Origin of the sequence: Klebsiella africana (assembly GCF_020526085.1) — a bacterium.
Classification (GTDB): domain Bacteria; phylum Pseudomonadota; class Gammaproteobacteria; order Enterobacterales; family Enterobacteriaceae; genus Klebsiella; species Klebsiella africana.
On the sequence record NZ_CP084874.1, the window covers coordinates 3239359 to 3354701 of the forward strand.

At 56.8% G+C, this 115343-nt stretch carries 96 protein-coding genes, 3 tRNA genes and 4 pseudogenes (2 of these 103 only partly in view); 55 read left to right on the forward strand and 48 right to left on the reverse strand.

The window, feature by feature from the left end; genetic code table 11:
* From mdtH to LGL98_RS15885, 7 genes are all read left to right on the forward strand, one after another.
* On the forward strand, nt 1-504 hold the 3' end of the coding sequence (gene mdtH / locus LGL98_RS15855; RefSeq protein WP_136030656.1) for a multidrug efflux MFS transporter MdtH. Its footprint begins 705 nt before the window's first position; 504 of the gene's 1209 nt are visible here — the last part of the coding sequence; its start codon lies beyond the left edge, outside the window; the stop codon is at nt 502-504.
* Between the two features lie 113 nt (nt 505-617).
* A complete protein-coding gene (locus LGL98_RS15860; RefSeq protein WP_136030654.1) occupies nt 618-1178 on the forward strand; it encodes a lipoprotein in 561 nt (186 codons plus the stop codon).
* A gap of 125 nt (nt 1179-1303) precedes the next feature.
* Nucleotides 1304-2350, forward strand: coding sequence for a dihydroorotase (gene pyrC, locus LGL98_RS15865; RefSeq protein ID WP_136030652.1), 1047 nt, complete (start codon nt 1304-1306; stop codon nt 2348-2350).
* 72 nt (nt 2351-2422) lie between these two features.
* Complete coding sequence (gene dinI / locus LGL98_RS15870) at nt 2423-2674, forward strand: DNA damage-inducible protein I (RefSeq protein ID WP_002898994.1); 252 nt, start codon at nt 2423-2425, stop codon at nt 2672-2674.
* Nucleotides 2675-2976: 302 nt separating this feature from the next.
* Nucleotides 2977-3231, forward strand: coding sequence for a biofilm formation regulator BssS (gene bssS / locus LGL98_RS15875; RefSeq protein ID WP_002898992.1), 255 nt, complete (start codon nt 2977-2979; stop codon nt 3229-3231).
* Nucleotides 3232-3357: 126 nt separating this feature from the next.
* Nucleotides 3358-4476, forward strand: a complete 1119-nt coding sequence (gene solA / locus LGL98_RS15880; RefSeq protein ID WP_136030648.1) for an N-methyl-L-tryptophan oxidase — start codon at nt 3358-3360, stop codon at nt 4474-4476.
* A gap of 72 nt (nt 4477-4548) precedes the next feature.
* A complete protein-coding gene (locus tag LGL98_RS15885; protein ID WP_002898988.1) occupies nt 4549-4662 on the forward strand; it encodes a DUF2770 family protein in 114 nt (37 codons plus the stop codon).
* On the opposite strand, the gene trhO is transcribed toward LGL98_RS15885, so the two are convergent.
* The gene (gene trhO, locus LGL98_RS15890) at nt 4648-5712 is read right to left on the reverse strand and encodes an oxygen-dependent tRNA uridine(34) hydroxylase TrhO (RefSeq protein WP_136030646.1); all 1065 of its coding nucleotides are present in this window, start codon (nt 5710-5712) and stop codon (nt 4648-4650) included. The two genes, LGL98_RS15885 and trhO, sit on opposite strands and share 15 nt — an antisense overlap.
* 205 nt (nt 5713-5917) lie before the next feature.
* Between trhO and LGL98_RS15895 the strand changes: the two genes are divergently transcribed.
* The 3 genes from LGL98_RS15895 to LGL98_RS15905 all read left to right on the forward strand — a co-directional run bounded on the left by LGL98_RS15895 (nt 5918) and on the right by LGL98_RS15905 (nt 8713).
* Nucleotides 5918-6838 carry a Kdo(2)-lipid IV(A) acyltransferase gene (locus tag LGL98_RS15895; protein ID WP_136030644.1) on the forward strand — a complete coding sequence of 307 codons (921 nt, stop codon included), beginning with the start codon at nt 5918-5920 and terminating at the stop codon, nt 6836-6838.
* Nucleotides 6839-7008: 170 nt separating this feature from the next.
* Nucleotides 7009-8235, forward strand: coding sequence for a multidrug efflux MFS transporter MdtG (gene mdtG / locus LGL98_RS15900; protein WP_136030642.1), 1227 nt, complete (start codon nt 7009-7011; stop codon nt 8233-8235).
* A gap of 91 nt (nt 8236-8326) precedes the next feature.
* Nucleotides 8327-8713, forward strand: coding sequence for a MysB family protein (locus tag LGL98_RS15905; RefSeq protein ID WP_012542251.1), 387 nt, complete (start codon nt 8327-8329; stop codon nt 8711-8713).
* Here LGL98_RS15905 and LGL98_RS15910 read toward each other — a convergent pair whose 3' ends face one another.
* From LGL98_RS15910 to mdoG, 3 genes are all read right to left on the reverse strand, one after another.
* Nucleotides 8714-8941, reverse strand: coding sequence for a YceK/YidQ family lipoprotein (locus LGL98_RS15910; protein ID WP_136030640.1), 228 nt, complete (start codon nt 8939-8941; stop codon nt 8714-8716). It lies immediately after the preceding gene.
* 66 nt (nt 8942-9007) lie between these two features.
* Nucleotides 9008-11536 carry a glucans biosynthesis glucosyltransferase MdoH gene (gene mdoH, locus LGL98_RS15915; RefSeq protein ID WP_136030638.1) on the reverse strand — a complete coding sequence of 843 codons (2529 nt, stop codon included), beginning with the start codon at nt 11534-11536 and terminating at the stop codon, nt 9008-9010.
* A complete protein-coding gene (mdoG, locus tag LGL98_RS15920; protein ID WP_168435253.1) occupies nt 11529-13082 on the reverse strand; it encodes a glucans biosynthesis protein MdoG in 1554 nt (517 codons plus the stop codon). The genes mdoH and mdoG overlap by 8 nt, the downstream gene beginning before the upstream one ends.
* 251 nt (nt 13083-13333) lie before the next feature.
* Here mdoG and mdoC point away from each other — a divergent pair, with 251 nt between their 5' ends.
* On the forward strand, nt 13334-14494 hold the full coding sequence (gene mdoC, locus LGL98_RS15925; RefSeq protein ID WP_136030636.1) for a glucans biosynthesis protein MdoC: 1161 nt from the start codon (nt 13334-13336) through the stop codon (nt 14492-14494).
* Nucleotides 14495-14533: 39 nt separating this feature from the next.
* Here mdoC and LGL98_RS15930 read toward each other — a convergent pair whose 3' ends face one another.
* The 6 genes from LGL98_RS15930 to ghrA all read right to left on the reverse strand — a co-directional run bounded on the left by LGL98_RS15930 (nt 14534) and on the right by ghrA (nt 18792).
* Entirely contained in the window at nt 14534-15121 is a 588-nt protein-coding gene (locus LGL98_RS15930; RefSeq protein ID WP_136030634.1) for a TetR/AcrR family transcriptional regulator, read from the reverse strand.
* A 66-nt stretch (nt 15122-15187) separates the two neighbouring features.
* Nucleotides 15188-15715 carry an O-acetyl-ADP-ribose deacetylase gene (ymdB, locus tag LGL98_RS15935; protein ID WP_136030632.1) on the reverse strand — a complete coding sequence of 176 codons (528 nt, stop codon included), beginning with the start codon at nt 15713-15715 and terminating at the stop codon, nt 15188-15190.
* Between the two features lie 149 nt (nt 15716-15864).
* A complete protein-coding gene (locus LGL98_RS15940; RefSeq protein ID WP_136030630.1) occupies nt 15865-16347 on the reverse strand; it encodes a DUF1097 domain-containing protein in 483 nt (160 codons plus the stop codon).
* A 103-nt stretch (nt 16348-16450) separates the two neighbouring features.
* On the reverse strand, nt 16451-17005 hold the full coding sequence (locus LGL98_RS15945) for a TorD/DmsD family molecular chaperone (protein WP_136030628.1): 555 nt from the start codon (nt 17003-17005) through the stop codon (nt 16451-16453).
* Nucleotides 17006-17027: 22 nt separating this feature from the next.
* Nucleotides 17028-17765: a phosphatase gene (locus tag LGL98_RS15950; protein WP_025714729.1), complete on the reverse strand. Its 738-nt coding sequence runs from the start codon at nt 17763-17765 to the stop codon at nt 17028-17030.
* Nucleotides 17766-17853: 88 nt separating this feature from the next.
* Nucleotides 17854-18792, reverse strand: coding sequence for a glyoxylate/hydroxypyruvate reductase GhrA (ghrA, locus tag LGL98_RS15955; RefSeq protein ID WP_136030626.1), 939 nt, complete (start codon nt 18790-18792; stop codon nt 17854-17856).
* A gap of 268 nt (nt 18793-19060) precedes the next feature.
* Here ghrA and LGL98_RS15960 point away from each other — a divergent pair.
* Nucleotides 19061-19148, forward strand: a tRNA-Ser gene (locus LGL98_RS15960).
* A 535-nt stretch (nt 19149-19683) separates the two neighbouring features.
* Here the strand turns inward: LGL98_RS15960 and LGL98_RS15965 are convergent.
* Nucleotides 19684-20589 carry a LysR family transcriptional regulator gene (locus LGL98_RS15965; protein WP_004141420.1) on the reverse strand — a complete coding sequence of 302 codons (906 nt, stop codon included), beginning with the start codon at nt 20587-20589 and terminating at the stop codon, nt 19684-19686.
* Between the two features lie 114 nt (nt 20590-20703).
* Here LGL98_RS15965 and LGL98_RS15970 point away from each other — a divergent pair, with 114 nt between their 5' ends.
* The 3 genes from LGL98_RS15970 (at nt 20704) to LGL98_RS15980 (ending at nt 22493) form a co-directional block, all read left to right on the forward strand.
* Nucleotides 20704-21564: a pirin family protein gene (locus tag LGL98_RS15970; RefSeq protein ID WP_136030624.1), complete on the forward strand. Its 861-nt coding sequence runs from the start codon at nt 20704-20706 to the stop codon at nt 21562-21564.
* A gap of 18 nt (nt 21565-21582) precedes the next feature.
* Complete coding sequence (locus LGL98_RS15975) at nt 21583-22260, forward strand: isochorismatase family protein (RefSeq protein WP_136030622.1); 678 nt, start codon at nt 21583-21585, stop codon at nt 22258-22260.
* Between the two features lie 145 nt (nt 22261-22405).
* Nucleotides 22406-22493, forward strand: a tRNA-Ser gene (locus LGL98_RS15980).
* 440 nt (nt 22494-22933) lie between these two features.
* On the opposite strand, the gene phoH is transcribed toward LGL98_RS15980, so the two are convergent.
* The 4 genes from phoH to efeU form a co-directional block, all read right to left on the reverse strand.
* Entirely contained in the window at nt 22934-23722 is a 789-nt protein-coding gene (phoH, locus tag LGL98_RS15985) for a phosphate starvation-inducible protein PhoH (protein ID WP_002898923.1), read from the reverse strand.
* 504 nt (nt 23723-24226) lie between these two features.
* Nucleotides 24227-25510, reverse strand: coding sequence for an iron uptake transporter deferrochelatase/peroxidase subunit (efeB, locus tag LGL98_RS15990; RefSeq protein WP_136030616.1), 1284 nt, complete (start codon nt 25508-25510; stop codon nt 24227-24229).
* 4 nt (nt 25511-25514) lie between these two features.
* Nucleotides 25515-26642 (reverse strand): iron uptake system protein EfeO, encoded by a 1128-nt coding sequence (gene efeO / locus LGL98_RS15995; RefSeq protein ID WP_136030614.1) that lies wholly within the window; start codon nt 26640-26642, stop codon nt 25515-25517.
* Nucleotides 26643-26693: 51 nt separating this feature from the next.
* Nucleotides 26694-27524 carry an iron uptake transporter permease EfeU gene (gene efeU, locus LGL98_RS16000; RefSeq protein ID WP_136030612.1) on the reverse strand — a complete coding sequence of 277 codons (831 nt, stop codon included), beginning with the start codon at nt 27522-27524 and terminating at the stop codon, nt 26694-26696.
* A gap of 270 nt (nt 27525-27794) precedes the next feature.
* Here efeU and LGL98_RS16005 point away from each other — a divergent pair, with 270 nt between their 5' ends.
* A complete protein-coding gene (locus LGL98_RS16005; RefSeq protein WP_136030610.1) occupies nt 27795-28979 on the forward strand; it encodes a NupC/NupG family nucleoside CNT transporter in 1185 nt (394 codons plus the stop codon).
* 30 nt (nt 28980-29009) lie between these two features.
* Here LGL98_RS16005 and LGL98_RS16010 read toward each other — a convergent pair whose 3' ends face one another.
* Together LGL98_RS16010 and putP are read right to left on the reverse strand one after the other, a co-directional pair.
* A complete protein-coding gene (locus LGL98_RS16010; RefSeq protein WP_136030608.1) occupies nt 29010-29444 on the reverse strand; it encodes a DUF3574 domain-containing protein in 435 nt (144 codons plus the stop codon).
* Nucleotides 29445-29578: 134 nt separating this feature from the next.
* On the reverse strand, nt 29579-31087 hold the full coding sequence (gene putP / locus LGL98_RS16015; RefSeq protein ID WP_136030606.1) for a sodium/proline symporter PutP: 1509 nt from the start codon (nt 31085-31087) through the stop codon (nt 29579-29581).
* A 421-nt stretch (nt 31088-31508) separates the two neighbouring features.
* On the opposite strand from putP, the gene putA reads away from it, so the two are divergent.
* Nucleotides 31509-35471, forward strand: a complete 3963-nt coding sequence (gene putA, locus LGL98_RS16020; protein ID WP_136030603.1) for a trifunctional transcriptional regulator/proline dehydrogenase/L-glutamate gamma-semialdehyde dehydrogenase — start codon at nt 31509-31511, stop codon at nt 35469-35471.
* 243 nt (nt 35472-35714) lie between these two features.
* On the forward strand, nt 35715-36110 hold the full coding sequence (locus LGL98_RS16025; RefSeq protein ID WP_136030601.1) for a lysozyme inhibitor LprI family protein: 396 nt from the start codon (nt 35715-35717) through the stop codon (nt 36108-36110).
* On the opposite strand, the gene rutR is transcribed toward LGL98_RS16025, so the two are convergent.
* Complete coding sequence (gene rutR / locus LGL98_RS16030; RefSeq protein WP_087805467.1) at nt 36107-36745, reverse strand: HTH-type transcriptional regulator RutR; 639 nt, start codon at nt 36743-36745, stop codon at nt 36107-36109. The two genes, LGL98_RS16025 and rutR, sit on opposite strands and share 4 nt — an antisense overlap.
* A gap of 285 nt (nt 36746-37030) precedes the next feature.
* On the opposite strand from rutR, the gene rutA reads away from it, so the two are divergent.
* The 7 genes from rutA to rutG are packed head-to-tail and all read left to right on the forward strand — an operon-like array spanning nt 37031 to nt 42453.
* Complete coding sequence (rutA, locus tag LGL98_RS16035) at nt 37031-38122, forward strand: pyrimidine utilization protein A (protein WP_136030599.1); 1092 nt, start codon at nt 37031-37033, stop codon at nt 38120-38122.
* The gene (rutB, locus tag LGL98_RS16040) at nt 38122-38832 is read left to right on the forward strand and encodes a pyrimidine utilization protein B (protein WP_004224061.1); all 711 of its coding nucleotides are present in this window, start codon (nt 38122-38124) and stop codon (nt 38830-38832) included. The genes rutA and rutB overlap by 1 nt, the downstream gene beginning before the upstream one ends.
* Nucleotides 38825-39217, forward strand: coding sequence for a pyrimidine utilization protein C (gene rutC / locus LGL98_RS16045; RefSeq protein WP_136030597.1), 393 nt, complete (start codon nt 38825-38827; stop codon nt 39215-39217). Before rutB ends, rutC begins: the two co-directional genes overlap by 8 nt.
* Nucleotides 39214-40017: a pyrimidine utilization protein D gene (rutD, locus tag LGL98_RS16050; protein WP_136030595.1), complete on the forward strand. Its 804-nt coding sequence runs from the start codon at nt 39214-39216 to the stop codon at nt 40015-40017. Before rutC ends, rutD begins: the two co-directional genes overlap by 4 nt.
* Nucleotides 40014-40604, forward strand: coding sequence for a malonic semialdehyde reductase (locus LGL98_RS16055; RefSeq protein WP_136030593.1), 591 nt, complete (start codon nt 40014-40016; stop codon nt 40602-40604). The genes rutD and LGL98_RS16055 overlap by 4 nt, the downstream gene beginning before the upstream one ends.
* Before the next feature lie 10 nt (nt 40605-40614).
* Nucleotides 40615-41109, forward strand: a complete 495-nt coding sequence (gene rutF / locus LGL98_RS16060; RefSeq protein ID WP_080924460.1) for an NADH-dependent FMN reductase RutF — start codon at nt 40615-40617, stop codon at nt 41107-41109.
* Nucleotides 41110-41130: 21 nt separating this feature from the next.
* On the forward strand, nt 41131-42453 hold the full coding sequence (rutG, locus tag LGL98_RS16065) for a pyrimidine utilization transport protein G (protein ID WP_008805937.1): 1323 nt from the start codon (nt 41131-41133) through the stop codon (nt 42451-42453).
* A 793-nt stretch (nt 42454-43246) separates the two neighbouring features.
* On the opposite strand, the gene LGL98_RS16070 is transcribed toward rutG, so the two are convergent.
* Together LGL98_RS16070 and LGL98_RS16075 are read right to left on the reverse strand one after the other, a co-directional pair.
* The gene (locus LGL98_RS16070; RefSeq protein WP_136030592.1) at nt 43247-44185 is read right to left on the reverse strand and encodes a DMT family transporter; all 939 of its coding nucleotides are present in this window, start codon (nt 44183-44185) and stop codon (nt 43247-43249) included.
* 162 nt (nt 44186-44347) lie between these two features.
* A complete protein-coding gene (locus LGL98_RS16075) occupies nt 44348-44521 on the reverse strand; it encodes a con-10 family general stress protein (RefSeq protein ID WP_002898708.1) in 174 nt (57 codons plus the stop codon).
* 87 nt (nt 44522-44608) lie between these two features.
* Between LGL98_RS16075 and LGL98_RS26285 the strand changes: the two genes are divergently transcribed.
* From LGL98_RS26285 to LGL98_RS16085, 3 genes are all read left to right on the forward strand, one after another.
* Nucleotides 44609-44740, forward strand: coding sequence for a hypothetical protein (locus tag LGL98_RS26285; RefSeq protein WP_313681838.1), 132 nt, complete (start codon nt 44609-44611; stop codon nt 44738-44740).
* A gap of 216 nt (nt 44741-44956) precedes the next feature.
* Entirely contained in the window at nt 44957-45553 is a 597-nt protein-coding gene (wrbA, locus tag LGL98_RS16080) for an NAD(P)H:quinone oxidoreductase (protein ID WP_002898704.1), read from the forward strand.
* A gap of 20 nt (nt 45554-45573) precedes the next feature.
* Nucleotides 45574-45801, forward strand: a complete 228-nt coding sequence (locus LGL98_RS16085) for a YccJ family protein (protein ID WP_002898701.1) — start codon at nt 45574-45576, stop codon at nt 45799-45801.
* 67 nt (nt 45802-45868) lie between these two features.
* Here the strand turns inward: LGL98_RS16085 and agp are convergent, their stop codons facing one another.
* On the reverse strand, nt 45869-47116 hold the full coding sequence (gene agp, locus LGL98_RS16090) for a bifunctional glucose-1-phosphatase/inositol phosphatase (protein ID WP_136030590.1): 1248 nt from the start codon (nt 47114-47116) through the stop codon (nt 45869-45871).
* Nucleotides 47117-47269: 153 nt separating this feature from the next.
* On the opposite strand from agp, the gene LGL98_RS16095 reads away from it, so the two are divergent.
* Both LGL98_RS16095 and LGL98_RS16100 read left to right on the forward strand, forming a co-directional pair.
* Nucleotides 47270-47719 carry a winged helix-turn-helix transcriptional regulator gene (locus LGL98_RS16095; RefSeq protein ID WP_136030587.1) on the forward strand — a complete coding sequence of 150 codons (450 nt, stop codon included), beginning with the start codon at nt 47270-47272 and terminating at the stop codon, nt 47717-47719.
* Nucleotides 47720-47834: 115 nt separating this feature from the next.
* Nucleotides 47835-48623, forward strand: a complete 789-nt coding sequence (locus LGL98_RS16100) for an SDR family NAD(P)-dependent oxidoreductase (RefSeq protein WP_136030586.1) — start codon at nt 47835-47837, stop codon at nt 48621-48623.
* Between the two features lie 20 nt (nt 48624-48643).
* Here LGL98_RS16100 and LGL98_RS16105 read toward each other — a convergent pair whose 3' ends face one another.
* Nucleotides 48644-48865, reverse strand: a complete 222-nt coding sequence (locus LGL98_RS16105) for a hypothetical protein (protein ID WP_136030584.1) — start codon at nt 48863-48865, stop codon at nt 48644-48646.
* Between the two features lie 255 nt (nt 48866-49120).
* Here LGL98_RS16105 and LGL98_RS16110 point away from each other — a divergent pair, with 255 nt between their 5' ends.
* A complete protein-coding gene (locus tag LGL98_RS16110; protein WP_136030582.1) occupies nt 49121-49243 on the forward strand; it encodes a small membrane protein in 123 nt (40 codons plus the stop codon).
* A 118-nt stretch (nt 49244-49361) separates the two neighbouring features.
* On the opposite strand, the gene LGL98_RS16115 is transcribed toward LGL98_RS16110, so the two are convergent.
* Complete coding sequence (locus LGL98_RS16115) at nt 49362-50753, reverse strand: APC family permease (RefSeq protein ID WP_136030580.1); 1392 nt, start codon at nt 50751-50753, stop codon at nt 49362-49364.
* Nucleotides 50754-51106: 353 nt separating this feature from the next.
* Entirely contained in the window at nt 51107-52528 is a 1422-nt protein-coding gene (locus LGL98_RS16120; protein WP_002898595.1) for a glutamine synthetase family protein, read from the reverse strand.
* A gap of 225 nt (nt 52529-52753) precedes the next feature.
* On the opposite strand from LGL98_RS16120, the gene puuD reads away from it, so the two are divergent.
* The 4 genes from puuD to LGL98_RS16140 all read left to right on the forward strand — a co-directional run bounded on the left by puuD (nt 52754) and on the right by LGL98_RS16140 (nt 57153).
* Nucleotides 52754-53506, forward strand: a complete 753-nt coding sequence (puuD, locus tag LGL98_RS16125) for a gamma-glutamyl-gamma-aminobutyrate hydrolase (protein WP_168435251.1) — start codon at nt 52754-52756, stop codon at nt 53504-53506.
* Nucleotides 53507-53531: 25 nt separating this feature from the next.
* The gene (puuR, locus tag LGL98_RS16130; protein ID WP_002898590.1) at nt 53532-54089 is read left to right on the forward strand and encodes an HTH-type transcriptional regulator PuuR; all 558 of its coding nucleotides are present in this window, start codon (nt 53532-53534) and stop codon (nt 54087-54089) included.
* 293 nt (nt 54090-54382) lie between these two features.
* Nucleotides 54383-55870, forward strand: a complete 1488-nt coding sequence (gene puuC / locus LGL98_RS16135; RefSeq protein ID WP_136030575.1) for an aldehyde dehydrogenase PuuC — start codon at nt 54383-54385, stop codon at nt 55868-55870.
* Nucleotides 55871-55872: 2 nt separating this feature from the next.
* Nucleotides 55873-57153 carry an NAD(P)/FAD-dependent oxidoreductase gene (locus LGL98_RS16140; RefSeq protein WP_136030573.1) on the forward strand — a complete coding sequence of 427 codons (1281 nt, stop codon included), beginning with the start codon at nt 55873-55875 and terminating at the stop codon, nt 57151-57153.
* Here the strand turns inward: LGL98_RS16140 and LGL98_RS16145 are convergent.
* Entirely contained in the window at nt 57150-58112 is a 963-nt protein-coding gene (locus tag LGL98_RS16145) for a LysR family transcriptional regulator (protein ID WP_162263256.1), read from the reverse strand. The two genes, LGL98_RS16140 and LGL98_RS16145, sit on opposite strands and share 4 nt — an antisense overlap.
* 82 nt (nt 58113-58194) lie before the next feature.
* On the opposite strand from LGL98_RS16145, the gene LGL98_RS16150 reads away from it, so the two are divergent.
* The 5 genes from LGL98_RS16150 to LGL98_RS16170 all read left to right on the forward strand — a co-directional run bounded on the left by LGL98_RS16150 (nt 58195) and on the right by LGL98_RS16170 (nt 64986).
* On the forward strand, nt 58195-59280 hold the full coding sequence (locus LGL98_RS16150; protein ID WP_136030571.1) for a tartrate dehydrogenase: 1086 nt from the start codon (nt 58195-58197) through the stop codon (nt 59278-59280).
* Nucleotides 59281-59727: 447 nt separating this feature from the next.
* Nucleotides 59728-61335 carry a BCCT family transporter gene (locus LGL98_RS16155; RefSeq protein WP_136030569.1) on the forward strand — a complete coding sequence of 536 codons (1608 nt, stop codon included), beginning with the start codon at nt 59728-59730 and terminating at the stop codon, nt 61333-61335.
* A gap of 36 nt (nt 61336-61371) precedes the next feature.
* Nucleotides 61372-62496 carry a carnitine monooxygenase, oxygenase subunit YeaW gene (yeaW, locus tag LGL98_RS16160; protein ID WP_136030568.1) on the forward strand — a complete coding sequence of 375 codons (1125 nt, stop codon included), beginning with the start codon at nt 61372-61374 and terminating at the stop codon, nt 62494-62496.
* An 18-nt stretch (nt 62497-62514) separates the two neighbouring features.
* Entirely contained in the window at nt 62515-63963 is a 1449-nt protein-coding gene (locus LGL98_RS16165; protein WP_136030566.1) for an NAD-dependent succinate-semialdehyde dehydrogenase, read from the forward strand.
* A gap of 57 nt (nt 63964-64020) precedes the next feature.
* The gene (locus tag LGL98_RS16170; RefSeq protein ID WP_136030564.1) at nt 64021-64986 is read left to right on the forward strand and encodes a PDR/VanB family oxidoreductase; all 966 of its coding nucleotides are present in this window, start codon (nt 64021-64023) and stop codon (nt 64984-64986) included.
* Between the two features lie 37 nt (nt 64987-65023).
* On the opposite strand, the gene ptsP is transcribed toward LGL98_RS16170, so the two are convergent.
* On the reverse strand, nt 65024-67525 hold the full coding sequence (ptsP, locus tag LGL98_RS16175; protein ID WP_136030562.1) for a phosphoenolpyruvate--protein phosphotransferase: 2502 nt from the start codon (nt 67523-67525) through the stop codon (nt 65024-65026).
* 309 nt (nt 67526-67834) lie between these two features.
* Here ptsP and LGL98_RS16180 point away from each other — a divergent pair, with 309 nt between their 5' ends.
* From LGL98_RS16180 to LGL98_RS16200, 5 genes are read left to right on the forward strand one after another with little or no spacing between them, the layout of a single operon-like run.
* The gene (locus LGL98_RS16180) at nt 67835-68911 is read left to right on the forward strand and encodes a PTS fructose transporter subunit EIIC (protein ID WP_136030560.1); all 1077 of its coding nucleotides are present in this window, start codon (nt 67835-67837) and stop codon (nt 68909-68911) included.
* A gap of 20 nt (nt 68912-68931) precedes the next feature.
* On the forward strand, nt 68932-69252 hold the full coding sequence (locus tag LGL98_RS16185; RefSeq protein ID WP_004179264.1) for a PTS fructose-like transporter subunit IIB: 321 nt from the start codon (nt 68932-68934) through the stop codon (nt 69250-69252).
* Between the two features lie 50 nt (nt 69253-69302).
* On the forward strand, nt 69303-71600 hold the full coding sequence (locus tag LGL98_RS16190) for a formate C-acetyltransferase (RefSeq protein ID WP_136030558.1): 2298 nt from the start codon (nt 69303-69305) through the stop codon (nt 71598-71600).
* A complete protein-coding gene (locus LGL98_RS16195) occupies nt 71566-72441 on the forward strand; it encodes a [formate-C-acetyltransferase]-activating enzyme (protein ID WP_136030556.1) in 876 nt (291 codons plus the stop codon). Before LGL98_RS16190 ends, LGL98_RS16195 begins: the two co-directional genes overlap by 35 nt.
* Nucleotides 72442-72456: 15 nt before the next feature.
* Complete coding sequence (locus tag LGL98_RS16200) at nt 72457-72798, forward strand: PTS fructose-like transporter subunit IIB (RefSeq protein WP_008805913.1); 342 nt, start codon at nt 72457-72459, stop codon at nt 72796-72798.
* 13 nt (nt 72799-72811) lie between these two features.
* Here LGL98_RS16200 and LGL98_RS16205 read toward each other — a convergent pair whose 3' ends face one another.
* Nucleotides 72812-73579, reverse strand: coding sequence for a phytanoyl-CoA dioxygenase family protein (locus LGL98_RS16205; protein ID WP_136030554.1), 768 nt, complete (start codon nt 73577-73579; stop codon nt 72812-72814).
* A 261-nt stretch (nt 73580-73840) separates the two neighbouring features.
* Between LGL98_RS16205 and LGL98_RS16210 the strand changes: the two genes are divergently transcribed.
* Nucleotides 73841-74674: a helix-turn-helix transcriptional regulator gene (locus LGL98_RS16210; RefSeq protein ID WP_136030552.1), complete on the forward strand. Its 834-nt coding sequence runs from the start codon at nt 73841-73843 to the stop codon at nt 74672-74674.
* Nucleotides 74675-74691: 17 nt separating this feature from the next.
* On the opposite strand, the gene LGL98_RS16215 is transcribed toward LGL98_RS16210, so the two are convergent.
* The 4 genes from LGL98_RS16215 to LGL98_RS16230 all read right to left on the reverse strand — a co-directional run bounded on the left by LGL98_RS16215 (nt 74692) and on the right by LGL98_RS16230 (nt 79476).
* Complete coding sequence (locus tag LGL98_RS16215) at nt 74692-75591, reverse strand: GGDEF domain-containing protein (RefSeq protein WP_136030550.1); 900 nt, start codon at nt 75589-75591, stop codon at nt 74692-74694.
* A 242-nt stretch (nt 75592-75833) separates the two neighbouring features.
* A complete protein-coding gene (locus LGL98_RS16220) occupies nt 75834-76862 on the reverse strand; it encodes an ABC transporter ATP-binding protein (protein WP_136030549.1) in 1029 nt (342 codons plus the stop codon).
* Between the two features lies 1 nt (nt 76863).
* Nucleotides 76864-78438, reverse strand: coding sequence for an ABC transporter permease (locus tag LGL98_RS16225; RefSeq protein ID WP_168435250.1), 1575 nt, complete (start codon nt 78436-78438; stop codon nt 76864-76866).
* A gap of 21 nt (nt 78439-78459) precedes the next feature.
* Nucleotides 78460-79476: an iron ABC transporter substrate-binding protein gene (locus tag LGL98_RS16230; protein WP_080897928.1), complete on the reverse strand. Its 1017-nt coding sequence runs from the start codon at nt 79474-79476 to the stop codon at nt 78460-78462.
* A 400-nt stretch (nt 79477-79876) separates the two neighbouring features.
* Between LGL98_RS16230 and LGL98_RS16235 the strand changes: the two are divergent.
* Together LGL98_RS16235 and LGL98_RS16240 are read left to right on the forward strand one after the other, a co-directional pair.
* Nucleotides 79877-80485, forward strand: a pseudogene (locus LGL98_RS16235) (CSS-motif domain-containing protein); the annotation flags it as partial.
* A 213-nt stretch (nt 80486-80698) separates the two neighbouring features.
* Nucleotides 80699-81412: pseudogene (locus tag LGL98_RS16240) on the forward strand (EAL domain-containing protein); the annotation flags it as partial.
* Between the two features lie 38 nt (nt 81413-81450).
* On the opposite strand, the gene LGL98_RS16245 reads toward LGL98_RS16240, so the two are convergent.
* From LGL98_RS16245 to LGL98_RS16260, 4 genes are all read right to left on the reverse strand, one after another.
* Nucleotides 81451-81789 (reverse strand): STAS domain-containing protein, encoded by a 339-nt coding sequence (locus LGL98_RS16245; RefSeq protein WP_080897930.1) that lies wholly within the window; start codon nt 81787-81789, stop codon nt 81451-81453.
* Nucleotides 81790-81853: 64 nt separating this feature from the next.
* Nucleotides 81854-84280: a glycogen/starch/alpha-glucan phosphorylase gene (locus LGL98_RS16250; protein WP_136030547.1), complete on the reverse strand. Its 2427-nt coding sequence runs from the start codon at nt 84278-84280 to the stop codon at nt 81854-81856.
* A 303-nt stretch (nt 84281-84583) separates the two neighbouring features.
* Nucleotides 84584-84671, reverse strand: a tRNA-Ser gene (locus LGL98_RS16255).
* A gap of 146 nt (nt 84672-84817) precedes the next feature.
* On the reverse strand, nt 84818-86443 hold the full coding sequence (locus LGL98_RS16260; RefSeq protein WP_136030545.1) for an ABC transporter substrate-binding protein: 1626 nt from the start codon (nt 86441-86443) through the stop codon (nt 84818-84820).
* Between the two features lie 269 nt (nt 86444-86712).
* Between LGL98_RS16260 and yccA the strand changes: the two genes are divergently transcribed.
* Both yccA and tusE read left to right on the forward strand, forming a co-directional pair.
* Complete coding sequence (yccA, locus tag LGL98_RS16265) at nt 86713-87372, forward strand: FtsH protease modulator YccA (RefSeq protein ID WP_002898458.1); 660 nt, start codon at nt 86713-86715, stop codon at nt 87370-87372.
* An 88-nt stretch (nt 87373-87460) separates the two neighbouring features.
* Nucleotides 87461-87790 (forward strand): sulfurtransferase TusE, encoded by a 330-nt coding sequence (gene tusE, locus LGL98_RS16270; RefSeq protein ID WP_002898457.1) that lies wholly within the window; start codon nt 87461-87463, stop codon nt 87788-87790.
* Here the strand turns inward: tusE and yccX are convergent.
* From yccX to LGL98_RS16285, 3 genes are read right to left on the reverse strand one after another with little or no spacing between them, the layout of a single operon-like run.
* On the reverse strand, nt 87787-88068 hold the full coding sequence (yccX, locus tag LGL98_RS16275; RefSeq protein ID WP_004201446.1) for an acylphosphatase: 282 nt from the start codon (nt 88066-88068) through the stop codon (nt 87787-87789). The genes tusE and yccX overlap by 4 nt on opposite strands.
* Before the next feature lie 48 nt (nt 88069-88116).
* Complete coding sequence (locus tag LGL98_RS16280) at nt 88117-88905, reverse strand: AraC family transcriptional regulator (RefSeq protein WP_136030543.1); 789 nt, start codon at nt 88903-88905, stop codon at nt 88117-88119.
* Between the two features lie 17 nt (nt 88906-88922).
* Entirely contained in the window at nt 88923-89477 is a 555-nt protein-coding gene (locus LGL98_RS16285) for a YbhB/YbcL family Raf kinase inhibitor-like protein (RefSeq protein ID WP_136030541.1), read from the reverse strand.
* Nucleotides 89478-89668: 191 nt separating this feature from the next.
* Between LGL98_RS16285 and rlmI the strand changes: the two genes are divergently transcribed.
* Both rlmI and hspQ read left to right on the forward strand, forming a co-directional pair.
* Nucleotides 89669-90871: a 23S rRNA (cytosine(1962)-C(5))-methyltransferase RlmI gene (gene rlmI, locus LGL98_RS16290; protein ID WP_136030539.1), complete on the forward strand. Its 1203-nt coding sequence runs from the start codon at nt 89669-89671 to the stop codon at nt 90869-90871.
* 59 nt (nt 90872-90930) lie between these two features.
* Complete coding sequence (hspQ, locus tag LGL98_RS16295) at nt 90931-91248, forward strand: heat shock protein HspQ (protein ID WP_002898441.1); 318 nt, start codon at nt 90931-90933, stop codon at nt 91246-91248.
* Nucleotides 91249-91290: 42 nt separating this feature from the next.
* Here hspQ and LGL98_RS16300 read toward each other — a convergent pair whose 3' ends face one another.
* The 9 genes and pseudogenes from LGL98_RS16300 to LGL98_RS16330 all read right to left on the reverse strand — a co-directional run bounded on the left by LGL98_RS16300 (nt 91291) and on the right by LGL98_RS16330 (nt 111965).
* Nucleotides 91291-92166 (reverse strand): peptidase, encoded by an 876-nt coding sequence (locus LGL98_RS16300; RefSeq protein WP_136030538.1) that lies wholly within the window; start codon nt 92164-92166, stop codon nt 91291-91293.
* A gap of 146 nt (nt 92167-92312) precedes the next feature.
* Complete coding sequence (locus tag LGL98_RS16305; protein ID WP_136030536.1) at nt 92313-95447, reverse strand: glycosyltransferase; 3135 nt, start codon at nt 95445-95447, stop codon at nt 92313-92315.
* A gap of 53 nt (nt 95448-95500) precedes the next feature.
* Nucleotides 95501-96721 (reverse strand): HlyD family type I secretion periplasmic adaptor subunit, encoded by a 1221-nt coding sequence (locus tag LGL98_RS16310; protein ID WP_004141638.1) that lies wholly within the window; start codon nt 96719-96721, stop codon nt 95501-95503.
* Nucleotides 96718-98865: a type I secretion system permease/ATPase gene (locus LGL98_RS16315; protein ID WP_136030534.1), complete on the reverse strand. Its 2148-nt coding sequence runs from the start codon at nt 98863-98865 to the stop codon at nt 96718-96720. Before LGL98_RS16315 ends, LGL98_RS16310 begins: the two co-directional genes overlap by 4 nt.
* The gene (locus LGL98_RS16320; protein WP_136030532.1) at nt 98862-100298 is read right to left on the reverse strand and encodes a TolC family outer membrane protein; all 1437 of its coding nucleotides are present in this window, start codon (nt 100296-100298) and stop codon (nt 98862-98864) included. Before LGL98_RS16320 ends, LGL98_RS16315 begins: the two co-directional genes overlap by 4 nt.
* 168 nt (nt 100299-100466) lie before the next feature.
* On the reverse strand, nt 100467-104363 hold the full coding sequence (locus tag LGL98_RS26415; RefSeq protein WP_136030530.1) for a beta strand repeat-containing protein: 3897 nt from the start codon (nt 104361-104363) through the stop codon (nt 100467-100469).
* Between the two features lie 1251 nt (nt 104364-105614).
* Nucleotides 105615-107108 (reverse strand): annotated as a pseudogene (locus tag LGL98_RS26420) (hypothetical protein); the annotation flags it as partial.
* Nucleotides 107109-110627: 3519 nt separating this feature from the next.
* Nucleotides 110628-110933: pseudogene (locus tag LGL98_RS26345) on the reverse strand (BapA/Bap/LapF family prefix-like domain-containing protein); the annotation flags it as partial.
* A 618-nt stretch (nt 110934-111551) separates the two neighbouring features.
* The gene (locus LGL98_RS16330; protein WP_002898434.1) at nt 111552-111965 is read right to left on the reverse strand and encodes a CoA-binding protein; all 414 of its coding nucleotides are present in this window, start codon (nt 111963-111965) and stop codon (nt 111552-111554) included.
* A 154-nt stretch (nt 111966-112119) separates the two neighbouring features.
* Between LGL98_RS16330 and mgsA the strand changes: the two genes are divergently transcribed.
* A complete protein-coding gene (gene mgsA / locus LGL98_RS16335) occupies nt 112120-112578 on the forward strand; it encodes a methylglyoxal synthase (RefSeq protein WP_136032091.1) in 459 nt (152 codons plus the stop codon).
* 11 nt (nt 112579-112589) lie between these two features.
* Here the strand turns inward: mgsA and helD are convergent, their stop codons facing one another.
* Nucleotides 112590-114644 carry a DNA helicase IV gene (gene helD, locus LGL98_RS16340; RefSeq protein ID WP_136032089.1) on the reverse strand — a complete coding sequence of 685 codons (2055 nt, stop codon included), beginning with the start codon at nt 114642-114644 and terminating at the stop codon, nt 112590-112592.
* A 124-nt stretch (nt 114645-114768) separates the two neighbouring features.
* Here helD and LGL98_RS16345 point away from each other — a divergent pair, with 124 nt between their 5' ends.
* Both LGL98_RS16345 and yccS read left to right on the forward strand, forming a co-directional pair.
* Complete coding sequence (locus tag LGL98_RS16345; protein ID WP_004224032.1) at nt 114769-115215, forward strand: YccF domain-containing protein; 447 nt, start codon at nt 114769-114771, stop codon at nt 115213-115215.
* Between the two features lie 17 nt (nt 115216-115232).
* Nucleotides 115233-115343: the beginning of a YccS family putative transporter gene (gene yccS, locus LGL98_RS16350; RefSeq protein WP_136032087.1), read on the forward strand. Its footprint extends 2025 nt past the window's final position; the window shows 111 of its 2136 coding nt (coding positions 1-111); its start codon is at nt 115233-115235; the stop codon falls past the right edge of the window.

The following is a 115343-nucleotide window of genomic DNA, read 5'->3' on the forward strand; positions in this document are numbered from 1 at the left end:
AATGATATCGCCGGCTCGCCAGCGGCAGTGAAGTGGATGTACGCCATCGAAGCCACCATTTCGCTCACCCTGCTCTACCCCATCGCTCGGTGGAGCGAAAAACGCTTCCGCCTTGAGCATCGGCTGATGGCCGGTCTGCTGGTGATGACCCTGGCCATGCTGCCGATCGGCATGACCAGCAGTTTACAGCAGCTGTTTACCCTGATTTGCCTGTTTTACATCGGCTCCATCATTGCCGAACCTGCCCGCGAGACGCTGGGCGCTTCGCTGGCAGACGCCCGGGCGCGTGGCAGCTATATGGGCTTCAGCCGTCTGGGCCTCGCCTTTGGCGGCGCGCTGGGTTACGCGGGCGGCGGTTGGCTGTTTGATGCCGGGAAAGCCGTGGGCCAGCCCGAGCTGCCATGGCTGATGCTTGGGGCCATCGGGATTATCACCTTCCTGGCGCTGTGGTGGCAGTTTAGTCCGAAACGCTCTGCCTCCGGCATGCTGGAGCCGCGTACATGAAGCGCCCGCGGCGGTATTCCCCTGCTTTCAGCCTATTCTGCTGGCATCAAGGGTGCTGACAGATCATGATGCTTTGTGTCAGGATGAATGAAGGTATGAGCTTGAGGAACCCCATGAAAAAGATATTGATCGCCGCCGCGCTAATTGTCAGCGGCCTGCTGAGCGGCTGTAATCAGCTGACCCAATACACGGTAAGCGAGCAGGAGATTAACCAGGCCCTGCAGAAGCGAAACCATTTTGCCAAAGATATTGGTCTGAAAGGCGTTGCCGACGCCCATATCGAACTGCAGAACCTCACCAGCGCTATCGGGCGCGAGGAGCCGGGCAAAGTTACGCTGACCGGGATCGCTAACGTTGATCTGAACTCCCTGTTCGGCACGCAGAAAGCGACGATCGATCTGAAGCTCAAAGCGCTGCCAACCTTTGACAGAGAGAAAGGCGCTATCTTCTTGCAGGAAATGGAGGTGGTGGATGCCAAAGTGGCGCCCGAGAAGCTACAGTCGGTCATTCAGGCCCTGCTCCCCTACCTGAATCAGTCGCTGCGCAGCTACTTCAGCCAGCAGCCGGCCTATATCCTGCGTGAGGACGCCAGCACCGGTGAAGCGCTGGCGAAGAAATACGCCAAGGGCATAGAGGTGAAGCCGGGCGAGATTGTCATCCCCTTTACCAATTAATCTCCAGGGCGCTACGGCGCCCTGAATTTTTTACGGAAATGAGTGCAAAGGAAAACGTTTACGCTTATCCTTAGTGCCCGGCAAAAAACAGCCCTGATGACTGAACCTATTAGCCGGAGCCTTCCATGACAGCACAATCCCAGGTATTGAAAATCCGCCGCCCAGACGACTGGCATATCCATCTGCGCGATGATGATATGCTGAAAACCGTCGTGCCTTATACCAGTGAGTTTTATGGCCGGGCGATCGTGATGCCGAATCTGGTGCCGCCTGTCACCACCGTCGCGGCGGCTATCGCTTACCGCCAGCGCATTCTGGATGCCGTGCCGGCCGGGTATAATTTTACCCCGCTGATGACCTGCTATCTGACGGACTCCCTCGATCCGGCAGAGCTGGAACGTGGCTTTAACGAAGGGGTGTTCACCGCCGCCAAGCTTTACCCGGCCAACGCCACCACCAACTCCAGCCACGGCGTCACCAGTATCGACGCCATTATGCCGGTGCTGGAGCGGATGGAAAAACTGGGGATGCCGCTGCTGGTTCACGGCGAAGTCACTCAAGCCGAGATTGATATTTTCGATCGCGAAGCGCGCTTTATTGAGACGGTGATGGAGCCCCTGCGCCAGCGCCTGCCCGGCCTGAAAGTGGTTTTTGAACATATCACCACCAAAGACGCCGCCGAGTACGTGCGTGACGGTAATGAACTGCTGGCAGCTACCATCACCCCGCAGCATCTGATGTTCAACCGCAACCATATGCTGGTGGGTGGCATTCGCCCTCACCTGTACTGTCTACCGGTACTCAAACGCAATATTCACCAGCAGGCTCTGCGTGAGCTGGTCGCCAGCGGTTTCAGCCGTGCCTTCCTCGGCACCGACTCCGCGCCGCACACCCGCCACCGTAAGGAAGCCAGCTGTGGCTGCGCCGGCTGCTTTAACGCCCCGACCGCCCTCGGCAGCTACGCCACGGTGTTTGAAGAAATGAACGCTCTGCAGCACTTTGAGGCTTTCTGCTCGCTGAACGGCCCGCGCTTCTACGGTCTGCCGATCAATGAGAGCTACGTTGAACTGGTGCGTGAAGAGACGACCGTTGTGGACAGCATTGCCCTGCCCAATGACACCCTGGTGCCCTTCCTGGCGGGTGAAACTGTCCGCTGGACCATGAAGAAATAAAAACGCAGCCCCCTGTTGTCAACGCCAAGCTGATACTGTATAAATAACCAGTATCGAACACAGGGGGCAATTATGCGCATTGAAGTGTCTATCGCCAAAACGACCGCCTTACCTAACGGCGCGCTGGAAGCGCTGAATAACGAACTCTCTCGCCGTATCGCCGAGCAATTCCCGGCCATCGATAGCCAGGTGAGCGTCCGCTACGCCACCGGAAACCAGCTCTCGGTGTTTGGCGCCCTGAAAGAAGACAAAGACCGGATAAGCGAAATCCTGCAAGAAACCTGGGAAAGCGCGGACGACTGGTTTGTCCACGATCTCTCCTGAAGCATGCCGGGATCCAGTTACTCTGGTTTGCTCCCTCATTGTGCTTTTTTTGCCGGGTCGCCCCGGCTTTTTTATCCCTCTCTTCTGTTCAGAATAGTCCTGATTATTCTGCTCAATATCGACTAAAATGGCCATTTTACGCGCTTATCTTGAGTAAAAAAACGGCAAAAGAAGAAAATCATGCTGCCTTTCATTTAATTTCTCGAGTTTATTCTTGATCCCTGATATAATTAACTTGCTTCAAAAAATATGCATTAAACCTCGAGAATTGTTGTCTTTTAACATATGAATAAGGGGTTATGATGGAAAAAAATAATGAAGTCATTCAAACCCATCCCCTCGTTGGATGGGACATCAGCACCGTTGATAGCTACGATGCGCTGATGCTGCGCCTGCACTACCAGAACCCCACTCAAGAAAACAGTAATGATGCTGAGATTGGCCAGACGCTATGGCTAACGACGGACGTCGCACGTCAGTTTATTTCAATCCTGGAAGCAGGCATTGCAAAGATTGAATCTGGCGAATACCAGGAAAATGAGTACCGCAGGCATTAACGCGGCACGCGGAATGACTTAAGTATAATCTTAACAGGCACCTGCGGGTGCCTGAATTATTTTCGGGCTTGTATAAGCGCAGGGAGTTAATTACCCTGCTAACAAGGCAATTACCCGGAACTCACCATGCAATACGATCTTATCATTATCGGCAGCGGCTCTGTTGGCGCTGCGGCGGGGTATTATGCGCGTCGTGCCGGACTCAATGTTCTGATGACCGATGCCCATCAACCTCCCCATCAGGAAGGCAGCCATCACGGCAGCAGCCGTCTTATCCGTCACGCCTATGGCGAAGGTGAAAAATATGTTCCGCTGGTGCTGCGTGCCCAGCAGCTATGGGATGAACTGGCAGAGATCAGTGGCGAAGCCGTGTTTGAACGTACCGGCGTCATTAACCTCGGCCCCGCCAGCTCCCCTTTCCTGGCCAACGTCGCCGCCAGCGCCAGGGCGTTCGATCTTGAGGTTGAAGAGTTAGATGCCCAGGCTGTAATGCAACGCTGGCCGGAGATACGCCTTCCCGATGGCTACCGGGCGATCTTCGAACCTGCTTCCGGCGTACTGCGCAGTGAGCTGGCCGTCGAGACCTGGATCCGTCTGGCGCGGGAAGCAGGCTGTGCACAGTTATTCAACTGTCCGGTCTCAGCCATTCATCACCATGCTGACGGCATCACCATCGATACCCTCGACGGTGAATATCATGGTAAAAAACTGCTGGTCAGCGCCGGCACCTGGGTCACCCGCCTGCTGCCGGACCTCCCCATCCAGCCGGTACGCAAGGTCTTCGCCTGGTACCAGGCCGATGGCCGTTACAGCAGCAAAAATCATTTCCCGGCATTCACCGGTGAGATGCCCAACGGCGATCAATACTACGGCTTCCCGGCAGAAGATAATGAACTGAAGATTGGCAAGCATAACGGCGGCCAGCCGATCGCCACGCCGCAGGAGCGGGTAGCGTTTGGCGCGGTCGCCAGCGATGGTTCCGAATCCTTCCCGTTTTTGCGTAACGTTCTGCCAGGCATCGGCGGCTGCCTGCACGGCGCCTCCTGCACCTACGACAATACCGTCGATGAGGACTTTATTATCGATACGTTGCCAGGCAGGCCAGACACGCTGCTGATCACCGGGCTGAGCGGCCACGGCTTTAAGTTTGCGCCAGTGCTGGGGGAAATTGCCAGTCAGTTTGCCCGGGGTGAGGCGTCGACCTTTAACCTGACGCCTTTTTCGCTGGCGCGCTTTAGCTCATAATGAAATGCGGCGTGCCTGCCGCCGGAAAAAAAACGGCCTCCGTGTCGAGGCCGTTAGTCATTGAGAACGGTTATGCGTCGCCTGTTTAATATGCTGGTCAACAACGTGCGCGAGCACTTTATGATCTATCTTGCGCTCTGGTTGTTGCTGGCCATCATCGATCTCGTCTGGTTATGGTTTTTCTGACGACGCCGGCTCGGGGATCCCGAGTTTGGTGTTCAGTCGGCCACGCGATTTGTTAAAGATTTTATTGCCGTTTTCGCGTCCGGCGCGTAGCTTGCGCTGCTCCTCTTCCGGCAGCTTATGCTCTTCCATACAGGCTTCACTACAGCAGCCGGCTAACTTCTCAGCACAGCTCGGGCACTGAATAAACAGCAGATGGCAGCCGTCATTCAGGCAATTGGTATGAGTGTCGCACGGCGCGCCGCACTGATGACAATGCGCGATGACGTCATCGGAGATCCGCTCGCCCATTCGCTCATCAAAGACAAAGTTTTTGCCAATAAAACGGACCGGCAGCCCCTGCTCACGAGCGCGGCGGGCGTATTCAATAATGCCACCCTCGATGTGCCAGACCTTATTGAAACCGTTATGCTTCATCCAGGCGCTGGCTTTTTCACAGCGAATCCCCCCGGTACAATACATGACAATCTTCTTGTCTTTGTGATCCTGCATCATTTCCACAGCTTTCGGCAGCTGGTCACGGAAGGTATCCGCCGGGATCTCCAGCGCGTTTTCGAAATGGCCCACCTCATATTCATAGTGATTGCGCATATCGATAAACACCGCATCCGGATCGTCGAGCATCGCATTGACATCCGCCGCCTTGAGATAATCCCCTACATCGGAAGCGTCGAAGGAGGGATCGTCGATGCCGTCGGCGACGATGCGGTCGCGTACTTTCAGGCGCAGTACCCAGAAAGATTTCCCATCGTCCTCCAGGGCGACATTGAAACGCAGCCCCGCCAGCGCCGGATCGAAGCCATAGAGAAACTCACGCAGAGCCTCAACGTTGCTTTCCGGCACGCTGATTTGCGCGTTGATGCCTTCCCGGGCCAGGTAGATGCGGCCAAAGACCTTCAGTTGGGTTAACGCAACCCATAACGCATCGCGCGTGGCTTGTGGGTCGACAATGGTGAAATATTTATAGAATGAGATCGTCGTGCGCGGCTCGGTCTCAGCCAGCATTTGCGCCTTTAACGTCTCATTTGAAATGCGGTTGTGTAACACTGGCATGGTGTACCTGCTCGACATAGAAATGAGGAAATAAACGGCGGGCATGATATAGCAAAGCTAGTTAATTTACATCCCTACATTTTACGCTACATTTCTCTCACCCGGCTGCACCCCACTTAACAAAACCGATGCCCGCTCAGCGCCTTTGGCTGGGCGGTAAAAAAATGCGATAATATAAGGCGTTGCTCACTGATACGAGTATGAAATGACTCATTTGCCTAAATTTTCTGCGGCGCTGCTGCATCCGCGCTATTGGCTGCTGTGGCTGGGTATCGGCCTGCTGTGGCTGGTTGTCCAACTGCCCTACCCGCTCATCTACCGTCTGGGGAACGCCATTGGCCGGTTGGCCATGCGCTTTATGAAGCGCCGGGCTAAGATCGCCTATCGCAACCTTGAGCTCTGCTTCCCGGATAAAAGCGAGCAGGAACGCCACCGGATGGTGGTGATGAACTTTGAATCGGTGGGCATGGGACTGATGGAGACCGGCATGGCCTGGTTTTGGCCGCTTCGCCGTGTCGCCCGTTGGACCGATACCATCGGCTTTGAGCATATCCGCGATGTGCAGGCGCAGCAGCGCGGTATTCTGCTGATCGGCATTCATTTCCTGACTCTCGAAATGGGTGCGCGAATGTTCGGTATGAACGAGCCGGGGATTGGGGTCTATCGCCCCAACGACAACCCGGTGATCGACTGGCTGCAGACCTGGGGCCGCTTGCGCTCCAACAAGGATATGATTGACCGTAAGGATCTGAAAGGGATGATCCGGGCACTGAAAAAAGGCGAAGTGGTGTGGTACGCACCGGATCACGATTACGGCCCGACCGCCAGCGTCTTTGCCCCGCTGTTTGCGGTCGACCAGGCGGCGACCACCTCCGGCACCTGGATGCTGGCGAAAATGTCCAAAGCCTGCATCGTTCCCTTCGTCCCGCGTCGCAAACCGGACGGTAAAGGTTATGAACTGATTATCCTGCCGCCAGAGTGTTCCCCGCCGCTGGACGACGCGGAAACCACCGCCGCGTGGATGAATAAGATTGTCGAGCAATGCATTATGATGGCCCCGGAACAGTATATGTGGCTCCATCGTCGCTTTAAAACTCGCCCCGAAGGCATGCCCTCCCGCTATTGATCCCCTTTCCCGGCCGCGCATGTGGCCGGGAATGCGCCTCTCGCTCATGCTTTACGCTCTCCTTTAGCTTTAAAAGCTCTCCTCCATTGCGGCATCTATTTCTCAGGCGCATAATTAGCAGGCTCATATTTTCTCTTAATTTGACCTGCCGCGCAGGCCAGTGGAACCCTATGTCGTCTGCTGAAACCCCCATTAACTGGAAACGAAACCTGACTGTGACCTGGCTTGGCTGCTTTTTAACCGGCGCCGCCTTCAGCCTGGTCATGCCCTTTCTGCCACTTTACGTCGAACAGCTTGGCGTCACCGGGCATAGCGCCCTGAACATGTGGTCCGGGCTGGTCTTTAGTATTACCTTTCTTTTCTCCGCCATCGCCTCGCCATTCTGGGGCGGTCTTGCTGACCGCAAGGGGAGAAAAATCATGCTGCTGCGCTCCGCCCTCGGGATGGCCATTGTGATGATGCTGATGGGAATGGCGCAAAATATCTGGCAATTTTTGCTGCTGCGCGCTTTGCTCGGCCTGCTGGGCGGTTTTATTCCTAACGCCAACGCCCTGATTGCAACGCAGATCCCGCGCCATAAAAGCGGCTGGGCGCTAGGGACACTGTCTACCGGCGCGGTAAGCGGCGCCCTGCTCGGCCCGTTGGCTGGCGGATTCCTTGCCGACCACTGGGGACTGCGTACCGTCTTTTTTATGACTGCAGCCGTGCTGTTTATTTGCTTCCTGTTCACACTTTTCTTAATCCGCGAAAATTTTGCCCCGATCGCTAAAAAAGAGATGCTCAGTGCCAGAGAGGTTTTCTCCTCGCTGCAGAACCCCAAACTGGTGCTCAGCTTGTTTGTGACCTCACTGATCATCCAGGTGGCCACCGGCTCCATCGCGCCGATCCTGACGCTTTACGTACGCGATCTCGCGGGTAACGTTAGTAACATCGCCTTTATCAGCGGAATGATCGCCTCGGTGCCGGGGATTGCCGCGCTGATGAGCGCCCCGCGGCTGGGTAAACTTGGAGATCGCATCGGACCGGAAAAAATCCTCATCGTGGCGCTGGTTATCTCGGTGCTGTTGTTGATCCCGATGTCATTTGTTCATACTCCGCTGCAGTTAGGTATCTTGCGTTTCTTGCTCGGCGCTGCGGATGGCGCGCTACTGCCGGCGGTGCAAACTCTGCTGGTGTATAACTCCACCAGTCAGATCTCCGGGCGGATCTTCAGCTATAATCAGTCGTTCCGCGATATTGGCAACGTTACCGGCCCCCTGATCGGCGCGTCGGTTTCCGCGAACTATGGCTTTCGCGCCGTATTCCTGGTCACTGCTGGGGTGGTGCTGTTTAACGCGATCTACTCCACCCTCAGCCTGCGCCGGCCAGCCGCGGATACCTCGCATTCAGTAAATTAACGTGCAGAGGGGCTCTGCCCCTTGACGCCGTGCTAACGGCCTTCTATAGATTGAATCGTGTTCAATTCATATTCTTCTCAGGAGATTCGCTATGCCAAAGGATTCGATGTTTTATGCCACGCTCGAAGAGGCTATTGATGCAGCACGTGAAGAATTTCTCGCCAACAACCCTGACAGCGATGAAGAGAGCGCCAACGTTGAGCAGCTCAACATCCAGAAGTATGTGTTGCAGGATGGCGATATCGCCTGGCAAGCCGAATTTTTTGCTGATGAAGATGAACAAGGCGAATGCCTCCCGATGCTCAGCGGCGAAGCTGCGCAGAGTGTTTTCGACGGGGATTACGATGAGATAGAGCTGCGCCAGGAGTGGCTGGAGGAAAATACGCTACATGAATGGGATGAAGGTGAATTCCAGCTCGAGCCCTCGCTGGACACCGAAGAGGGACAGACGGCAGCCGACGAGTGGGACGAGCGTTAATCAGTTATAAGGGCCGTGGCTGGCGTCCAGCGGCAGCAGAAGCGTATCAAAGACCAGCGAGAACGGCAGGTCCAGAATGGTGAGATAGCGCCATGCCGAATCGCGAACGTCCCACTGCACGCCCGGGTAATATTGATTGCCATGCCCCTGCCCGGGCACTGTCCGGCTAATAATGCTGCCGCAGCCGCTCAGCAGCAGCGCCATGGCAATGATCGATAATATTCGCATCCACAACCTCGTGTTTCAGATAAAAAAATACCGGCATCGCTGCCGGTATTTTCCTTTACGTACGGCTTATTTCGTTTTCAGCGCCAGCGGGTTAAGCGCCAGCTGCTGATAGGCATTGACCCACGAGGAGTATTTCTCCGGCGCGGCCCATACCCGATAGTGCAGACGCGACATCGTTACCGGGTCGCTCAACAGTACCAGTCGACGATCGCGATTCAGCTTATCCGGCGTTTCATTCAACGCCTGCTCGACATGGCGCTCGCGGGCTATCTCAAGGATATGACCCTGACGGTGACGCGCGGTGGCCATCGCCGTCGCAAGAGCGTTAAACGACGGATTGAATACCGCGTGCATAAAGCCATCGTCCAGTGAACGCTGACGGTTCAGCGTCAGGTACGCATCGGTATCCTTGAGCACCTGCGGCGGCGAATACTCTTCCGGGATCAGGAACAGCTTCCAGCGCTTGGTGCGCAGGCCCACCGTCGCCCGGCTGGAGATCGCCGACACAAACGGCGAGAGGATCAGAGATACAACGATCGGCGCCAGCCAGAACAGGAAGCGCAGATCCAGCCATGCCATCCCGACCGCCCACACCAGGCCCAGCAGCAGCTGCGAGCCGTGACGCATAAAGGCTTCTCCCCACGGCGTGGAGTCATCATCACGCTGCGGCGAATTCCATACCACTTCCCAGCCGAGGAAGGCGCTGACCACGAAGACGGTGTGGAACAGCATGCGAACCGGCGCCAGCAGGACCGAGAACAGGACCTCCAGCAGCAGAGAAAGCGTGACGCGGATAAATCCGCCATACTCTTTCGGCCCTTTACACCACACCAGAATAATACTCAGCAGCTTCGGCAGGAACAGCAACACCATGGTTGAAGCAAACAGCGCGATGGCCAGCTCCGGACGCCACTGCGGCCATACCGGGAACAGCTGACGCGGCTGCAGGAAATACTGCGGCTCAGTCAGGGCATGCACCACCTGCAACGCTGTCGACAGGGCAAGGAACATAAACCACAGCGGCGCCGACAGGTAGGACATCACGCCGGTGAGGAACACCGCCCGGTGAACCGGGTGCATCCCTCTGACGAGGAACAGGCGGAAGTTCATCAGGTTGCCCTGACACCAGCGGCGGTCGCGTTTCAGCTCGTCCAGCAGGTTCGGCGGCAGCTCCTCATAGGAGCCCGGCAGATCGTAGGCAATCCATACCCCCCAGCCGGCACGGCGCATCAGCGCGGCTTCGACGAAGTCATGCGACAGGATCGATCCGGCAAAGTTGCCCTCGCCCGGCAGCGGCGCCAGCGCGCAGTGCTCAATGAACGGCTTCACGCGGATGATAGCGTTGTGTCCCCAGTAGTGGGACTCCCCCAGCTGCCAGAAGTGCAGACCTGCCGTAAACAACGGACCATACACCCGAGTGGCAAACTGCTGGCAACGCGCATACAGCGTGTCCATGCCCGAGGCGCGCGGCGATGACTGAATGATCCCGGCGTTCGGGTTTGCTTCCATCAGGCGCACCAGGCTGCTCAGACACTCTCCGGTCATCACCGAGTCAGCGTCAAGTACCACCATGTAGCTGTACTGGCTGCCCCAGCGGCGGCAGAAATCATCAATGTTGCCGCTCTTACGCTTCACGCGACGACGACGACGACGGTAGAAGATCTGCCCTTCGCCCTGCACTTCGGCAATCAGCTCCATCCACGCCTTTTGCTCAGCAACACAGATATCGGGGTTATAGCTATCGCTGAGGATATAGACGTCGAAGTGCGCGGCGTTGCCGGTGGCTTTCACCGATTCCCAGGTCGCCCGCAGCCCGGCGAAAACGCGGTCAACGTCCTCGTTACAGATCGGCATAATAAGCGCCGTACGGTGCGCCGGGTTCAACGGTTCGTCACCAACCGTCGAGGCGGAAATACTGTACTTATCGCGGCCGATCAACATCTGCAGGAAGCCCATTAACGCGGTCCAGAAGCCGGCGGAAACCCAGCAGAACAGCACCGCGAAGAGGATTAGAATGCCGCTCTGCAAGACGTATGGCAGCAGCTGCATGAAAGAGATCCACAGGTTCTGTCCCACCATGTCGGCCGGGTTAATCAGCGCCCAGCCCTGATAAGGCAGAATGGTTTTCATATACCAGGTGGCCACCACGGTCTGCGACAGCGTCAGCAGCAGCAGGATATAGCGACGAATGGTGCCGACGGTACGCCATTTTTGCTCACTCTCACGCTCTTCTTGCGTCAGACGGGAGAGATAGCGCGGTGTGACATCGCGCCCGCGCAGACGGTCCCAAAAGCGGCCGACCGGGTTGGTACGCCACGGATCCGGGATCATCGAGGAGCGTTTGGCTTTTGGCATCGCGTGCAGCTGGGTACGGCCTTCATCATCCTTCACCAGCTGATCGCCAGCAAGGGAATCCGGCCAGCTGTGCGCCAGACGCGCCTTGACCGACCCTAGCGGGGCGTCGTCTTCGCGGGCGAAGGTCCGATGTTCGTCATCCAGGGCCTGATGAACGGCCTGCAGGCTGGTGTCCGGCAGCGCCGATTTCTCGGCGTCCGACAGCGGCAATGCGTCAATGTACTTCGTTATCTTATTCATTGGCAGGCAGCTGATAGCTCCAGGTTTCGCTCAACGTGTCATCACCGTTAACCAGTGCGGCGCGCATTTCCGTCGTTTTCTTCGGATCTTTCACCTTCAAACGCAGGATCATTCGCCAGCCTTTGGTTACTGGGTTATAACGCACGGTATTTTCAACGATTTCGGCATTATCGCCGGTGCTCGCCTGCGCGGTGATCGGGGTATCCGCTGGCAGTTTTTTCATATCGGCGCCGGTGAAGTCAACGATGAAGGCAATCGTGCCGTCCGACTGGCGGATCAAATTCGACTGTTTCACGTCGCCGGTAGAGCGGCGGGTCTGCATAACGTAAGCGTTATCCGGCGCATGCAGCTTGTCTTCATCGCGGCTGAAGGTGATGGTGTATTTGAAATTCATCTCCTTGCCCGGCTCCGGCAGCTGATCCGGCGTCCAGTACGTCACGATGTTATCGTTCGTTTCATCGTTAGTCGGGATTTCAACCAGCTCGATTTTCCCTTTACCCCAGTCCCCTTTCGGCGTGATCCAGGCACTCGGACGCAGGTCATAACGATCGTCAAGATCTTCGAAACGTGAGAACTGACGGCCGCGCTGCAGCAGACCGAACCCTTGCGGGTTTTCCATCGCATAGCTGCTGACGGCCAGATGTTTCGGGTTATTCAGCGGACGCCAGATCCACTCGCCGTTGCCGGCCAGGATAGACAGACCATTGGAGTCGTGCAGCGCCGGACGATAGTTGAGCGTCGGAGAAGGCTGATTGGAACCAAACAGGAACATGCTGGTCAACGGCGCCACACCCAATTTGCCTACTTTGTCGCGCAGGTAAACTTTGGACTGGACGTCCACGACGGTGTCGCGTCCCGGCATGATCACGAAGCGATAAGCGCCGGTTGCACGCGGGGAATCCAGCAGCGCATAGATAGTCAGACGCTTGTCAGTGGCTTTAGGACGTTCGATCCAGAACTCACGAAAGCGCGGGAATTCTTCACCGGACGGCAGCGCGGTATCGATAGCCAGGCCACGCGCGGACAGACCGTAAACCTGACCCTGACCCAGCACGCGGAAGTAGCTGGCACCGAGCATGCTGACGATTTCATCGTTCTTATCTTTGCTGTTGATCGGATACAGGACTTTGAAACCGGCGAAACCGAGGTCTTTCACCGTGTCTTTATCGTGCTGAACGTTACCGAAGTTAAAATAGTCTGGGTTATATTTAATTTTTCGCACGCTGGTGGCGGTCACTTCATTGATGGTGACCGGCGTGTCGAAGTACATACCCTGATGGTAAAATTCAAGCTTGAATGGGGTTTTCTGGTTATTCCAGTAAGCTTTATCGTGATTAAACTGAATTTGCTGGTAGTCCGCGTATTTCATATCGCGGAAAGCGGAGGGCAGGTTACTTTTCGGCGCTTCATAGCCTTTCCCGGCTAATGTCTTGGCCTCTTTTGCAACGTCATCAATGCTAAACGCCCATGCAGATGAAGTACACAGGGACAACATTACGGCTGCGCTTAACCAACGCATTTTCATCATCTGTGGTTTATGTTTCATATAAGTAAGCACTTCCCCCTTTGTGTGCTTAAATCGATCCGATCTATTTTAATGGAAACTCAGGCAATCCGACAACATAATCCCTGCTTTGTTCAGCCCGGCGGCACAGGGAATAAACAGTTCGCTGTCCCGTTTGCACTTTGAGTGCTTATCCTGGAGACAGATACCCCGAGTTCATGTAGGGTTGCTGATAATGTAAACGTTATCATCTTGAGTGATAAGCCGAATTATCTGAGATTATTGTGAATCGTATGAATAATACTCCGGTGCAGCGTGAATATTTCTTCGACAGTATCCGTGCCTGGCTGATGCTGCTGGGGATCCCTTTCCACATTTCGCTGATCTATTCCAGCCATACATGGCATGTCAACAGCGCCGAGCCCTCATGGTGGCTGACGCTTTTTAATGACTTCATTCATGCCTTTCGCATGCAGGTCTTTTTTGTCATTTCCGGCTATTTCTCCTACATGCTTTTCCTGCGCTATCCGTTGAAAAAGTGGTGGAAGGTGCGCGTTGAACGGGTCGGTATTCCGATGCTGACCGCCATCCCGCTGCTGACGCTTCCGCAGTTTATTATGCTGCAGTACGTCAACGGCAAGGCGGAAAACTGGCATACCCTGTCGAGGTACGATAAATTTAACACCCTGGCGTGGGAGCTCATTTCCCACCTGTGGTTTTTACTGGTGCTGGTGGTGCTGACCTCGTTGGGAGTGGTGCTGTTTAAATGGCTGACCCGCCGTCCGGCAGGCGGCGCTCACACCTTCGGTGACACTGTCACTATGGGCCAGTTAACGATGATTTTTCTCGCGCTGGGGGTCTTTTATGCGCTGATCCGCCGGTCGCTATTCCTGGTTTACCCGCCACTGTTAAGTAATGGTCTGTTTAACTTTGTAGTGATGCAGACACTGTTCTACCTGCCCTTCTTTGTGCTGGGTGCGCAGACCTTTATTAATCCACGTCTGAAGACGATGTTCACCACCCCATCACCGTGGTGCTGCGCGGCGGCACTGCTGGGATTTATCGCCTACCGGCTGAACCAGCAGTACGGGTCCGGCGATGGCTGGATGTATGAAACGGAATCGGTGATTACCATGGTGCTGGGGCTGTGGATGGTCAATGTGGTCTTTTCGCTCGGCCATCGCTTGCTGAATTTCCAGTCGGCGCGCGTGACCTATTTCGTCAATGCCTCGCTGTTTATTTACCTGGTGCACCATCCGCTGACGCTATTGTACGGGGCGTGGATCACCCCGGCCATCAAGTCGAATACCTTAGGCTTTATTGGCGGGTTGGTTTTTGTGGTGGGTATTGCCCTGATCCTGTATGAAATTCACCTGCGCATTCCACTGCTGCGTTTCCTGTTCTCCGGTAAACCGATGAACAAACCGGCCAAAACCCCGGCTTCGGCCAGCTAAGTTGCAGCGAGTGCGGCACACCTGATGTGCCGCACTACCTTACTCATCAAACAGTCGTTCGAAGATCATATTATACAGGGCTTCTAAATCGGCTTTATCTACCGGGGTGGAGGTGCTCAACTCGCCGCGATAGGCAGCCCCTTCCGTCAGAACGGCAATCAGCTCTGACGCGGCATTGCGCCGCGCATCGCTAAGCCCGGGATGGTATCGCTGCGACAGACGCCCTCCCTCCTCTTTCAATCGCCGGTCAGCCTGCATCAGTATTTCGCGCAAGCGTGGATTACGCGAAGCTTCAGCGTTGATCTCCATCAGCAGATAATTATCGCTTTTGGTCGCCGCCGGGGTAGGGATCCTGCCGGCCAGAACCGCCGCTTTGCGCGCCAGGTTGTGGTTCTCATCGATCATCTCACCGACTCTGGCGTTGACGATTTCACTGACAATCGCTTCAATGATCGCTTCCTTGCTGGCAAAAATGCGATACAGCTGACCGACGCTCAGGCCTGCCTCGCGGGCGATATCGGCAACGGAAGCGCCGTGCAGCCCCTTTTCAGCGAAACATTTTTGCGCAGCGGCAACGATCTCCGCGCGGCGCGCCTGCTGCTTCTGCTGGACTTTTCCTTCTGACACCCTACTCCCTCCTGCTATCCATCATTCCCGTCAAGACGGGCGGTTATCATAGCCTATTCTGTTGAATCAGGGGCATGACGCCAACAGGCGGCGATAGATAGCCGCCGTTTCCTCGTCAAAACAGACGAACAGAACACGCTCAAGGGGGTTATAGCGAGTGAGAAACGCGGTGACAGTGCGCACAGCGATCTCCGCCGCAGCCTCTTTTGGGTAGCCATACACGCCGGTGCTGATCGCTGGAAACGCAATGGAGCGATAATTATTTGCCGAGGCCAGCTGCAGACTGTTTTTGTAAGCATCGGCCAAAGTTTGCGCTTCCATCCGGTCGCCGCCGTGCCAGACCGGTCCTACGGTGTGGATCACCGCGCTGGCAGGCAAATTACCCGCGGTGGTAATCACCGCATGACCAGGAGGACATTCGCCCTGCTGCTGCAATACCTGTTTGCAAGCCGCCAGCAGCACGGGGCCGGCCGCGCGATGGATCGCGCCGTCTACTCCGCCACCGCCCAGCAGCGAGGGGTTTGCCGCATTAACAATCACATCGACATCAAGTGTCGTAATATCGCCGAGAATTACCTCAGGTTTAACAGCCATTTCTCCTCCTGTCGGCATAGCATGTGGATACGGCTTTCTGCCGATACTAGGGCATTCTCACCTCCGGGAGCAAGGTTATCGCTTTGCCCGGTGACGAGAAGATAAAAAAACAGGACCCATAAGGTCCTGTTTTTTACTCGTCCTGCCGGTCAGGCGTTATCATTAGCGAACGATTTATGTTTATCCGCACGGGCCGCCAGCCACAGGCCACTATTCTTCATGGCGTAACCAAAGACCAGGCCCAGCCCCAGAGAGGGCACTACCAGACGCCAGTCACCCTCCGCCGCGAAGGTCGCGCAGGCGCCGATAAAGGTGCCCGGGACAAACGACAGCAATGTCTGTCGCGCCTGGATGCACATCAGAAAGGCCACCACGCCGGTCATCATATAGCTGAGGATTTGCAGCTGCGGGGCCAGCGCGCTACCGTGGATAATCACTAATGCCCAGACCACGCCGCTCATCACCGTGCAGGACGAGATGGCCAGCCCTTTCACGCCGCCCTGCGGGCAAGCGAAATAGGCCGTACAGCCGAGAAATCCGGCCCAGCTCAGCAGGCCGAGAGCGACCGCCACCCATCCCCAAATCCCGGAAAGAATGCCTGTCGTTAATGCGATTGCGAAGAGTATGTTCATGACGCGTATCCTAGCAGATACGCGCCACAAGAATGCGATCTAAAACACAGTATATGAATGGACCTAATTTCAGTTGCATTAAAATAGTGACTTAAATCACATTTTATTGCTCATCCTCTTCCTGAAGCTCGTCCCACATTGCGGCGATAGCGTCGCGAGTCAATGGTGCCATGGTGCGCCAGAATGGCGTGTGCGCATGGGCTTCGACTTTGCCCAGCATGGTTCCGCACCAAGGCAGGATATAATCAGCAAACAGCAGTTCCAGCGTCTCGCTCTGCTCTTCTGTGGCATGATCCTCAAGCCAGGAGGCGGCCAGCAGCAGCGATCCGAGATGATCCGCCGGGCCTTCCCCTGTCGGGATGCCGTGTTCACTCATAAAAGCCCTGACCTCCGCTTCCGTAGCTCCCTCCACCCATGCACTACGGTATGGCGGCACACTGCACGCTTCGCCGACGAACAGCGCATTATAGTCAGTCGCCAGAGACTGCATATCGCAGCTTTTCTGCAGACGCGCCAGCAGTTCATCCTGCTCCAGCGGCCAGCTGGCGGCCAGTTTGCCCTCACGGATCAGGGTAAACAGCGGCACCAGCAGCGGGTCCTGCGGTTGACGGTAATACAGCGAACCCAGCACGCGGCAGAGGATTGAAAACTCGTTCATTCAGTTATTCCAGTTATACAAATTAAAGGTCAGCAAATTCCGGGATCGCCGGCATGCCCCGCGACTCGAGGAAGTTGAGCAGGCGACGCGGAGAAACGTTGAGGATCCTCTCTTCCGGGAAATCGACCGCATCGAGGATCTTGCGGCACTCGGTAAAGTCCCCAAGGGTAAACGCGGTGTGCGAGTCCGAGCCCAGCGCCACCCATCCTCCGGCATCACGCACCGCCGCAGCGATAGCTCGACAGTTATCTTCACTGCCCACGCGCGACGAAACGAAAGAGGAGTTGTTGATCTCCAGCGCCACCTGATAGCGAGCTGCCGCTTCGGCAATAGCCGGAATATCCACCGGGAATTTCGGATTACCGGGATGGCTAATCATATGCACTTTACCGCTCGCCATCGCGGCGATCATCGCCTGCGTATGGGTGTCACGATCCTGCGGCGGAAATACCGGCTCATGGAATCCGGCGATGATCAGATCAAGCGAGGTTAACATTGGTCCGGAACAGTCGATCTCGCCTTCGATATTTTTAATATTCGACTCGATACCGCGCAGGATCCCGATACCGTCCACCAGACGGGGCCAGATGCGCATATTAACGAAGTGCCAGTAGTGCGGGGCATCCGCCATGTCCGGGCCGTGGTCGGTGATGGCGAAGAGTTTGATCCCTTTACGCTTTGCTTGCGCAATATAATCGTGCAGTGTGCTATAGGCGTGGGTGCTGGCGACGGTATGCATGTGCAGGTCAACGGGATACATCACATTCTCCTCTTCTGTTTGCCGCAAGAATAGCAAAAATCCGGGCACTTGATTAGCAAAAACCCCGCCGTAGCGGGGTTTGTTTGTCTTAATAACCGCGCTGGCGATCGACCTGACCACTCACCGGCTCCCCTCGCTCCAGTCGGCTGATGGTCCCGGCGATATAGTTGATAGCTTCCAGTGGACGAGTCACTGCCGCTACATGGGGGGTCATGGCCACCCGCGGATGTGCCCAAAGCGGGCTATCCTGCGGCAGCGGTTCGCGACTGAAGACATCGAGCATCGCCCCTTTGAGCTTGCCGCTGTTCAGGGCCGCCAGCAGATCTTCTTCAACGACATGCACGCCGCGAGCAAGGTTGAGGACATAGCTCTCATCCGGCAACTGCGCCAGCAGCGTCTGGTTAATAATACCGGCGGTTTCAGCGGTATTTGGCAGCAGGTTAATCAGCACGCGAGTGCCCTGCAGAAATTCACCCAGCTCGGCCTGACCGGCGAAGCTCTGCACCTGCGGCCAGGATTTGCGGCTACGACTCCAGACGCGAAGCGGGAATCCCCAGGATTGCAGGCTTTCCGCAACCTTCGCTCCCAGCACGCCGGCGCCCATAATCCCGACGGTGAATTCGTCGGCGCGATACTCGGGCAGCGGCTGCCAGCGGGAAGCCAGCTTTAGCGCCTGATAGTCATCGAAGCGGCGGAACCAGTGCAGCACCTGGCTCACGGCATACTCCTGCATCTGCCGTCCCATACCGGTATCTTCGAGGCGAAACAGCGGGATAGATTGCGGCAGCATATCCGGATGGTCGCGCAGCTTGCTGAGGATAGAGTCCACCCCCGCCCCGAGGGCGAACACGGCCTTTAGTGACCTACCCTGCAACATTTCCACCGGCGGATGCCAGACCAGGGCATAGTCCGCCGGCTGGTTATCACCCGCTTTCCACTCGCGTACCCGCGCGCCGGGTAACTGCTTTTCCAGCTCATGGATCCAGTATTGGGTATCAAAGGTCGGATGGTAAAAAATAATCTCCATAGGGGCTCCTGATAGCAGACGCCTTTGGCCGATTGACGCTGGCGTCTTATTTTACTCGTTGTTTTCTATTGGTTTGCCAGCATAACAAATTTCCTCTCATCGAAAAGTGAAAAGGGACTGGCGACAAAAAAAACGGATTACGCGCATTTAAGGAGCAAGTTGCTCGAAGTTTGTCTAAACGCGCTTTTTTTGCAAAAAGTTGATTGACGGGCGATACGTATTTCCCTACATTAGCGCCCGTTCCCGACAACAACGGGAAAGACAATATGGTGAGGTGTCCGAGTGGCTGAAGGAGCACGCCTGGAAAGTGTGTATACGGCAACGTATCGGGGGTTCGAATCCCCCCCTCACCGCCATATTTTAAGAAGAGCTCGTACGAAAGTACGGGCTTTTTTTTTTCGCATGTGGCACCCGCCGGGGGGGATGAGAACCCCCGACCGGGGTTCGACAACTGGCAACGCCAGTTGGACAGACCGCGAGCCCGCGAGCGGGCTGCCCCGCAGGGGCGAGCGAAGCGAGTCAATCCCCCCCTCACCGCCATATTTTAAGAAGAGCTCGTACGAAAGTACGGGCTTTTTTTTTCGCACGTGGCACCCGCCGGGGGGGATGAGAACCCCCGACCGGGGTTCGACAACTGGCGCAGCCAGTTGGACAGACCGCGAGCCCGCGAGCGGGCTGCCCCGACAAAAACGCCGGGAGCGTTTTTGAACAACGCCTGCGTTGGCCCCGCAGGGGCGAGGCCCAGGGATGGGCCGAGTAACGGCGAGCAAAGCGAGTCAATCCCCCCCTCACCGCCATATTCGAGATGAGAGCCTGTACGCAAGTACGGGCTCTTTTCTTTTATATTCTCCCCTGGGGGGGATGGGCCCTCCGGGAAAAACCAATCCCGAACTAATCCTCCTCCATCCGCTGATACTCTTCGCTGAGGTAGTCCACCAGCGCCCTGACGGAGGGCAGCAGCCCGCGCCGCGAGGCAAATACCGCATGGATCACTTCCCGCCGCGGCTGCCACTCATCCAGAACCACCTCTAATTCCCCTGACGCCAGCTGATCGCGCACCATTAATAAAGGAAGCTGCACCACCCCCACGCCGGCCATCGCCGCCTCGCGCAGCGCCAGCATGTCGGTGGTCACCATTCGCGGCGTGAAATACACTTCCGCTCTCGCGCCCCCGGGCCCGGTGAGCTGCCATTTATGCTGATGCTTGTTCGCCCCCAGGCTGAGTCCCGGCCAGGCGCTCAGCTCGGACGGCGCCTGCGGGCGCCCGAGCCGGGAAATGAGATCCGGGCTAGCCACCAGCCGGTGTCCGCGGTCCGCCAGCACGCGCATCACCAGGTCGCTGTCCTCGATGGGCCGGGGACGGACACGGATCGCCACATCAATCCCCTCCCCGACCACATCCACCCGGCGGTTGGTCGCCTCAAGATGCAGCGTTACCCCGGGATAGCGCGCCATAAATCGCGCCAGCATCGGTCCAATATGGACATGCAGCAAGGTGACCGGACAGGTGATCCTGACGCTACCGCGCGGCTCGGCACGCAGCGTCTCGACCGCCTGCTGCGCCGCCTCGGCCTCAATCAGCATCGCTTTGCAATGCTGGTAAAAGGTCTGCCCGACCTCGGTGACCGCGAACTGGCGAGTGGTTCGCTGAATCAAACGCACGCCCAGCCGCTCCTCGAGCTGCGCAATGCGACGGCTGAGCTTGGATTTCGGCTGGTCAAGCGCTCGCCCCGCCGCGGCGAAACCGCCATGGTCTACCACCTGGACAAACCAGGCGAAGTCGTTGAGATCCTGCATCCTTCCTCCATTGTTCCATTTTTGGAACAGTATAGGTCATTTTTGCTCACTACCGCACACGTCGTCCCGGATATAAGCTTATTCACATCAGATACCGACACACAGGAGAAAGCCATGAAACAGATTACAGGAGTCTACACCGCGCCTGCGCAGCATTGGGTAGGCGACGGCTTCCCGGTTCGCTCGATGTTTTCCTATCAGACGCACGGCCAGCAGCTGAGCCCCTTCTTACTGCTCGACTATGCCGGGCCGTACACCTTCCCGGCAGGCAGCGAGAAACGCGGCGTCGGTGAGCATCCGCATCGCGGATTCGAAACCGTCACCATCGTCTACGCCGGTGAAGTAGAACATCGCGACTCCACCGGACGCGGCGGAGTGATTGGCCCGGGCGACGTGCAGTGGATGACGGCAGGCGCCGGGATCCTGCACGAAGAGTTCCACTCGGAAGCCTTCACCCGCAGCGGCGGCGAGCTGAAGATGCTCCAGCTATGGGTCAACCTGCCCGCCAAAGACAAAATGACGGCCCCCGGCTACCAGAGCATTACCGCCGGGACGATCCCCACCGTCGCGCTGGCGAATGGCGCCGGACAGGTTCGGGTTATTGCCGGCCAGTATGACGACGTCAGCGGCCCGGCCCATACCTTCTCACCGCTTAACGTGTGGGATCTGCAGCTGAATCAGGGGCGCGACCTCACGCTGCGCCAACCGGAGGGCTGGAGTACCGCGCTGGTGGTGCTGGAAGGAGAGGTGATCATCAACGGTTCCGAGTCCGCCCGCGAAGGTCAGCTCGCCGTGCTGAGTCAGGCAGGTGACGCACTGCATCTGGAGGCGACCGCCCAGGCAAAAGTTCTGCTGATGGCTGGTGAACCACTACAGGAGCCAATTGTGGGCTATGGCCCCTTTGTCATGAATAACAAAACCCAAATCGCAGAAGCCGTTCGCGATTTTAACAGCGGCCGCTTTGGCCAAATCTAACTGATTGAGGTGAATACTATGTCTACTCCCGCTAACTTTAACGGTGCTCGTCCGGTGATTGATGTTAACGATACCGCAATGCTGTTGATTGACCACCAGAGCGGCCTGTTCCAGACCGTCGGCGATATGCCGATGCCAGAGCTGCGCGCTCGCGCCGCCGCGCTGGCCAAGATGGCGTCGCTTACCGGGATCCCGGTGATCACGACCGCCTCCGTGCCGCAGGGGCCGAACGGTCCGCTGATCCCGGAGATTCATGAAAACGCGCCGCATGCGAAATACATCGCCCGTAAAGGTGAGATTAACGCCTGGGATAACCCGGAATTCGTCGCCGCGGTGAAAGCGACCGGTCGTAAAACGCTGATTATCGCCGGGACCATCACCAGCGTCTGCATGGCCTTCCCGGCTATCGCCGCTGTCGCCGACGGTTATAAAGTGTTTGCCGTGATTGACGCTTCCGGCACCTACAGCAAAATGGCGCAGGAGATCACCCTGGCTCGCGTGGTACAAGCCGGTGTGGTACCGATGGACACCGCCGCCGTCGCCTCTGAGCTGCAGCGCACCTGGAATCGTCCGGACGCCGCAGAATGGGCGGAGGTGTATACCAAAATCTTCCCGGCCTACCAGCTGCTGATCGAAAGCTACAGCAAAGCGCAGGACGTCGTGAAGAATAACGAACAACTGGATTCCCAGCGCTAAAACGCCCGCCCCGCTGCGCCGCAGCGGGGCATTGTTCAATGCGTGAGCGAACGGCAAAGAAAGAAGAAAATATGCTTGACCGTTTTAACGCAACTCCCTATAGTAGCGCCCCGTTGCCCACCCAAGGTGAGCAGCAAGACAATATGGTGAGGTGTCCGAGTGGCTGAAGGAGCACGCCTGGAAAGTGTGTATACGGCAACGTATCGGGGGTTCGAATCCCCCCCTCACCGCCATATTTTAAGAAGAGCTCGTACGAAAGTACGGGCTTTTTTTTCGCATGTGGCACCCGCCGGGGGGGATGAGAACCCCCGACCGGGGTTCGACAACTGGCAACGCCAGTTGGACAGACCGCGAGCCCGCGAGCGGGCTGCCCCGCAGGGGCGAGCAAAGCGAGTCAATCCCCCCTCACCGCCATATTTTAAGAAGAGCTCGTACGAAAGTACGGGCTTTTTTTCGCATGTGGCCCCTGCAAAACTTCCCGGGTTCGGCATAAATGTCTCGCCCGGGCTACCCATCCCACAGGCCGCACCACCAGTAGCCCGGCCAAGCGCAGCGCCGCCGGGATATCCGCAAGCTGCGCCACCAGTAACCCGGCCAGGCGCAGCGCCGCCGGGAGGATGCTCCAAAGACAACAAAGCCCGGGCTAGCCCGGGCTTTGCTCAAACTATGACGATTAATAATAGGCTTTCAGCGTCCGCTGGCAGAGAGCCGAGCGCACACAGTCATCGGTGGTGAAACGCACGATGCCGATCATCTCGTCTTCCTCAAAACGTGCCAGCGCATCGCTCAGGCCGGACCGTACCCCAGAGGGCAAGTCGCACTGGGTGATATCGCCATTGACGATGACCGTCACGTTCTCCCCGAGGCGGGTTAAAAACATCTTCATTTGCGCTGCGGTCACGTTCTGGGCCTCGTCCAGAATCACCACCGCATTTTCAAAGGTACGTCCGCGCATATAGGCGAACGGCGCGATTTCCACCTTGCCGATTTCCGGACGCAGGCAGTACTGCATAAAGGAAGCCCCCAACCTTTTCACCAGCACGTCGTAAACCGGTCGGAAATAGGGAGCGAACTTCTCGGCGATATCTCCCGGTAAGAAGCCGAGATCTTCGTCGGCCTGCAGAACGGGACGGGTAACAATAATTCTGTCCACATCCTTATGGATCAGGGCTTCAGCTGCCTTCGCCGCACTGATCCAGGTCTTGCCGCATCCGGCTTCGCCGGTGGCGAAAATCAGCTGTTTATTGTCGATGGCATTCAGATAATGCGCCTGAGCCTCATTGCGCGCCTCAATTGGGGAAGTATCACGGCTGTCCCGCGCCATGCCAATTGCTTCTACGCCACTCATTTGCACAAGCGATGTGACCGATTCTTCTTCACGCTGCTTATGGCTGCGTGAATCCCGTCTCAGCACACGTTTTGCTTCACGACGAGCTTTGATCACTGCTTTTTGTCTTCCCATGGATAGCACCTTGCGTTGTTGGTTTACATCACACGCGTCAACATCGACGCGACTATGCGCACGAACGATTGAGGTTTGGCTTCCTTGTAAGCCATTGCTTGCCGGTAGAACTGACAACGAGTCGCGGCTACGCGCACCGCGTACCCTGCCAAGGTGGTAATAATGCGAAGCGAAGAGAGAAAGAGTAAGAAAATCGCTGCCGGAAACAGGGCTTCCGTGCTGAAGAGTACGGTCTGAGGTTTTACGTTGTCCGGTACGGGACCTTACCATTCGCGATCTCCATAGTGAAACGTCACACTGCCGGGAACTACCGCGTATGTAATAAGTACATCAAAAAAGATTCTTAATGCAACTTATTTTTCACAATGACGCAACAAATAGTTCTTAAGCAAGTGTAGGAGACTATCGGTCATTTGTATTACAGAAATATAACACATGGCAGGAAATATAAGAAAAAAGAGAAAAACAGCAGAAAACGCCCTGCCCTTACGGACAGGGTCGGTATCAAGCCTGCAACAGCGACTGTCCCAGATAGTGTTTTTCATCCACTACGCCGGGTAAAACAAAGAAGTAGCCCCCGCCGATAGGTTTGACGTACTCCTCCAGCGCCTCGCCGTTAAGCCGTTTCTGCACCGTCAGGAACCCCTTTTCCAGATCGTGCTGATAGCAAACGAACAACAGCCCCATATCCAACTGGCCGGCGTTAGTAACCCCCAGCGAATAGCTGTAGCCGCGGCGCATCATCAGGCTGGACTGGGTTTCCGGGGTGCGGGGATTGGCCAGACGAATATGGCTATCCAGCGCAATGACTTCGCCGTTAGGATCTTTACTGTAATCCGGGGTATCGTGTTCGTTTTTCATCCCCAGCGGCGCACCGGTGTGCTTGTCACGACCAAAGATCGTCTGCTGCTCTTTGAGCGGCGTCCGGTCCCAGAACTCCACGTGAAACTGGATAATGCGCGCCGCCTGATAGCTGCCGCCCACGGTCCAGGCCGGCTCGTCCTGATCGGCTGTCACCCACACTACCTTATCCATCAGCGCGCTGTCGTGGCTCGCCGGGTTAGCGGTGCCGTCTTTAAACCCCAACAGGTTGATGGGGGTCTCTTTGCCTTTGCTGCGCGCCGCGCTGTCGGAGATAAACCCTTCCCGCTTCCAGCGTACGCTCAGCAGATCCGGCGTATGTTTGATGACATCACGCAGGGCATGGATCACCGTATCCTGAGTATTGGCGCAGATCTGCAGCAGCAGGTCGCCATGGCACAGCGCGGCATCCAGCGAATCGTTGGGGAAGCGGGTCATCGGCTGCAGCTTTTTCGGCGCTTTATCCGCGAGACCAAAGCGCTCATCAAATAGCGAATGGCCGACCGAGACGGTAATGGTCAGGTTATCTGGCGCAATCCACGGCCCCAGGATGCCGGAATCCATCGGCGGCAGCCGCGGATTCGGCGTGTCCGGCGCCGGGCCGCCCTGGGTTAAAAAGGCGATACGCTGGGTCAGCAGTCGAAACAGCCGCTCGAGGTCGGCTTTATCGGCCGCCAGCACATCGAACGCCACCAGCATCATCGAAGCCTGCTGCGGCGTCAGAATGCCCGCCTGATGCTGGCCGTAGAAGGGCTGTTTTTCATGACGCGCGTCGGGTGCCAGCGTCCCGGGAGAACTTTCCGCTTTAGCCGCATGCGCTACCGGGCAGCCGCCGGTGATGGCCAGCGCGCCACCAAGCGCGCCGATCCCTTTCAGTAAGCGACGACGTGACGGTTCGTTCACGTCGTGGGGTTTCTGTTGTGCCATCGACTTAGTCCAGCCCCAGGATCCCGCGCAGCTGAGCCAGATCTTCCGCCAGGGTGGTGATCGGCCCTTTCAGCGCATTACGGTCAGCGGTGGTCAGCTTATCGTAGGTCTCGAAACCGTCTTTGGTGCGATATTTGCTGAGGATGCTGTCCACTTTCTTAAAGTTGGCGTCCACTTTCGCCAGCAGCGCGCTGTTCTCTTTTTGCAGCTGCGGACGCAGCAGGTCGACGATTTTCTGTGCGCCGTCAATGTTGGCCTGGAAGTCCCACAGGTCGGTGTGGCTGTAACGATCTTCTTCGCCGCTGATCTTGCTGGCCGCGACTTCCTCAATTAAACCAGCCGCGCCGCCCACCACTTTTGATGGCGGGAATGCCAGCTCGCTGATGCGTTTTTGCAGCTCCAGCACATCGCTGTTCAGCTGATCGGCATATTTTTCCATCCCCTTGACGCTGTTATCGCCAAACAGCGCTTTCTCCAGACGGTGGAAACCGGTAAATTTCGGATCTTCCGCTTTTTTCTCGAAGTCGTCTTCGCGGGCGTCAATACTCCCGTCAAGATCAGAGAACAGCTCGGCAATCGGCTCGATGCGCTCGTAGTGCTGGCGGGTTGGAGCGTATAGCGCTTTCGCTTTTTCGATGTCGCCGGCTTTCACCGCGTCGGTAAAGGCTTTGGTGCCGCTGACCAGCTGCGCAGTTTCCGCCGTCACATAGGCTTTATAAGCGGTGATCGCTTCGCCGAGGCTCAGCACCGCATCCGCTTTCGCCGCGTCTTTGGTGGCGGCGCCGGTGACAATCAGTTTGCCTTTCGGGTTGGTGAGCAGGCCGCAGGTCATGTCATATTCGCCCGGCTGCAGGTTCGCGGTGAGCTTCTGGGTAAAGCCCGGCGCGATGTTCTCACGCTCTTCCACCACCATCACCCCTTTCAGAATCTCCCACTCCAGCGCTTTCTGGCTGTGGTTCTGAATAATAAACTGGGTTTTACCCGCGTTAACGGTCACCTGCATCGGTTCGCACTGTTTATCGTTGACGGTGACTTTGACCTGCGGGATATCCGCAGCCTGAGCACCCAATGCAGAGCTGAGCAGCGCGGCCACGGTCACCCGCAGCGCATTACGGCGAAAATGAATCATCATGATCATCCCTTTCGGTAAGTAGAGTGTCGCTTATAAGCTCGCAGCGCCCGGTCAGGCAGCCCGCGAGGCAGTGGTATTATTCCGCGGCGGCAGGGCAAACAGCACCAGCGCCGGGATCAGATAAAGTAGATAGACAGCCACTTCGCTGACGCTCGGAGTCTCCTGATAGCCGAAGATCCCCTCCAGCAGCGTGCCGAACAGCGTATGCGTCGACAGCACATTGCTCAGATCGAAGGCGGTATCCTGGAACAGGTTCCACAGGCCCGCCTCGTGGAAGGCGCGGATCGCCCCCGCGGCCAGGCCAGCGGCCACCAGCAGAATAAACAGACTGGTCCATTTGAAGAACACGCCGAGGTTAAGGCGGATACCGCCCCAGTAGAGCAGGAAGCCCAGCACAATAGCGGTGGCCAGGCCCAGCACCGCCCCCAGCGGCGGCCAGATGCCAACGTCCTGCTGGAATGCCGCCAGCAGAAAGAAGACCGACTCCAGTCCCTCACGGGCGACCGCGAAAAAGACCATCATCACCAGCGCCCAGCCATGGTGATTGCCGCGCTGCAGCGCCTTGTCCACGGCCTGCTCCAGCTGCTGCTTGACGTTGCGTGAGACATTGCGCATCCAGAAGACCATCCACGTCAGGATCACCACCGCAATGACCGCGACGATCCCTTCGAACAGCTCCTGTTCACGCTGAGGAAATTCCCCGGTGGTTTCGTTGATAAAAATGCCTAAGCCAAGACACAGCGCCGCCGCGAGGATCACGCCAATCCACATCACGCCAATCCAGTTGCCGCGCTGGGTGCGTTTCAGATAGCTGGCGATCAGGCTGACAATCAGCGCCGCCTCCAGGCCTTCGCGTAACATAATGAGAAATGGGACAAACATGCCAATACCCTTAAATGTAAAGCACCGTCAACGAAAGCAAAAACAGGTAATATTTATGATAGTGATTATCATTACAATACTCAGAAACACAAGCGAAATGTTTAGAGAATGATGACTATCTGTAAATAAATCGCTGGCAAATAATGACTTACGAAAATATTCGCCTGTTATCAGGGAAAAGAATAAGCAAAGGATTTTTTACGCCAGATATTTACCCGTCGCAGCGGCTATGGCTAAATGGCGGCCTTATTGACCTGCGAAAAGAACAACATGACTGCATTTTTTCATTTCCTGCTGGCGCTGGCGGTGATCCTTGCCCTGGCCTGGCTTGTCAGCTACGACAGACAAAAGATTCGTATTCGTTACATTCTCCAGTTGATTATTATCGAAATAGCGCTCGCTTTCTTTTTCCTGCACGCCGAAAGCGGCCTGTTGCTGGTGAAAAATATCTCCGGCTTTTTTGCTTCACTGTTAGGCTTTGCCGCCGAAGGGACCAATTTCGTGTTTGGCGGCATGAGCGAAAAAGGCTTAGCCTTTATTTTCCTGGGCGTCCTGTGTCCGATTGTGTTTATTTCCGCGCTGATTGGTATTCTCCAGCACTGGCGGATCCTGCCGATTTTTATTCGCCTGATTGGCACCCTGCTGTCGAAAGTCAACGGCATGGGTAAGCTGGAATCTTTCAATGCCGTCAGCTCGCTGATCCTCGGCCAGTCGGAGAACTTCATCGCCTACAAGGGCGTACTGGGCGACCTCTCCTCACGGCGGCTATTCACCATGGCGGCAACGGCCATGTCGACCGTATCGTTGTCGATTGTCGGCGCCTATATGACCATGCTGGACGCCAAATATGTCGTCGCGGCGCTGATCCTGAATATGTTCAGCACCTTTATCGTACTGTCGGTAATTAACCCGACGCGGCCGGGCAGCGAGCAGGAAATAAAACTTGAGAAACTGCACGAATCGCAGAGTTTCTTTGAAATGCTCGGGGAATATATTCTGGCCGGCTTTAAAGTGGCGATGATTATTCTGGCGATGCTGATCGGCTTTATCGCCCTGATCAGCGCCATTAACGCGCTGTTCGCCACCCTGTTTGGTCTTAGCTTCCAGCAGATCCTCGGCTACGTCTTTTATCCGCTGGCGTGGCTTATCGGCATCCCGCTGAGCGATGCGCTAAACGCTGGCAGCATCATGGCCACCAAACTGGTCGCTAACGAATTTGTGGCGATGATTGAGCTGCAAAAGATTGCCGCCAGCATGACCCCTCGCGGGCTCGGCATTCTCTCGGTATTCCTGGTGTCGTTTGCTAACTTTGCCTCGATCGGCATTATTGCCGGGGCGATCAAAGGTCTGAATGAACCGCAGGGCAATATCGTCTCCCGCTTCGGCCTGCGGCTGGTGTATAGCGCCACGCTGGTGAGCCTGCTTTCCGCCAGCTTCGCCGGGCTGGTGCTGTAAAACAAACGGCGGGGCTACCCCGCCGTTTACTCAGAACTGCACGCAGACCGGCTGGTCGACACGCATCACCGACTCCTGCGCGAAGCGTGATTTATAGCCCTGGCGCAGAGCTTCAATACCGGCCTCGCTCTGCGCGTCATGCCCATGGATCACCATCAGCGCCTTACTCTGCTCCCGCACCACCTGACCATTCTGGCCAAGCCACTGGCCGCGGGCATCAAACACCGTCAGCCCATCGCGAAAGCGCGGCGTCACGTCACGGTCGACAAACTGTTGCCACTCTTCAGCGGTGATGTCTTTCCCCGCCGGGCGGCTCAGACCGAAGTAAAGCGTGGTTTGCACCATGGGCTTATCCGCCGGGCAGACGCCGGGCTTCGCCGCGCTGGTCGATGAACTTCCACCCGCCACGCAGCCGCTGAGTAACCCTGCCAGCACCAGCGCCATTGCACCCTGTCTGAACGTCATCTTTGCTATCCTCATTGTTATTAGTCAGGAAATATCAGCGGATTTTCAGATAATTAGCAAGGGTTATAATATTCCGGCCCGGCACCAGGCAAAAAAAAGCCCGCCAGCGGCGGGCTCGTGAGCATTAGATGATCTTACTCAGCCGTGGCGCGTACCGACGGCGGCGTATGGTAGTGGGCATCCGCTTCGGCAAAGCGCTGCTGCATGCTGGCCGATGGCGCTTTATCCAGCAGGCTAAAGACCACAATCCCCAGGCTACCGAAGATAAAGCCCGGAATAATTTCATACAGGCCCAGCCAGCCAAACTGCTTCCAGACGATTACGGTCAGGGCGCCAATCACCATCCCGGCCAGCGCACCGTTACGGGTCATGCGTGACCACATTACCGAGAACAGGACCACCGGGCCAAAGGCGGCGCCAAAGCCAGCCCAGGCGTAGCTCACCAGACCCAGCACGCGGTTTTCCGGATTGGCCGCCAGGGCAATCGCCACCAGGGCAACCACCAGCACCATCATACGGCCCACCCACACCAGCTCTTTCTGACCGGCGTTTTTGCGCAGGAACGCTTTATACAGGTCTTCGGTAATTGCGCTGGAGCAGACCAGCAGCTGACAGCTCAGGGTGGACATCACCGCCGCCAGAATCGCCGACAGCAGGATCCCGGCAATCCACGGGTTAAACAGGATTTGCGCCAGCTCGATAAACACGCGTTCGGCGTTCTGGTTCACCGCGCCCGCCAGGCTCGGGTTGTTATTGAAGTAGGCGATGCCAAAGAAGCCGACGGCCACCGCGCCCGCCAGGCACAGGATCATCCAGGTCATACTGATGCGACGTGCGTGAACGATACTGTGATGCGAATCCGCCGCCATAAAGCGCGCCAGAATATGCGGTTGACCGAAATAACCCAGCCCCCAGCCCATCAACGAAATAATCGCTACGAAGTTCAGCCCCTTGAGCATGTCGATATTTTCGATGCTCTTTTGCTTAATGACTTCCAGCGAATCACCAAAGCCGCCGACGGAAATAATGACGATCACCGGGGTGAGGATCAGGGCAAAAATCATCAGGCTGGCCTGCACGGTATCGGTCCAGCTGACCGCGAGGAAGCCGCCGACGAAAGTATAGATAATCGTTGCTGCCGCCCCGGCCCACAGCGCGGTTTCATAACTCATACCGAAGGTGCTTTCAAACAGACGCGCCCCCGCCACAATTCCCGAGGCACAATAGATGGTAAAGAACAGCAGAATAACCAGCGCCGAAATAATTCTCAGCACCCGGCTTTTATCTTCAAAACGGCCGGTAAAATAATCGGGCAGCGTCAGGGCGTTATTATTCACTTCGGTATGCACGCGCAGGCGACCGGCTACCAGCTTCCAGTTAATCCACGCCCCCAGCGTTAAGCCAATGGCGATCCAGCTTTCGGAAATCCCGGAGAGGAAAATCGCCCCCGGCAGGCCCATCAGCAGCCAGCCGCTCATATCCGACGCCCCTGCGGAAAGCGCGGTCACAAATGGCCCCAGACTCCTTCCCCCAAGAATATAATCATCGAAGTTTTTGGTCGAACGCCAGGCAATAAACCCTATCAATACCATACCAAAAATATAAACAATAAATGTCACCAGCATCGGTGTGCTAATAGCCATGCAAAGTCTCCAGAATTTTTATCGACAGCGTCCAACTTCGTCGTTTTTTTCCACTACCGGAACGGGGTAATGGCGCATTGTTTAATTGGGCGACCGTATCCTGACGGAAGCTTCGGTTTTTCACAAACGATTTAACACAGCATTTACACGAAAAACCGACGGCGCAAAACGTCAATTTATGAGAGGTTGCACTCTCTCACGTTTTTAAAGGTTGCACCAAACAAAAGTGTTAACTCACGCATACAAATACCCTATGAGGCCGGGGTTAAATTTCTGCTATTTTAGGCGTTATTTTTAACAATCAAGCCATTTCACGGCTTCCGTCACAAGCCACAATTAACAAGGTTGCACAAAGTTGCAACATAGTGGATATTTCCATGCAACCGCATAAGCCTAACGATAAATGACAGGAGTTTTGAGCATGGGCACCACCACCATGGGTGTTAAGCTTGACGACGCAACCCGCGAGCGCATTAAATCCGCCGCGAGCCGTATTGACCGCACGCCGCACTGGCTGATTAAGCAGGCCATCTTTAATTATCTGGAAAAACTGGAGAACGACGAGACGCTGCCTGAGCTGCCGGCCCTGCTCTCCGGTGCCGCCAATGAAAGCGATGAAGCGGGTTCTCCGGCGGAAGAGCCCTATCAGCCGTTCCTCGAATTCGCCGAGCAGATCCTGCCGCAGTCGGTGAGCCGCGCAGCGATCACCGCCGCCTGGCGACGTCCGGAAACTGATGCGGTACCGATGCTGCTGGAGCAGGCCCGTCTGCCGCAGCCGCTGGGCGAACAGGCGCACAAGCTGGCGTATCAGCTGGCGGAAAAACTGCGCAACCAGAAAACCGCCAGCGGCCGTGCCGGCATGGTGCAGAGTCTGCTGCAGGAGTTCTCCCTCTCTTCACAGGAAGGGGTGGCGCTGATGTGCCTGGCGGAAGCCCTGCTGCGTATTCCGGATAAAGCCACCCGCGATGCGCTGATCCGCGACAAAATCAGCAACGGTAACTGGCAGTCGCACATCGGCCGCAGCCCGTCGCTGTTCGTCAACGCCGCCACCTGGGGGCTGCTGTTCACCGGGAAACTGGTTTCCACGCACAACGAGACCAGCCTCTCCCGCTCCCTGAACCGCATCATCGGTAAGAGCGGCGAACCGCTGATCCGCAAAGGCGTGGATATGGCGATGCGCCTGATGGGCGAGCAGTTCGTCACCGGGGAAACCATCGCCGAAGCGCTGGCTAACGCCCGCAAGCTGGAAGAAAAAGGGTTCCGCTACTCCTACGATATGCTCGGCGAAGCGGCGCTGACCGCCGCCGACGCCCAGGCCTATATGGTCTCTTATCAGCAGGCGATCCATGCCATCGGCAAAGCCTCCAACGGCCGCGGCATTTATGAAGGTCCGGGCATCTCGATTAAACTCTCCGCGCTGCACCCGCGCTACAGCCGCGCGCAGTATGACCGGGTGATGGAAGAGCTTTACCCGCGGCTGAAATCGCTGACCCTGCTGGCGCGCCAGTATGACATCGGCATCAACATTGACGCCGAAGAGGCCGACCGTCTGGAGATCTCCCTCGACCTGCTGGAAAAACTGTGCTTCGAGCCGGAGCTGGCCGGCTGGAACGGGATTGGCTTCGTAATTCAGGCCTACCAGAAGCGCTGTCCGTTTGTCATTGATTATCTGATTGACCTCGCCACCCGCAGCCGCCGTCGCCTGATGATCCGTCTGGTGAAAGGCGCCTACTGGGATAGCGAAATTAAACGCGCGCAGATGGAAGGTCTCGAAGGCTATCCGGTCTACACCCGCAAGGTGTACACCGACGTCTCCTACCTCGCCTGCGCGAAGAAGCTGCTGGCGGTGCCGAACCTGATTTACCCGCAGTTCGCCACCCACAACGCCCATACGCTGGCGGCTATCTACCAGCTGGCAGGCCAGAACTACTACCCGGGCCAGTATGAGTTCCAGTGCCTGCACGGCATGGGCGAACCGCTGTACGAGCAGGTGGTGGGCAAGGTCGCTGACGGCAAGCTGAACCGTCCGTGCCGGATCTACGCCCCGGTGGGCACCCACGAGACGCTGCTGGCGTATCTGGTGCGTCGTCTGCTGGAGAATGGCGCCAATACCTCCTTCGTCAACCGTATCGCGGACAATACCCTGCCGCTGGACGAGCTGGTGGCCGACCCGGTCAGCGCGGTAGAAAAACTGGCGCAGCAGGAAGGCCAGGCCGGCCTGCCGCATCCGAAAATCCCGCTGCCGCGCGATCTCTACGGCAGCGGCCGGAGCAACTCCGCCGGTCTCGATCTGGCGAACGAGCACCGTCTAGCCTCCCTCTCCTCTTCCCTGCTCAACAGCGCCCTGCATAAATGGCAGGCATTGCCGATGCTTGAGCAGCCGGTGGCCGAAGGCGAGATGCAGCCGGTGGTTAACCCGGCAGAGCCGAAAGATATCGTCGGCTATGTCCGCGAAGCCAGCGACGCTGAAGTGCAGCAGGCGCTGACCAGCGCTATCAACAATGCGCCGATCTGGTTCGCCACCCCGCCGCAGGAGCGCGCCGCCATTCTTGAGCGCGCCGCGGTGCTGATGGAAAGCCAGATGCCGACCCTGATGGGGATCCTGGTGCGCGAGGCGGGTAAAACCTTCAGCAACGCCATCGCCGAAGTACGCGAAGCCGTTGACTTCCTGCACTATTACGCCGGCCAGGTGCGCGACGATTTCGATAATGAAACCCACCGCCCGCTGGGTCCGGTGGTCTGTATCAGCCCGTGGAACTTCCCGCTGGCGATCTTCACCGGCCAGATTGCCGCCGCGCTGGCGGCCGGCAACAGCGTGCTGGCGAAACCGGCCGAGCAGACGCCGCTTATCGCCGCCCAGGGCGTGGCGATCCTGCTGGAAGCCGGCGTGCCGCCAGGGGTGATCCAGCTGCTGCCGGGCCGCGGGGAGACCGTGGGCGCCGCGCTAACCTCCGATGAGCGCGTGCGCGGCGTGATGTTCACCGGCTCCACCGAAGTGGCCACCCTGCTGCAGCGCAATATTGCCAGCCGCCTTGATCCCCAGGGTCGCCCGACGCCGCTGATCGCCGAAACCGGCGGGATGAACGCGATGATCGTCGACTCGTCGGCGCTCACCGAACAGGTGGTGATCGACGTGCTGGCTTCCGCGTTCGACAGCGCCGGCCAGCGCTGCTCCGCCCTGCGCGTGCTCTGCCTGCAGGAAGAGGTCGCCGACCACACCTTGACCATGCTGCGCGGCGCCATGAGCGAGTGCCGGATGGGCAATCCGGGGCGCCTGACCACCGATATCGGTCCGGTTATCGATGCGGAAGCGAAAGAGAATATTGAACGCCATATTCAGGCAATGCGCGCTAAAGGCCGCACCGTCTACCAGGCGGTGCGCGAGAATAGCGAAGACGCCCGCGAATGGCACCAGGGGACCTTCGTGCCGCCGACGCTTATCGAACTCGACAGCTTTGATGAGCTGAAAAAAGAGGTCTTCGGCCCGGTGCTGCACGTGGTGCGCTATAACCGTAATGAGCTGGACAAACTGGTCGAGCAGATTAACGCCTCTGGCTATGGCCTGACCCTCGGCGTGCATACCCGCATCGACGAGACCATCGCCCAGGTCACCGGCAGCGCGAAGGTGGGCAACCTGTACGTCAACCGCAATATGGTTGGCGCCGTGGTCGGCGTGCAGCCGTTCGGCGGCGAAGGGTTGTCCGGTACCGGTCCGAAAGCCGGCGGTCCGCTATATCTGTACCGTCTGCTCTCCAGCCGTCCACAAGGCGCAGTTGGCGTGACCTTCTCCCGCCAGGATGCGGAGCGTCCGCTGGACGCCCAGCTGAAAACGCTGCTGGAAAAACCGCTGCAGGCCCTGCAGCAGTGGGCGGCGGGCCGTCCTGAGCTGCAGGCGCTGTGCCAGCAGTACAGCGAGCAGGCGCAAAGCGGCACCCAACGCCTGCTGCCGGGGCCAACCGGCGAGCGCAACACCCTGACGCTGATGCCGCGCGAGCGCGTACTGTGCGTGGCGGATAACGAGCAGGATGCGCTGATCCAGCTGGCGGCTGTGCTGGCGGTGGGTTGTGAAGTACTGTGGCCGGACAGCGTCCTGCAGCGCGATCTGGCGAAGAAACTGCCGCGGGAAGTCAGCGAGCGCATTCGCTTTGCCAAAGCGGAGCAGTTGCCTGGCCAGGCCTTCGACGCGGTTATCTACCACGGCGATTCCGACCAACTGCGCGAGCTGTGCGAGCAGGTGGCGGCGCGCGACGGGGCGATTGTCTCGGTGCAGGGCTTCGCCCGCGGCGAAACCAATCTGCTGCTGGAGCGGCTGTATATCGAGCGTTCGCTGAGCGTTAACACCGCGGCGGCAGGCGGTAACGCCAGCCTGATGACCATCGGCTAAAACGGGCTCCCCGGTGGCGCTGCGCTTACCGGGGCTACCTGTCTCATGGCACGGAGGCCGCCATTATGGTAGGTCGGGTAAGCGTAGCGCCACCCGACAACATAACAATACAACGAGGTAGCCGGATAAGGCGCTGTGCGCCGCCATCCGGGAGAGCGGCGCGGTGATCAGCTAATGACAGCCGACGTCAGCTGTGCTTAATTAAGGCTCCCGGACGGGAGCCTTTTTTATGGGAGCAGAACAATGAAACGCACGTTATTTGCCGTGATGGCCCTGCTGGCCAGCGGCGCGGCGCTGGCGGACGAGTGCAGCAACGCCAATACCCAAACCGAAATGAATCAGTGCGCGGCCGCGCAGTTTCAGGCGGCCGATAAAAAACTGAATGACACCTGGCAGCAGGCCCTGCAGCGGGCGGTGGGTAAACAACAGACATTACTGAAGCAGGCGCAGCAGGCATGGATCGCCCTGCGCGACGCCGATTGCGCCTTTCTCGCGTCCGGCGCCGAAGGCGGCAGCATGCAGCCGATGCTGGTTAGCCAGTGCATGACCGATAAGAGCGTGGAGCGGGAGTCATTCCTCGCCTCGCTGCTGCAGTGCGAGGATGGCGATCAAAGCTGTCCACTGCCGCCGGCCAATTAACGGACGCGAATACCTTCGATAATCATCCGCTGGACATTGTCGACCGTTTGTTCAAAAAAGGCTGCATCCTGCAGCGTGGCGCCGGTGACCGCCTCCACCTGGGTGGCGAAGTCGGCGTAATGCTGAGTGGTGGCCCAGATCATAAAGATTAAATGCTGCGGATCGACCGGCGCCAGCTTGCCGCGGTCGATCCAGCCGGAGACAATTGCCGATTTCTCATCGACCAGCGCTTTCAGGTCCCCGGTCAGTTCGCCCATCAGCAGCGGCGCTCCCTGCAGCATCTCGAGGCAGAAAAGCTTCGAGGCCTGGGGGTGATCGCGGGACACCTCCAGCTTCAGGCGAATATATTCGCGGATCGCTACCAGCGGGCTGATATCCTCACGAAACGCCTTCAGCGGCGCCAGCCAGATAGCGAGGATCTGCTGCAGGACAGCCACATACAGCGCCTCTTTCGAAGGGTAGTAATAGAGCAGATTGGTTTTCGATACCCCGGCGCGCTCAGCCACCTGCTCCAGTCGCGTACCGTGAATCCCAAATTGCGAAAATGCCTCCAGCGCGGCGGCCAGGATGGCCTCCTTTTTGGCGCTTACCGCTTGTGAACGTTTACCGGTTTTTTTCGCGGCGCCCTGTGCCATACATCCTCTCCTTCAGTTGACGCCTCCAGCATAGCAAAAGCCCTGCGTCGACACGACCCCGTGCACCCTGATTGCGCATGACTGCCGTTTTTTCGTGCACTGATTTTGACCATCCAGTCCACTTTTTTATCATCCTTTTTAGCAACTCAAAAATAACACATTAATAACATTGGCTTTTATAAAACTGGCATCACCTTTGCTTTACCTTTTCTGCGAGGTGGTCCAGGGAGAGGCAGGATGCCGCACCACCGCAATTCCATCTTCCATGACTGCAGAGAGGTAGGTATGAAAATTGGTGTTTTCGTTCCCATTGGCAACAACGGCTGGCTGATCTCCACCCATGCCCCGCAGTATATGCCGACCTTTGAACTGAATAAGGCCATCGTGCAGAAGGCCGAGCACTACCATTTCGACTTCGCGCTCTCCATGATCAAGTTGCGCGGCTTCGGCGGGAAAACCGAATTCTGGGATCACAACCTGGAGTCCTTCACCCTGATGGCCGGTCTGGCCGCGGTGACCTCGAAGATCCAGATCTACGCCACCGCCGCCACCCTGACGCTGCCGCCGGCGATTGTCGCCCGGATGGCCTCCACTATCGATTCCATCTCCGGCGGCCGGTTTGGCGTCAATCTGGTGACCGGCTGGCAAAAGCCGGAATATGACCAGATGGGCATGTGGCCGGGAGATGACTATTTCGCCAGCCGCTATGACTATCTCACTGAATACGTTCAGGTGCTTCGTGACCTGTGGGGTACCGGGCGCAGCGACTTCAAAGGCGACTACTTCACCATGAACGACTGCCGGGTCAGCCCGCGCCCGTCGCAGCCGATGAAGGTGATCTGCGCCGGGCAGAGCGATGCCGGGATGGCCTTCTCCGCCCAGCACGCGGACTACAACTTTTGCTTTGGCAAAGGGGTCAACACGCCAACGGCCTTTGCCCCGACCGCCGCACGCATGATGCAGGCGGCGGAAAAAACCGGCCGCGACGTGGGGTCCTATGTGCTGTTCATGGTGATCGCCGACGAAACCGACGAAGCGGCGCGCGCCAAATGGGAGCATTACAAAGCCGGCGCCGATGAAGAAGCGCTGGCGTGGCTCACCGAGCAAAGTCAGAAAGACACCCGCTCCGGCAGCGATACCAACGTGCGCCAGATGGCCGACCCCACCTCGGCGGTCAACATTAACATGGGTACCCTTGTCGGATCGTATGCCAGCGTCGCGCGGATGCTCGATGAAGTGGCGGGCGTGCCCGGCACCGACGGCGTGCTGCTGACCTTTGATGATTTTCTTGCCGGCATCGACGCCTTTGGCGAACGCATTCAGCCGCTGATGCGCTGCCGGGACCACATTGCTCCTGTTACCCGTGAGGTGGCCTGATGATTACCCTTCCCGCTCGCCCGGAATCCCTGACCTTCGCGCCGCAGCAGAGCGCGCTGATTGTTGTCGATATGCAGAACGCCTACGCCAGCCAGGGCGGCTATCTGGATCTCGCCGGCTTTGACGTCTCCGCCACCCGGCCGGTTATCGACAATATTAATACCGCCGTCGCCGCCGCCCGCGCCGCGGGCATGTTGATTATCTGGTTCCAGAATGGCTGGGATGACCAGTATGTTGAAGCTGGCGGCCCGGGCTCGCCGAACTATCACAAGTCCAACGCGCTGAAAACGATGCGTCAGCGTCCTGAGCTGCAGGGCAAACTGCTGGCGAAAGGCGGTTGGGATTATCAGCTGGTGGATGAGCTGACGCCGCAGGAAGGCGACATCGTGTTGCCGAAACCGCGCTACAGCGGCTTCTTTAACACCCCGCTCGACAGCATTTTGCGCAGCCGCGGCATACGCCATCTGGTGTTCACCGGGATCGCCACCAACGTCTGCGTCGAATCGACGCTGCGCGATGGCTTCTTTCTCGAATACTTCGGCATCGTGCTGGAGGATGCCACCCATCAGGCCGGCCCGGCCTTCGCCCAGCAGGCGGCGCTGTTCAATATTGAAACCTTTTTCGGCTGGGTCAGTGACGTCGAGAGCTTCTGCCACGCGCTCTCCCCCGCCACCCCGCTGGCTTTAGCCAAGGAGAAACGGTATGCCTAAACAGGTGATTATTCCGCCAGGCACCACCACGCCGATTGCCCCCTTTGTTCCGGGGACGCTCGCCGACGGGGTGGTCTACATCTCGGGCACCCTGCCGTTTGATAAGCAAAACAATGTGGTGCACATCGGCGACCCAAAGGCGCAAACCCGCCACGTGCTGGAGACCATCAAGAGCGTTATCGAAACGGCGGGCGGGAGTATGGCGGATGTGACTTTCAACAGCATCTTTATCACCGACTGGACAAATTACGCCGCGATTAACGAGGTCTACGCCGAGTTCTTCCCCGGCGATAAACCGGCGCGCTTTTGCATTCAGTGCGGACTGGTGAAGCCCGATGCGCTGGTGGAAATCGCCAGCGTCGCCCATATCGGCACCCCGACATGATGAGGCTCAATATTGCTCCAGCCCCATGGCCCGGTGCGCCGGTGGTGGTCCTTAGCGCCGGCCTTGGCGGGGGTGGCGGCTACTGGCTGGCGCAGCGCGCGGCGCTGGAGGAACAGTATCAGCTGGTGAGTTATGACCATAACGGGACCGGGGAGAATGCCGGTCCGCTGCCCGCCGACTACAGTATGGCGACGATGGCCGGAGAGCTGTTCAGCGCTCTGCAGGCGGCGGGGATCGCCCGCTTTGCGCTGGTGGGCCACGCCCTGGGGGCGCTGATTGGCCTGCAGCTGGCGCTCGATCATCCCGAGGCGGTGAGCGCCCTGGTGCTGGTCAACGGCTGGCTGTCGCTGTCACCGCATACCCGCCGCTGCTTCCTGGTGCGCGAGCGTCTGCTGCATGCCGGCGGCGCGCAGGCGTGGGTCGAAGCGCAACCGCTGTTTCTCTACCCGGCGGAATGGATGGCCGCGCGCCTGCCGCGCCTCGAAGCGGAAGATGCGCTTGCCATCAGCCATTTTCAGGGCAAAGAGAATCTGCTGAAGCGGCTGCAGGCCCTGAAGCAGGCTGATTTTTCACGCCGTGCGGCGGCCATCGCCTGCCCGACGCTGATTGTCAGCGCCGCTGACGACCTGCTGGTCCCCGCCTCCTGCTCCCGCGTGCTGCAGACCGCGATCCCCGGCAGCCAGCACGTGGAAATGCCGTGGGGCGGCCATGCCTGTAACGTCACCGACGCCGATACCTTTAATACCATTTTACGCGACGGGCTGGCCGCTATGCTGCCGGTCGCCAGGGAGATCCGATGAACGACGCGATAAACCACACAGCCTGCGAGACGCTGTTTACCCAGGCCCGGACCCACAACGGCTGGCTGGATAAACCGGTGAGCGATACGCAGCTGCAGGCCGTCTGGGACCTGATGAAAATGGGACCCACCTCCGCCAACTGTTCGCCGGCGCGCATCGTGTTCGTGCGCAGCGCGGAAGGCAAAGAGAAACTTCGCCCGACGCTCTCCAGCGGCAATCTGCAGAAAACCATGCAGGCGCCGGTGACCGCTATCGTGGCGTGGGACAGCGCCTTTTACGACCGGCTACCGACCCTGTTTCCCCACGGTGACGCCCGCAGCTGGTTTACCTCCAGCCCGCAGCTGGCGGAAGAGACCGCGTTTCGCAACAGCTCCCTGCAGGCGGCGTACCTGATTTTCGCCTGCCGGGCGCTGGGACTCGACACCGGGCCAATGTCCGGTTTTGACCGGGAAAAAGTCGACGCGGCGTTTTTCGCCGATAACGGCTGGAAAAGCAACCTGCTGGTGAACATCGGCTATGGCGATCCCGGCAAGCTGTACGGCCGCCTGCCGCGTCTGTCCTTTGATGAAGCCTGCCTGCTGGCATAAGGAGTTGGCGATGGAGTTAGCAGACAAACAGAGTTTCCGTGACGCCATGGCCCACGTCGGCGCCGCGGTTAACATCATTACCACCGATGGCCCGGCGGGCCGGGCGGGGTTTACCGCCAGCGCGGTCTGCAGCGTCACCGACGCGCCGCCGACCCTGCTGGTCTGCCTGAACCGCTCGGCCTCGGTGTGGCCGGTGTTCAGCGAACACCACACGCTGTGCGTCAATACCCTGGCGGCCGGCCAGGAGGCGCTGTCGACGCTGTTTGGCGGTAAAACGGCGATGGACGAGCGCTTTGCCGCCGCCGACTGGCAGACCGGCGCCACCGGCTGTCCGCGGCTGGAGGCGGCGCTGGTCAGCTTTGACTGCCGCATCGACCAGCGCGTCAGCGTCGGCACGCACGACATCCTGTTTTGTCACGTCGTGGCCATTACCCGTCACCCGGAGCCCCGGGGTCTGATGTGGTTTGACCGCGGTTATCACACGCTTATGCGACCCGCTTGTTAACCTTTAACCCGGGATATCATCATGGCACTCTTCGATTTTCCTCGCTGGAAGTTGACCTCCCCCGCCGCTGAGTCCGGCGTTGTCGCCCCCGATGAACGCTTGTCGGCCGGACAAACGCTGGTGATGGGCGTGCAGCACGCCGTTGCGATGTTCGGCGCGACGGTGCTGATGCCGTTGTTGATGGGGCTCGACCCCAACCTGTCTATTCTGATGTCGGGCGTCGGCACTCTGCTGTTCTTTGTCGTCACCGGCGGACGGGTGCCGAGCTATCTCGGCTCCAGCGCCGCTTTTGTCGGGGTGGTGATCGCCATTACCGGCTTTAACGGCCAGGGGCTGAACCCTCATCTGAGCGTCGCCCTTGGCGGGATCATCGCCTGCGGGCTGGTCTACACCCTGATTGGTCTGGTGGTGATGAAGATCGGCACCCGCTGGATCGAGCGCCTGATGCCGCCGGTGGTGACCGGCGCGGTGGTGATGGCTATCGGCCTGAACCTGGCGCCGATTGCCGTGCGCAGCGTCTCCGCCAGCGCCTTCGACAGCTGGATGGCGGTGTTGACCGTGCTCTGCATCGGCATAGTGGCGGTATTTACCCGCGGGATGCTGCAGCGTCTGTTGATCCTGGTCGGCCTGATCGTCGCCTGCGCACTGTACGCCCTGCTGGCTAACGGCTTTGGCCTTGGCAAACCGCTGGACTTCTCCCCCCTCGCCCAGGCGGCGTGGTTCGGGCTGCCACACTTTACCACCCCATCCTTTAACGGTCAGGCGATGATGTTGATTGCGCCGGTCGCGGTGATCCTGGTGGCCGAGAACCTCGGGCACCTGAAGGCCGTCGCCGGAATGACCGGGCGCAATATGGACCCGTATATGGGTCGCGCCTTCGTCGGCGACGGGCTGGCGACCATGCTCTCCGGTTCGGTGGGCGGCAGCGGGGTCACCACCTATGCGGAGAACATTGGTGTCATGGCGGTGACCAAGGTCTACTCGACGCTGGTGTTTGTTGCCGCGGCGCTGATTGCCATGCTGTTGGGTTTCTCGCCGAAGTTCGGCGCATTAATCCACACCATTCCCGGGCCGGTGATCGGCGGCGCCTCGATCGTGGTCTTTGGCCTGATCGCGGTCGCCGGGGCGCGGATCTGGGTGCAAAACCGGGTCGACCTCAGTCAGAACAGCAATCTGATCATGGTGTCGGTGACCCTGGTGTTGGGCGCCGGGGATTTCGCGCTGTCGCTGGGCGGCTTTACGCTGGGCGGGATTGGCACCGCCACCTTCGGGGCGATCCTACTGCACGCGCTGCTTCATCGCGGGACGCGCGAAGCGAAGGAGGCCAGGGTAACGCCGGTGTAAGCCACATTAGCGCGGCGTTGGCGCAGGGAGCGGTGTGGGCCTGGGTGGTGTGAGCCTGTAGGCCGGATAAGGCATTTATGCCGCCATCCGGCATCACCGTAGGTACGGAGCCTGACCACCCGGCGGCGCTGCGCTGGCGCGGGCCTACAGACTGCCACGGCCTTCCGGGAAGGTCTCAGCGATTTTGAGGCTGTCAGCACCGGCAGTTTCAGCAAGAAAGGTGAATAAATTAACGGCAGGTCGTACGAACGTAGGCCGGGTAAGGCGCAGCCGCCACCCGGCATAAAAACGACGCCGTGCCTGATGCCATCGCCCGGCGGCGCTGCGCTGGCACGGGCCTACAGACTGCCACGGCTTTCCGGGAATGTCTCAGCGATTTTGAGGCCGTCAGCACCGGCAGTTTCAGCAACAATGGTGAATAAATTAACGGCAGGTCGTATGAACGTAGGCCGGGTAAGGCGCAGCCGCCACCCGGCATAAAAGCGACGCCGTGCCTGATGCCATCGCCCGGCGGCGCTGCGCTTGCCGGGCCTACAGACTGCCCCGGCCTTCCGGGAACGTCTCAGCGATTTTGAGGCCGTAAGCACCGGCAGTTTCAGCAAGAAAGGTGAATAAATTAACGGCAGGTCGCACGAACGTAGGCCGGGTAAGGCGCAGCCGCCACCCGGCATAAAAGCGAGGCCGTGCATGAAGCCATCGCTCGACGGCGCGGCGCTGGCGCGGGCCTGGAGACAATCAGAGCCGGACGAGTACCAGCCAGGATAAGCGCCGCTGTAGGATCAGAAGCGTAAAATTATGGCTCGCGGCGATCGGCCAGGTCAGGCAGCGGCTGCGCATCATCGTTTGTGGAAACCTGCGACGACGGTTTGCGCTTCCACTTCAGCTCGCTCACCAGCACCCCCGCGAGGATCAAGACGCAGCCGAGCAAGGCCAGCAGCGGCAGACGCTCGCCGGCCAGCCGGCCAAAAATACCGGCCCATACCGGTTCCCCGGTATAGATAAGGGTGGCCCGCGTCGGCGAGACGCTACGCTGCGCCCAGTTCATGGTCACCTGAATGATCGCGCTGAAAATCCCCAGCCCCAGCGCGACGCCGACCAGTGTCGGCGTCAACGGCGGAACCACCTCACCGGCCGGCTTCATGGCGGCGAAAGCCACCAGCGACGCAGTCGCCAGCTGCACGACCGTCACCCGGCGGACATCGACTTTCCCGGCCCAGGCGCTGATAAGGATAATCTCCGCCGCGATCGCCACTGCGCTCGCCAGCGTGATTATCTCCCCCACGCCAAGCGCCAGCAGATTATTTTCCGGCCCGGCCAGCAGGATCAAACCGATAAAGGCCAGCACAATCCCTATGCAGGACATCACCCCCGGCATACGGCCCAGACACAGCCACTGCAGCAGCGGCACCAGCGGCACATACATCGCCGTGATAAAGGCAGACTTACTGCTGGAGATCGACTGCAGTCCCCAGGTCTGCAGGCCATATCCCAGGGCAATCGCCACGCCAATCGCTACCCCGGCCTTCACCTCCAGCCACGTCAGACCGCGCAGGGTGCGCAGCGAAAGCAGGCCCACCGCCAGCGCGGCGGTCGCGAAACGCAAACCGACAAAAAACAGCGGCCCGCTGAGGCTCACCGCGTACTGTACGGCAAGGAACGTCCCTCCCCAGAACATGGTGATCATGATAAGGAGCGCTTCCTGGCGGGTAACGGAGAATTTTAACGAAGACATAAGACAGCCATGACGATTAACGGGCGACCAGTGTGCAATCCGCCCGGCGGGAGCGCAACCACCGACAGATAAAAAAACCGCCGGCAGATGCCGGCGGCGAGGGCGATGCGGTTGGGTCAGGGAGATTAACACCGCATCAAAGAGAACAGTGCGAGTCGCGCGTTAACTTTCACGGCTACCATGACTGTTTTTACCCCCTTTTTTGCCAGCCTCTGAGGCGCGCTGAGGGTCATTTTTAAAATTCCCCCCGCTATGCTGGCCACCTTTACGTCCTGCTTCTGATGCTCTTTCACGGTCTTCTGCAAAGTTACCGGAACCGCCACGATGGTTTGCCATTACTGACCTCCATTAGGTTAGACATCATAGTGCATTACGCGGGAGCGGCGATGCCGCTGTCGTGCCGCGTATCTATAAGGTTAGTGAATGACTGTCGCTGACGTCGGCAAATGTAATATCCAGAAACAAACCCGGGCGGAAAAAGTCCCCTCGCGCCGCGAACAGCTCTTAACCGACTCTACTGGCGGAGAAAAAAAAGTCGGCAAAAATGTATCCTGATGCTACACCCTTGCCGCAGCGGCCAGAATAACGAAAGCATAGCTTCCCGCTTCTCTACCGCGCAGGCCGCGCGGCACAAGGAAAAGTAAATAATGCTGTGGCATTTTGTTATAAATCAAACAAATGCCCGTTGGATTTGCACTCTCCGGCAGAGGCTTTATCTTTAAAGGTACCAGCTATTTTGCTGGCTTATAATGCAACCGAGGAGTGATGGAAATGGCTAAAATTCTGGTGCTTTATTATTCCATGTATGGACACATTGAAACCATGGCTCACGCCGTCGCCGATGGGGCGAACCGGGTGGATGGCGTTGAGGTGGTTGTGAAGCGCGTGCCGGAAACCATGCAGGCTGAAGCATTTGCCAAAGCAGGCGGTAAAACGCAAAACGCGCCCGTCGCCACGCCGCAGGAGCTGGCAGAGTATGACGCCATCATCTTTGGTACCCCGACGCGTTTCGGCAACATGTCCGGACAGATGCGCACCTTCCTCGATCAAACCGGCGGCCTGTGGGCGTCCGGCGCCCTGTACGGCAAAATCGCCAGCGTGTTCAGCTCAACCGGCACCGGCGGTGGCCAGGAACAAACGATCACCTCAACCTGGACGACGCTGGCCCACCACGGCATGATCATCGTCCCGATCGGCTATGGCGCCCAGGAACTGTTCGATATCTCCCAGGTCCGCGGCGGTACCCCCTATGGCGCGACCACCATCGCCGGCGGTGACGGCTCGCGTCAGCCGAGCGAGGAAGAGTTAGCCATCGCCCGCTATCAGGGTGAACATGTCGCCAAACTGGCCGTTAAACTGCACGGCTAATCTTCTGCAGGAGGAGCACTATGCCAACTCAAGAAGCAAAAGCACATCGCGTCGGCGAATGGGCAAGTTTACGTAACACCTCGCCGGAGATCGCCGAGGCGATTTTTGAAGTCGCCCACTATGATGAAAAACTGGCGGAGCAAATCTGGGAGGAAGGCAGCGACGAAGTGCTGGCGCTGGCCTTTGCCAAAACCGATAAAGACAGTCTGTTCTGGGGCGAACAGACGATTGAGCGTAAAAACGTCTAGGACATATATCCCCGCCAGGTCTCCCCCTGACCTGCTAAAAAACCCGGATTGCTCCGGGTTTTTTTCATTATTTCGCCGCCTCGTTGATCACTTTTTTAAAGGTTTCCAGCGGACAGAACCCCTGATCGTCGACCGGACAGCCGTTAAGCGCCAGGGTGACACGCTGCGGCGGGGCCTGCAGGGTTAGCGCGTCAGCGTTACGCAGCTGCTCGGTACTTTGATAGACATACTCAATCTTCATCAGATCGCGATTGCCGGCGCTGTCATGCCAGCGCTGAAACAGCAATTTGCCGCCGATAGGGGTGCGCTCGTACTGGCCAGGCAGTTGATAGGGTTTAAAGTCCAGCGCCGTCAGCAGCGAGGCGATATTCGAGTCGTGCCCCACCAGCAGCGTGATTTTCGCCTTGTTGGCCCCCTCGCCCACCAGTGCGTTATCGATATATTTGACCAGCGGTTTGGCGACATTTTGCGCCACTGCCACCGAGGTAAACAGACTATCCTGATAGCCATTTTTCAGCTTCGACAGCACCCGCCACTGCTTATCGCTGGCGATCTCCCCCCACGCCACCTGATCTTTCGGGAAACCTTCATAATATTGCAGGGTGAAGGCGTCCACCAGCGAGTTACCCACCTTCAGCGGCCCGGACACGCCCGGCTCCTGCTGATAACCAGCGCTAAAGGTATCCTTACCCTCGCTCAGGGAACAGACCTGCTTCTCTTTGCAGGAGGGCGAGTTGCGGTAATCGATTATCGTCTCCAGCAGCTTGTAGCTCTCGGTCAGTTGCATCCCCTGGCGCTCTTTTTCCATTGCCTGGAGCGCTTTCTCGCGAAACGCGGGAGAGTCATCAGTGATAACCGGGTTGAAGGTCGGGTCCATGGTGCCCATCTGCGGCTGATGGTGCACCGTGATACCGCAACCCGGAAATGCGCCGGTGATGAAGAACTGCGCGGTTGCGACGGTGCGCTGCAGGCTGTTAGCGTAGGCGTAAACGGCGTTTTCCGGCGGGCACTCGCCGCTGGTCACCAGCTTCTGCTGCGCCAGCCATTCACGCATATAGTGGCCCATATAGACTTCCAGCACACCGCCTTTGGTAGTCAGCTGGCCGCCCGGTACATCCCACTCCGGCCATACCTTAGCGGTGGACTGCTCCAGCACGCTACCGTTATTAGCCAGTGGCGCACGGAGGTTGTGGCGGCTCATGATCAGCACCTGCTGCAGCTGATACCCCTCCGGGGCGGCCGTGTCCTGCGCCTGGGCGCCAGCGGATAACATCACCGCGCCGGCGACGGCGGCGGCGAGTAGACGTTTTTTCATCCCTTCATCCTTAGTCATTTATTATCATCGCGTTAATTGTGACGGATTTATGACATTTTTCCTGGTAATCGCTCGCAAACTTAGACTGTCACCGGAAATTTCCCCTGCCGGGTAAAATAGTTTTATAATGAAACAATTAACCTGGAGGCTTTTGTGAAACGTACCCGACTGGAAAACAGCTGTTGCCCTATCGCCCGCTCCCTCGATGTTATCGGCGACTGGTGGTCGCTGCTGATCGTCCGCGATGCTCTGCGCGGAGTGCGCCGTTTTAGCGAATTCCAGAAAAACCTCGGCATCGCCAAGAATATGCTCGCCGGGCGGCTGAAAATGCTGGTGGATGAAGGTATCCTGCGCCTGCAGCCGGCCTCCGACGGCAGCGCCTGGCAGGAGTATGTCCTGACCGACAAGGGCCGCGCCCTGCAGACGGTGCTGGTCGCCCTCTCCCAGTGGGCTGATGACTATCTGTTCGAGCCCGACGAACCGGCGACCCGGCTCATTGACCGTCAGCAGCGCCAGCCCCTGCGTAAGCTGGTCCTGCAGGCGGCCGATGGCCGTGAGCTGGCTCCGGCAGACATCACGATTGCTATTCCGTTGAGCGAGTAATCGCCCTGCATCGCAGGCAAAAATAAAAAAAGCGCGACGAAAAGGTTGCATTATTAAACCACTTATTCCATGCTGAATTTGGTTTAATAATGCAACCTTTCACGAGGCACTTCCCATGACTCACCCATCGCACACTGCTTTAATCACCGGCGCGTCCTCAGGTATCGGCGCAATCTATGCCGAACGACTCGCCGCCCGCGGATACAACTTGATCCTCGCCGCCCGCCGTGAAGACCGGCTGCAAGCGCTCGCCAACCAGCTGCAATCACGTTATGCCATCCAGGCCAGCATCCTCAAAGCCGATCTTAGCGAAGAGCCCGGGATTGCAGCCGTTGAGCAGCGTCTGCAGCAGGATCCCGCCATCGATCTGTTTATTAACAACGCCGGTACAGCGAAAATGGCGGGCTTTCTCGGCAGTACGCCACGCGAGCACCAGGCGATTCATACACTGAACACCACGGCGCTGCTGCGTCTGAGCTATGCCGCGCTGGCGGCTTTCGTTCCCCGAGGCCGCGGAACGCTGATCAATATTGCCTCTATCCTCGCGCTGCATACACTGCCGGGCAGCGCCGTCTACAGCGCCAGCAAAGCCTGGGTGTTGAGCTTTACCCGTGGTCTGCAGGATGAGTTTGCCGACAGCGGTGTGCAAATTCAGGCGGTATTGCCGGCGGCGACTGCCACCGATCTCTGGCCGACTTCCGGGGTGGCGCTGGATGCCTTGCCCAGCGGCACAGTAATGACCACCGAGGATCTGGTGGACGCCGCCCTACGTGGACTGGAGTTGGGGGAGAAGGTCACGTTACCGCCGGTTCATGACCTGGAACTGTGGGATACTTACGAGCAGGCCAGGCTGGCGCTGTTTACCACCGCGCGAACCGGGGAACCGGCGCCGCGGTATCGCTAACCGACACCTCGGGGCGGTGGTTACTCCGGTAGTGGAACCGCCGTCAGGGTACAGATCGCCTCGTGCTCCCCGCCGCGGCGATCGGTGATCACCACCTTATCACCCGCTTTTTTACCTTCACAGGGTTTGAGGACCTGCTCCACCATCCGCTCGCGGCTCGCCTGGCGTTCACTTTCAGCCTGACTGGCGAAGGCAGACAGCGCCAGCACCACGCCCAGCAGGCCGAGGGTTTTTTTATACATGTCTTACTCTCAGAACATTCTCATTCGCAGTCAGCGTAACCCTCTGTACGCCATACTTCTGTAAAATCACTTAACGGAGTGTTACGCCATTTCAGCTGAAACTCAGGCGGTCACATTCGTAAGGGAAATATTTTACCACAACCCCGGCGGCGGATATTCCCGCGATGAGACGTCATCTTTCAGACATATCCCGATGTTATCTTCAATCGCGCCCTGTATCTTTTTCCCTTTCCAAACAGAATATTAGGTTGGTCTATGTCGGGTCTTATTCTCTTTATCATCGCGGTGGCGCTGCTGGGTGTCGCCATTTACAGCCTGGTGTCGTACCTCAAAGAGCGGCGCGCCAGTCAGTTACCTGTCCATAAAAAGAAGAAATAATACCTTCCGTTCCCCACCTTTTTCTGCTGATTTCTTTACCGTCCTGTACTGTCCCTTACCGAAGCCAAAACGAAGACAGGCCCACGGGCCTGCCTTCGTTCCGTTTATGCCTCAGAACCTATGACTCCCAGGCCTGTTCCGCTTTAGCGGCATCAAACTGCGGCGGCGGTTTTCGAAAGCGTCGGGTCAGATAAGTCAGGTACAGCAGACCAAGCGCTGCCCATACCAGGCCGAGCGTTAGCGAGGTGGCCTCGAGGTTGATCCACAGCACGCCCACCGTCAACGCCCCGACCATCGGCAACAGCAGATAGTGCAGCCGATCCTTCCAGGTTTTGTTATACCCCTTGCGCCGCCAGAAGTGGTTAAACACCGACAGGTTAACGAAAGTAAATGCCACCAGTGCGCCAAAGTTGATCAACGCCGTGGCGGTCACCAGGTCGAAGAACAGCGCTGACAGCGCAACGATGCCCACCATAATCACGTTCAGCGCCGGGGTACGCCATTTCGGATGCACATAGCCAAAAATGCGCTCCGGGAAGACGTTGTCGCGGCCCATCACGTACAGCAGACGGGAGACACTGGCATGGGACGCCAGACCCGACGCCAGGGTGTTAACAAAGGTGGTGCACAGGAAAATCGACTGGAACAGCTTGCCGCCCACGTACAGCGCAATCTCCGGCAGCGCGGCATCGGGGTCTTTAAAGCGATGAATATCCGGGAAGAACAGCTGCATAAAGAACGATGCGACGATGAAAATAATACCGCCGTACATCGCAGTAAGAAAAATTGCCTTCGGGATCACCCGTGCGGCGTCAGGGGTCTCTTCCGACAGGGTGGTCACGGCGTCGAAGCCGAGAAACGAGAAGCAGACAATGGTCGCCCCGGTGATGATCGGGATCAGGTGCGCATTCTGGCTGATAAACGGCTGTAGCGACCAGACGGTCCCCACCCCCTCGCCTTTGTGCAGCCCCTGCACCACCAGAATAACAAACACCACCATGATCGAAATCTGCACCAGCACGAACAGGGTGTTGAAGTTGGCCACCAGGTTAACGCTTTTCAGGTTCGCGGCGGTCAGAATAGCGACAAAAGTGACTACCCACACCCACGGCGGTACCTCCGGGAACAGCGCCGAGAGATAGATCTTCGCCAGCAGGACGTTAATCATCGGCAGAAACAGATAATCGAGCAGCGATGACCAGCCGACCATAAAGCCAACGTGCGGACTGATGGATTTTTGCGCGTAGGTATAGGCGGAACCGGCTTCCGGGAACTGGCGCACCAGTTTGCCGTAGCTGATGGCGGTGAACAGCACGCCAGCCAGCGCCAACAGATAAGACGCTGGTACGTGGCCATTGCTGATGCCGGAGACGATGCCGAAGGTATCAAACACCGTCATTGGCGTCAGATAGGCCAGCCCCATCATCACCACTTGCCAGAGTTTGAGGGATTTACGCAGGCGTGGTCTGCCCGCCTGAGCGGCGTTATGCGCAGGAAGATTAATAGCCATCGCCCATTCCCCCCTTGCTGTTAACAGTTTGCGGGCCCAACGTCCGCGTGACAAACCTGCTTAGCAAAGGGGTAAGGCGTAGATAAAAGGGTAAGACGGACCGGTAAGCGTTAGCTGGCTGGCATCCAATGCGGCCTGAGCGGCCTCCCTCTCCCTGCGGATATTTGAACATCTGCATCATCTCATTTCCTCGTCACACACTGTGTCGTTAACTGAAGCCCCGTTGCCGCCTGCGCTCCTTAACGCGACATCCGGGAAATGGCTGGGCTCCCAGCAAAAAGGACGACCAGGCTCCGCTCAGGCCGTATGATGCTACTGATTACCAAACTTATGCGCCCCTCACGGGGCGACCATCAGGCGTTTTTCAACATCCACTCGATTTCAGTTTCTGTGATAAGACGCTCAAACTGCAGTAATTCATCATGCTTACAGGCATGGAAAACGTGGCAGAAACGCTCGCCGAGGCGCTCGCGCAGATGATCGTTCTGCATAAACTCCCACAGCGCGTCGCTCTGGCGGATCGGGAACGGCAGGCCCTCTTGTTCCAGACCGTTACCTTCCACCTCTTCCTGCAAAGGCAGCTGGGGGTTATCCAGCCCGTGCAAAATACCGGCAAAAATCGCCGCCATTACCAGATACGGGTTGGCGTCCGCCCCGGCCACGCGATACTCCACGCGGTGGTTCTGTCGTTCGCCGCACGGAATACGCAGCGCGACGGTGCGGTTGTTATGCCCCCACGAAGCCTGCGTCGGCACGTACATCCCCGGCTGGAAACGGCGATACGAGTTCACGTTCGGTGCCAGCAGCGCCATCGAGGCCGGCATCAGATCGATCATCCCGGCCAATGCGCGTTTGAGCAGCGCAGAGTCTTCCCCGTCGCCGTCCACCAGCACGTTTTCCCCTTTATTGTTCAGCATGCTGATGTGGATGTGCATCCCACTGCCGGCATGCTCTTCATAAGGCTTCGCCATAAAAGTGGCGTGCATCTTATGCTTCTCCGCCATTAAACGCACGAGACGTTTTAAGGCCAGCGCATCATCGCAGGCATCCAGCACGTTATCGGTATGGTGAAGGTTGATTTCAAACTGGCCCGGCGAGGCTTCCGCCACCGCGCCATCGGCGGGGATCAGCTGCAGTTTGGCCAGCTCGTCAATGTCGTTGAGTACGTCGGCAAAGTGGTTAAGGTTATCGACTGAGTAGACCTGGCTTTGGGTGTTGCGATCGTCAGTGCCCGGCGCACACGGTGGCTGCAGGTAGCCTTCGGCATCGCGTTTGCGGTCCAGTAAATAGAACTCCAGCTCTACCGCTACCACGGGGAACAGCCCGCGCTGGCGCAACTGCTGCCAGAGGCGGTTGAGTACGTTCCGCGGCTCAACGTCAAAGGGAGCGCCATCTTCATCAACCATGGTCAGCTGTACCTGGGCTATCGACTGCGGATCGGCCGCCGAAGGCGTTAAGGTGCCGGGCACCGGGATGCAGCTGCGATCCGGCTCGCCCATCTCCTGGCCCAGACCAGCCTCTTCCACGACGTTGCCGAGAATATCCATCGCAAACACCGAGGCCGGGAAATAACAGCCTTTCTCCAGCTTGCTCAGGCCGGCAACCGGAATGCGCTTGCCGCGGAAGCAGCCGTTCAGGTCAGTGAGGAGGACATCGACATATTGGGTATCGGGGTAGGTTTCAAGGTAGCGCTTCACTTCTTTCGCGAACGCGCTGACCCGTCTCTCTTCCGTCTGCTGAACAAAATTCTCAACTTCTACGATATTGGTTTCCATGATTCACCGCCGTTGGTTGGGTTTCGGTCCTGCATCCGGACCGTTAAATATAATGTCCACCCCATCGACTGTGTATGCAAATAAATTGTTTGTCAAATGTTAAATTAAGTTTGCAAAGGGCTATTTCCACTGCTAGATTGAGAAAATATTGAACGATATGGCCGTTAAACCCGCTATAGCGGTCATAATTTAGTCCACTTTGTGAGGGCGATCATGGAAAATATAATGTACAAGCCAGTTATTGGCGTCGTGATGTGTAGAAACAGGCTTAAGGGTCACGAGACCCAGACCTTGCAAGAAAAGTACCTGAATGCAATTGTTAACGCCGGCGGACTGCCGATCGCCCTGCCACATGCGCTGGCGGAGCCGGAGCTGCTGAACGCGTTAGTCGATAAACTGGACGGGATATACCTGCCAGGCAGCCCCAGCAATGTGCAGCCGCACCTTTATGGTGAAAACGGCGATGAGCCTGACGCCGACCCCGGGCGTGATCTTCTGAGCATGGCGCTGATTAACGCCGCACTCGAAAGGCGCATCCCCATTTTCGCCATCTGTCGTGGACTGCAGGAACTGGTTGTCGCCACCGGTGGGACTCTGTATCGTCGTCTGTTCGAGCAGCCTGAGCTGCTGGAGCATCGCGAAGATCCTGAACTGCCCGTCGAGCAGCAGTATGCGCCGTCCCATCAGGTTGAGGTTCATGAAGGAGGATTGCTGTCGCAATTGCTACCGGGCTGCAACACGTTTTGGGTAAACTCGCTACATGGGCAAGGGGCAAAAACCCTCAGTCCACAGCTGCGCGTGGAGGCGCGAGCGCCGGATGGACTGGTGGAAGCGGTCAGCGTGAACGATCATCCTTTTGCGTTGGGCGTACAGTGGCATCCTGAATGGAACAGTAGCGAATACGCCCTGTCGCGTATGTTGTTTGATGGTTTTATCACCGCCTGTCAGGGCCATCATGCTGAAAAGCGGCGGCGCTGACCACTACCGTTAAGGAAATGCAAATATGAGCGATGACGGACTGGCGCCAGGGAAACGTCTGTCAGAGATCCGCCAACAGCTGGGTCTCTCACAACGTCGTGCCGCCGAACTGTCTGGGTTAACACATAGTGCCATCAGCACCATAGAGCAGGACAAAGTCAGTCCCGCCATCAGTACGCTGCAAAAGCTGCTGAAAGTCTATGGGCTGTCGCTCTCGGAATTCTTTTCTGAACCCGAAAAGCCGGACGAACCCCAGGTGGTCATTAATCAGGATGACCTGATTGAGATGGGAAGTCAGGGCGTTTCCATGAAGCTGGTTCATAACGGAAATCCGAACCGTACGCTGGCGATGATTTTTGAAACTTACCAGCCTGGAACCACGACCGGGGAGAGGATTAAGCATCAGGGTGAGGAGATAGGCACCATACTGGAAGGTGAGATCGTGCTGACGATTAACGGTCAGTCGTATCACCTGGTGGCTGGACAGAGTTATGCCATTAATACCGGCATCCCGCACAGCTTCAGCAACACCTCGGCAGGCATCTGCCGCATCATCAGTGCCCACACCCCCACCACATTCTGATTATTTAGCCTGAACGAGGTTCAGGCTTTATTCAGGCCTGTCGTGGCGGAAAATTTATTTTCGTCACGGCGAATAACTTGCAGCAATAACGCCTGCGCCGTACGGAATATTATTTCCTGCTGGCCCTGAAATAATTAACGCCTGTGCATGGCGACTCGCTCCTGAATTATTCAGGGGAATAAAACGGTATTCAACTCCGGGGATACGCTACGCCCTGCGGCCGGCGCAGAGCCCCGTGCAGCCTGAAAACGCCGAACTGATCAATTTGCCGATAATGTTTGTAAGGAGTCATGATGAATTTTCAGCACCTGGCTTTCTGGCAGGAAAAAGCGAAAAACCTGGCCATTGAAACGCGCTTATTTATTAACGGCGAATATTGCGCCGCGGCCGATAATACCACCTTCGAGACTATCGATCCTGCCGCACAGCAGACATTAGCGCAGGTCGCCCGCGGTAAAAAAGCCGATGTCGACCTGGCGGTGAAGGCCGCGCGCCAGGCATTTGATAACGGCGACTGGTCGCAGGCCTCTCCGGCCCGGCGTAAAGCGGTTCTCACTCGTTTTGCTGACCTGATGGAAGCCCATCGTGAAGAACTGGCGCTGCTGGAAACACTGGATACCGGCAAACCGATCCGCCACAGCCTGCGCGACGATATTCCCGGCGCCGCCCGCGCCATTCGCTGGTACGCCGAAGCGCTGGATAAAGTCTATGGCGAAGTGGCCCCCACCGGCGGCAACGAACTGGCAATGATCGTTCGTGAACCGATTGGCGTGATTGCCGCGGTAGTCCCCTGGAACTTCCCGCTGCTGCTGGCCTGCTGGAAACTCGGCCCGGCGCTGGCGGCGGGCAACAGCGTGATCCTCAAACCGTCGGAAAAATCGCCGCTCACCGCCCTGCGTCTGGCTGGTCTGGCGAAAGAGGCCGGCCTGCCCGACGGGGTATTGAACGTGGTCAGCGGCTTTGGTCATGAGGCCGGACAGGCGCTGGCCCTGCATCCTGATGTTGAAGTCATTACCTTCACCGGCTCTACCCGTACCGGCAAGCAACTGTTGAAAGACGCTGGCGACAGCAATATGAAGCGCGTGTGGCTGGAAGCCGGCGGCAAGAGCGCCAACATTGTCTTCGCCGACTGCCCGGATCTGCAACAAGCGGTCAGCGCCACCGCCGGCGGCATCTTCTACAACCAGGGCCAGGTGTGCATTGCCGGGACCCGTTTGCTGCTCGAGGAGAGCATCGCCGATGAGTTCCTGGCGCGGCTGAAAGCTGAGGCGCAGCTCTGGCAGCCGGGCAACCCGCTCGATCCGGACACCACCATGGGGATGCTGATTGACAATACCCATGCCGACAACGTGCATAGCTTTATTCGCGGCGGTGAAAGCCAAAGTACCCTGTTCCTCGACGGGCGTAAAAATCCGTGGCCTGCCGCCGTCGGCCCGACCATTTTCGTTGACGTCGACCCGGCCTCTCGCCTTAGCCGGGAAGAGATCTTCGGCCCGGTACTGGTGGTCACGCGCTTCAAAAGCGAAGAAGAAGCGCTGCGGCTCGCCAACGACAGCGACTACGGCCTCGGCGCCGCGGTGTGGACCCGCGATCTCTCCCGCGCCCACCGCATGAGCCGTCGCCTGAAGGCCGGTTCGGTCTTCGTCAACAACTACAACGATGGTGATATGACCGTTCCGTTCGGCGGCTACAAGCAGAGCGGCAACGGGCGCGATAAATCGCTGCACGCGCTGGAAAAATTCACCGAACTGAAAACCATCTGGATTGCCCTGGAGTCTTGATCATGACTGAACATACCACTAGCTACTACGCTGCCAGCGCCAACAAGTATGAACCGTTCCCAACGCTGGACGAATCGATAAGCTGCGACGTCTGCGTTGTCGGCGGCGGCTACACCGGCCTCTCGTCTGCCCTGCATCTGGCCGAAATGGGCTACGACGTGGTGGTGCTGGAAGGGGCGCGCATCGGCTTCGGCGCCAGCGGCCGCAACGGCGGTCAACTGGTTAACTCCTACAGCCGCGATATCGACGTCATTGAGAAAAACTACGGCCCGGATGCGGCGAAAATGCTCGGCAGCATGATGTTCGAAGGCGGCGATATCATCCGCGAACGGATCCAGCGTTATCAAATCCAGTGCGATTACCGTCCTGGCGGCCTGTTCGTGGCGATGAACCATAAACAGCTGGACACCCTGGAAGAGCAGAAAGCCAACTGGGAGCGCTACGGCAACACCCAGCTGGAGCTGCTGGACAGAGAGGCCATTCGTCGCGAAGTGGACAGCGACCGCTACGTCGGCGCCCTGCTTGACCACAGCGGCGGCCATATTCACCCGCTCAACCTCGCCATCGGCGAAGCGGACGCTATTCGTCTGAACGGCGGCCGGGTGTATGAGCAGTCGCCGGTCACCCGCATCCAGCACACCAGCCCGGCGGTGGTCAGCACCGCGCACGGCCAGGTCACCGCGCGCTACGTGATCGTCGCCGGCAACGCCTATCTCGGCGATAAACTGGAGCCGGAACTGGCGAAACGCAGCATGCCGTGCGGCACCCAGGTGGTGACGACCGCTCCGCTATCGGAAGAGGTCGCCCGCTCGCTGATCCCGAAAAACTACTGTGTGGAAGATTGTAACTACCTGCTGGACTACTACCGTCTGACCGGCGACAACCGCCTGCTGTACGGCGGCGGTGTGGTCTACGGCGCCCGCGATCCGGACGATGTGGAACGACTGATTATGCCGAAGCTGCTGAAAACCTTCCCGCAGCTGCAGGGGGTGAAGATTGACTACCGCTGGACCGGCAACTTCCTGCTGACCCTGTCACGGATGCCGCAGTTCGGCCGTCTCGATAACAATATTTACTACATGCAGGGCTACAGCGGACACGGCGTGACCTGTACGCATCTGGCCGGACGCTTGATTTCAGAGCTGCTGCGCGGCGATGCCGAGCGCTTTGACGCTTTCGCCAAACTGCCGCATTACCCGTTCCCGGGCGGCCGCAGCCTGCGTATACCCTTCACCGCCATGGGCGCCGCCTACTACAGCCTGCGCGACCGCCTTGGGGTTTAATCGCCTCTGCCGACGGCGCTGGCCGTCGGCTCATGCTGCGGATAGTGCTGCTGAAAGTAGTGGCGCAGAAACTCCACGGTAGTGCGGATCTTCGCCGACGTCGCCAGCCGGGAGACGTAAACCGCCCAGACGTTGGCCGGCTGCCAGTAGTCCGGCAGCACCTGCACCAGATGCCCGCTGGCGATATTCTCCCGGACGTCCCACCATGAACGTAACGCAATCCCCTGCCCGTCCAGACACCACTGATGCACAATTTCACCATGGTTGGAGGAGAGCGGCCCGGTCACCTTGATCGCATGCTGGCCCTCTTTGCTGTGCAACTGCCAGACGCCGAACGGGTGATCGCGCTCTTTAATCACCAGGCAGGGTAAGGCGGCCAGATCGCTCAGCTGTTTCGGCGGCGCATGGCGGGCAAGAAACTGCGGCGAAGCGCAGAGTACGCGGTGATTAGCCGCCAGCTGGCGGGCAATCAGATTCGGTGCGATATCATCGCCGACGCGAATATCAAGATCCACCCCTTCATTGACTAAATCCACCAGCCGGTCCTGGACATCGAAACGCAACTCCAGCTGCGGGTACTGAAGGGCCAGCGCCGACAGTGCCGGGGCCACTACCCGACGGCCAAAGCCGAAGCTGCTGATAATACGCAGCGTTCCCTGCGGCACCTGGCGCACGTCGGAAAGCTCGTCCATCATCTCATCGACATCCTGCAAAATGCGCTGCGCCCACTCGTAGATCCGCTCCCCCTCTTCGGTAATGGTGACCCGGCGGGTGGTCCGGTGCAGCAACATCACATGCAGGGTTTGCTCCAGCAGCGAAACCCGCTTGCTGACAAACGCCGGTGAGACGCCAAGCTCCTCGGCGGCGGCGGCGAACCCGGCCCGGCGAGCGACCAGCATAAAGACGCGTAAATCATTTAGCAGCGGCAGATTATTCATGATCTGTGTTTTATGTTTCACCAGTTAGCGTGATTAATTATGAACCAGTCAATTATAGGATAGGCAGGTGGTCAAACATCATCGCTAAAAAGTGAGAACCGGAATGAAAAAAACCTTTCGTATTGCCGCCATCCCGGGTGACGGAATTGGCAAAGAAGTGCTGCCTGAAGGGATTCGCGTGCTGCAAGCCGCCGCACAGCGTTGGGATCTGTCATTGAGCTTCGAGCAGATGGAATGGGCAAGCTGCCAATATTACGCCCATCACGGCAAGATGATGCCGGACGACTGGCGCGAGCAGTTGCAGGGCTTCGATGCTATCTATTTCGGCGCCGTCGGCTGGCCGGATACCGTTCCCGACCATATCTCGCTATGGGGATCGCTGCTGAAGTTCCGCCGTGAGTTTGACCAATACGTCAACCTGCGTCCGGTGCGTCTGTTCCCCGGCGTCCCCTGCCCGCTGGCGGGTAAAAAGGCCGGCGATATCGATTTCTACGTGGTGCGCGAAAATACCGAAGGCGAATATTCCGCCCTCGGCGGCCGCGCCAATGAAGGCACCGAGCATGAAGTGGTGATTCAGGAGTCGGTCTTCACCCGCCGCGGCGTGGACCGGATCCTGCGCTACGCCTTCGAGCTGGCGCAAAGCCGTCCGCGCAAAACGCTGACCTCAGCCACCAAATCTAACGGTCTGGCGATCAGCATGCCCTACTGGGATGAGCGGGTGGAAGAGATGGCCAAAAGCTATCCCGAGATCCGCTGGGACAAGCAGCATATCGATATTCTCTGCGCCCGCTTCGTGCTGCAGCCGGAGCGTTTCGACGTGGTCGTCGGCTCGAACCTGTTTGGCGATATTCTGTCGGATCTCGGCCCGGCCTGTACCGGCACCATCGGTATTGCCCCTTCGGCTAACCTGAACCCAGAGCGGACTTTCCCGTCGCTGTTCGAACCGGTTCACGGGTCGGCGCCGGATATCTACGGTAAAAATATCGCCAACCCGATCGCTACCGTTTGGGCCGGGGCGATGATGCTCGATTTCCTCGGCAACGGCGATGAGCGCTACCACGCGGCGCATAACGGCATTCTGGCGGCGATAGAGCAGGTGATCGCCAGCGGGCCGAAAACCCCGGATATGAAAGGCAACGCCTCAACGCAGCAGGTCAGCGACGCTATCTGCAAAGCCATTTTAGCGTAATTACCCCGCCGCTCCCCGGTGGCGCTGCGCTTACCGGGGCTACAATGGCACGAGAATATCGCCTGGGTATGGCGTTACCCGCCACCCGGCAAAAAACGGCACCGCGAGTAGCCCGGGTAAGGCGCAGCCGCTACCCGGGAAAACCCGCGCGCCTGGCCCGCCAACTCCCCCCTCTCCTCTGAATGCAGAATCCCCCACGGTTGGCAAGTGAACCGCATCACAGCGGCGAACTTTATTCATTCCTGGAAGGACAGAACCTGCGCCAATTCACCTTTTATTATTTCCGTTCCGTGTTTTATTGCTTCACGAATCGGCCAATTGTTTAATTCATGTAACGAAGAAATAATCCAATTGTTAATAGCATCTTGCTACGAACCCTGACCCTACAGCGTGATAACAACGACAGGCTAAAGCCACCGACGGGCAATCATGCCCAGGAGATCACTCATGTTGAGCAACGTAAAGAAAAAAGATGTGCCGCTGATTGCCATCAGCCTGGCGGCCATTGTTTTCATCGCCGCTACATTAAGTCTCTTCCCCCAACAAACCGCCCAGGCGGCTAATTCGATTTTTAACGGCGTCACCCGCCTGCTGGGTTCCACGGTACAGGTACTGGTGCTGCTGGCGCTGGGACTGGTGCTCTATCTGGCCACCAGCAAATACGGCAATATCCGCCTCGGTGAAGGCAAAGTCGAATACAGTACCCTCTCATGGCTGTTTATGTTTATCTGCGCCGGGCTCGGCTCCTCCACGCTGTACTGGGGCGTTGCCGAATGGGCTTATTACTACCAGACCCCGGGCCTTAACATTGCCCCGCAATCGCCGAAAGCGCTGGAATACAGCATCCCTTACTCTTTCTTCCACTGGGGCATTAGCGCCTGGGCAACCTATACCCTCGCTTCGCTGATCATGGCCTATCACTTCCACGTGCGGAAAAATAAAGGTCTCAGCCTCTCCGGGATCGTTTCGGCGATCACCGGCGTTAATCCGCAGGGGTTCTGGGGCCGCCTGGTCGATCTAATGTTCCTGATCGCCACCGTCGGTGCGTTAACCATTTCGCTGGTGGTCACAGCCGCCACCTTCACGCGCGGCCTGTCAGCACTCACCGGACTGCCGGATAACTTCACCGTCCAGGCGTTTGTGATCCTGCTCTCCGGCGGTATTTTCTGCATGAGTTCGTGGATTGGTATCAACAACGGCCTGCAGCGACTGAGCAAAATGGTCGGCTGGGGGGCGTTCCTGCTGCCATTGGTGGTATTACTGGTTGGCCCGACCGAATTCATCACCAATAACATCATCAACGCCATCGGGCTGACGAGCCAAAACTTCCTGCAGATGAGCCTGTTTACCGACCCGCTCGGCGACGGCGCCTTTACCCGCAACTGGACCGTCTTCTACTGGTTGTGGTGGATCTCCTATACCCCTGGCGTAGCGATGTTCGTCACCCGCGTCTCCCGCGGACGTAAGATTAAAGAGGTAATCTGGGGGCTTATCCTCGGCAGTACCGCCGGCTGCTGGTTCTTCTTCGGGGTGATGGAAAGCTATGCCATGCACCAGTTCGTCAACGGGGTGATTAACGTGCCGCAGGTGATGCAAACCCTCGGCGGCGAAACCGCCGTCCAGCAGGTGCTGATGTCGCTGCCGGCGGGCAAGCTGTTCCTCGCCGCCTATCTGTTCGTGATGATTGTTTTCCTCGCCTCGCACATGGATGCGGTGGCCTACACCATGGCGGCGACCAGTACCCGTAACCTGCGCGAAGGCGACGATCCGGATCGCGGCATGCGCCTGTTCTGGTGCGTGGTGATCACCCTCATCCCGCTATCGATTCTGTTTACCGGCGCCTCGCTGGAAACCATGAAAACCACCGTGGTGCTAACCGCCCTACCGTTCCTTGCCATTTTACTGATCAAGACCGGCGGCTTCGTACGCTGGCTAAAACAGGACTACGCCCACGTCCCGGTCCATCAGATAGAAACCCATACGCCCGAGCCCATTATTAAAGCCGAGACGCTGCCGGTTGGCGCGGTACTCAAAGGCGACGGCCAGTCGCTATAAAACCTCTTACTGACAATAATCACAAGGAGCCCCTACATGAGCAATTTGAGCCCTGACTTCACCCTGCCGATTAACTTTTGCGCTAATCCGCAGGATGCCTGGACCATTCCGGCCCGTTTTTACACCGACAGCCAGGCGTTTGAGCACGAGAAAGAGCGTATCTTCGCCAATAGCTGGATTTGCGTCGCCCACGGCAGCGAAGTCGCCAGGCCGAACGATTACATCACCCGGGAGATCATCGGTGAAAATATCGTTATCGTCCGCGGTCGCGACAACATTCTGCGTGCCTTCTATAACGTCTGCCCGCACCGCGGCCACCAGCTGCTGAGCGGTGAAGGTAAAGCCAAAAACGTGATTACCTGCCCCTATCACGCCTGGGCCTTCAAGCTGGACGGCAATCTCGCCCACGCCCGCAACTGCGAAAACGTGGAGAATTTCGATAGCGAAAAGGCAACGCTGGTACCGGTTCGCCTGGAAGAGTATGCCGGCTTTGTGTTTATCAATATGAACCCGGAGGCAGAGAGCGTGGAAACGCAGCTCCCGGGGCTGCAGGACAAAGTGCTGGAAGCCTGTCCGGACGTGCATGATCTGAAACTGGCGGCCCGCTTTACCACCCTTACTCCAGCGAACTGGAAAAATATCGTCGATAACTATCTGGAATGTTACCACTGCGGCCCGGCGCATCCAGGCTTCTCGGATTCCGTGCAGGTTGACCGTTACTGGCACACCATGCACGGCAAATGGACGCTGCAGTATGGCTTCGCCAAACCGTCCGAGCAGTCGTTTAAATTCGAAGAAGGCACCGACGCCGCGTTCCACGGTTTCTGGCTGTGGCCGTGCACCATGCTCAACGTCACGCCGATCAAAGGCATGATGACCGTCATTTATGAATTCCCGGTGGATGAAGAGACCACCCTGCAGAATTACGACATCTATTTCACCAACGAAGAGCTGACCGACGATCAGAAAGCGCTGATTGAGTGGTATCGCGACGTGTTCCGCCCGGAAGATTTACGCCTGGTGGAAAGCGTGCAGAAGGGGCTGAAGTCCCGCGGCTATCGCGGCCAGGGGCGCATTATGGCGGATAACAGCGGCAGCGGTATCTCCGAGCATGGGATCGCGCATTTCCACAATCTGGTGGCCCAGGTGTTCCAGCAGTAATCGTCGAAGGAGCTTGCTATGTCTGTGTTTCACTCAGATCTGTTTCGCCAGCAGGCGCTGATTGCCGGAAGCTGGCGCGACGCTGCCGACGGCACGACGCTTACCGTCAGCAATCCCTCCACCGGCGCGACGCTCGGCCAGATCCCCAATATGGGCCGGACGGAGGCGCAACAGGCGGTGGATGCCGCCGCAGCCGCGCTGCCGGCATGGCGCGCGCTTACCGCCGCCCAGCGCGCCGCACTATTGAAGAACTGGCACCGCCTGATCCTCGAAAACAAGACCGCGCTGGCGCAGATCATGACCGCCGAGCAGGGCAAGCCGCTGGCGGAAGCGGAAGGCGAAATCGCCTATGCCGCCTCGTTTATTGAGTGGTTTGCCGAACAAGGGAAACGCGCCAACGGCGAGATAATTCCCTCCCCCGGCGCCGATAAACGCCTGATGGTGATCCGCCAGGGGGTAGGCGTCTGCGCGGCGATTACCCCGTGGAACTTCCCGGCGGCGATGATCACCCGTAAGGCCGGCCCGGCGCTGGCCGCAGGTTGTACGATGGTGATCAAGCCCGCCAACGAAACGCCGTTTACCGCGCTGGCGATGGCGGAACTGGCTAATCAGGCCGGGATCCCGCAGGGCGTCATTAACGTCGTCACCGGCCAGTCGCGTGAGATTGGCGCGGTGTTCACCGGCGATGAGCGGGTACGTAAGCTCTCCTTTACCGGCTCGACCGAAGTTGGCCGCGTGCTGATGCGCCAGTGCGCGGAATCCATCAAAAAGCTCTCTCTAGAGCTCGGCGGTAACGCGCCGTTTATCGTCTTTGACGACGCCGATATCGATAAAGCGGTCGAGGGAGCGCTGATCGCCAAGTTCCGCAACGCCGGGCAAACCTGCGTCTGCGTCAATCGCTTCTATATTCATCGCGCCGTCTACGACCAATTCTGCGATAAATTCGTCGCCCGCGTCGCCGCCCTGAAAGTCGGCGATGGCAGCGAGTCCAATGTCCAGATTGGCCCGCTTATCAACGCCGACGCCGGGCGCAAAGTCCAGTCCCTGCTCGACGACGCGCTCACCCGCGGCGCGACGCTGTTAACCGGCGGTAAAGCGCACCCACTGGGCGGTAATTTCTTCACCCCTACGGTTATCGGCGACGTACAGCCAGGGTCACTGCTGCTGCAGGAAGAGATTTTCGGCCCGGTGGCGGCGTTGGTGAAATTTGAGGATGAGCAAGAGGTCATTGAGCAGGCGAATGACACCATCTACGGTCTCGCCTCCTATTTTTACAGCAATGATGCCGCCCGTATCTGGCGCGTCTCCGAACAGCTGGAATACGGCATAGTCGGTATCAATACCGGGCTGATTTCTAATGAAGTCGCGCCGTTTGGCGGGGTAAAGCAGTCCGGCCTTGGCCGCGAAGGGTCGGAACACGGAATCGAAGATTACCTGGAGATGAAGTATCTCTGCCAGGGGTTGTAAATGTCCTCTCCCGGCGATGGCGCTGGCCACGCCGGGATTTTTTGATGGAGTTCAGCGATGTCTGATTATCAAATGTTTGAGGCGGTCGTTCGCGATGTTGAACAGATCACCGCCCAGGTGAAGCGTTTTACGCTGGTATCGCCGACCGGCGCTCCGCTGCCGGCATTCAGCGGCGGCAGCCATATTATCGTCCAGATGCAGGATGGCGAGCAGCGCTACAGTAACGCCTATTCGCTGATGAGTTCGCCGCTGGATACCACCAGCTGGCAGATTGCGGTGCGTCTTGAATCGCCTTCCAAAGGCGGCTCGCGCTTTATGCACCAGCAGGTGCGCCCGGGCGATACCCTGACGGTGTCCACCCCCAACAACCTTTTCGCCATCGAACCACAGGCGCGCAAGCATCTGCTGATCGCCGGCGGTATCGGCATTACGCCATTCTTGTCGCATATTCCGGAACTGGAACAACAGCAGGCCGACTGGCAGCTGCACTACTGTTTCCACGACGCAGACAGTAATGCTTTCGTCGATACGCTTCGCGCCGCGCCGTGGCACGACCGGGTCAATATTCACATTTCAGCGCTCGGCAGCCGTCTCGATCTGTCGCGCCTGTTCGCCGACATCGAGCCCGGAACCCACGTCTATACCTGCGGCCCGGCGGCGCTTAACGAGGCAGTTAAAGCCGCCGCCGAACGCCATCAGGTTCCCGCCAGCCAGCTGCACTTTGAGCAATTTATCCTTGAGGATAAAGGCGGAGAGGCATTTACGCTGGTGCTGGCGCGTTCCGGACGCGAATTTACCGTGCCGCAGGACATGACCATTCTGCAGGTTATTGAGAATAACAAAGCGGCGAAAGTGGAGTGCCTGTGCCGCGAAGGCGTGTGCGGCACCTGCGAAACGCTGATTCTGGAGGGCGAAGCCGACCACCGCGATCAGTACTACAGCGAGGAAGAGAAAGCCAGCCAGCAGAGTATGCTGATCTGCTGCTCACGCGCTAAAGGCGGCCGGTTAGTGCTGGATTTGTAAAGCGCACACCGGCCAGCGGCGCTGGCCGGTGTGCAGATCACAGTTCCAGTTCGCGGCGCAGCAGGTCGGCAATATCCTCGCTGCTCTTAGCGGATACCAGAGATTGACGGAACTCCGCGTGCATAATGCGCCGCGCCAGCCGCGAGAAGATTCGCATATGCTGATCGCCCGCCGAGTGCTTATTCAGCGTCAGCATAATCACAAACTGCGCCTCTTCATCGCCCCATATCACCGGCTGCGCCAGCCGCGCGACGCTGATAGTCGACTGCTCAATATGCTCGGATTTACTGTGCGGAATGGCGAAGCTAAAGCCCAGACCGGTGGAGAACACCGCCTCGCGGGCCCACAGGTCGGCCTCCAGCTTACGCGGATAGCGACAGCGGCCGGCCAATAGCAGATTATCCGTCATCCCTTTCAGCACCTCCTCCTTACTGCGCCAGTCGCTATTCAGCGTAATGCACTCGGCGCTCACCAGCGGCACATCCTGCTGACGCATGCGGAACTGGGCCAGCAGATGCTCCACTTCCAGTGAGGTACGGCACTGCATGGCCTGATTCAGCAGCTGGCGGCAGGCGCGGCTGTCCAGCTGGGCCAGGCGCGATTTGGTCGCCGGGATCGCCGGCGCGCTCATGCTCAATTCATCTAAACCGAGGCCTACCAGCAGCGGTAGCACCGATCCTTTGGCCCCCAGTTCGCCACACAGACCGATCCATTTCCCCTGCCGATGCACCGCCTGCACGGCATAGTCCAGCGCGCGCAGGAAGGCGGGATTCAGGCTGTTGTAATGGCGCGTCACTTTCGCGTTATCGCGATCCACCGCCAGCAGATACTGCGTTAAGTCGTTGCTGCCGATGCTAAAGAAATCCACCTCTTCACAGCACTGGTCAATGATAAACATCACCGATGGCACCTCCAGCATGATGCCGAGCGGGATCTTTTCATCAAACGGGATCTGCTCGGCGCGCAGCGACTGTTTGGCCTCCGCCAGTCGCTCTTTCACCCACAGGATCTCTTCCATTGATGAAATCATGGGGATCATAATCTTCAGCGAGCCGTGTGCCGAGGCGCGTAAAATCGCCCGTAGCTGAGTGTGAAACAGCGCCTGATACTCTTCATAGATGCGCACCGCGCGGTAGCCGAGGAACGGATTGTTTTCCGCAGGGATGTTGAGATAGGCCACCGGCTTATCACCGCCGATATCCATAGTCCGCACGATAATGCTGCGCCCGGCAGCGGGTTCCAGCGCCTGGCAGAAGATGTTGTAGAGCTCATCTTCCGACGGCGCGCTCGGGCGATCCATATACAGCATTTCAGTGCGGAACAACCCTACCGACTGCGCGCCCTGGTTGAATGCCGCCACCGCTTCCACCGAATGCGCGATATTGGCGGCGATCTCCACGCGGATACCGTCTTGCGTCTGCCCGGCTTTATCGAGCCATACCTGCTGCTGTTGCTGAATTTGCCCCTGTAGCCATGCCTCCTGCTGATAATAGCGCGCTACCGCCGGACTCAGGTCGACCACCAACAGCCCGGCGTTGCCGTCAATCTGCACCTGCGTATCCACCCATGGCAGCAGCGCGGCTAAATCCACGCCAACCAGAGTGGGGATATTGAATGAGCGTGCCAGAATCACGGTATGCGAGGTGGTGCCGCCGCTGCGCAGCAGCAGCCCTTTGAGATGCGTTTTATCCAGTTCCAGAAACTGGCTGGGGGTCAGCTCGTCGGCAAGGCAAATGGCCGCTTCCCGCAGCTGGCCCGGCGCCGGGAAACGGGCTTCGCCGTAGATATGCTGTAACAGCTGGAAGCAAACGTCGCGCACATCCAGTACCCGCTCCTGCAGATAGCTGTTACCGGAGTCGCGGAACTGGGCGCAGAAGTGGTCGCTGGTGGCGACAATCGCCTGCGCGCAGCTGAGGCCGGTAAGAATGCCGTCGAGCAGGTGCTGGCGCAGCGAGGCATCCGTCGCCAGCGAACGGTGAGCTTCCAGGATCGCGCTGGCGGTGCCGTCATTGTCCAGCAGCCGCAGCTCAATATCTTTTACCAGCAGGCGCAGGCCATGATCCAGCGCCGCCTGCTCCTGTTCAAGACTGGCGGCGACGGGCAGTTCGCCCAGCTCGTGCAGATCGCGGGACTTGAGATGTATCAGCTTGCCCCCCGCGCTGCCGCCGCACACCGGGCGGGCATGAAACAGGGTCGGGTTCAGTCGCGAGAGTGACTCCGGCACCGGATGGACGTCCAGCGCATGCGCAGCGGGCAGCGGCGCGTCACAGTGAGGAAACTCATCGCGCATAAAGGCCGTTAACGCGGCGAATGCCTCAGCTTCATCTTCGCCGCTGATAAGCAGTTGGCAGGCGTCGCCCTTCAGAGTATTGCTGCCGATAATCGCCAGTGCGCTCTTGGCATTTCCGCCGGTCTCGCGGCGCAAGTTCCGCCACTCAATCGCTGATGAAAAACGGTTACACAGCGTTTCGACCAGACTGGCCGGACGCGCATGCACGCCGTTGGGCAAATCACATGTAAATTCAATGACCAGAGCCATCGCCTTCCTCCAGAGCAATCCATTATTTCCCCAAAAAGTAATAAAAGACGGCCCCAGGGACTAGGTGATAAAACTGGCAATTACTGGACTATTGTACACACAATATTTTTTTATGCCCGCCATCACAATTCCACCCTGTTCGCGCTCATCTCTCCTGTCATCACTAAGATTTGAGGTGGATCGCAATTCTTTTCTCATCTTACAAATATCCAGTAAATGCACTTTTTCTCTACTGTCTTATGCGACGCCCTTTTTCTAATGTTGAGCCATCCATACTGTCACGGGCCCTACAGCGCTCAGGAGCAAGCAATGAACGAACTGGTGCAAATACTAAAAAATACTCGCCAGCATCTGATGACCGGCGTGTCACATATGATCCCCTTCGTGGTCTCCGGCGGGATCCTGCTGGCGGTGTCCGTCATGTTGTATGGCAAAGGCGCGGTACCCGATGCCGCCACCGACCCCAACCTGAAGAAACTCTTTGATATCGGCGTCGCCGGGCTGACGCTGATGGTGCCCTTTCTCGCCGCCTACATCGGCTACTCCATTTCTGACCGAGCCGCGCTGGCCCCCTGCGCCATCGGCGCCTGGGTGGGCAACAGCTTTGGCGCCGGTTTCTTCGGCGCGCTGATCGCCGGCATGATTGGCGGCCTGGTGGTCTATTACCTGAAGAAAATCCCCGTACATAAAGTTCTGCGCTCGGTGATGCCGATTTTCATCATTCCCATCGTCGGCACCTTTATCACCGCCGGGATCATGATGTGGGGGCTTGGCGAGCCAGTTGGCGCGCTGACCGCTAACCTGACCGGCTGGCTGCAGGGGATGCGCGAGGGCAGCATTGTGGTGCTGGCCATCATTATGGGTCTGATGCTGGCCTTTGATATGGGCGGCCCGGTGAACAAAGTAGCCTACGCCTTCATGCTGATTTGCGTTTCGCAGGGCGTCTACAGCGTGGTGGCTATCGCTGCCGTCGGTATCGCCGTGCCGCCGCTGGGGATGGGGCTGGCGACGCTAATCGGCCGCAAATATTTCTCCGCCGAAGAGCGGGAAACCGGCAAAGCCGCGCTGGTGATGGGCTGTGTTGGTGTGACCGAAGGGGCGATTCCCTTTGCCGCCGCGGATCCGCTGCGCGTCATTCCGGCCAATATGATTGGCGCCGCCAGCGGCTGCGTCACCGCCGCGCTGATGGGCGCCCAGTGTTACGCAGGCTGGGGCGGGCTTATCGTGCTGCCGGTGGTCCAGGGCAAGCTCGGGTTTATTGCCGCGCTGCTGGTCGGCGCCTGCGTCAGCGCTGCCTGCGTCATCCTGCTGAAAGCCTTCGCCAAAAAGAAACCCACTGACGTCGCCGCTGACGATGAACTAGACCTTGATTTCGAAATTAACTAACAGACTGGAAGGAACAGATTATGACCCACATTATCGCTGTCACCGCCTGCCCGTCGGGCGTGGCTCACACCTATATGGCCGCTGAATCGCTGGAAAGCGCCGCCAAAGCCAAAGGCTGGCAGGTCAAGGTTGAAACGCAGGGTTCTATCGGCATTGAAAACGAACTGACGGCGGAGGAGATTGCCGCCGCCGATATGGTCATTCTGACCAAAGATATCGGCATCAAATTCGAAGAGCGTTTTGCCGGGAAAACCATCGTACGCGTCAATATCAGCGATGCGGTCAAGCGCGCCGACGCCATCATGAACAAGATAGACAGCCACCTTTCCCAGAGCGCCTGAAGCCTTAAAAAGGGCGCCTTCGCGCCCTTCGCCACCACATGGAGTTTGTCATGACGAATCGTACCCAACGCCTGAAAGCCAGCCTGTTCGCCCAGCCGCGCGAAATCTCCCTCGAACGCGCATTACTTTATACCGCCAGCCATCGGCAGACGGAGGGCGAACCGGTGATTATTCGCCGGGCGAAAGCGACGGCATGGATCCTTGATAAGGTGGCTATTTCGATTCGTGAGGATGAACTGATTGCCGGTAATCGCACCGTCAAACCACGTGCGGGGATTATGTCACCGGAAATGGACCCTTACTGGCTGCTTAACGAACTCGACACCTTCCCGACCCGTCCGCAGGACCGCTTCGCAATAAGTGAAGAAGACAAGCGGATATATCGGGAAACGCTGTTCCCTTACTGGGAAAAGCGCTCAATGAAAGATTTCATCAACGGTCAAATGACCGAGGAAGTAAAGGCCGCTATCAGCACGCAGATTTTCAGCGTTAACCAGACGGATAAAGGCCAGGGCCATATTATTATTGACTATCCCCGCCTGCTGAATCATGGCCTTGACGCGCTGATCGCCGAGCTAAATTCGCACCGCGCCCGGCAGCCTGATAACCACTTTTATCAGGCGGTATTGATCTTACTTGAAGCCTCTCAGCGCCATATTTTGCGCTACGCCGCGCTGGCGGAAGAGATGGCCGCCAGTTGTGCGAATGCCCGGCGTCAGCAGGAACTGGCCACCATCGCCGCCATCTCACGCCATAACGCCCAGCATCGGTCGCAGGATTTTGCCCAGGCCTGCCAGCTGTTCTGGTATATGAATATTATTTTGCAGTACGAGTCCAACGCCAGCTCGATTTCGCTCGGGCGCTTTGACCAGTACATGCTGCCTTTTTATCAGGCATCGCTGAATCAGGGCCAGGATCCTGCGTATCTCAAGGAGCTACTGGAGTCGCTGTGGGTAAAATGCAACGATATCGTTCTGCTGCGCTCCTCCAGCAGCGCGCGCTATTTCGCCGGTTTCCCCACCGGTTACACCGCCCTGCTTGGCGGACTGACGGAAACCGGACGTAGCGCAGTAAACGTACTGTCCTTTCTTTCCCTCGATGCTTACCAGAATGTACAGCTACCGCAGCCGAACCTGGGCGTGCGGGTCAATGAGCTGATTGACCGCCCATTCCTGCGCAAAACCGCCGAGACCATTCGCCTGGGCACCGGCATCCCGCAGATTTTCAACGATGAGGTGGTCGTCCCGGCCTTCCTAAACCGCGGCGTGTCGCTGGAAGATGCCCGCGATTACGCGGTGGTCGGCTGCGTGGAGCTCTCTATCCCGGGGCGCACCTATGGCCTGCATGATATCGCGATGTTTAATCTGCTGAAGGTGATGGAAATTGTGCTGCAGGAAAATGAACATCAGTCTGACGTCAGCTGGGACGGCCTTATCAGCCAGATCCGCGACAAAATCCGCCATTACATCAAGCTGATGGTCGAGGGCAGCAACATTTGCGATATCGGCCACCGCGACTGGGCGCCGGTCCCCCTGCTCTCCTCGTTCATTGAAGATTGCGTGCAGCACGGCAAAGATATCACCGCCGGCGGCGCGCGCTATAACTTCTCCGGCGTTCAGGGTATCGGAATCGCGAACCTGAGCGATTCGCTGCACGCGCTGAAGGGCATGGTCTTCGAGCAACAGCGCCTCAGCTTTGACCAACTGATGGCGGTGCTGAAAGCCAACTTCCAGACGCCAGAGGGAGAAAAAATCCGCGCCCGGCTGATCAACCGTTTTGAAAAATATGGCAACGATATCGACGACGTCGACAATATTAGCGCCGATCTGCTGCGTTTTTACTGTAAAGAGGTAGAACGGTATCTGAACCCTCGCGGAGGCCATTTTACCCCTGGCTCCTATACCGTCTCCGCGCATGTGCCGCTGGGCTCGGTGGTCGGCGCGACGCCGGACGGCCGGCTGGCCGGCGAACAGCTGGCGGACGGCGGCCTGTCGCCGATGGTTGGGCAGGATGCCCAGGGGCCGACGGCGGTGCTGAAATCGGTCAGCAAGCTGGATAACTATCTGCTGTCGAACGGTACGCTGCTAAACGTCAAATTCACCCCGGCGACGCTGGCCGGCGACGGCGGCCTGAACAAACTGGCCGACTTTTTACAGGCCTTCTGCAAGCTCAAGCTGCAGCATATCCAGTTTAACGTAGTCAACGCCGACACTCTGCGTGAAGCGCAGCAGCGGCCACAGGATTTTGCCGGCCTGGTGGTGCGCGTCGCAGGTTACAGCGCCTTCTTTGTTGAGCTGTCGAAGGAGATTCAGGATGACATTATCCGCCGCACCGCGCATCAGCTGTGAGGTCATCGAAACGCGCGCCGATACGGCGCGCATTTTTAACCTCCAACGCTACTCGCTTAATGACGGGCAAGGGATCCGCACGGTGGTGTTTTTCAAAGGCTGCCCCCACACCTGCCCGTGGTGCGCCAATCCTGAATCGATCTCGTCAAAGATTCAGACCGTGCGCCGGGAGAGTAAATGCCTGCGCTGCACGCGCTGCCTGCAGGACGTCGCCGAATGTCCCTCCGGGGCATGGGAGCAGATCGGTCGCGACGTGACGCTGGAGAACCTCCTTGAGGAGGTGCTCAAAGATGAAGTCTTCTTCCGCGCCTCCGGCGGCGGTGTCACCCTCTCCGGCGGGGAGGTGCTCATGCAGGCCGGGTTTGCCGCCCGTTTTCTTCAGCGCCTGCGCCAGTGGGGGATCCGCACCGCTATCGAAACCGCGGGCGACTGCGCTTTTGACCGTTTGCTGCCGGTGGCTGAATCCAGCGACGAAGTGCTGTTTGATTTTAAAATCATGGATCCTGAGCGGGCGCGGTCGCTGCTGCGAATGAATCAGCCACGGGTGCTGGACAACTTTCGCCAGCTGGCGACGAGAAAAATCAACCTGATCCCGCGGGTACCGCTGATCCCAGGCTATACCCTGAATATCGATAATTTTCGCCAGATTCTGGCGTTCCTCGCCCCTTTCGCGCTAAAAGAAATGCACCTGTTGCCGTTTCATCAATATGGCGAGCCCAAATACCGTCTGCTGGGCAAACCCTGGACGCTGGCCAGCGTGAAAGCGCCTGACGAAGCGGAAATTCAACCATATCGGGTGATGGCCGAAGCGGCCGGCTTCCACATCACTATCGGCGGTTAACGCCAGGAGGATGTTATGGACTTCAATATTGTCGCCGTCACCGCCTGCGTCAGCGGCGTGGCGCATACCTACATGGCCGCCGAACGACTGGAAAAGGTCGGTCATCATGAAAAATGGCACCTGAAGGTGGAAACCCAGGGGGCGCTCGGCGTTGAAAATCGGATCACCGCGGAAGATATTGCCCGCGCCGAAGTGGTGCTGCTGGTGACGGATATCGAAATCGACGACCCTCAGCGCTTTCGCGGCCTGCGGACGATTAAAACCAGCATCAAGAGCTTCCTGCTGCAGCCGCAGCAGATCGTCGAGGCCGTGAAAAGCATCATGAAAAAGCCGGTCGTCTATGTAGAACTACCCTGACCGGCGACAGGCCTTATTCTACATCCAGCAGCCACTTTTGCGCCGGCGTCAGGCGGCTTGCCGTCTCCGGCGTGAGCCAGCGCCGCTGGTCCTGCTGCGCAGTATCCGCACGATCGATATATAACCCATGCAGCACACGTCGTCTGCTGCCGTCACGGTTACGCGTGCCGCCGTGCCAGGCGTGGGCGTTGTAGATCATCACGCTCCCGGCCGGCGCGGCAAACACAATCTCATCGGGATGGGCCTGTTCCGGGTCGGCCAGCACTTCCTCCGGTAGCTCCGGACGCAGATGGGTACCAGGAATGATCCGCGGCGCGCCGTTGGCGGCGCTCAAATCGTCTATCGCCCAGATGGTATTCACCAGGTGGACTTTGGGAAAATCCGGGCGCGGCTTTTTCCAGTCGGCGTGCAGAGGTTGGTGGCCGCCGTTATACAGCGCCTCGCGCGCGTTCAGGCTGGAAACTTTAAAATCCCCGTTGAAGATGTAGCGACAAGCGGAGAGGATCAGCGGGTGTGACCAGACTTTCTCCCAGATAACGCCCTTATTCACCAGATTGGCGATCCGCGTCGCTGTCGCCTCCTGGTGATGTTCCATCGCCAGATTGTCACCTTCGCGTTCCACCAGGGTATCAATTAACTGGCGCATTTCGCTCAGCCACTGGGCGTCAACGACGTTATGCACGACGGTGTAGCCGAGGGTGTCGAGCTCGTATTTCATTTGTGCGCTAAGCGCCAGACCGGCGCCCAGCGCATCGAGAAAGCTAGCCGAGGATGAGTTCATTTTGCGTTCCTTTTTAACGTTCCGATAACACAAACAAACTCTACTGGTCCACACGGGGTATGACAGGAGGCGAGCGCTACGAAAAACTGGACATACGTACGCGAGCCAACAAAATGTGATGGGCATCAACAATCTCGTTTCCGGTGATGCATGCGCTGCACCTGGCCGGGAATTCGCGGCGCAAAATGGCGAAACAAACGCTGCCTGGCAGGAAAAAATAGCTTACCATCAACGGGATAATGCGCATTCTGAGGGCAAGCAATGATTGAAGATCTGCCGGATATTCTGCATCGGTTAATCAGTCAAAAAGATCACTTACAGGTGAGATTTCCTGAACCGGATATCTCCGTGCCTGCCCTCGCCTTTAATGTGCCGTTTCCACGTCTGGAAATTGTGCTGGAGGGCCAACTGAATGAACAGGGACTGCCGCTGGCCGCCTCGACGTTAACCACACTCCAGGTACTGTACGTGCAGGCGGGGAAGTGGACGCTGCCGCAGTGGACCGGTCCGGCCACTACCCTGAGCATTCTGTTTGGTCGGCAGAAACTGGGATTCAGTATTCAGCGCTGGGACGGAAAAAGCCTGCACACGGAAAAACAGAGCGTTTCCCGGCTTGGGCCGCGCGTGGGTTCCTACCTGTTGCTGAGCCTGAATGAAGTCAGCCTGCAGCCCGATCCGCTGACCGCGCGGCTGGTGGTCGCCGCGCTGCTGAGTCATTGTCGTGAACAGCTGGTCGGGCTGGAGATGCGCGTCAGCCGCAGCCGGGATCTGTTTCTCGCCGTCCAGGACTACCTCGAGGAAAATCTCAGTCTACCGCTGACGCGGGAATCGGTAGCCAAACGTTTTCACATCACGCCCAACTATCTTTCGCATATTTTTCAGAAATCAGGCTCGGTGGGATTTAATGAATATCTGACCCGGGTGCGTCTGGAAAAGGCGAAGCAGCTACTGCGCGGCTATGACCTGAAGGTGAAAGAGATTGCGCACAATTGCGGCTTTGTCGACAGCAACTATTTTTGTCGGGTGTTCAAACGCTACACCGAACGCTCGCCGTCGGAGTATCGACGTCACTGCCGTAGCGCGCAGCAGGCCTAACCTGCCGCGCCGGAACATCATGCCCACTCTACACGTCCACGCCCGTTACGCTTGGCTTTGTACAGCGCCTCGTCGACTTTGCGGATAAATGTCTCCTGCGCTTCGCCTGGCCGCCACGTTCCGACGCCAATGCTGATTGACAGCGGCGTCTGGTGATTGATCAGGATGGTACGAGCGTTATCGAGGATATCCTGCGCCAGAGCATGCAGCTCTGGCTCTGACAGGCCGTCGACGATGATAGCAAATTCTTCACCACCGATACGCGCCGGCTGGATCTGCTCGCTGGTCAGTTTCGCCAGCTGTTTCCCCAGCGCAAATAACACCTCATCCCCCACCAGATGCCCCCAGGTATCGTTGATTTTCTTAAAAAAATCGATATCCAGGATCATGAGTCCCAGCGCATGTCCGGACTTCTCGCGGATCGTGTCGATGAAAAAACGGCGGTTGGGCAGCTGGGTGAGCTCATCCTTAAGGGATTGCGAGCGCGCATCAACATACAACAGATTGATCCGCTCAATAATTTTATAGACCCCCACCACGGTAAACAACATCCCGGAAAGGCGCAGCAGATCTTCGCAGTAGTAGCCCATCCAGCGCGGCTGCACCACGATCTCATCCATCACGTCAAAGGTGCCACCGGCGATCCACAGCAGCAGCCCATAGCGCACCCAGTTGACGGCGATATGGCTCATCCGCACCCTGGCAGAGCTCCAGAGCATAAACACCAAAAACAGTAAGGCCAGCAGATCGATATAGAGTCCAGGGTTGACCAGGATCTCACGCGGCGAGCCAATCGGCGGGGATACCAGCGCACAGCCGACGGCGACGGCAACGATAACCAGCAACGCAGGTAGAAGCGTCCCCCGAGGCAGAGCGGCCGCAAGGGAGCGATTTGCAGGATGTTGGCATTCAGGCATAGCGATGTCTCATAGTAACAGCAGGGCCGATCGCGAGACAGAATAGCAGGTAAGCACAGCGAGACGAATGAAAAGCGACGCATCGGTCAATGGTGGCGTGGTGGACTGACCCCGCGGAATTGTTCCAACGTACTACCACTCCATGGCGACGAGGTCAGTGGCGCGGATACTATCGGCTTCATCCACCGCCTGATTAGCTTTCTGTGCGGCGCCGTCGATAGCCGGCGCCGCCTGCTCAGGGATTAGCCGTTAAACACTCGCGCCTTGCCGCTGACCGTCAGTCGCACCGTCGCGCCGGGCTGCCACGCCGGCTGGCTGACGGTGCGCAGGACAATCGGCCGCTCGTACCCGGCCATCGACAGCGTCAACGTGGAAAGCTGGCCGGAGAACTCGACATCGCGGATGATAGCAGTACTTTCCTGCGGCTCGCTCACGCTGACGCTGAGCTGTTCCGGACGCAGCATCACCTTACCTTCACCCGCATGATGTAGTGCATCTGTCGCCAGGTCCCCCAGCGCGCAGCTTGCCCACCCGGGACTCAGGCGTGCGGGGAGGATCAGGGCATCGCCAAGAAACAACGCCGTCTCTTCATCCACCGGCTGCGAGTAAACCGTCAGCGGGGTTCCGATCTGGGCGAAGCGCCCCTGGCGCATCACCGCTACCTGAGTAGCGAACGACAGCGCCTCGTTCTGATCATGGGTCACCAGAATCGAGGCAATGCCGGTGTCGGCCAGCAGATCCGCCGTCGCTTTACGCGTGCTGGCGCGCAGCCCGGTATCGAGTGCAGAAAACGGCTCATCCAGCAGCATTAGCGCCGGCTGCTGAGCCAGGGCGCGGGCCAGCGCCACGCGCTGTTGCTGGCCGCCGGAGATCTCATGCGGCCAGTGACGCGCCAGGCCGTGGTCGAGGGCGACCATCTCCATTAGCGCCCCCACGCGGCGTCGCTTCTCCTCACGGCTGGCGTCGAGCCCCCAGGCGATATTGTCCGCAACATTAAGATGAGGAAACAGCGCCCCTTCCTGCGGAACATAGCCGATCCGGCGTTGATGGGCGGGGACAAACATGCTCTCGGCAAACAGAGACTTACCCTGCATGACGATCCGCCCGCGATCGGGCGTTTCAAACCCGGCGAGAATACGCAGCAGCGTGGTTTTCCCCGAGCCGGACGGGCCAACAATGGCCGTCCGGCTCCCCGGCGCCACGGTCAGATTGAGATTATCGAGGACCAGCGCATCGGCGAAGGATTTCGAAATAGAAGACAATTCCAGCATGTTACAACCCTGCCATTTTTTTCGACTGCATATAAAGAACCGCGGTCAGCGGCAGCGAAATGACGATCATCAGCAGCGCGTACGGCGCCGCCGCCACGTAGTCGATCTCACTGGTTAACGCCCAGAAACCTGTCGACAAGGTGCGGGTGCCTAACGGCGAGAGCAGCAGCGTGGCGGTGAGCTCATTGCTGACGCCAAGGAACACCAGCGCGCCGCCCGCGGCCGCCCCCGGCGCGGCAAGCCGCATGGTGATACTCCACAGAGCGCGGGCCGGGCTGCGTCCGAGGCTACGGGCAACGTTTTCCAGTTCCACCGGCGCCTGGGCGATACCCGCGCGCAGATTAATCAGCGCGCGCGGCATAAACATCAGCAGGTAGGCCAGAAACAGCGTCACTTCCGTCTGATACACCGGCCGGGCGTAGTGGATAGTGACCGTCACCAGCGCTAGCGCGGTGACGATGCCGGGCAGCGAACTGGTGATGTAATTACAGCCTTCCAGCAGGCGGAACAGCGGCCGCGGATAGCGCACGCCGAGCCAGGCGATGGGGATCGCGCAGGCCGTTGTCAGCAGTGCCCCGCCCGCCCCCAGCAGCAGGGTCTGGCGCAGAGAATGCCAGAGGTCGGCATGCAGCCAGTTGACGATGCCGCCCAGCCATAGCCAGCGGCACAGGATCAGCAACGGCACCCCCATCGCCAGCATCACCAGTAGCAGAAGCAGCAGTTGCGCGCCAAAAGCGGCCCCTTTACCCAGCACAAGCCGCTTCTGCTCCCGCGCCGCCCCGGCGCCAATACGCGCGTAACGCGCTTTACCGCGTGAGGCGCTCTCCAGCAGCAGGATCGCCAGGCAGCACAAGGCCAGCACGCCCGCCAGCATATTGGCGGCCGGACCGCTGAAGGTCGACTGGAACTGATCGTAAATAGCGGTAGTGAAGGTATCGAAGCGGATCATCACATACAGGCCATATTCCGCCAGCAGATGCAGGGCCACCAGCAGCGCACCGCCGCAGATAGCCAGGCGCAGCTGCGGGAGCACCACCCTGAAGAACACTTTCCACGGCGGCGTGCCCAGCGATGCGGCGACATCTTCAAGGGTGGGATCGAGCCGGCGCAGCACGGCCGCCACCGGCATATAGATGAATGGATAGTAGGCCAGTACCGAGAGAAACACCCCCGCGGAGAGGCCATGCAGCGAAGGCACGGCGCTGACCCAGGCGTAGCTCTGGACAAAGGCCGGAATCGCCAGCGGGGCCACCGCCAACGCTGACCACAGCTGCCGACCGGCAAGTGCGGTACGTTCCGTCAGCCAGGCCAGCGTCACGCCGAGCACAACGCTGATGGGGACCGCCAGCACTGTCAGCCACAGGGTATTGCTGAGCAGCTCCCCTACCCGCGGGCGAAAGACCAGTGCTTTGATGGTCGGCCAGCCGGTGTCGAATCCGACCGCCACCACAAACCCTAACGGCAATAGCGCCAGCAACGAAAACAGCAGCGCCAACGTAACCATCGGAAATGCAGGACGCCTGCGCTCGGGCAGGCGTCCTGTTTTCTTTCCGAGCGACAGACTCAGAACAGACATAGCAACATCACTTCCTCAGGATCAGAGCAGGCCAGCCTGCGTCATTAGCTCAATCACCTTTTTACTGTTCAGCGAGGAAGGTTCTACCTTCGGTGCATCCAGATCTTTCAGCGGGGTCAGTTTCGGGTTAGAAGCCGCGTCTACCCCCACGGCATATTCGAAGGCGTTATTGGTGCGTAGCGCATCCTGCCCCTGCTTGCCGGTGATCCATTTAATAAAGGCCTGTGCCTGCGCTTTATGTTTGCTGGAAGCCAGCACGCCGCCGCCGGAAAGGCTGACAAAGGCGCCCGGATCCTGGTGTTTAAAGTAATACAGTTGGGTGTTTTTGCTGTTCTCACCGGTTTTTGACTGGTCGACGAAGCGATAGTAGTGGTAGATCACTCCGCCGTCGATCTGCCCGGCGTTGACCGCTTTCATCACCGTGCTGTTGCCTTTATAGGCGACAAAGTTGGTTTTCATCGCCTTCAGCCAGTCGAGAGTCGCCTGCTCACCCTTCAGCGCCAACATCGCGCTGACGATAGCCTGAAAATCAGCCCCCGATGGCGAAGCCGCCCAGCGCCCTTTCCACTCGGGTTTTGCCAGATCCATCAGGGAATGCGGCAGCTGCGCCTCGCTGATTTTCGCCGGGTTATAGACGAAAACGGTGCTGCGCGCGGCGATGCCGATCCAGCGTCCATGCTGCGGACGGTACTGCGCCGGAACCTGCTGCAGGGTGGCGGCATCCAGCGGGGCGAAAAGTTTGGCATTATCGACCAGCACCATCGACGGTGAGTTCTCGGTCAGAAACACATCGGCCGGCGACGCGGAACCTTCCTGAACCAGCTGATTACCCAGCTCGCTGTCATCGCCATTGCGCAGCGTGACCTTAATTCCCGTCTCTTTGGTGAATCCATCCACCCATGACTTCACCAGATTTTCGTGCTGGGCGTTATAGACCACAATCCCGTTCTGAGCGTCAGCCGCCACCGCCTGGGACGCCAGAAACAGAGAAGCGGCAACCAGCGCTGCCGCACGGAGGGGTGATAAGCGAAACTTCATGAACGCATCCTTAATGAAATAGGGCAATAAACGGTAAATAGCCTGAACGGAGGGGATTAAATCACAGCAAAAAAAGAATGATAATGAAAACAATTATCATAAACTTAAAAAAGCAAAAAATAACGTCGGCGCACCACTCTGGATGGGAAAATGCTTAAAAACATACCGCACCGGAATTTATATTAAGAAAACATTAAATTTCGATTTTTTATTGTCGGTGGAAAAATCTGCCTTTGTTACATGCGGTAAGCGGCCTTTGCCAGTGGGTATTGTGATATGGATCATATTTTTAATATGCTCAATCATCGCGAAAGATTTCCCCCTTCTACGATCATTGAAAAGCCTTTACCGCCAGATGGACGGTTCCCTTTATGCCTAATTACCTTAGCACGCTAAATAAATGAAAGAGATAAAGCGGCGAAACGCATGGATTGCCTTTTCTCTGGCACTGGTGGTATTTCTTGCTGGCGTGTTTGTCATTAACTGGCAATTGTGGCATTCAGACCAGGCCACCCATGTCGCCGCCGCCCGTCAGGCGGCGAAAAAGATCGCAGCCATTCTGGATGAGGCTCGTGAAGCGACGGCCACGGCGCTGAACGTTAGCCGCAGTGGTTGCTCCGGCCAGGGTCAATTTCAGCTCGGAACGGAAGCCGCCCTGCAGCCGCACCTGCGTACCATTCTGCTGATAAAAGATGGCCAGGTGTGGTGCTCGTCACTGCCCGGCAATCGGGTCCTGACGCTCAGCCCTGAGTCTTTGCCTGACGAACCTCTGCTGCTGCTCCCGGCCAGAATGATGGTCAATAAACGGCCGGTACTGATCTATCAGGCGCGCGTAGCGGCGATCCGGGTGATTGTCACTATCAGCGACATCCATCTGCGTGATGCACTATATAGCGATACCGATAACAACGGGCTGGCACTCTGGGTGCAGAACCAAATGATTGCCAGATATGGCGATGTTAAGCCGCTGGCTGCTGACCCACACCAGGGCGTCTTTACCTCACCTGCCTATCCATTTCGCATTACCTACCCTGATTCACTTTTCTTTAGCCCCGGCCGCTTAGTCCATAATGGCTCCGGTCTGTTGATCTTTATTTTCTCAGTTTCGCTGCTGTTTTATTTCCTGATGCGTAAATATCTCAATGTTTATACCTCTGAAGAGGAAAGACTGCGCTACGCCATCAATCAGGGCTATATCGTTCCCTACTATCAGCCGCTGGTGAATGGGAAAACCGGAGAGATATACGGCGTGGAAATTCTCGCCCGCTGGCAAAACAGCACGACGCCATCGCGCTCGCCAGCGGAATTTATTCCGCTGGCCGAACGTACCGGCTTAATTATTCCCCTAACCCGCAGCCTGATGGCGCAGGTCAACGCGCAGATGAGACCACTCTTTAGTAAACTACCGGATGGGTTTCATATTGGCCTCAATATCAGCGCGTCACACATTAACGCCCCAACGTTTATCGATGATTGCCTGCACTTTCAGCACGGTTTTGAAGGTAAAGCGGTGAAGCTGATGCTGGAGATCACTGAACAGGAACCGCTGTTGCTCAACGGGGTGGTTGTCGACAAACTCAATACATTGCACAATCGCGGTTTTTCCATCGCCCTGGACGACTTTGGCACCGGCTATTCCGGGCTTTCCTATCTCCACGAGCTGGTTTTCGACTATATCAAAATCGATCAGAGCTTTGTCGCCCGCGTGACCGGTGAGGCGCCGTCAAGCAAACTGCTGGACTGCGTGATAGAGATGGCCCGGACGTTGTCACTGCGCATTATTGCCGAGGGCGTTGAAACCCAGGCCCAACTGGAATATCTTAATCGCCAGAATATTCATCTGCTGCAGGGCTATTATTTCTGGAAGCCGATGCCCTACGTTGCGCTGGTGATGCTCCTGCTGAGCAAACCGAAGGCGCGGATCGTCGAAGAATAAGCGGGTGACCTATCACCCGCTGGCCTGCACCAACGTCATCACTGAGTGAACGTGTTCAGCGCATCCTGTCGAGTCTCCTTAATGGCAAAGATGCGATCCATACGGGTGAGCTTAAACAGGTTTTTAATCGTGTCATTGAGCGAACACAGCGCCAGCTCGCCCTGACCGTTGACGCTTTTCAGAATGGATACCAGCGCGCCAAGACAGCTACTGTCAATGAAATCGACGTGACTCAGATCCAGCAGCACATTTTTGGTATCCGGATCGATAGCCTCCAGAACCTGCTGCTTAAACGCCTGCACGACGGAAGCATCCAGTCGGCGCACCAGTGGCACAATAATTTTTACGCCCTGCTCGGTGTGTAATTCAACGTTCATGCTCATCCTCAATAGTGACTGATATTCCTCGACGAGTCCCTTTTTCGCCCGGCGTGTTCGCTCTTTAGCTGGTGATACCCCAAATATCCCGGGCGTAGCCACGTATGGTTCTGTCGCTGGAAAATTCGCCCATCCGGCAAATATTAAGTAAGGCCCGACGGTGCCATTGTTCCGGCTGTTCAAAATCGGTCATCGCCTGCTGCTGCGCCTGGCAATAGCTGTCGAAATCCAGCAAATGACAGTAATGATCGCCCGCCACCAACATATGGTGAAGTGGCGCAAATAGCTCACGATCGGCGGTAAACAACCCAGACACCAGGGTATCGACAACACGCGCAATAGCCGGATTCTGATGATAGAAAGTATGGTGATGCCCGATGCGCCGGCTCTCTTCAATCTCTTCCGCCACGGCACCAAACAGATAAAAATTGTCCGTCCCCACAGCCTCGCGAATTTCGATATTCGCCCCATCATAGGTACCGATGGTTAACGCGCCGTTCATGGCAAACTTCATATTGCTGGTGCCGGAGGCCTCGGTACCTGCCGTGGAAATCTGCTCGGACAGATCCGTCGCCGGGATAATTTTTTCCGCCAGCGAGACTTTATAATCTTCGAGGAAAACGACTTTAAGTTGTCCGGCAATCTGTGGGTCGCGGTTAATTTTTCTGGCAACGGTATTAATTAGCTGAATAATCAGCTTCGCCATCCGATAGCCCGGCGCCGCTTTACCCGCAAACAAATGCACCTTAGGCGCGATAGTCTTTCCTGCCTCTTTGATATCCAGGTAAAGCGCGATCACGTGAAGAATATTGAGCAACTGACGCTTATATTCATGGATACGTTTGACCTGACAATCAAACATCGCCAGCGGATCCAGCGCGATGCCGTAGCGTTGAGCCACCAGCTGGCTGAGCGCGGTTTTGTTGGCAAATTTAATGGCCCGGATGTTATCAATAATAGCGGTATCATCGGCCAGGCTTTCCAGACTGGACAGCAAGGGTAAATCGGTCGGCCACCCTTCTCCCAGCTGTTGGTGCAAAAATGCTGCCAGGCCGGGGTTCGCCTGCTGCACCCAGCGACGCGGCGTAACGCCGTTGGTCTGATTAATGAATTTCTCCGGGGTCAAAAAATAGAAGTCGGGCACCAGTTGTTTCTTGACCAGTTCCGAATGCAGCCATGCCACGCCGTTCACGCGATGGCTACCGACAATGGCCAGATTGGCCATACGAATTTGCTTATCGTGATGTTCGTCGATTAAAGACAGCGAAGATAACAGATGATTTTTATCCGGCCAGCGCCGGGCCACCTCTTCAAGGAAACGATGGTTGATCTCAAATATAATTTGCAAATGACGCGGCAGCAGTTTTTCAAACAGCGTTACGGGCCAGGTCTCCAGCGCTTCCGGCATCAACGTATGATTCGTGTAGGCACAGGTGTTTTGCGTTATCTCCCACGCCTGCTCCCACGGCAGTCGGTATTCATCCACCAGGATCCGCATCAGCTCCACGACCGCTAATGCCGGATGGGTATCATTAAGCTGAATAGCCACATGCTGCGACAGGAAAGAAATATCGTCATTAACTTCGGCATAATCACGGAATATATCCCGCAGCGTACAAGCCACCAGAAAATATTCTTGCGTCAGCCGCAACTCTTTTCCGGTGAGCACCTCATCGGATGGATAGAGTATTTTTGAAATATTCTCCGAGGCGATTTTATCACTCACTGCCTTAATATAATCGCCGCGATTGAAAATATGGATATTAAAGGAGTCAGAGGCCACCGCGCTGTAGAGCCGCAGCTTGTTGGTCGTCGTATCCCGGTAGCCGGAAACAAAATAATCATGGGGAATACCGACGATGGTTTTCCAGCCCAGCCACATTGGATTGTAATTGCCATCAATATCTTCGCTGTGTTCGATATATCCCCCCAGCGGAACCAGGATTTGCTGGGCATGATGCGCCACCAGCCATGGTGAGTGCATGGAGTGCCAGTCATCCGGATGCTCGATCTGCTGGTCATTTTGAAAGGATTGGCGAAACAGACCATATTCGTATTTGATGCCATGCCCGGATGCAGCAATATCAAGAGTAGCCATCGAGTCAATAAAGCATGCAGCTAAACGCCCTAACCCGCCGTTGCCCAGCGCGGCATCTGGCTCTTCGTCAAGGAGCTGATCAAGATCAAAACCCAGGTCGTGCACCACCTGACGCATCTCCGCCAGTAAATTCATATTTAGCAGGTTATTACGCAACGACTGGCCCAGTAAAAACTCCATCGACAGATAGTAAACGCGTTTTTTACGTTCTTCACGTTGCCGCGTCTGGCTCGTCAGAAAATGGTCCTGTTGAAAATGACGAATGGCCAGCGCTACCGCGTTAAAAATATCGCCATGCGTAGCTTTATTTAAGCTAACACACAATGCGTACTTTAATTTCTGTTCAACTAACGCCCGTAATTCTTTGATATCTTGCGGGTTAATGACAGGCATACTGACCTCACTGGCCTCTGTATCTGTGTAAAAACCATGGCAGGTAAATCATCATTTTTTCCAAGTATAGACGAAGATATTTTGCCGAATGGTTTTTATTCCTCAGCACCATTGCCGTTTATAACAAGAGGCCAACTAATTAAAATAACAACACTTTGCAACGGATTGATGGTCATCTTTTGCCAGCGATAACGCTACAGGCAAGGCGGGTTTACGGAGTCGGGAGGTGAAGATGAAGCGCCGTCAGGACGGTCACAGGGAAAAGCAAAAAGGGGTTACCTTTCGGTAACCCCTTCTTTTATATGGCGGAAGCGCAGAGATTCGAACTCTGGAACCCTTTCGGGTCGCCGGTTTTCAAGACCGGTGCCTTCAACCGCTCGGCCACACTTCCGGTGTGAGGCGCACTATAAACACCTCGGCGGATGCTGTAAAGCACCATTTTGTTCAACTGCCTTAAAAACAAACAATTCTGTGTTATTCGTCTGAATTTCAGGCAGTTCGCACAGAAAATCAACGCCCCTCACCTCTGTCAGTGGACTATTTTTTAATGTACATGTCTTTGGTGTAGTAATACCCCAGCTTATCCGGTGTAAAACCGCCCACCTTGGGTTTCACTAAATGGGTACGCACATAGTGATAGACCGGAATGGCGGGAACATCCTGCGCCAGCAGGTCTTCCGCCTGCTGATAGTATTTGCCCCGGATCGCCACGTCAGAGGCTTGCGCCGCGTTGCGCAGGGCCGCATCGTAAGCCGGGTTGCTGTACTGACTGGTGTTCTCGCTATCCCCGGTACGGAAAGTGTTGAGGAAGGTGGCGGCATCGTCGTAGTCAGCGATCCAGGCATAGCGGACGGCGTCAAAGTTATGTGTATGCATGGTATCCAGCATCGTCTTCCACTCCTGGTTCTGCAGCTTCACCTCGACACCGAGGTTTTTCTTCCACATAGAGCTGGCGGCGATGGCGATACGCTGGTGCGACTCAGAGGTGTTATACAGCAGGGTAAAGACCAATGGGTGACTGTCATTATACCCCGCCTGCGCCAGCAGTTTTTTCGCCTCGGCAATCCGCTTCTCGCGCGGCCAGCTGGCGTAGTCCAGGTTATGCAGCGTCACGCCGCCGATATCCGGCTGGCTGATCACCCAGGCCGGGCGCTGCCCCTGGCCAAGCACTTTTCCGGCAATGATATCTTTATCAAGCGCCATATTCAGCGCCCGACGCACGCGGGCGTCATTAAACGGCGGCCGGGTAGTATTGAATTCATAGTAATAAGTCGCCAGCTGCGGCGAAACGTCCAGCTGGCCGCCCATGGTTTTCTGCAACTGCGCAAACTGATTGATCGGCACCGTATAGACAATATCGATCTCCCCCGCTTTGTAGCGGTTGACATCGGCGGCCTCCGAAGAGATCGGCAGGTACGTCACTTTATTAATAACGGTGTGCGCATTGTCCCAGTACTTCGCATTACGTTCAGCCACCAGCCGCTCATTCACCACCCATTGGGTCAGCTTATACGGGCCGCTGGTGACGATATGCTCCGGCCGGGTCCATTTATCGGTATAACGCTCCACCAGCACTTTGTCGATCGGTACCAGCGAAGGGTGCGCCAGCATCGCCAGGAAGGCGGCATTCGGCTCGGTCAGAGTGACCTGCAGCGTGGTGTCGTTCAGCGCTTTCACCCCCAGCGTCTCAGGTCCCTTTTGCCCGAGGGCAATTTCGCGAGCGTTAGCGATATGCATATTGCCGGGATAGCTCGCATAGGGGGAAGCGGTGGCCGGTGAGACCAGCCGTTGCCAGCTCCAGACAATATCCTGTGCCGTGATGGCCGTGCCGTCGGACCAGGTCAGGCCGGGGCGTAAATGGAAGGTCCATAACAGGTTATCCTTGTTTTCCCAGCTTTCCGCCAGCCGCGGCTGGATCGCCCCCGCAGGCGTCACGCTGACCAGCCCTTCAAAGAGATCGCTAATGATGTTGAATTCGATGTCGCTCTCGACTTTGTGCGGATCGAGTGACGCCGGTTCACTGCCGTTATTTCTGACCAGCTCCTGCTTTTCCGCCAGCTGGGTGCCCGGTGGCACCTGCGCCGCCAGCGCCCCGCCGATCGTGGCCAGCATACTGACAGCCAGGAGTGTTCGCGTGATGTGATTTTTGTTGTGTAATGTCATTTCCCTTTGCCTTTGACGTACGGGGTTATCCCCCTCTTCCACACTTAGTCGCAGAAACGCAATAAGGCAATATTTTTCAGTGACCTATAAGATTTCGATCGGCTCAGCGACGCGAAAAGCGAAAATATATCGCTTTTCCCTGTCTATATAGAATTTTATGCCAGGCAAAAGCGCTAAAAACTAAGTAAAGATGGGTAAAAGGATTAGGGCTTCACGCTTGTTTTTCTTATTCTTTATCCCTAATTACATCTGTCATAAGAGAGTGACTCATGGATCGCATAATTACATCATCGCGTGACCGTTCCTCGCTGCTCAGCACGCACAAGGTTCTGCGTAACACCTACTTCCTGCTCAGCCTGACGCTGGCGTTTTCCGCTATCACCGCTACCGCCAGCACGGTGCTGATGCTTCCTTCGCCGGGTCTCATTTTGACCCTCGTGGGGATGTACGGTCTGATGTTCCTGACCTACAAAACGGCGAATAAACCCACCGGGATTATTTCCGCCTTCGCCTTCACCGGCTTTCTCGGCTATATCCTTGGGCCGATGCTTAACGCGTACCTTTCTGCCGGCATGGGCGATTTAATCGGCCTGGCGCTGGGCGGCACGGCGCTGGTCTTCTTCTGCTGTTCGGCCTATGTGCTGACGACGCGCAAAGACATGTCATTCCTCGGCGGGATGCTGATGGCCGGCGTGGTGGTCGTGCTGATTGGTATGGTCGCTAACCTGTTCCTGCAGCTGCCGGCGCTCCACCTGGCGATTAGCGCGGTGTTCATTCTGATCTCTTCGGGCGCCATCCTGTTCGAGACCAGCAACATTATCCGCGGCGGTGAAACCAACTATATCCGCGCCACGGTCAGCCTGTATGTCTCGCTGTACAACATCTTTGTCAGCCTGCTGAGCATCCTGGGCTTCGCCAGCCGGGACTAACCGCTCCCCTGCTTAACCGAGGCCTCGCTTATGCGGGGCCTTTTTTTTTGCTACACTGCGGCCAGTTTCAGGCGGTATGTGAAAAATCATGTTTATTTTTGAAGGCAACGAAATTGAGACGGATAGCGAAGGCTATCTGAAAGATACCACCCAGTGGAGCGAGGCGATGGCGGAAGTCATTGCCGCGCAGGAAGGGATAACGCTCGCCGTTGAACACTGGGAAGTGGTGCGCTTTGTGCGCGAGTTTTACCTTGAATTCAACACCTCCCCGGCGATCCGTATGCTGGTCAAGGCGATGGCCAACAAGTTTGGCGAAGAGAAAGGCAACAGCCGCTATCTCTATCGCCTGTTCCCGAAAGGCCCCGCCAAACAGGCGACCAAAATCGCCGGGCTGCCGAAGCCGGTGAAGTGCATCTAATAGAGGATCGCGAATTTATCCCAGCTGCGGGTGGGTTGATGGGGCTCGGTTAACACTCGGTCAACCCGCGCGCTGCGCGGTCCCCCGGCTTTCAGCCAGGCAATGAGTTTTTCCACCTGCTCCGCCTCGCCGCAGGCAAGCACTTCCACCCCGCCGTCATCCAGATTACGGGCATAGCCGGTCAACCCCAGCTGCAGCGCTTCCCGCTGCGTGGAATAGCGAAATCCCACGCCCTGAACCGAACCGTAAACCCATGCCATGGTGCAGATACTGGCCATTATCATCTCCTTTTCGCTCACGCTATACGCTGAGGATAGCAAATTCGCTCAGCGTACATGCTTCGGCAGTAAACCATAATGCTGACGGAAGCGCGCGGTAAAGCGCGATCCCGACTGATATCCGCTGTTCTGCGCAATTTCGCCTATTGGCCGCGAGGTGGTCTGCAGCTGCCCGAGGGCGTGAGCCATCCGCACCTCCTCTACGATCTGGCGAAAACTCTGCGATTCCTGCTGCAACCGACGGCGCAGCGTAGACTCGCCGAGAAAGAGCATTTTCGCCACCCGCGACACGCTCCATGCCTGCGCTGGCGACAGCATAATCAGCTGCCGCACCTGCGCCGATAAATCCTGCTGCCGCTCAACGAGCAGCGGGCCGGCATAACCCGCCTCGTGCAGGGCCAGCAGCAGGCCCATAGTCTGGTGGAGCTGTAGAGAGGTGGATAATCCCTCCCGCACCGCCTGCAGAACGTTTTGCCACATAAACGCCAGCTCTGTCGTCACCGGGGCGCAGAGCGAGGTCAGACGCCCTGGCGGTGGCTCGCTGAGATAACGAGTCTTAAACGTCGTCAACAGCTCGGGGGTCAGCGACAGCAGATCGGAGCAAAAGAGGCCGTTCTCCGGCTGGTTAATTACCTCCAGCTCCACGTCAGCTGGCAACACAATCAGCTGTTGCGGCGTCGCCAGCACCCGGCTCTCCCCTTGCACAATCACTTTGCTGCCGCGTTTCACCCGACAGAGCGCCGGGGAGAACAGCCGCACGCGATGCAGCCTGCACAGCCGTCGGGTAGTGATCTCTGCCGCGGTTAAGGCGTTATGCTGAAAGTGGATACTCTCCATCCGACCGACCTTTTATTTTAACGCCCGGCCATCGCCGTCAACTGTGCGCTGGCGAGAGCATGGCTGTGTAACAGATAACCGACCAGCGCCCCGCTGGCCCCGGCATCCACCGGCAGCGTGGGGACATCCAGCGCCCATACCGTAAAGTGATAGCGGTGCGGTTTATCTCCCGCCGGCGGGCAGGCGCCGCCGAAGCCGGCATAGCCAAAATCGTTGCGGCCCTGTACCGCTCCGCCCGGCAGTGTAGCGCTGTTTTTATCTCCCGCGCCAGCGGGCAACGAAAAGACGCTGCTGGCGATATTGACCACCGTCCAGTGCCACCAGCCGCTGCCGGTAGGCGCATCGGGATCCCGGACGGTGACCGCGAAGCTGCGCGTGCCCGCCGGGGCGTTTTTCCACGCCAGCTGCGGAGAGACATTGCCTCCGGTACAGCCGAAACCGGCAAACCAGTGCTGCCGGGCCAGCGGCTGCCCGTCACGCATATCATTGCTGCTTACGCTAAACGGCGCGGCCATCGCGCCGCCGCTCGCGGCCGCCACCATCGCCACGGCCAAGTGGATTCCTGCTTTCATCGTCTGCTCCTCGTTGGGGGTGAGAAAACAGGGTATGAGAGTCCGCACCAGCTGAATGTGCCGAAGCGCCTGCATTTTGTGCCGAAACGCTCACCTGTGCCTGCCGGGCGAAAGATGCTTGCGCACGCCAGGTGTGCTACTCTACGCGCCATTTTTCGGTGCCGACATTCCCGTTGCTTAAAGGTAGCTCCATGACAGATTCCCTATTCCCCCGCTTAGTGTTAGCCAAAGGACGCGAGAAATCCCTGCTGCGTCGCCATCCGTGGATTTTCTCCGGCGGCGTCGCCCGCATGGAGGGTAAAGCCCGCAGCGGTGAAACCATCGATATTGTTGACCATCAGGGAAAATGGCTGGCCCGCGGCGCTTACTCGCCGTCGTCGCAGATCCGCGCCCGCGTGTGGACCTTCGACCGCGATGAAGCCATCGATAGCGCCTTCTTTGAACGCCGCCTGCAGCAGGCGCAAACCTGGCGGGCATGGCTGGCCGAGCGCGATGGCCTCGACAGCTACCGCCTGATCGCCGGCGAGTCCGATGGCCTCCCGGGCGTCACTATCGACCGCTTTGGCAACTTTTTCGTGCTGCAGCTGCTCAGCGCAGGCGCCGAATACCAGCGCGCCGCCATCATTAGCGCCCTGCAGAACCTGTTCCCGGACTGCGCCATTTACGATCGCAGCGATGTCGCCGTACGTAAAAAAGAGGGACTGGAGCTGGCCCAGGGGCCGGTGGTGGGCGAGCTGCCCCCGGCGCTGCTGCCGATCACCGAGCATGGCATGAAGCTGTTGGTTGATATCCAGGGCGGGCACAAGACCGGCTACTACCTCGACCAGCGCGACAGTCGCCTGGCCACCCGCCGCTATGTCGCGGATAAGCGGGTGCTGAACTGCTTCTCTTATACCGGCGGCTTTGCGGTGTCGGCGCTGATGGGCGGCTGCCGCCAGGTCACCAGCGTGGATACTTCGCAGGAGGCGCTCGACGTTGCTCGCCAGAACGTGGAGATCAACGGACTGGATCTGTCCAAAGCAGAATTTGTGCGGGACGACGTGTTCAAACTGCTGCGCAAATACCGCGATCAGGGAGAGAAATTTGACGTGATCGTGATGGATCCGCCGAAGTTCGTGGAAAATAAAAGCCAGCTGATGGGCGCCTGCCGCGGCTATAAAGATATCAATATGCTGGCGATCCAGCTGCTGAACCCCGGCGGTGTGCTGCTGACATTCTCCTGCTCCGGGCTGATGACCACCGATTTATTTCAGAAAATCATCGCCGATGCCGCAATTGATGCCGGGCGTGATGTACAATTTATAGAACAGTTCCGTCAGGCTGCCGACCACCCGGTGATCGCAACCTACCCGGAAGGGCTGTATCTGAAGGGGTTTGCCTGTCGCGTCATGTAACTTGAAAAACGAAACATGAGCCTCATATAGGGAGTATTCATGTTTCCCAGGAGGTGCCTATGATAGCCAGCAAATTCGGTATCGGCCAACAGGTCCGCCATACGCTCTTGGGCTACCTGGGCGTCATCGTCGATGTCGATCCCGAGTACTCGCTCGCGGAGCCGGAAGAGGATGAAATTGCCGCCAATGACGAACTGCGCGCGGCGCCCTGGTACCATGTGGTGATGGAAGATGATGATGGCCAGCCGATTCACACCTATCTGGCAGAAGCGCAGCTGAGCAGCGAAACCCGCGACGAACACCCGGAACAGCCGTCCCTTGACGAACTGGCCAAAACGATTCGTCAGCAGCTGCAGGCGCCAAGGTTGCGTAACTAGCCTACCCACGCCGCCCTGATAGGCGGCGTTTCGCTTTATATTCTATTTTTTCTCTGCCACCACCGCGGCCAACGCCTGACAGATCGCCTCATTAAATTGCGGACTGCGCTGCTGAGCTTCAGACCAGCGGATGTTCGCCTGATTTAACTGCCGCGACTGTGCCACGCTGCCCTGCGCCAACTGATTAAAAAACGGCGCTAGCATTGCTCCCCCCTTCACTTCCTGCGCTATTAAAACTGGCGAACCGTCGCTGTAACGAAAACGCTGTGCTGCGGCGGGGATAGCGACATCAGCAAAATGTGCTTGCGCAAAGCTCGCCCAGTAATTCGCGGCGTTATAACCCCGGGTAAAATTACTGTCGCAATGAGGAAGTGGAGAGAGCCGCCGGGTATTTTTCTCGGGCGCTTTAAAGCTGTTCTCCATCCATCGCGCCATTCCCTCCAGATACCATTTTTGTTTAAAAACGGCATAGCCATACTGATAAAGATGGAAAAATTCATGAGCTGGCGTAATGTTACGCGCCGGTTCCAGCGCGGCATTCAATACAAACTTTAAACCGCAAGGCAACTGCCTGCCGTCACTCATCGTTTCTGCCGCCACGCGATCGAAGGCCAAACCATTTCCTTTCGGCAGTTGCAGCATATAGACATTGATTTGCCTGGCCTGAGCATAGATCTTTTGCTGTAACGGAAAGCGAAGGCCAAGCACACTGGAATAGAGGTATTTAGCGGCCTGTAGTTGCCCGGCAATATCTTTGATACTGTCAGGGACGCCACTGCCTGAGCTGTCGTACTGATATTTGAGGGCGTCTCGCCCTTGCAGGCTATAAAAAATATGGAAATCATCTTCAACATATTCTTTTTCGAGACGATGATTAAGTAATATTGAACCTTTGACGCAGCGGGATTCCTGCACCATTTCATCGGCCGCCGCGGACGGCAAACAAAACACCGCTGACAGATAAATTGCGCACCATACCGCTCCTGCTCTGCTATATCGCAAGGTACCGCCTCTCTGGATGTCACCCGCCCCGGTAAAATACTTTTACCGGGGCAGAAACGTTCTCACACGACACGTTGTTTGAGCGAAACCACATTGAGTGGCTTCTCCTCCAGCTCCTTCATTCGCTGCTCATTGTGCTGTAACCAGCTTTCCCAGCGCCCGGCTATCGCGGTAGCGTAATAACGGCGCGCATTGCGGATAGCGGCGGCCTGCATCTCTTTTTGTAGCGCCTTATCGGAAATAACCCGAACTAAGGCCGCGGCCAGCGCCTCTTCGTCGCCGTAAGGCACCAGAATCCCGGCCTGGCGGTCCTGCAGAATATCGCGCGGCCCATATTTAATAGCAAAGCTAATTAACGGCGTGCCGTAGACCATGGCCTCGACCGCCGACAGAGATTGCCCCTCCTGATTTGAACAGAGGACCGTACAGCAAGCGTGTCGATGAACGGCAGCAATATCTGCGGTAAATCCGTTAATTTTTATCACGTCTTCTAATCCCCACGCCTTAACCTGGTCGCTAAGTTTACGGCGGAGCGGGCCGACGCCATAAGTGTGTAACCGCGCATCGGGACGTTGCGCGGACACTTTACGGAATGCGTTGAACAGCGTCAGATGCTGCTTTTCTTCAGAATAACGCGCCAGGTAAATGACCGTTTCTGAGGGCTCCTTTTGCGGGTTAACCGGAATTTTGCTGTCATCCATATGGTTGGGGATGACCACAAGGCGAGCGCCGGGGATCCCCTCTTGCTGTAAATCTTGCCATTGTTCGTCGGTGAGTACGATTAACCGATCCACCAGTTGCGGTTGTTCCAGTAAATGACGGTAAGAAGCTTTTATCCCGCCGTTTAGCAATTGATGATGAGAGTGGATGACCGCGCTAACCGTGCAGTTCATCCGCTGTGCCGGTTGTGAGCAGACAAAATCTTTCCACGCTTTGTTTTTATCGACGATAAAATGCCAGCTGCCCGCTGCGGGCAGCATCATTTCCAGCATCCAGGAGAAAAACGTTTCCTGTTGGTTGAAGGATTTGACCTCCCCGCCCGGCAAAGCGACATCCATGCGGATAATCTGCAGATTCGCTTTCTTGATATCAAAATATTTACGCAGCAACACGTTTCCTGCGCTATCGACGTAATCTTCCACCAATTGCCCCTGCGGGCGTAATTGATAGTTATTTTTACCGATTGGCGCCTCTGCTTTCGGCACAATTGTCTGACGAAGCTCAACCTCCCCTTTCAGCTCAGGAAGCGGGACGATCCTCCCCGCACTCAGGCACGACGCTAATGCATTGTAGAGGTTATAAACCGGCACCGCTTCCGGCAATGCTCCCCGCGCCTTCAACGATTTTACCGCATCGTTAAGGTCTGGATTCCAGACGGCGGTGATAAGCCACGGGACAGTGTGTAAATGTTCAACAAACAGCCTTGCTCGCCGGGTAGCCGCTACCTCAATACCATTCCCCACGTCGCGCAGATTCTCTAACAAAAAAAGGGTCGTTCCCCGAGGCGCGGGCGGCGCCGCGATTGGCGATTGCTGACGTTTGCTGGCTGCCTGAAAATACTTCTGATAAGCGATATAACCTGACAGATAGTGCTCTACATCATCAATTCGAACACGGTAGCTATGGTGACGAATAAAGAAACTATTAACGATACGCGCAGGATTTTTAAAAAACATCGCCAGCTCTGGCCAGAAGAAACCATCCAGTAAATAACGCGCCCGCGACTCCAGCGCCAGATAGAATTTTTCTTTATCAAAGTCGTCGAGCAAATGGCGCTTTGTGGTAGAGGCATCCAGGCGCGCAATCATTTCCGCCGCCGCCATCATTAACTCCAGTAGCGTTGGATAGGTTGTTACCCGTTGCAGCACGAAATCTAGATGATCGCGCACGTTGTCCAGCCCGAAGCGGAAATATCGCTCCTCAGGGCGAAAACGCGTTAATTCGTTAACGCAATAGCTCAACCAGTGATCGTGATGCTGCCAGTGTTTTTGTCGAATGAAGTATTCAAATGCTTTCTCCACCATAACCAGCCACTGCGGCGCCAGCGTCAAGCTATACAAGCGCATTAAGGCAAAAGCCGCCTCACCGTCGTAATAGATAATGCGATGTTTGGCTTTCAATGAGAGATCGTGGCTGTTAAGGACATGAACAAACTCACCACTTTGCGCGTCCTGCATAAATGCAATTCCGGTGGCCAGTTGCGACAACAGGTCCAGATATTGTCGATCGCCCGTCGTTTCGGTGTATTTCACCAGCGCCAGAATACTGACCGCATTACCGCCGAGTTTAATTTCATTTTCGACATCACAAAGAAACGCGGCCTGTCGTCCATCAGCAAGTGTACGAACTGAAATAAGGTTATTGACCAGGTAAGCAATCGCCCGATCAATCGCCTGACGAAGGTGCGGCTGCTTAGTCGCCTCCCATCCCTCAATCAGTGAATAGGTTGAGCTGGCATGGCGCAAAGCATTATAGGATCGCACAGGACGGTCAAAGCAGGGAAACCATCCGTAATAATAGAGCCCATCTTTTTTGACCTGACGAGCCAGATAATCGCTCCCCTTTTTAATAACCTCGGGCAGATAATTTTTTTGCCATTCATCACCGATAACGCGGTAACCTGAACTGCGGCCAGTATGTTCGATGAGTTTAGCGCCATTACGATCGCAGAATACTGAACGCGTTTTAAACCGCCATAGTATCTGCTGAGGTTCGCTCGGCCAGTTCAAACTGTGCTTAAATCGGCGTTGACCATAATTTTCCAGATTAATGTCATTTGGCGCCGCTACGCCATTGTCCCCATCATAAAGTAAAGCATTCGCCGCAATTTCCTGTTCAAGGATCGCTTGGGTAAATTGTGTATCAAAAGAGATGCCGAAGCGAAAATAATTGCGTTTGGTGATATTGAGTTTCTTTAATAGATTTTCCCACGTTAGTTTTTCTACGCTATCGACTATATCAATTCGTAACCATTGGGTTTCATTATCTTGCTTTTTACGCCACTCCTGCAGAGCTCTGGCCCCGGCTAGCCAGGCTTGATCAAAGCTGGCTGCTGTCGAAACATGGACATGCGCACGCTGCTTACCGTCACTGACGCTAAAAAAGATGACCCACCCAGGATAATCAGCAGGCAATGCGGTCGTTTTTAATGGTTTGCACTGAAAGCAAGCCTGTTGTAATAAATCGCTCAATGCCATCTCAAATCTCCATACGTTGAAAATTCACCAAACATAAAGCCAACTAGCGGGTGTTACCTTTCTCTCAGCGCTTCTTTTGCCCTATTAAATGGTTTCACCAAATAATCCATAACCGTCTTCTCTCCGGTTTTAATATCAACCGTAGCGATCATCCCTGGACCTATTAAAAAACGCTTACCGCGTTTATTTTCCAGATAGTTATGATCGGTACGGATAAACACCCGATAATAGTAAACATCAGGTTTTGCCTCGTCCTGAATCGTGTCGGGAGATATCGTTTCGACAACACCATTGAGAGCGCCATAGATGGCATAATCATAGGCGGTAATTTTTACCAGCGCCTTCTGATCGGGATGAATAAATGCAATATCGCGCGGAGAAATCCGCGCTTCAATCAACAATCTACCATCAATGGGGACGATATCCATCAGTTCACCGTTAGGCGCGATAACCCCGCCGATGGTATTCACTTTGATATTTTTGACGATCCCCTGCACCGGTGAGCGCACGGTCAATCGAGCCACTGAATCTGCCCGGCCCTTAATCACTTCGGCAAGGCTGGCGACATCCGCATTGGCTTTTGACAACTGCTCGCGGGCATCGACATAGTAGCGAGTGTTGAGGTCAATTTTCTTTAGCTCAATATCGGCAGCCTGCTGGCGTAAACGAAGCACTTCAACATTACTGGCCGCACCGGTCTTAGCCAGCTTTTCATTTATCGCCAGCTCACTATTGACCAGCGATAACGACTGCTCCAGTTGCCGCATAGACTTCGTTAGCTGCTCCCTGCGACTGTGATAGAGGCGAGTTTCTTCCGCCAGTAGCCCCGGCCAGGCCTTCAACGATGGCGGAAAAATCAGCGGTTGGTTGTTCACCTCGGCGGTCAGGCGAATGCTTGCGGCTAATGACGCGCGATATTTTGCCTGACTTTCGCCAACATTGGATTCGCTGCGGGTCGGATCCAATCGTGCGACCACCTGGCCCGCGGCGACACGGCTGCCTTCGCGAACGTTCAGCTCAGTTAAGATCCCGCCGTCGAGCGTTTGCAACACCTGTTCGCGCGAGCTGGGGATCACTTTTCCGGTCCCGGTGGATACTTCATCAAGCGTGGCAAACCATGCCCAAACGCCTGTGACAACCAGCAGTAGCGCCAGTAAAGCGATCAGGCGGCGCGATTTAACCAGCTCGGCCTCATCACGCTCGTTATCAGCCATCGCAGCAACCGGGTCGAGTTCCTTTACCAACGGGAAAATCGCAGCAGTGGGCTTATTCATATGTTCACCACCTGAGCACGCGCTTTTTCTTGCTCAAACACCGTCGCTTTTGGCTTATCCAGCGCCAGCTGCCCGTCCTGAATAACCAGTATACGATCGACGATATTAAGCACCGCTGCTTTGTGAGTGGCGATGATTAACGTACGCTCTCCTGCCCAACGCGCCAGCTGCTCGACAAACGCTTTTTCTGTTCGTTCATCAAAGAATGAGGTGGGTTCATCCAGCAGAATAATATTGGGATCGCGGATGAGCGCTCGGGCCAGCAGCAGTGACTGCCGCTGCCCGCCGGAAAGCCCAAGCCCTCCCTCCATCACCAGATGTTCAAGCCCCATAGGCAGTTTGTTGACAAACTCCAGCGCACCGCACAGTTCCAGCACGTTCACCAGTTCATCATCGCTCGCCATAGGCCGTCCCAGGGTCACATTTTCCCTTAATGTCCCATGAAATAACCGAGCCTCCTGCGTCAGTAGCGTGGCATTACGGCGAATATCCGCCAGATCGATTTGCGGCAGCGAAAGATCGTCAAGCCTTAGCTCGCCTGACGTCAACTCAACATTACCCATCATTGCCTGCAAAAGCGTTGATTTCCCGGCGCCAATGCGCCCCAGAACAGCTATTTTTTCCCCGGCTTTAATAGAAAGCTGTTTAATTCGCAGCGGTGCGGGGCCATTGTCTTTGCCGTAACGAAACTCAGCGTTGCGAAATTCATAATTGCCGTGCAGAACCGCTCGATGGATCCGCGGCTCATCCAGCCCCCCTTCTACCGGCAGCGCCATTAAATTATCCAGGCTTGCTTTCGCTACTTTCACCTGCTGCCAGCGAGCCAGTACCCCGCAGAGCGCCGTCATCGGGGCAACCATTCGACTGGACAGCATCGATGCCGCCACCATGGCGCCGGTCGTGATGTCGCCATTAATCACCAGCGGCGCCCCAACGGCCACTACGGCGGCATACAACAGGTTCTGGATCGACATGCCCCAGCTCACCAGCCCATGAGTGACTTTTCGGGTTTGAACTCCCGATTCCGCTGTAATCGCCACATAGCTGTTCCATTGTTGCAAAAAGCGACTTTCTGCCTGCATCATTTTTATATCCGGCAGGCCCTGAATGCTTTCCACCAAAATAGCGTTGCGTAGCGTGCTTTCATGCTGATTTTTATTTGCCAGCTCAGCCAGTTTTTTCTGCAGTACCAATCCCGGTAACAGCATCAGGATAGTCGCAACAGGCGCGATCCAACTCAGCCATGGCGAGACGATAAATAGCACAAGCTGAAAAAGCAGGAAAAAAGGTAAATCGGCAATGACCGTCATCATGGTCGAGGTCATCATTTCCCGTACCTGCTCTAGCTCGCGAATCTGGGAAATAAAGCTGCCCGTCGAGCGCGGCACAGCCGTATTTTTCAGCCGTAATGCGTGACCAAATACGCGATCGGAGATACGAATATCCCCACGTTTTCCCAACAGGTCGGTCACGTGACCGCGGGTAATTTTCAGAACAAAATTGAACAATGCAGCAATTAATACGCCGCTAAACAAGACATATAACGTGGGATAGGATTGGGCCGGGATGACCCGATCATATACCTGCATGGAAAACAGGATACCGGCCAAAGCCAAAATATTGATCGCCAGCGACGCCAGCATGACATGCGTATAGGGACGCCAATCTTTTAAAACGATCTTACGTAACCAGTCTGGCTGGAAGCGCGTGAGGTAGCTTTCAGTTCTAATATCTTTCTCCGGCGAGGCCGGACGAAAAGCCACAGTGAATTCAATTTCATCTAACAAGGGGTCAAGCGGACAGTGGCTTAGTAATGTGAGCTCTTTGACAAAACGGATCCCGACTGAGTTATGTAGATCGAAGCTTTCAATAATGCCAATCTGGCCATCTTTGAGCTGTACCACAAGCGGCAGCCGCCAGGCCGACATTTTCCGGTCATTGCCATTGAGAAATTGGCAATGCAATCCGGCATGACGGCATATGTGTTTAAGCGCATCAGGCAGCGTTTTTTGCGTCGCCCACTCCGCCGCGGCATGGAGCGTCCCCGGTGAGTAACTTTGCCGATAATGGCTGGCGACAAAAGCCATAGCGTTAGCCCAATCCTGTAAATGCGGAATATCACTGCGCTGGGGTTGTTCGCTCATGGTCGAATCTCCACGCCCTGAATTCTTTGGTTATCCAGAGCAAAAACGGCGCGCATTTTCCCTGTACTGAACAGACAATCCAGTTCCAGATTTCGCAGTTGCGCTTCAGTTAATACCTGATTAAATTGCGCCTGATAAATTTCCTGATCGACGTTAAGCAGGTCGAGTAACGGACGCGTGCCGAGCTGTAAATATTGATCCTGATACAGGGCGCGGGTTTGTTCGCCAAGCAATTGCTGACGGCGCTGGATGGCGATAGATTGTTTCAGGTTTACCGCCTCGTCGCGGGAGGCGCTCAACTTCTGGCTGGCATCGAGTTGCGCGTTTCTGATCCCGGCATTTGCCGCGGAAAGCGTTTGCTGCGCCGCTTCGCGGGAGGCCGTTAGCGCGCCGCCCTGGTAGATCGGCATTTCTACTTTGACCCATGCCGAATACTGCGTTTTATTTAATACCGCGCTGTTGGCGTAATTATCATTGAGGTAATGCGTTACCTGAGGTTCCAGCGAGATTGTAGGCAACATTTGAGCGGTGGCATTATCTACCTGGGCTTGGGCCTGTGTAGCCTGGGCCAAAGCGGCGAGCACCGCTGGTACGGTTCGATAATCGATTTTACTAACGGCGCAGGCGGCATCCATAGCCTGCGGTACACTTTCGGTTACGGAGGTAATACTTCCGAGACCAAGATACGTCGCCAGCGTTGCCTTCCAGCGCTCAAGCGCTGCCTGATACTGGATAAGCGTCGCCTGCGCGCCCTCAACGCGGGTATCCGTTTGCACAACATCAGAAAGCGATGTCGCCCCGGCGTCGTTGCGCTGGCGAATAAGATCGCCAATATGCTTTAACGAATCGACCTGGGCCTGGGCTATTTTCACAAGCTTTTGATAACCCTGCAGCTGTACCACTGCCCCCGCGGTATCATGAGCCACCTGATCGATATTAAGCATGACCATCGCCTGCTGTTGGGCAACGGCAGCGTCCGCCGCTCTCACCGAACTGGAGACTTTGCCAAAGTCGTACAGCATTTGCGAAACAGAGACAACTAATGAGGGAGAATATCCAGAATCAGAGTAGGTATTACTATACCCATTATTCATACCCGCATTAACCTGCGGATAATATTTGGCTTTCGCGACATCCACTTTTTGCACCTGCTCCTGGAGTTTACTCACCTGTTGATTGATAGCAGGATGCCAATTGACTGCTGATTTTACTGCGGTGGCAATATCCAGTGGACCGGCAAGATGACTTTCAGGGTTGATAAGCTCTTCGCTATATCCGGCGACCTGCTGAGTATCGTTTAACCTCTGGGTGCTGATGCTAGTGGGCGGAAAGGAAAGTTCCTCTGCGTCAACCGTTAATGCCATGGAGATTGACAGGAAAATAATGCTGCAGTTGTAAACGCTGACCATCCCTTTCTTTTGAAATAGACGCATAAAATTACCCTTCAGAAAGCACACTGAAAATATGGATATACTCTTTCCGCATCATTCTTTTTATTTAACGATAGCCCGTCGTTCCCCGATTGGTTTTTCCTTATCCTCTTTCGCGACAAAAAATCGTAACGGCAGCACCTCCCTGTGCCGCCATTCTCATCAACTTATTTAGTTCGAGTTATTGGTATCAATCAGCTCATCGAGCGAATTGATATGGACCCCCTGTAGCGTAATTAACGTCGCAGGTTGATGGGTGTTTCCACCTGTTCCATCGCGGTCAATAGACACCACGGTGTTTCCGCCGACATAACTCAGAGTTATATAGTTACCCAACGTATCACTGGAACCATCCCAGCCGACCAACAGCGCCGAAACATCGATGTGATCTCCCTGGGCAACCGAGAAGTCGCTCCAGGTATCGCTACCGTTGCCTCCGGTGTTGTCATCCGCCAACAGGTTGTAAACCAGCGTATCGGCTCCCACACCCATGCTGAAGGTATCATCGTAAGCGGTACTATGAACGCTATCGTCATTGACGCTGCCGGCGATCTGCGGATGCAGATCGATCGTCAGATTCGCCGTCGAACTGCCGCCATCACTACTGATAAGGGTATAAGTAAATGTCTCCTTAGACGTTATTGCATCGGTATTCACACCCCCGTTCAACTGATAGGTGTAACCACCTTGCCCATTAATGGTCAGGATCCCGTATTCACCATACAGCACCGCATTTCCATTAGATGCGCTGGTCCCCGTATCGTTAGTTACTGTGCCATCAGAATGGAAGGTCCAGTTGGTCGCAATACCCAGATTGTTTTCGCCACTTATCGTAAAGCCGCTATGCAGCGAACCAAGCGTGTCTGGTGTTCCATTCGCACCGGAACCGTCGAGAATATTCCCTGCCACAGATTGCCCGACCGTCAGATGCGCATCGGTATGGATCTCGGTTCCTGCCACGCTCGCTGACAGGTTGTAGGACATCGCCGTGCCGGCATGCATCGTATGACTAATACTCAGAGTATAATCACCTGCCGCCAGTTGTACCGGGATGCCGCCGTTAACCATGTTCAGCGTCACAGTATCCGTATCCGCCGTCGAGCCGATGATGGCGATGTCATCCAGTGCCATACTCAAAGGCCCCGTCCAGACGGTGACATCTGTCATCACTCCGCCAACCATCACATGATGGACCAGAGTTACGGTTCCCAAGAGATCGCCATTCAGTAATGTCGAGCTACTGGTCCCGCTCAAATTGAGCTTGATAGAAGCGTTATCCACCTCCCGGCCTTCAGCGATGGTAAAGTTCTGACTGGTGACTTTCGCCGCCGATGTCGCATTGGCCGCTACTGCCGTGTTTGGCACTGCAAGATTGCTGACGCTTTGCGTCCAGGTAACCGACTGCATTGCCGTGGCCGCCGACAGGGAGGCGATATCATCAACCGCTACCGGTGGCGTTGACTCAATGTTCATCGTCAGCGTAGTCGACGATGTATGACCCAGCCCATCCGTTATCGTGTAGGTGAAGACATCACTCTGACCCACCCCTGTTGTTCCATTAGCATGGTAACTATAACTACCGTCAGACTTGATTATCAGAGTACCGTATGTACCGTTAATCGTGACGCCGCCGGCAGTGACTGTTTCGATCTGCGATCCAAACTGAATGCTGCTTACGGTAATTCCATTACCTGTATCGCCAACATCGCCATCGCTATCGGTGTGCAGAACATTCCCCGTCACGTATTTCGTCGAATCTGTCACCTCCATACTAATGCTGGTGCCCAAATTCAGATTCAGTATCGAACCAACCAATCCTCCTGTAGTCGGCGACGAAATAACAACCATATAGTTACCGGCGCCAATTCTTTCAAATTCCCCTCCTCCCGCGTATTCAAGGCTTAATCCAAGGAAACCTGTCGGCGTTGCTGTAATTCCATCCTTAATAACGCCGACTATCTGGTTAGTGTCGGTATTGATCAGAATGAGATCCAGGGTAACGGCGCCTAGCGCGATGCTAAGGGCAGTGGACCCCGAAACACCTAACGTCACATCCTGTTCAGTCCCTTCAGCCACGACAAACTTAAAGCCATTGGTCGGAAGCGCGACATTCACGGTATTCAGTAGCGACAGGCCCGCCACCTGAACGACATTGCCCCCCTGGATATCAAGATTATCTTCGACGTTGCCGACGTAATAAGCCTGCGTATCCGGATTAGCCTGGGCGGTCTCGACCTCCTGACCGATATTGATAGTCAGGGTGGTGGTTGATTGCAGCCCATTACCATCCGTAATGGTATAGGTAAATACATCCGCATTACCTGCCGACCCGGCCTTACCTGATGCCTGGTAGCTATAGCTGCCGTCAGCGTTAATAGTCAGTACGCCATAAGCACCCGTTACCGATATGGTGCCGCCATTCACTGAGAAAGTCTCACCTGCAGCAGTGGTGGCCGTTACCGACGTTACCGTAAGGTCGGTACCGCTATCGGCCATATCGCCGTTATCCGATCCCTCCAGCACATTGCCTGTAACGGTACTTCCGCTATAACCGAGCGAATCGGTTACCGTTGCCTCGACAAAGGTGGCAACCCCCGCTCCCGCAAGCGTATTAATCAAGCTGACCAATACCCCATCAGAATTGGGTGAGGAAATCGCCAACGCATAGTTACCTGCCGGTAAGTTCTCGAAAGATGCCGTACCGCTATAAACCAGCCCACCAAGTAATGTCGCACTGATATTCACACTTCCAGGGTCAATCGCGACAACTCGTCCAGTTGCGATATCAATCACCGAGAGGTCGGCCGTCAACGTATTTCCAGCGCCCAACAGATTGACTATCGACGTTAACAGCCCAGCCGTTGAAAGCAGAGACACGCCGCTGACATCAACCGTCATATCCTCTGTTGTGTTGCTGTCCACGTTGAAGCGGAAGCTACTGCCAGACAACAGCGACACATTAATCGTGCTCAGCAGCGAGACGCCAACCAGTTGCGAGAGATTGCCTTCAGTACCATTAAGATTGCCGTACTGCTGCACAACCTCAGAACTATTGGTATCAGGTATTGCCTCAACGGAATCCGAATCACTGTCCGAATCGGAGTCGCTGTCGGAGTCAGAATCGCTGTCCGAATCGGAGTCGCTGTCTGAGTCCGAATCGCTGTCAGAGTCGGAGTCGCTGTCGGAGTCCGAATCGCTGTCAGAGTCCGAATCGCTGTCAGAGTCTGAATCGCTGTCAGAATCCGAGTCGCTGTCGGAATCTGCATCAGCATCCGACTCACCGATATCACTTCCTGCCACGATATTAATCGTCAGCGTAGCCGTCGCCGTATCACCATCCGCATCCACTATCGTGTAGGTAAAGATATCGGCCTGGCCAACAGCATCCGCATCGCCAGTCGCCTTGTAGGTATAGCTGCCGTCCGCATGGATCGTCAGCTGACCGTAAAGACCATTTATCACAACACCTGCAGCCGTCACATCAAGCGGCGTGGTCTGCACACTGGAGGCGATTTTGCTTACCGTAATGCCATCACCGGTATCTGCTACATCCCCCCCTGCATCCGCAACCAGCACATTGCCGGCAATTGCCGTCGAGGTGTACTGCGTAGAATCCGTGATTGTCGCCTGGGCAACCGACAGCAGATTTGCTGACGCCAGTTCATCAACCACTGCGGCCAGACCGCCGGAAGCTTGCGGTGAAGAAACCACTACCGCGTAGTTCCCGGCCGGCAGGTCGCTAAAGGTCGCGCTGCCGGAGTAAACCAGATTGAGCAGCGCCAGAGACGGCGTCAGGCTCACGGCATCCGGAATAATCTGCACTACCTCACCGGTGTCGGTATTCACTATCGACAGATCGGCGGTAATGGATGAAGCGCCGCCAACCAGTTGCCCCACCAGTGCCAGTACTGACTGCAGACTCAGCAACGTTGAACCAGTGACCGCTATCGTCACATCCTCAGTTGTTCCTTCACTAACCGAGAACTTCGTGGAGTTCGCCGCCAGCAGGGAGACATCCACCGTATTGAGTAAGGAGACACCAAGCAGCTGGCTTGCGGTTCCGGTCACGTTGTTAAGGTTGCCCTCTACGGTATCGATAGCCGCCGTATGGGTATCATTATTTGCCTGCGGTTCGGTATCCGAATCGGAGTCGGAGTCGGAGTCGCTGTCCGAGTCCGAGTCGCTGTCAGCATCCGAATCGCTGTCAGAGTCAGAGTCGGAGTCGCTGTCTGAGTCGGAGTCGCTGTCGGAGTCCGAGTCACTGTCAGAATCCGAATCGCTGTCAGAGTCGGAGTCGCTGTCGGAATCTGAGTCGCTGTCCGAGTCCGAGTCGCTGTCGGAGTCGCTGTCAGAATCCGAATCACTGTCAGAGTCTGAATCGCTGTCAGCATCCGAATCGCTGTCTGAGTCGGAGTCGGAGTCGGAGTCACTGTCAGAGTCAGAGTCGGAATCGCTGTCAGAATCCGAATCACTGTCAGAGTCTGAATCACTGTCGGAATCCGAATCACTGTCGGAGTCCGAGTCACTGTCAGAATCCGAATCGCTGTCGGAGTCGGAATCGCTGTCCGAATCGGAATCGCTGTCAGAATCCGAATCACTGTCGGAATCCGAATCGCTGTCGGAGTCCGAGTCACTGTCGGAATCCGAGTCACTGTCAGAATCCGAATCACTGTCGGAGTCGGAGTCGGAGTCACTGTCAGAGTCAGAATCACTGTCAGAGTCCGAGTCGCTGTCAGAGTCGGAGTCCGAGTCGCTGTCAGAGTCGGAATCGCTGTCGGAATCCGAATCGCTGTCCGAATCGGAATCGCTGTCAGCATCCGAATCACTGTCGGAATCCGAGTCGCTGTCAGAGTCCGAGTCACTGTCAGAATCGGAGTCGCTGTCGGAGTCGGAATCGCTATCCGAATCCGAATCGCTGTCAGAGTCCGAATCGCTGTCAGAATCCGAGTCGCTGTCAGAATCCGAGTCGCTGTCAGAGTCGGAGTCGCTGTCCGAGTCCGAGTCGCTGTCAGAGTCGGAGTCACTGTCGGAGTCCGAGTCGCTGTCAGCATCCGAATCGCTGTCAGAGTCGGAGTCGCTGTCGGAGTCCGAATCACTGTCAGAATCGGAGTCGCTGTCAGAATCCGAGTCACTGTCAGAGTCCGAGTCGCTGTCAGAATCGGAGTCGCTGTCGGAGTCGGAATCGCTATCCGAATCCGAATCGCTGTCAGAGTCCGAATCGCTGTCAGAATCCGAGTCGCTGTCAGAGTCGGAGTCACTGTCAGAGTCGGAGTCACTGTCGGAATCCGAGTCGCTGTCAGAGTCCGAATCACTGTCAGAGTCCGAATCGCTGTCAGAGTCCGAATCGCTGTCAGAGTCCGAATCGCTGTCAGAGTCTGAATCGCTGTCCGAGTCTGAATCGCTGTCAGAATCCGAGTCGCTGTCGGAATCTGCATCAGCATCCGACTCACCGATATCACTTCCTGCCACGATATTAATCGTCAGCGTAGCCGTCGCCGTATCACCATCCGCATCCACTATCGTGTAGGTAAAGATATCGGCCTGGCCAACAGCATCCGCATCGCCAGTCGCCTTGTAGGTATAGCTGCCGTCCGCATGGATCGTCAGCTGACCGTAAAGACCATTTATCACAACACCTGCAGCCGTCACATCAAGCGGCGTGGTCTGCACACTGGAGGCGATTTTGCTTACCGTAATGCCATCACCGGTGTCTGCTACATCCCCCCCTGCATCCGCAACCAGCACATTGCCGGCAATTGCCGTCGAGGTGTACTGCGTAGAATCCGTGATTGTCGCCTGGGCAACCGACAGCAGATTTGCTGACGCCAGTTCATCAACCACTGCGGCCAGACCGCCGGAAGCTTGCGGTGAAGAAACCACTACCGCGTAGTTCCCGGCCGGCAGGTCGCTAAAGGTCGCGCTGCCGGAGTAAACCAGATTGAGCAGCGCCAGAGACGGCGTCAGGCTCACGGCATCCGGAATAATCTGCACTACCTCACCGGTGTCGGTATTCACTATCGACAGATCGGCGGTAATGGATGAAGCGCCGCCAACCAGTTGCCCCACCAGTGCCAGTACTGACTGCAGACTCAGCAACGTTGAACCAGTGACCGCTATCGTCACATCCTCAGTTGTTCCTTCACTAACCGAGAACTTCGTGGAGTTCGCCGCCAGCAGGGAGACATCCACCGTATTGAGTAAGGAGACACCAAGCAGCTGGCTTGCGGTTCCGGTCACGTTGTTAAGGTTGCCCTCTACGGTATCGATAGCCGCCGTATGGGTATCATTATTTGCCTGCGGTTCGGTATCCGAATCGGAGTCGGAGTCGGAGTCGCTGTCCGAGTCCGAGTCGCTGTCAGCATCCGAATCGCTGTCAGAGTCAGAGTCGGAGTCGCTGTCTGAGTCGGAGTCGCTGTCGGAGTCCGAGTCACTGTCAGAATCCGAATCGCTGTCAGAGTCGGAGTCGCTGTCGGAATCTGAGTCGCTGTCCGAGTCCGAGTCGCTGTCGGAGTCGCTGTCAGAATCCGAATCACTGTCAGAGTCTGAATCGCTGTCAGCATCCGAATCGCTGTCTGAGTCGGAGTCGGAGTCGGAGTCACTGTCGGAATCCGAATCACTGTCGGAGTCCGAGTCACTGTCAGAATCCGAATCGCTGTCAGAGTCGGAGTCGCTGTCGGAGTCCGAATCGCTGTCAGAGTCGGAATCGGAATCGCTGTCGGAATCGGAGTCACTGTCCGAGTCCGAATCGCTGTCAGAGTCCGAGTCGCTGTCGGAGTCGCTGTCGGAATCCGAGTCACTGTCAGAGTCGGAGTCGCTGTCGGAGTCGGAATCGCTGTCCGAATCGGAATCGCTGTCAGAATCCGAATCACTGTCGGAATCCGAATCGCTGTCGGAGTCCGAGTCACTGTCGGAATCCGAGTCACTGTCAGAATCCGAATCACTGTCGGAGTCGGAGTCGGAGTCACTGTCAGAGTCAGAATCACTGTCAGAGTCCGAGTCGCTGTCAGAGTCGGAGTCCGAGTCGCTGTCAGAGTCGGAATCGCTGTCGGAATCCGAATCGCTGTCCGAATCGGAATCGCTGTCAGCATCCGAATCACTGTCGGAATCCGAGTCGCTGTCAGAGTCCGAGTCACTGTCAGAATCGGAGTCGCTGTCGGAGTCGGAATCGCTATCCGAATCCGAATCGCTGTCAGAGTCCGAATCGCTGTCAGAATCCGAGTCGCTGTCAGAATCCGAGTCGCTGTCAGAGTCGGAGTCGCTGTCCGAGTCCGAGTCGCTGTCAGAGTCGGAGTCACTGTCGGAGTCCGAGTCGCTGTCAGCATCCGAATCGCTGTCAGAGTCGGAGTCGCTGTCGGAGTCCGAATCACTGTCAGAATCGGAGTCGCTGTCAGAATCCGAGTCACTGTCAGAGTCCGAGTCGCTGTCGGAATCGGAGTCGGAGTCGGAGTCCGAGTCGCTGTCAGAGTCGGAATCGCTGTCCGAGTCGGAGTCGCTGTCAGAGTCCGAATCACTGTCGGAATCGGAATCGCTGTCGGAGTCCGAATCACTGTCGGAATCAGAGTCGGAGTCGGAGTCGCTGTCGGAGTCCGAATCGCTGTCCGAATCCGAGTCACTGTCGGAGTCGGAATCGCTGTCGGAGTCCGAGTCGGAGTCACTGTCGGAATCCGAGTCGCTGTCGGAGTCGGAGTCACTGTCAGAATCACTGTCAGAGTCGGAGTCGCTGTCAGAATCCGAGTCACTGTCGCTGTCGGAATCCGAGTCGCTGTCGGAGTCTGAATCGCTGTCCGAATCCGAATCGCTGTCTGAGTCCGAATCGCTGTCAGAGTCGGAGTCAGAGTCGCTGTCCGAGTCGCTGTCCGAATCCGAATCGCTGTCAGAGTCAGAGTCACTGTCGGAGTCCGAGTCGCTGTCAGAGTCAGAATCACTGTCAGAGTCGGAATCGCTGTCAGCATCCGAATCGCTGTCCGAGTCTGAGTCGCTGTCGGAGTCCGAATCACTGTCCGAATCCGAATCACTGTCCGAATCCGAATCACTGTCGGAGTCCGAGTCACTGTCAGAATCCGAGTCGCTGTCGGAGTCCGAGTCGCTGTCGGAGTCCGAGTCGCTGTCAGAGTCCGAGTCGCTGTCAGAGTCGGAGTCGGAGTCGCTGTCAGAGTCCGAGTCGCTGTCAGCATCCGAATCGCTGTCAGAGTCGGAGTCACTGTCAGAGTCCGAGTCGCTGTCAGAGTCGGAATCACTGTCAGAGTCGGAATCACTGTCAGAGTCAGAATCACTGTCAGAGTCCGAGTCGCTGTCGGAGTCAGAGTCGCTGTCGGAGTCAGAGTCGCTGTCAGAGTCCGAGTCGCTGTCAGAGTCCGAGTCACTGTCCGAATCCGAGTCACTGTCCGAATCCGAGTCACTGTCGGAGTCCGAGTCGCTGTCAGAGTCCGAATCGCTGTCAGAGTCGGAGTCACTGTCAGAATCCGAATCGCTGTCAGAGTCGGAATCGCTGTCAGCATCCGAATCGCTGTCCGAGTCCGAGTCGCTGTCCGAATCCGAATCACTGTCAGAGTCGGAGTCGCTGTCGGAGTCGGAATCGCTGTCCGAATCGGAATCGCTGTCAGCATCCGAATCACTGTCGGAATCCGAATCGCTGTCCGAGTCCGAGTCGCTGTCGGAGTCGGAGTCGCTGTCCGAATCCGAGTCACTGTCAGAGTCCGAGTCGCTGTCCGAATCCGAATCACTGTCCGAATCCGAATCACTGTCGGAATCGGAGTCACTGTCAGAGTCGGAGTCGCTGTCGGAGTCGGAATCGCTGTCAGAGTCGGAATCGCTGTCAGCATCCGAATCGCTGTCGGAGTCCGAGTCGCTGTCAGAATCGGAGTCGCTGTCCGAATCGGAATCGCTGTCAGCATCCGAATCACTGTCGGAATCCGAATCGCTGTCCGAGTCCGAGTCGCTGTCTGAGTCGGAGTCACTGTCGGAGTCCGAGTCGCTGTCAGAGTCCGAATCGCTGTCAGAGTCGGAGTCACTGTCAGAATCCGAATCGCTGTCGGAGTCGGAATCGCTGTCGGAGTCGGAATCGCTGTCAGAGTCCGAATCACTGTCAGAGTCCGAATCACTGTCGGAATCCGAATCGCTGTCCGAATCGGAATCGCTGTCAGCATCCGAATCGCTGTCCGAATCCGAGTCACTGTCAGAATCCGAGTCGCTGTCCGAATCGCTGTCAGAGTCGGAGTCGCTGTCCGAATCAGAATCGCTGTCAGCATCTGAATCACTGTCGGAATCCGAATCGCTGTCCGAATCGCTGTCAGAGTCGGAGTCGCTGTCAGAGTCAGAGTCGCTGTCAGAGTCCGAATCACTGTCGGAATCAGAGTCGGAGTCAGAGTCGCTATCCGAATCCGAGTCGCTGTCAGAATCCGAATCGCTGTCCGAATCCGAGTCGCTGTCAGAGTCGGAGTCGCTGTCAGAATCCGAATCGCTGTCCGAATCCGAGTCACTGTCAGAATCCGAATCGCTGTCGGAGTCCGAGTCGCTGTCAGAATCGGAGTCGCTGTCCGAATCCGAATCGCCGTCAGAGTCAGAATCACTGTCCGAATCCGAATCACTGTCAGAATCGGAGTCACTGTCAGAATCCGAGTCACTGTCGGAATCCGAATCACTGTCAGAGTCCGAGTCGCTGTCGGAATCCGAGTCGCTGTCAGAATCCGAGTCACTGTCGGAATCCGAATCACTGTCAGAGTCCGAGTCGCTGTCGGAATCCGAGTCGCTGTCGGAATCCGAGTCGCTGTCCGAATCCGAGTCGGAGTCGGCGTCACTGTCAGAGTCACTGTCAGAGTCAGAATCACTGTCCGAATCCGAATCGCTGTCAGAGTCGGAGTCACTGTCGGAGTCCGAGTCGCTGTCAGAGTCCGAGTCGCTGTCGGAGTCGGAGTCACTGTCAGAGTCGGAATCGCTGTCGGAGTCGGAGTCGCTGTCGGAGTCCGAGTCGCTGTCAGAATCCGAGTCAGAGTCGGAATCCGAATCGGAGTCGGAGTCTGAATCACTGTCGGAATCGGAGTCACTGTCCGAATCCGAGTCCGAGTCCGAGTCCGAATCGCTGTCCGAGTCTGTATCAGAATCGGCATCGGCATCACTTTCGCTGCCGCCAGGGTCGGTATCGCTGTCTGAGTCAGAATCCGAATCACTGTCCGCATCAGAATCAGTATCATCGTTCGGAGAATGCGACGAATGATCTTTATCGGAAGATCCCGCAATCATCGCCCCTATACCAAGCAAAGCCGCCCCGGCCATTACCCATGGAGCAATGCTGCCACCAGAACTGCCTGCAGCTAATAATCCTGAGATATCACTGATGAGAGAATAATGGGCATCGCTGGTTCCTGCCCCTTCAAGCCACCACAGAGCCCCACTATCATCATCTTGTAAAACTAAATCGCTATGATGCCCACTAGCATCATTCACAAAAAAATCTTTCAGCGTAAGAGTACTGCCGTCATTTATTTTCAGAACAAGATCATTACCTTGCCTGGAGAAGGAAGTGATGTCCTCTCGCTTAATATGCAATACAACAACTGACTGCGTGTTTAAGTTAACTTGATTGCCATCGACGGTATATTTCATACCTGTATCTTTTGCCGTGATATTTATATTTTTCATCAGGACGCACCCTTGAGATGAAGACGCAGTCAGAGGTTTGAGATAATTCTTACTTATGCATCTTATTAGATATACCAGAAACTACGGACCCGCAAGGAAGTTATGAAACAAAAATGAAATATATTGAAATACAGACAAGCTATTGATAAATATTAAAATAAAACAAAACCACCACATTTTGACATGTCATGTTTTTCTCATACCAGGTTCTCATCTCATCACAAAATCGTCTGGATAAAAAATTATACTTCCAGGCTGCTCCATATCTTTTCATCGCTCTCTTTATAGCTCTCAAAAAAAACCGTGAATCACATCACGAAATCAGCACTGTTTTAACACTGGCATTTTTTAATATTTAAAAAAGTTTGCAGCAGCAATAACCTTAATTAAAGCATGCCTTACAATATAAGAAAAAAGGGTCGTATTAGGCCGTTCTTTAATAAACCGCATGATTAATATGGTCATCACAATGAAATAAAAACATCATCTTCAATAAGGTTATTTTCACCTACAGAATTATAAAAGCTAATAACGAAACGTTTCGCTAACAGAAATAAATCACCTGCAGCGCCCCATTAAAAGAAAGGTATAAAAAACCCCGCTAACGCGGGGTTTATTTTATTTCGCCAGCCCTAGTCGCGGTAGTTCAATAGCCGGGCAGCGATCCATCACCACGTTCAATCCGGCTTCCCTGGCCAGCACCGCAGCCTGCTCATTGATCACCCCCAGCTGCAGCCATAGCGTTTTGGCGCCAATGGCAATCGCCTCCTGCGCCACGCCCCACGCCGCTTCTGAATTACGGAAGACATCAACCATGTCGACCTTTTCCGGAACGTCGGCGAGCGTCGCATACCCCTGCTGTCCCAGCAGCGTCTTGCCCGCCACCTTCGGCGAAACCGGGATAACGTGATACCCCTGATCCAGCAGATACTTCATGACCCGATAGCTCGGACGGTCAGGTTTGTCGCTGGCTCCGACCAGCGCAATCGTCCGTGTCGAGGTCAGGATGCCAGCAATATCATTCTCTTTCATGGTTTCCTCCTGCTATTTCACCTAAGTGTATGCTAATCCGCAGCAGGGGGCCATCCAGCCTAACCCACAGATTCAGCAAAATTTTCATCCCCGATGCTTGCAGCGACAGCCACATTCAGTAATCTGTCTGCAGGTCAAAATGTGGAATGAAAATATGGAACTGACAACTCGTACCCTGTCCGCGCAGAAACATATCGCGCTGGTGGCTCACGATCACTGTAAAGATATGCTGATGAAATGGGTCGCTCGCCACCAGGCGCTGCTGGGACAACATGTTTTGTATGCCACCGGCACCACCGGTAACCTGGTCTCGCGGGCTACCGGGCTGGAGGTTAATGCCATGCTGAGCGGCCCGATGGGCGGTGACCAGCAGGTGGGCGCCCTGATTTCAGAAGGGAAAATCGATGTGCTGATCTTCTTCTGGGATCCGCTGAACGCCGTGCCTCACGACCCGGACGTCAAAGCGTTACTGCGCCTGGCCACCGTCTGGAACATTCCGGTCGCCACTAACGTCTCCACCGCGGACTTTATCATCCAGTCGCCGCACTTTAATCAGCCGCTCGATATTCTGATCCCGGATTATCCGCGCTATCTTGCTGAGCGCCTGAAATAACCCTGCAGTAATTACGGCTTTCTGGCAATGGGCACATCCAGCCCCTGCAGGATCTCGACGAACGGCGAAGGCTGCGCTTTGTTAAACAGCAACCACACCCGATGACGTGCGCGGGTTATCGCCACGTACAGTAGTCGACGCTCCTCCGCATCAGGGAAATCTTCCGGCTGCGGCAGGAGCGCCTGCTCCATGATCGACTCGCGCGCCGGGGCGGGAAACGCATCCTCTCCTTCCTGTAAGCCCAGCACAATCACATAGTCCGCCTGCTGGCCTTTGCTGGCATGAATGGTCATAAAATCAAGCTGCAGGTGCGGCCAGCGCGTCGCCGCCTTGTTGAGCGCCTCGGGCTTCAGATGATGATAGCGGGCGAGCAGCAGGATCCGCTGCTCAGGCTTAACGTAGCCGCTCAGTTTATCCAGAAGATCGTCCAGCTTGTCGTCGGCTAACAGGGTGACGGCCTTTTTATCACCCGCCGTCAGGCTGTTCAGCGGTTTACTTAACTGATACGGATTCTGCTGGATAAAGCTATTGGCTATTTCGCCGATACGGCCGTTAAAGCGATAAGTAGTATCCAGCGCGCAGCAATCTCCTTCGCCAAAATAGTGATTGAAGGCTGTGGTAAGGGAGAGTTGCGCCCCGCTGAAACGGTAAATCGCCTGCCAGTCATCCCCGACGGCAAAGAGCGAGGTTTGGGTATTCTGTCGGCGTAATGCGGCCAGCAGCGAAGCCCGCTGTGGCGAGATATCCTGAAATTCATCCACCAGAATGTGTTTCCATGGGCTAACGAAGCGGCCTTTATCGAGAATATTGATCGCCTGATGGATCAGGCTGGAAAAATCGACGGCATTCTCGGCCTTAAGCGCCGCTTTCCAGTCTTTCATCAGAGGCGACATCAGCTTAACCCGTTTACTAAACAAGTCGCGTACCACTTCCGGCGCCCCGGCAACCATCTCTGCCTGCGAGCCACCGTGCATACGCATCAGGCTAACCCAGCGGTCGAGCCGGCTGGCAATCCGCCGCTGCACTTTCTTGTCCCGCCAGAACTCGCCCTCCGGCAGTTGCCAGCCCATCTCCTCTTCCAGCCACAGGCGCCAGCCTTTCGCCTGTGCTTTTTTCTCCTGGCACTGTTTTTGCCAGCTTTTCAGGAGTAATGCGTGGCGGGCCGCGCTATCGCTTTCCAGTTTGCTGATAGTGGGCACTTTTTTGCTGCCCTGCTGAATAATGTGCAAGGCCAGCGAGTGGAAGGTACGCGCAGTGATATCGTTGGATGCAAGGCGCTCGCGGATCCGCGCATCCATCTCCTGCGCCGCCTGACGGCCGAATGCCAGCAGCAAAATTTGATCTGCCGCGGCTTCTCCGCGCGCCAACAGCCAGCCAGCCCGCGCCACCAGCACTGAGGTTTTACCGCTGCCCGCCCCCGCCAGCACCAGCAGGGAGCGCTCGCCATTCACTACCGCCCGCGCCTGCGAGGCATTGAGCGGGGACGATTCAACACCGTCAAAAAAGCCGCGATACTGCTCCAGCATCGCCTCAGTGAAGGCCTGATTATGAACCAGACGCGTCGCTTCAATATCCCCTAACCAGCGCTGACACTCCCGCCACAGCTCACGGCAGTTATCAAAGGACTCAAGCCGGCTGGTGGGCATTGGCAGCCCGGTTAACGCCTGGCGAATATTATCCTGAACATCTGCCACCTGCTGACGCGTCAGCCATTTGCCTTCCGCGCGGGTACGCTCGATCGTCGCCAGTTGCTGCTTTAGCACGCCGGCAGCGATATCACTCATTTCGGCGCTCCATTGCTCCCACAGCGTATGTAAATGATGATAAAAGCGCTGCGTTTCGCTCCACTCGGTCCCGTGCAAACGCACGACTTTTTCGTCAGGCAACACAAACTCCAGTTCGCCCCAGACCAGACCGCGCTTACAATGCACTGACAATAACTGATTGAAAGGGATAAGATACTCATGACGATCGCCGGAAACCTTTACCCCGGCATTCAGTAATTGCACCCGATCATAAGGGTGCTGAGCCATGCGTTTGCCCAATGTTGTCGCTTTAAGTTCCATATAATGTCGATTTTCAATCAGGGTGGATTGTTTTTCAGTTTAACCGCCCGGGACCAGGTGCTCCAGCGCAAAAAAACGTTACAATTGTCAGGTCTAATTATCCATAGGGCAAAACCGAGGGTTTATGCGTACCATTCTGAATATTTTGAATTTTATCCTTGGCGGTTTCGCCACCACCTTAGGCTGGCTGCTCGCCACGCTGGTCAGTATTATGCTTATCGTGACGCTGCCGCTGACCCGTTCCTGCTGGGAAATCACTCGCCTTTCATTATTTCCCTACGGTAATGAGGCGATTCATGTCGATGAACTCGAGCCAGGCCGCAAAAACGGTCTGCTGAACGCCGGCGGCACTGTGCTGAATATTCTGTGGTTCATTTTTTTCGGCTGGTGGCTGTGCCTGATGCATATTTTTAGCGGCATTGCTCAATGCCTGACGATTATCGGCATTCCGGTAGGTATCGCTAATTTTAAAATTGCCGCCATTGCCCTTTGGCCGGTGGGACGCCGGGTCGTCTCTGTGGAAACCGCGCGTGCAGCGCGAGAAGCCAATGCGCGTCGTCGCTTTCAGTAACCGAACGGAACACGGACATGATTAGCCCCCTGCTACGCCGCTACACCTGGAACAGCGCCTGGCTTTATAACGTACGAATTTTTATCGCGCTCTGCGGCACGACGCTATTTCCCTGGTGGATCGGTGAA

What these genes read in the sequence shown, in the direction of transcription:
- LGL98_RS15885 (WP_002898988.1), top strand. Translation starts at nt 4,549, where the DNA reads ATGCGTCGCCTGTTTAATATGCTGGTCAACAACGTGCGCGAGCACTTT.
- LGL98_RS16070 (WP_136030592.1), bottom strand. Translation starts at nt 44,185, where the DNA reads ATGTCTTCGTTAAAATTCTCCGTTACCCGCCAGGAAGCGCTCCTTATC.
- LGL98_RS16345 (WP_004224032.1), top strand. Translation starts at nt 114,769, where the DNA reads ATGCGTACCATTCTGAATATTTTGAATTTTATCCTTGGCGGTTTCGCC.
- LGL98_RS16150 (WP_136030571.1), top strand. Translation starts at nt 58,195, where the DNA reads ATGAAAAAAACCTTTCGTATTGCCGCCATCCCGGGTGACGGAATTGGC.
- LGL98_RS16110 (WP_136030582.1), top strand. Translation starts at nt 49,121, where the DNA reads ATGTCGGGTCTTATTCTCTTTATCATCGCGGTGGCGCTGCTGGGTGTC.
- LGL98_RS16215 (WP_136030550.1), bottom strand. Translation starts at nt 75,591, where the DNA reads ATGCCTGAATGCCAACATCCTGCAAATCGCTCCCTTGCGGCCGCTCTG.
- LGL98_RS16310 (WP_004141638.1), bottom strand. Translation starts at nt 96,721, where the DNA reads ATGAATAAGCCCACTGCTGCGATTTTCCCGTTGGTAAAGGAACTCGAC.
- putP (WP_136030606.1), bottom strand. Translation starts at nt 31,087, where the DNA reads ATGGCTATTAGCACACCGATGCTGGTGACATTTATTGTTTATATTTTT.
- rutA (WP_136030599.1), top strand. Translation starts at nt 37,031, where the DNA reads ATGAAAATTGGTGTTTTCGTTCCCATTGGCAACAACGGCTGGCTGATC.
- LGL98_RS16025 (WP_136030601.1), top strand. Translation starts at nt 35,715, where the DNA reads ATGAAACGCACGTTATTTGCCGTGATGGCCCTGCTGGCCAGCGGCGCG.
- yccA (WP_002898458.1), top strand. Translation starts at nt 86,713, where the DNA reads ATGGATCGCATAATTACATCATCGCGTGACCGTTCCTCGCTGCTCAGC.
- tusE (WP_002898457.1), top strand. Translation starts at nt 87,461, where the DNA reads ATGTTTATTTTTGAAGGCAACGAAATTGAGACGGATAGCGAAGGCTAT.
- LGL98_RS15895 (WP_136030644.1), top strand. Translation starts at nt 5,918, where the DNA reads ATGACTCATTTGCCTAAATTTTCTGCGGCGCTGCTGCATCCGCGCTAT.
- yeaW (WP_136030568.1), top strand. Translation starts at nt 61,372, where the DNA reads ATGAGCAATTTGAGCCCTGACTTCACCCTGCCGATTAACTTTTGCGCT.
- putA (WP_136030603.1), top strand. Translation starts at nt 31,509, where the DNA reads ATGGGCACCACCACCATGGGTGTTAAGCTTGACGACGCAACCCGCGAG.
- pyrC (WP_136030652.1), top strand. Translation starts at nt 1,304, where the DNA reads ATGACAGCACAATCCCAGGTATTGAAAATCCGCCGCCCAGACGACTGG.
- LGL98_RS16305 (WP_136030536.1), bottom strand. Translation starts at nt 95,447, where the DNA reads ATGGCATTGAGCGATTTATTACAACAGGCTTGCTTTCAGTGCAAACCA.
- LGL98_RS16315 (WP_136030534.1), bottom strand. Translation starts at nt 98,865, where the DNA reads ATGAGCGAACAACCCCAGCGCAGTGATATTCCGCATTTACAGGATTGG.
- LGL98_RS16280 (WP_136030543.1), bottom strand. Translation starts at nt 88,905, where the DNA reads ATGGAGAGTATCCACTTTCAGCATAACGCCTTAACCGCGGCAGAGATC.
- LGL98_RS15965 (WP_004141420.1), bottom strand. Translation starts at nt 20,589, where the DNA reads ATGCAGGATCTCAACGACTTCGCCTGGTTTGTCCAGGTGGTAGACCAT.
- LGL98_RS16260 (WP_136030545.1), bottom strand. Translation starts at nt 86,443, where the DNA reads ATGACATTACACAACAAAAATCACATCACGCGAACACTCCTGGCTGTC.
- LGL98_RS16245 (WP_080897930.1), bottom strand. Translation starts at nt 81,789, where the DNA reads ATGAACGTTGAATTACACACCGAGCAGGGCGTAAAAATTATTGTGCCA.
- LGL98_RS16155 (WP_136030569.1), top strand. Translation starts at nt 59,728, where the DNA reads ATGTTGAGCAACGTAAAGAAAAAAGATGTGCCGCTGATTGCCATCAGC.
- efeO (WP_136030614.1), bottom strand. Translation starts at nt 26,642, where the DNA reads ATGATGATTCATTTTCGCCGTAATGCGCTGCGGGTGACCGTGGCCGCG.
- LGL98_RS16105 (WP_136030584.1), bottom strand. Translation starts at nt 48,865, where the DNA reads ATGTATAAAAAAACCCTCGGCCTGCTGGGCGTGGTGCTGGCGCTGTCT.
- LGL98_RS15970 (WP_136030624.1), top strand. Translation starts at nt 20,704, where the DNA reads ATGAAACAGATTACAGGAGTCTACACCGCGCCTGCGCAGCATTGGGTA.
- ymdB (WP_136030632.1), bottom strand. Translation starts at nt 15,715, where the DNA reads ATGGCTGTTAAACCTGAGGTAATTCTCGGCGATATTACGACACTTGAT.
- LGL98_RS16100 (WP_136030586.1), top strand. Translation starts at nt 47,835, where the DNA reads ATGACTCACCCATCGCACACTGCTTTAATCACCGGCGCGTCCTCAGGT.
- bssS (WP_002898992.1), top strand. Translation starts at nt 2,977, where the DNA reads ATGGAAAAAAATAATGAAGTCATTCAAACCCATCCCCTCGTTGGATGG.
- hspQ (WP_002898441.1), top strand. Translation starts at nt 90,931, where the DNA reads ATGATAGCCAGCAAATTCGGTATCGGCCAACAGGTCCGCCATACGCTC.
- rutC (WP_136030597.1), top strand. Translation starts at nt 38,825, where the DNA reads ATGCCTAAACAGGTGATTATTCCGCCAGGCACCACCACGCCGATTGCC.
- LGL98_RS16005 (WP_136030610.1), top strand. Translation starts at nt 27,795, where the DNA reads ATGACTGCATTTTTTCATTTCCTGCTGGCGCTGGCGGTGATCCTTGCC.
- LGL98_RS16230 (WP_080897928.1), bottom strand. Translation starts at nt 79,476, where the DNA reads ATGAAGTTTCGCTTATCACCCCTCCGTGCGGCAGCGCTGGTTGCCGCT.
- mdoG (WP_168435253.1), bottom strand. Translation starts at nt 13,082, where the DNA reads ATGAAACATAAACCACAGATGATGAAAATGCGTTGGTTAAGCGCAGCC.
- mgsA (WP_136032091.1), top strand. Translation starts at nt 112,120, where the DNA reads ATGGAACTGACAACTCGTACCCTGTCCGCGCAGAAACATATCGCGCTG.
- mdoH (WP_136030638.1), bottom strand. Translation starts at nt 11,536, where the DNA reads ATGAATAAGATAACGAAGTACATTGACGCATTGCCGCTGTCGGACGCC.
- LGL98_RS16285 (WP_136030541.1), bottom strand. Translation starts at nt 89,477, where the DNA reads ATGAAAGCAGGAATCCACTTGGCCGTGGCGATGGTGGCGGCCGCGAGC.
- LGL98_RS16225 (WP_168435250.1), bottom strand. Translation starts at nt 78,438, where the DNA reads ATGTCTGTTCTGAGTCTGTCGCTCGGAAAGAAAACAGGACGCCTGCCC.
- LGL98_RS16250 (WP_136030547.1), bottom strand. Translation starts at nt 84,280, where the DNA reads ATGCCTGTCATTAACCCGCAAGATATCAAAGAATTACGGGCGTTAGTT.
- LGL98_RS16190 (WP_136030558.1), top strand. Translation starts at nt 69,303, where the DNA reads ATGACGAATCGTACCCAACGCCTGAAAGCCAGCCTGTTCGCCCAGCCG.
- LGL98_RS16140 (WP_136030573.1), top strand. Translation starts at nt 55,873, where the DNA reads ATGACTGAACATACCACTAGCTACTACGCTGCCAGCGCCAACAAGTAT.
- ptsP (WP_136030562.1), bottom strand. Translation starts at nt 67,525, where the DNA reads ATGGCTCTGGTCATTGAATTTACATGTGATTTGCCCAACGGCGTGCAT.
- LGL98_RS26285 (WP_313681838.1), top strand. Translation starts at nt 44,609, where the DNA reads ATGACTGTCGCTGACGTCGGCAAATGTAATATCCAGAAACAAACCCGG.
- mdtG (WP_136030642.1), top strand. Translation starts at nt 7,009, where the DNA reads ATGTCGTCTGCTGAAACCCCCATTAACTGGAAACGAAACCTGACTGTG.
- rutB (WP_004224061.1), top strand. Translation starts at nt 38,122, where the DNA reads ATGATTACCCTTCCCGCTCGCCCGGAATCCCTGACCTTCGCGCCGCAG.
- dinI (WP_002898994.1), top strand. Translation starts at nt 2,423, where the DNA reads ATGCGCATTGAAGTGTCTATCGCCAAAACGACCGCCTTACCTAACGGC.
- puuD (WP_168435251.1), top strand. Translation starts at nt 52,754, where the DNA reads ATGTACAAGCCAGTTATTGGCGTCGTGATGTGTAGAAACAGGCTTAAG.
- LGL98_RS16010 (WP_136030608.1), bottom strand. Translation starts at nt 29,444, where the DNA reads ATGACGTTCAGACAGGGTGCAATGGCGCTGGTGCTGGCAGGGTTACTC.
- rutD (WP_136030595.1), top strand. Translation starts at nt 39,214, where the DNA reads ATGATGAGGCTCAATATTGCTCCAGCCCCATGGCCCGGTGCGCCGGTG.
- LGL98_RS16120 (WP_002898595.1), bottom strand. Translation starts at nt 52,528, where the DNA reads ATGGAAACCAATATCGTAGAAGTTGAGAATTTTGTTCAGCAGACGGAA.
- phoH (WP_002898923.1), bottom strand. Translation starts at nt 23,722, where the DNA reads ATGGGAAGACAAAAAGCAGTGATCAAAGCTCGTCGTGAAGCAAAACGT.
- LGL98_RS16115 (WP_136030580.1), bottom strand. Translation starts at nt 50,753, where the DNA reads ATGGCTATTAATCTTCCTGCGCATAACGCCGCTCAGGCGGGCAGACCA.
- LGL98_RS16320 (WP_136030532.1), bottom strand. Translation starts at nt 100,298, where the DNA reads ATGCGTCTATTTCAAAAGAAAGGGATGGTCAGCGTTTACAACTGCAGC.
- solA (WP_136030648.1), top strand. Translation starts at nt 3,358, where the DNA reads ATGCAATACGATCTTATCATTATCGGCAGCGGCTCTGTTGGCGCTGCG.
- LGL98_RS15910 (WP_136030640.1), bottom strand. Translation starts at nt 8,941, where the DNA reads ATGCGAATATTATCGATCATTGCCATGGCGCTGCTGCTGAGCGGCTGC.
- puuC (WP_136030575.1), top strand. Translation starts at nt 54,383, where the DNA reads ATGAATTTTCAGCACCTGGCTTTCTGGCAGGAAAAAGCGAAAAACCTG.
- trhO (WP_136030646.1), bottom strand. Translation starts at nt 5,712, where the DNA reads ATGCCAGTGTTACACAACCGCATTTCAAATGAGACGTTAAAGGCGCAA.
- LGL98_RS16300 (WP_136030538.1), bottom strand. Translation starts at nt 92,166, where the DNA reads ATGGTGCAGGAATCCCGCTGCGTCAAAGGTTCAATATTACTTAATCAT.
- helD (WP_136032089.1), bottom strand. Translation starts at nt 114,644, where the DNA reads ATGGAACTTAAAGCGACAACATTGGGCAAACGCATGGCTCAGCACCCT.
- LGL98_RS16220 (WP_136030549.1), bottom strand. Translation starts at nt 76,862, where the DNA reads ATGCTGGAATTGTCTTCTATTTCGAAATCCTTCGCCGATGCGCTGGTC.
- wrbA (WP_002898704.1), top strand. Translation starts at nt 44,957, where the DNA reads ATGGCTAAAATTCTGGTGCTTTATTATTCCATGTATGGACACATTGAA.
- LGL98_RS16330 (WP_002898434.1), bottom strand. Translation starts at nt 111,965, where the DNA reads ATGAAAGAGAATGATATTGCTGGCATCCTGACCTCGACACGGACGATT.
- LGL98_RS16075 (WP_002898708.1), bottom strand. Translation starts at nt 44,521, where the DNA reads ATGGCAAACCATCGTGGCGGTTCCGGTAACTTTGCAGAAGACCGTGAA.
- LGL98_RS15975 (WP_136030622.1), top strand. Translation starts at nt 21,583, where the DNA reads ATGTCTACTCCCGCTAACTTTAACGGTGCTCGTCCGGTGATTGATGTT.
- LGL98_RS16085 (WP_002898701.1), top strand. Translation starts at nt 45,574, where the DNA reads ATGCCAACTCAAGAAGCAAAAGCACATCGCGTCGGCGAATGGGCAAGT.
- efeU (WP_136030612.1), bottom strand. Translation starts at nt 27,524, where the DNA reads ATGTTTGTCCCATTTCTCATTATGTTACGCGAAGGCCTGGAGGCGGCG.
- LGL98_RS16180 (WP_136030560.1), top strand. Translation starts at nt 67,835, where the DNA reads ATGAACGAACTGGTGCAAATACTAAAAAATACTCGCCAGCATCTGATG.
- rlmI (WP_136030539.1), top strand. Translation starts at nt 89,669, where the DNA reads ATGACAGATTCCCTATTCCCCCGCTTAGTGTTAGCCAAAGGACGCGAG.
- LGL98_RS16170 (WP_136030564.1), top strand. Translation starts at nt 64,021, where the DNA reads ATGTCTGATTATCAAATGTTTGAGGCGGTCGTTCGCGATGTTGAACAG.
- LGL98_RS16205 (WP_136030554.1), bottom strand. Translation starts at nt 73,579, where the DNA reads ATGAACTCATCCTCGGCTAGCTTTCTCGATGCGCTGGGCGCCGGTCTG.
- ghrA (WP_136030626.1), bottom strand. Translation starts at nt 18,792, where the DNA reads ATGGAGATTATTTTTTACCATCCGACCTTTGATACCCAATACTGGATC.
- mdoC (WP_136030636.1), top strand. Translation starts at nt 13,334, where the DNA reads ATGAATAATACTCCGGTGCAGCGTGAATATTTCTTCGACAGTATCCGT.
- rutR (WP_087805467.1), bottom strand. Translation starts at nt 36,745, where the DNA reads ATGGCACAGGGCGCCGCGAAAAAAACCGGTAAACGTTCACAAGCGGTA.
- LGL98_RS15950 (WP_025714729.1), bottom strand. Translation starts at nt 17,765, where the DNA reads ATGTATCCCGTTGACCTGCACATGCATACCGTCGCCAGCACCCACGCC.
- puuR (WP_002898590.1), top strand. Translation starts at nt 53,532, where the DNA reads ATGAGCGATGACGGACTGGCGCCAGGGAAACGTCTGTCAGAGATCCGC.
- LGL98_RS15940 (WP_136030630.1), bottom strand. Translation starts at nt 16,347, where the DNA reads ATGAACATACTCTTCGCAATCGCATTAACGACAGGCATTCTTTCCGGG.
- LGL98_RS15905 (WP_012542251.1), top strand. Translation starts at nt 8,327, where the DNA reads ATGCCAAAGGATTCGATGTTTTATGCCACGCTCGAAGAGGCTATTGAT.
- LGL98_RS15945 (WP_136030628.1), bottom strand. Translation starts at nt 17,005, where the DNA reads ATGAACGAGTTTTCAATCCTCTGCCGCGTGCTGGGTTCGCTGTATTAC.
- yccX (WP_004201446.1), bottom strand. Translation starts at nt 88,068, where the DNA reads ATGGCCAGTATCTGCACCATGGCATGGGTTTACGGTTCGGTTCAGGGC.
- LGL98_RS16200 (WP_008805913.1), top strand. Translation starts at nt 72,457, where the DNA reads ATGGACTTCAATATTGTCGCCGTCACCGCCTGCGTCAGCGGCGTGGCG.
- LGL98_RS16185 (WP_004179264.1), top strand. Translation starts at nt 68,932, where the DNA reads ATGACCCACATTATCGCTGTCACCGCCTGCCCGTCGGGCGTGGCTCAC.
- agp (WP_136030590.1), bottom strand. Translation starts at nt 47,116, where the DNA reads ATGAAAAAACGTCTACTCGCCGCCGCCGTCGCCGGCGCGGTGATGTTA.
- LGL98_RS16055 (WP_136030593.1), top strand. Translation starts at nt 40,014, where the DNA reads ATGAACGACGCGATAAACCACACAGCCTGCGAGACGCTGTTTACCCAG.
- rutG (WP_008805937.1), top strand. Translation starts at nt 41,131, where the DNA reads ATGGCACTCTTCGATTTTCCTCGCTGGAAGTTGACCTCCCCCGCCGCT.
- LGL98_RS16165 (WP_136030566.1), top strand. Translation starts at nt 62,515, where the DNA reads ATGTCTGTGTTTCACTCAGATCTGTTTCGCCAGCAGGCGCTGATTGCC.
- LGL98_RS15860 (WP_136030654.1), top strand. Translation starts at nt 618, where the DNA reads ATGAAAAAGATATTGATCGCCGCCGCGCTAATTGTCAGCGGCCTGCTG.
- LGL98_RS16195 (WP_136030556.1), top strand. Translation starts at nt 71,566, where the DNA reads ATGACATTATCCGCCGCACCGCGCATCAGCTGTGAGGTCATCGAAACG.
- rutF (WP_080924460.1), top strand. Translation starts at nt 40,615, where the DNA reads ATGGAGTTAGCAGACAAACAGAGTTTCCGTGACGCCATGGCCCACGTC.
- LGL98_RS16210 (WP_136030552.1), top strand. Translation starts at nt 73,841, where the DNA reads ATGATTGAAGATCTGCCGGATATTCTGCATCGGTTAATCAGTCAAAAA.
- efeB (WP_136030616.1), bottom strand. Translation starts at nt 25,510, where the DNA reads ATGGCACAACAGAAACCCCACGACGTGAACGAACCGTCACGTCGTCGC.